Raw genomic sequence first — 98,322 nt, 5'->3', positions numbered from 1 at the left:
TTGCTGGAGCCGCTCGATCCGCGCAGGGAAATCCCTACATTTATCTTCGACGCAACCGAGGGCCGATCGGTTCCCACAATTATCCTTGGATCCATGGAAACTCACGTGGTCGAACATCCACTGGCCGCAGCACTGCTCACGAGGATGCGCGACGAGCGCAGCGACAACGCAACCTTCCGCTCCGCCCTTCGCCAACTCACCCACATGTTGGTCTACGAAGCCACCCGCGACGCGGCGATCGAGACGTTCGACGTCAAGACTCCGGTCGCCGTCACCAGTGGCACGCGGCTGAGCAAGCCGCCACTGCTGGTTCCCGTCCTCCGCGCAGGACTGGGGATGGTCGAGAAAGCGAGCGGTCTCATCCCGCAGTCGCGTGTCGGCTTCGTCGGGATGGCGCGTGACGAGCAGACGCACCAGCCGGTGCCGTACATGGAATCGCTGCCCGACGACCTGTCGACGACGCCCGTGTACGTGCTCGATCCCATGCTGGCGACCGGCGGGTCCATGGTTCACACGATCGAATTGCTCGTCGAGCGGGGTGCAGCGGATGTGACGTGCATCTGCGTCGTTGCCGCACCGGAGGGCGTGGCGGCGTTGGAGGCGTCGGGACTGCCGGTGCGACTGGTCGCCGCGAGCATCGACGACGGTCTGAACGAGGATGCCTTCATCGTTCCCGGGCTCGGCGACGCCGGTGACCGTCAGTTCGGTCCACGCTGAGCGTCTCGCTGGTCCTCGGGGTCACCTGGCCCGCGCAGGAGGGTGACCCTCGGTTGCGTGTGCTGGACGTCGAGTCGCGTGAGGTGAGAACGGTCGATCTGCGCGGCGGGCATCTCGGGTTCCACGCGCTCGGTGCCCAGCGCTGGTGCACCGGGCGTGTGGCGTTCGGGGCGGCGCCCGGATATGTACCGTGCCCCGATCAGCGTCCCGTGGACAGCGGTAGTCAGTGCGAGGAGTGCGAGTCGAAGGATCCGTTCCGGTTCGTGCACACCGTCCACCGCGGAGGATTCGTGTCGAAGGATCTCGAACCTCATGTGATGCAACCGCATTGGTTGTACATCGCGACGTTCGCGGGCGGAGTGCACAAGGTCGGTACCGCAGCGGATACCAGGAAATGGGGCAGGCTCGCCGAGCAGGGAGCGGTCTGCGCCGAGTACGTGGCGCGGGCCGACGACGGCAAGATCGTACGGGTGCTCGAAGATCGCGTCACCGAGCGACTCCAGGTACGCCAAGCCGTCCGGTCGTCGGCGAAGGCCGCGGCCCTGGCCCTCCCCGTCGACACTGCACGGTTGGGTGCTGCGACGGCGTCACTGGCGACGACGGTGCGCGAGGACCTCGCTCCGGTGTCCGACGACCCCGGGTATCGCGTCGTCACCGAATCCTGGGAGGTGGCAGGGTTCCGCGACCTTGCCTCCGGCAACCGGCTCGCCTACCCCGGCGACCTCACGAGCGGCCCGCACGGATTCACCGTGAATGCCTGCATCGGTCAAACGGCCATCGTGGACATCACCACGTCGACCACGGGACGAGACGCTGCCGACGAGACGTCGTACGTGGTGGATCTGCACGCGCTGAAAGGGCGCCGAATCAGGTTCGGGGACTACACGTCCGACCTTCCCGCCGTCCAGACCGCACTGTTCTAGGTCACAGGTCCTGCGCGAAGGCCCTCAGTTCGTCGAGCGCCGCCTGCGCCCGGACTCGTGCGTCCGCCAGTCCCTCGCGGGAGTCCACGGGTTCGACGACCTCGAGGTACGCCTTCACTTTGGGCTCCGTCCCGGACGGCCTGACGATGATGCGTACGCCTTGTCCGGCGAGCTCCACCGCGTCGGTGCGCAGCGCGCCTGCATTCTGCAGATAATCCGTGACGGTGAGTGGGCGAGGGCCCAAGTCGGTCGGTGGAGCGTGCCTCAGATCCGCCATCATCCGGGTGATCCGATCGGTGTCCTCGACTCGCTTGGACACCTGTGCGCCCGCGTGCACTCCGAACTCGACGGCGAGATCGTCGAGAGCGTCCAGGAGCGTGCGTCCGTTCTGCTTCAGCGTCGCAACGAGATCTGCCAGCATCACGGCAGCGGAGATTCCGTCCTTGTCATTGACCGACTGTGGGTCGACGCAGTGCCCGATCGCTTCCTCGTAGGCGTACACCAGGCCGTCACCCGCACGGACGAGCCACTTGAATCCGGTGAGGGTTCGTGCGTAGCGCGCACCCCGGGCCGGTGCAAGTTTCGACAGCAACTGCGAGGAGACGATGGTGTTGGCCACCAACGAGTTCGGAGGTGCGTTGCTCAGGATGTGCTCCGCGAGCAGTGCACCGGTCTCGTCACCGCTGAGCATGCGCCACCCGTCGAGGCCCGGGACACCGATCGCGCAGCGATCCGCGTCCGGATCCAACGCGATCGCCAGATCTGCCTCGATCTCGTGGGCCAGCGCGAGCACGGCGTCGGCGGCGCCAGGCTCCTCCGGGTTGGGGAAGTCCACCGTCGGAAACTCGGGGTCTGGGTCGAATTGGCTTGTCACGAATGAGATGTCGCGGAATCCGGCGCTGCGTAACGCTGCGACCGCGACCTCGCCGCCGACGCCGTGCATCGGCGTCAGTGCGATGCGGATGCCGCGTTCGGTCGAACGTGCCAGGGGCGCAATCGTGTCGAGGTAGCGTGCGGTGACGTCGGAGCCACCGGAGAAGACGATGGTTCGTGGGACGTCGGCGGCGGGACCGACTGCGGCGATCTCCGCCTCGATCTCTTTGTCTGCGGGCGGAACCAACTGCGCGCCTCCACCGAGGTACACCTTGTATCCGTTGTCCGCGGCGGGATTGTGCGACGCCGTGATCTGGACGCCCAACTCGGCGTTCAGGGCTCGCACGGCGAACGCGAGGACGGGTGTCGGCAGTGGTCGGGGGAGCAGGACGACGTCGAAGCCCTGTGCTGCGAAAACCTCGGCGGCTGCCGTTGCGAAGGCATCGGAACCGTGTCGCGCATCGCGGCCGACGACGACCGTGCTTCCGTCGAGCTTCTGCTTGTGCAGCCACGCTGCGATTCCGGCGGACGTGCGGGTGACGACCGCGACGTTCATGCCGTTGGGGCCTGCACGCACTGCGCCTCGCAGTCCTGCAGTGCCGAAACTCAGTGGTGCCGAGAATCGTTCCGCGAGTTCGCTTTCCGGGAGCTCGGCCAGCTCTTCTCGGGTGGCAGGGTCGGGATCGGCGGCGATCCACGCCGCGACCTGCGCCTGAAGGTCGGAGGTCACAGTGCGCCGACCAGGCGGTGCAGCAGCTCGCCCATCCGCTCCGCCGACGCCTTCCCGGCTTCCAGTACTTCCTTGTGATCGAGGTGCTCGCCGGTCATTCCGGCTGCAAGGTTGGTCACGAGGGACACGCCGAGGACACGGGCGCCCAGCGCACGTGCGGCGATGGTCTCGTGCACCGTCGACATACCGACCAGGTCCGCACCGAGCGCTCGCAGCATCCTGATCTCGGCAGGAGTCTCGTAGTGCGGCCCTGGCAGGCCCGCGTAGACACCCTCCTCCAAGGTCGGATCGATGTCCTGGGCCAGGGCACGCAGCTCGGGCGAGTAGGCATCGACGAGGTCGACGAACTCTGCCCCGATCAGTGGGGATCGCGCCGTCAGATTCAGGTGATCGGAGATCAGCACGGGCTGTCCGACGCTCATGCCCTCGCGGATTCCGCCCGCGGCGTTGGTGAGAACCACCGTGCCGACACCCGTCGCGATGGCCGTGCGAATCGGGTGGACTACACGGCGGAGCTCGTGGCCCTCGTACGCATGGGTGCGTCCCTGCAGCAGCAGGGTGTCGGTGTCTCCGACCTTCACGGATGTGATGGTGCCCGAGTGCCCGGACGCCGACGGCGGGGCGAACCCGGGGAGGTCGCTCATCGACACCGTGGCGGTCGGTGCGCCGAATCGGTCGGCTGCGGCCTGCCACCCGGAGCCGAGCACGATCGCGACCGAGTGCGAGGCGACACCGGTCGCGTCGGCGATGGCCTGCGCAGCGCCGGCGGCGGCACCGGCCGGGTCGACCGTCGGGTCTGCAGTGCTGGAGTTCGAGTCAGAAGTTCCCACGGTTGACCACCCTAGGAGATGGGTGTCCCGTGGTTCTTGGACCATCGCATGTTACCGATGGGTAGGATTGCCGCATGCCATATCTCGAGCGCAACGGTGACGTCCACATTCTCTTCCTCGGCGACCAGGACGGTCCCGAGAACAACGAGAACCGCTTCCATCCCGACTGGATCGACCGTGTGCACGCACTGCTCGACGAGGTGGAGGCCGTGGAAGGCCCGGCGGCGCTGGTGACGACGGCGACCGGCAAGTTCTTCACCAACGGACTCGACACCGACTGGCTGTTCGCCAACCTCGACAAGATCACGTCCTACCTCGACCGCGTCCACACGCTCTACACACGGCTGTTGACCTTTCCGATGACGACGATCGCCGCGGTGCAGGGCCATGCGTTCGGCGCAGGTGCCATGTTGGCCACCGCGCATGATTTTCGGATCGTGCGGGCCGACCGAGGGTTCTACTGCCTTCCGGAGGTGAACCTGAACATGCCGTTCACGGTGGGCATGTCCGCCCTCGTCAACGGCCGGTTGCCGAAGCAGACCGCGGTCGAGGCCATGACGACAGGACGCCGCTACGGAGGTGCGGACGCGGTCGCGGCGGGGATCGCCGACGCCGCCGTCGACGAGGATCAGGTGCTGGTCGCTGCTGTCGAGCGGGCCGCCGCGTCGACGAGCACGCGGGGGAAGAACCTGGCGGGGATCAAGGCAGGGATCCACGCCGACGTCCTCGCAGCGTTGAACATTCCGACCGGTGAGAGCAACTTCAGCTTCGGAAACCAGTAGTGACAGACTGGTGCGGTGATCGATGAGACCGACAGCGGTGTCCACCGCGCCGCACCAGAGCTGCTCGCGCTGTCGCACTCGATTCATTCCGAGCCCGAGCTCGCGTTCGAGGAGCATCGAAGTGTCGCCAAACTGACCGATCTACTCGCCGCCCACGATTTCGAGATCGAACGCGGTGTGGCCGATCTTCCCACCGCATTCACGGCGACGTTCGGTAGCGGAGATTTGGTCATCGGCATCTGCGCGGAGTACGACGCACTACCGGAGATCGGCCATGCGTGCGGACACAACATCATCGCCGCAGCCGCTGCGGGTGCAGCGGTGGCTCTTGCCCCGCTCGCCGACAGCCTCGGCATCACCGTGCGTCTTCTCGGCACTCCCGCCGAGGAGAGCGGCGGCGGCAAGGTGCTGATGCTCGAACGCGGGGTCTTCGACGGTGTCGGTGCGGCGCTGATGGTGCATCCCGGCCCGTTCGACATCGTCGGGGCGACATCGTTGGCGTTGTCGGACGTCGCGGTGACGTACACCGGGCGCGCGGCACACGCGTCGGCTGCCCCGGAGTGGGGAATCAACGCCGGTGACGCCGTCACCGTCGCGCAGGTCGCCGTCGGCCTTCTGCGCCAACACCTGTCGCCGGGACAGCAACTGCACGGGATCGTCGGCGACGGTGGGCTGGCGCCCAACATCGTTCCCGGCCATGCCGAGCTTCTGTACTACCTGCGGGCGACGTCGTCGGAATCGCTTGCGGCTCTGACGCGCAAAGCGTTCGGCTGCTTCGAAGCGGGGGCTGTCGCCACAGGCTGTACTCACGAGATCCGCACCGTGTCACCGACGTACGAGGAACTGACCCCCGACCCGTGGCTGGTCGCGCAGTTCCGGCGCGAGGCCGAAGCGATCGGTCGTTCACCATTGGCACCCGAACTGGAAGGATTCCGCCCACTGGGCAGCACCGACATGGGAAATGTGACGAACGTTCTGCCGGGGATCCACCCGGTCATAGGCTTGGATTCGGCAGGTGCGGTGACGCATCAACCGGAGTTCGCGGCAGCCTGCATCACCAAGTCGGCGGATACCGCGGTGCTCGACGGAGCGCGGTTGCTCGCGCGAACAGCAGTGCGCGCGGCACAGGACCCGGCTGTGCGCGATCGCCTGCTCGACGGCGCGGAAGCGCGGGCGAGCAGATGACGATCGCGTCGACCGACGATCGGTTCGCCCTCGTCGACAAATGGATCCTCGACCACACCGACGAGCTGTCGGAGTGGCGTCGTCACATTCACGCCAACCCCGAGCTCGCTCGCCAGGAGTTCGCCACCACTGCGTTCGTCGTCCAGAAACTCGAAGCCGCCGGCCTGAGCCCGAAATTGTTGCCGGGCGGAACGGGACTGACGTGCGACATCGGACCCAACGGCCCTCGCGTCGCGCTGCGCGCGGACATGGATGCGTTGCCGCTGCAGGAATTCACGGGCGCGTCGTACAGCTCGACGGTCCCCGGTGTGTCCCACGCCTGCGGACACGACGCCCACACGACGGTACTTCTCGGCACGGCGCTGGCGTTGGCGTCGCTGCCGGACCTGCCGTTCGGGATCAGGCTCATTTTCCAGCCCGCCGAGGAAGTCATGCCCGGTGGTGCCCTCGACGTGGTCGCCGCCGGCGGTCTCGACGGTGTGTCCAAGATCTTCGCACTGCACTGCGACCCGAGGCTCGAGGTCGGCAAGGTGGGAGTGCGCGTCGGCGCCATCACGTCCGCGGCCGACACCGTCGAACTACGCCTGGACTCCCCGGGCGGTCATACGTCCCGCCCGCATCTGACGGCGGATCTGGTGCACGCACTCGGAACCGTGATCACCGGCTTGCCCGGCATGCTCAGCAGGCGGATCGACCCGCGGACCAGCACGGTGATGGTGTGGGGCGCAGTTGTCGCGGGTCAGGCACCGAACGCGATCCCGCAGACAGGCATGCTCACCGGAACCGTCCGTACCGGCGATCACGAGACCTGGGCACTTCTCGAGCCACTGGTGACGGAAATCGTCGCGGGCTTGCTCGCCCCGACGGGCGTCCGATTCGAACTGAACTACCGGCGCGGGGTTCCGCCCGTGGTCAACGGACCCGAGGTGACGCGAACGTTCGAGAACGCCATCCGCAGGCTCGGGCCGACGGCGCTCGCGGACACGCCTCAATCCGGCGGAGGCGAGGATTTCTCCTGGTATCTGGAAGATATTCCGGGTGCCATGGCCAGGCTGGGAGTGTGGTCCGGCTCCGGACCCCAGCTCGACATTCACCAACCGACGTTCGACCTGGACGAGCGCGCTCTCGGGGTGGGCGTCAAGGTACTGACCGGTATCGCCCTCGACCCCCACTGACGTGAGCTAGGGGGTGCCGGGTCCGACGTTCCTGCTGTTGCGCGTGCGGAGGTCTCGGACGTACTCGGCGGGCGCCCCGGCGATCTCCGCTGCCTCGGCCATGACCCCGAGGTAGCGCGCGGACGGCAGACCTCCCTCGTAGGCGTCCAGCACATAGAGCCACGCGAGCACCGGCCCGTCCGCGGTGTCGACACGCAAGCGAACCTTGCGGTGGATGCCGAGCTCCGAGCCTTCCCACCGGTCCAGGCTCTGCTCGTCCTCGTCCGACACGTCGTAGAGCACGACGAAGACCTTCTCGTCTGCATCGGGTGCAACGGTGGCCAGCGCACCTTCCCAGCCGATATCGCCGCCACCGAACGTCAGGCGCCACCCGTGCAACCATCCTGTTCCGGACAGCGGGGAGTGAGGGCAACGCTGCAACATCTGCTCCGGATGCATGTTCGATCCGTAGGCGGCATAGATTGGCACGTCGGCCAGCCTAAACCGTCGGCGTGCGGTCGGTCGCGGGCCGACCCCGGATCGTGGCATTCGTGCTGGTCGAGGCGAAGTGAAGTAATCCTTACCACTGCATGACGCGCGTCACTGGAATAGCCTCGATGTCAGCAACGAGGCTCCCCCAATCTTCAGAAAGAGGATCAATGACGACGCGGATCGTGATCATCGGTGGCGGACCCGCTGGGTACGAGGCAGCACTGGTGGCGGCGCAGCACGGGGGAACGGTGACGCTCGTCGACGCCGACGGGATCGGTGGTGCGTGTGTTCTGTGGGACTGTGTGCCGTCGAAGACCTTCATAGCGTCGACCGGCATCAGAACGGAGATGCGGCGCGCGAGCGATCTCGGCATCGCCCTCGACCCGTCGCAGGCGGCGATCGCTCTGCCGCAGATCCACGAGCGTGTGAAGTCGCTCGCGCAGGCGCAGTCCGCGGACATCGCCGCCCGTGTGCGATCGGTGGGCGTCGAGCTCATCTCGGGTCGAGGTGAGCTGATCGACTCGAAGGTGGGAATGGCCGCGCATCAGATTCGCGCGACGCTCGCCGACGGGTCCGAGCGGATCCTCGACGCCGACGTCGTACTCATCTCGACGGGGGCGAGCCCGCGCATCCTGAAGGGCGCCGAGCCCGACGGTGAGCGCATTCTCAATTGGCGTCAGCTCTACGATCTCGATGCACTTCCCGAGCACCTCATCGTCGTCGGCTCCGGTGTGACCGGTGCCGAGTTCGTCTCGGCGTACACGGAGATGGGCGTGAAGGTCACCGCCGTGTCCAGCCGTGATCGTGTGTTGCCGCACGAGGACGAGGATGCAGCGCTGGTGCTCGAGGACGCGTTCAACGAGAGGGGCGTCACCCTCGTCAAGCATGCCCGCGCGGATTCGGTGGAGCGCACCGACAACGGTGTCATCGTGAAACTGGCCGACGGACGCACGGTCGAGGGATCCCACGCTCTGATGACGGTCGGTTCGGTTCCCAACACCTCCGGGCTGGGGCTGGAGAACGTGGGGATCGAGCTCGACAAGGGTGGTTACCTGCGCGTCGACCGCGTCTCTCGTACGTCCGTGGCCGGTATCTACGCCGCAGGCGACTGCACCGGATTGCTGCCTCTGGCCTCGGTCGCGGCGATGCAGGGCCGCATCGCGATGTACCACGCTCTCGGTGAGGGCGTCACGCCGATCAAGCTGAAAACCGTTGCCTCGGCGGTGTTCACGCGTCCCGAGATCGCGTCGGTGGGCGTCAGTCAGTCCTCGATCGACAAGGGTGAGGTGCCGGCCCGGACCGTCATGCTTCCCCTGGCAACCAATCCGCGGGCCAAGATGTCCGGCCTCAAGCGTGGTTTCGTCAAGATCTTCTGCCGCCCCGCGACGGGTGTGGTCATCGGCGGCGTCGTCGTCGCCCCGACGGCATCGGAACTGATCCTGCCGATCGCGATGGCCGTGCAGAACAACCTGTCCGTGGGCGATCTCGCTGCGACGTTCTCGGTGTACCCGTCGCTGACCGGATCGATCACCGAAGCTGCTCGTCAGCTCATGCGGCACGACGACCTGGACTAGCTGCTGTCTCGAAATGTGAGATCCGCATTTCATATTTTGATTTGTCATGACATAGTGGAGGAGCCGACCACCATCCGGCTCCTCCACACCCCAGTCGATCCTCGGGTTCTTTCAGACGCATCCGACACGGGGAGATCTCATGACTTCTACCTTTCCGACCCTGGCACGCCGACTCGACACCGTGCACAGTTCCGCCATTCGTGATCTTCTCGCGCTCACCGCGCGAGGTGACGTGATCAGCATGGCGGGCGGGCTACCGGCCACGGAATTGATTCCGCTGCAACGGATTCGCGACGCCGCGCACGACGTTCTGGCCGAGACTGCGTCGGTCCAGTACGGCGAGACCTCCGGCGTTCGCGGGCTCCGAGACATCGTTGCCGCCCGCGAATCGGCCGCGATCGGACGCAGAATCGACGCGTCCGAGGTCGTCGTCACGCACGGTTCGCAGCAGGCCTTGACGCTGGTCGCGCAAGCAGTGGTCGACCCGGGGGCAGTCGTCGTCGTGGACGAACCCGCCTACACCGGTGCCCTGCAGGTCTTCTCGATTGCCGGCGCCGACGTCCGTGCGGTTCCGATCGACAACGAGGGCATGGACGTCACAGCGTTGGAACGGCTGCTGGCAGAAGGGCTTCGGCCGGCCCTCGTCCATACCGTCAGCAACTTCCACAACCCGCGGGGAGTGACGATGTCGGCCGATCGCCGACGCGCACTCGCCGAACTGGCCGAACGGTACGGCTTCTGGATTCTCGAGGACGACCCGTACGGGGAGATCTGGTTCGACGCACAGCCTCCGGCACCGATCGCGTCGCACTCGGACCGCGTCATCAGACTGTCGAGCGCGTCGAAAATTCTGGCGCCCGCGCTGCGGGTGGGGTGGTTGGTCGCGCCGAAACCCGTGTGCGACGCCGTCGAGCTGCTCAAGCAGGGCGCGGACCTGTGCGGATCGTCGATGACGCAGCAGATTGCGGCACGGCTCCTCAGCGACTCACCGTGGTTGACCGCGCACCTGGACACGTTGAGGGCCGAGTACGGCAGCCGCGCAGCCGCGTTGCATCGTGCTCTCACCACCACGTTCGGTGACGCCATGTCGGTGCCGCCTGCGGACGGCGGCATGTTCGTGTGGGCGACGCTGAACGACGGTACCGACGCGACGGCTCTGCTTCCGCGAGCGCTCGATCACGGCGTCGCGTTCGTCCCGGGTAGAGCCTTCGCGGACGACAGGGTGTACGAAGGCGCCATGCGGTTGTGCTTCGCCAGCGCCGAACCCGACGTTCTACACGAGGCCGTGCGCAGGTTGGCGTCGGCTCACGCGCTGTCGTAGGTGCGCTCGACCGCTCGATTCCACCGGGCGTACATCTCGTCACGAACGGTGGGGTCGAGGTCGGGCTCCCACGTCTTGTCGTCCGACCAGTTGGCGCGGATGTCGTCCTCGCCACTCCAGTAGTCGACGGCGAGCCCGGCAGCGTATGCCGCACCCAGTGCGGTGGTTTCGTTGACGACGGGGCGCACGACGGGAACGCCGAGTATGTCCGACTGGAACTGCATCAGCAGTTCGTTGACGACCATCCCGCCGTCGACCTTGAGCGTGGTCAGTTCGACGTCGGAATCGGCGCGCATCGCGTCGATCACTTCCCTGGTCTGAAACGCCGTGGCTTCCAATGCTGCTCGTGCGATGTGGCCCTTGTTGGCGAATCTGGTCAGTCCCGAGATCACGCCGCGGGCGTCGGGGCGCCAGCGCGGCGCGAACAGCCCGGAGAACGCGGGCACGAAGTAGACGCCGCCGTTGTCGTCGACGGTGCCCGCCAGGTCTTCGATGTCCTTCGCGTTCTTGATGATTCCGAGGTTGTCACGTAGCCACTGGACGAGCGAGCCGGTGACGGCCACGGAACCCTCCAAGGCGTAGACGGTGTCCTTGTCTCCCAGCTTGTAACAGACGGTGGTGAGAAGTCCGTGCTCGCTGCGGACGGGCGTGGTTCCGGTGTTGAGCAGTAGGAAGTTTCCGGTTCCGTAGGTGTTCTTCGCTTCACCGGGCTCGAGGCACGCCTGGCCGAACGTGGCGGCTTGCTGGTCGCCGAGGATGCCGGCGATCGGTACTCCGGCAAGCACTCCTTTCGGGCGTACCTCGCCGTAGATCTCCGAGGAGGTGCGGATCTCCGGCAGCATCGAGACGGGAATGTCGAAGTCTGCGCAGATGTCCTCGCGCCACTGCAACGTCTCGAGATCCATCAGCAATGTGCGTGAGGCGTTGGTGACGTCGGTGACGTGGATTCCGCCGTCGGTGCCTCCGGTCAGGTTCCACAGGACCCAGGAATCCATCGTGCCGAAGCACAACTCACCGGCCTCGGCGCGCTCACGTACGCCGTCGACGTTGTCCAGGATCCACCGAACCTTCGGCCCGGCGAAGTACGTGGAGAGGGGGAGTCCGGTGATGTGTTGATATCGGTCCGTTCCCTCGTCACCGGCCAACCGGGTGCACAGCTCGTCGGTTCGAGTGTCCTGCCACACGATCGCGTTGTACACCGGCTTTCCCGTCGCGCGGTCCCACACCAGAGTCGTCTCACGCTGATTGGTGATGCCGACCGCGGCGATGTTCTCTGCTTTGACGTCGGCGTTGCCGAGCGCTGCGCCGACCACCTCGCGTACGTTGACCCAGATCTCCTCGGCGTCGTGTTCGACCCAGCCCGCCCGGGGGAAGATCTGCTCGTGCTCCTTCTGTGCCGACCCCACGGGCTTCCCGTCGTGGCCGAAGATGATGCACCGGCTCGAGGTCGTTCCTTGGTCGATCGAAGCGATGAAGGTGTCGGAGGTCACGTCTCTCCTTACGTAGGTGCGATGCACAGGGCGGGTACTCGCCTCGAACGGTAGCCTTGATTCGGCGCCGACAGACGGACAAACGAACCATCCACGTGGGGAGCGAGCTCTTGAGCAACCGATCGAACACCACCTTCCTTGGTCCGCAGGCACGTGAAGACGCGTGGCAGGCTCTCGGTTCGGAACAGTTCGACGTGGTCGTGGTCGGCGGTGGAGTCGTCGGCGCGGGCGCTGCACTCGACGCCGCGACGCGCGGCCTGAAGGTAGCGCTCGTCGAGGCACGCGACTTCGCGTCGGGCACGTCGAGTCGATCGTCGAAGATGTTCCACGGTGGCCTTCGCTACCTCGAGCAGCTCGAGTTCGGCCTGGTGCGCGAGGCGCTGCACGAGCGTGAGCTGTCGCTGTCGACGCTCGCGCCGCATTTGGTGAAGCCGCTGAAATTTCTCTTTCCGTTGACACATCGCGTGTGGGAACGCCCGTACATCGCGGCCGGAATCTTCCTCTACGACACCATGGGCGGCGCCAAATCCGTTCCGGCGCAGAAGCATCTGACTCGTTCCGGTGCGTTGCGGATGGCTCCCGGCATGAAGCGCAAGTCCTTGATCGGTGGGATTCGCTACTACGACACCGTCGTCGACGACGCACGCCACACCATGAGCGTCGCGCGCACCGCAGCTCACTACGGCGCCGTCGTGCGTACGTCCACCCAGGTCGTCGGCTTCCTGCGTGAAGCCGACCGAGTGTCCGGTGTGCGCGTGCGCGATTCGGAGAACGGTGCGACGACGGAGGTGCGTGGCCACGTCGTCATCAACGCCACCGGTGTGTGGACCGACGAGATCCAGGCGTTGTCCTCGCAGCGAGGACGCTTCCGCGTGCGCGCGTCGAAAGGCGTGCACATCGTGGTTCCGCGCGACCGCATCGTCAGCGAGGCCGCGATCATTCTGCGCACGGAGAAGTCCGTGCTGTTCATCATTCCGTGGGGTGCACACTGGATCATCGGGACGACGGACACGGACTGGAAGCTGGATCTGGCGCACCCGGCAGCAACCAAAGCGGACATCGACTACATCCTCGGTGAAGTCAACTCGGTGTTGGTCACTCCGTTGACGCACGAGGACATCGACGGTGTCTACGCCGGACTTCGTCCGCTGCTGGCAGGGGAGAGCGACGAGACCTCGAAACTGTCCCGTGAGCATGCGGTCGCGCGCGTCGCGCCCGGACTCGTCGCGATCGCGGGCGGAAAGTACACGACGTATCGCGTCATGGCGGAGGATGCCGTCGACCTCGCCGCCGACGACATCCCGGCGCGGGTCGCGTCGTCGATCACCGAGAAGGTGCCGCTGGTCGGCGCCGACGGATACTTCGCGCTCGTCAACCAGACCCATCACCTCGCGGAGATGTACGGACTCCACCCGTACCGGGTGACGCATCTGCTGGACCGCTACGGCTCTTTGATCGACGAGGTGCTCGAACTGGCCAAGGACAAGCCGGAACTGCTGCAGCCGATCACCGACGCGCCCAGTTACCTCCAGGTCGAGGCCGTGTACGCTGCGGCAGCCGAGGGGGCACTTCACCTCGAGGACATCCTGTCTCGGCGAACGCGCATCTCCATCGAGTACTCGCACCGCGGCGTCAACTGCGCCGGTCAGGTCGCGGCACTCGTCGCACCCATCCTCGGTTGGGACGACGCAACCGTGGACCGTGAGGTGGAGACCTACACCGCTCGCGTCGAAGCCGAGGTCAAGTCTCAGATGCAGCCCGACGACGAATCGGCCGACGCCCTGCGCGTCGTAGCTCCCGAGGCGCGCCAGGAAATCCTGGAGCCGGTACAGCCACTGACGAAGTGACGCTCACCGTCGCTCCGGGGTCCGAACGAGGCTCCGGGGCGCACGGGATGCCACGGCACCGGACACCGCCATCACGGTCAGGGTGAGAATTGCCAGGAAGATCATGACTCGATGGTGAGAGTCGAACCTGTGGATCAGCTGGGACGAGGCTGGCAATACGGGCACGAATAGATCTGGCGTTCCTCGAGCGGATTGTCTCCCAACAACCCGAATTCGACGGAGGTGCTGCATCGTCTGCAGGGCTTGTTCTCTCGTCCGTACACCCAGAAGTGGCGCCCCGCTCGGCGGTCACCGGTGGTGACTCGCTGGTTGCGGTCCTTGTTCGCCATGATGGTGCGGAAGGAGAGGTCGACGAATTTGGCGATGCTCCCTGCGTCCTTCACCGGTGTGCGCGGATCGACGCCGCGAAGAAAACAGATCTCGTTGCGGTAGACGTTGCCGAGCCCGGCAAGGTTGCGTTGATCGAGGAGAGCGAGACCGATGGGGCGTTCGGGATCCGATTCCAGATTTCGTACGGCCAGTGCCGCGTCCCAGTCCGGCCCCAGGAGATCCGGGCCGAGGTACCCGACGGCGTCGTTCGCGTCCTCGACGATGTCGAGCACACCCAGCTCGAAGCCGACGGCCTGCGACGTGTCCGTGGTCAGGATGATCCGAGCTTGAAACGCCGGACGACGCCACCGCTGGCCCGATTCGTAGACCTGCCAGGTTCCTTCCATCTTGAGGTGACTGTGGATCCAATGATCGTCTACCCCGATCAGCAGGTGCTTACCTCGCGACTGCACCGAGTGCACGGTCTGGCCGGTGAAATCGACTGTGGCGTAACGCGGAACACGGATGTCGCAGCCGGTGAGTTCCTTGCCTTCCAGTGCGGTGCGCAGTCTGTTGGCCGAGCGGTACACGGTGTCGCCTTCGGGCACGTCAGTTCCTCAACCGTAGGCCGCGAGGGGTGGCGGAGAATCCTGCGTCCGTCAGCATTCGGGAGAAGCCGGTGCCGTGAATTTCTTGCCCGTCGACGCGTTCGACGAGCAATTTGTCGACCCCGCCGCGCTTGACGACCTGGGCGAGCGCACCGGCGGCAGCAGCCGTCACCGCATCGTCGTCGGAGAAGGTGAGAACGGTTTTGCCGCCGCGCTCCACGTACAACGCGAGCTCGCCCTCGTGCAGAACGACCAGCGCGCCTGCCTTGCGACCCGGTCGATGTCCCGGTCCATCTTCGCCCGTGTCGCGTTTGGGCCACGTCAGCGCCGCGCCGTACGGGTTGGCAGGATCGCAGGCGGCGAGCACCAGCGCGCCTGTCTTCTCTCGCTCCTCGTAACTGCGCAGTCGGTCCACCACCTCGGATGTGGAGAACTGAGCACCACCGAGGGTGTCCACGAAGTAACCGCGCCTGCTACGTCCGGAGTCCTCGAAGGTGGTCAGCACCTTGTACATCGTCGCGAATCCCCCGGGCACACCTTCGTTCATGACCGCACCTCGCGTGACAACGCCGTATCGCTCGAGCAGTACGTCCGCGGTGGCGTGCGCGCGAATGGTCGCATCGGGTTCGATCTCGGGGACGCGTGACCACCTGCCGCCCGCAGTGGGCGGACCGGTGCGGGTCGGTAACGACGGCCGCTCGAACCGTCGGTACGACCGCAGCCGTGGGGTCCTCCGCGGGGAGCGATGGCTGGGGGCTGCTCGCGTCGTCGAGTTCAGCAGTGCCCGCAGCGGCGCGAACGTGTCGTTGCCGATTCGGCCCGCCCACACCAACTCCCACAGCGCCGCATGCAGACTGTCGTCGTCCGTGCTTCCGACGGTGTCGGAGAGTTGCCGGAAGAAGTAAGCGCCACCGGCAGCGACGGCGTCGAGTATCGAGATCTGTAGTTCGGAGAGATCCGATTCCGCAGGAGGAGCCAAGGTCAGGGGAGCGGTGTCCGCCATGTGCAGGCATACCCATCCGTCCTTGGACGTGATGGACCCGTGGCCGGACCACAGAACCTCACCGGTCGAGGTCAACTCGTCGAGCATTGCGGGCGAGTAGTCCCGTACACGGGAGGACAGCACCAGCGACTCCCACGCGGAGGCTGGAATGGGCACTCCGGCAAGCTGCTCGACGACCGCCGCGACTCCGTCGATTCCGGAGAGCTGCCTGCTCTGCACGTGCTGCCACGCAGGGAGGAAACGGCCGAGAGTGGCGGTGGCGACGGGCTCCACTTCCTGGCGCGCCGCGGCGAGGGACCGCCGCCGCAGGCGGCGCAGGACTTCGGCGTCGCACCACTCCGATCCTGCTCGGTCCGGACGGAATTCACCTTCGATGATCCGTTTGTCGGCGGCGAGCCCCGCCAGAGATGCTCGCGCGACAGCGATTCCGAGGCCGAACCTCTCGGCGAGGTCGTCCACCGAGAACGGTCCGTGGGTGCGCGCGTACCGGCTGACCAGGTCGGTCAGGGGGTCGTCGACCGGTTCGATGAACGCGGCGGGCGTCCCGATGGGAAGGGGCACACCGAGTGCGTCGCGCAGCCTGCTGGCGTCCTCGATGGCCACCCACCAGGACGTGCCGGCGAACGTGACCTCCATGGCGCGCTTCGCGGAGACCAACTCTGCCAACCACATCGGCGATTCCTCGCCGTTCGTTCGGGCAGCCACCTCGTCGGTGGTCAGCGGCCCGAGCATCCTGAGGAGGTCTGCGACACCCTCGATGTCCTTGGCACGACGGTCCTCGGCGAGGCGTTGCAGCTCCAGTTCCGTCGTCTCGATGACGGCCTGATCGAGGAGCTCGCGCAGCTCCACACGTCCGAGCAGTTCCGCGAGCAGCGTCGAGTCGAGGGACAGGGCTTGGGCACGGCGTTCCGCGAGGGGGCTGTCGCCCTCGTACATGAACGCCCCGACATAGTTGAACAGCAACGAATTCGCGAACGGAGACGGGGTCGGGGTCTCGATCTCGACGATGCGAATCTGACGCCGTCCGATCTGCGCGAGAATGTCCTCGAGCGCGGGCAGATCGTAGACATCTTGCAGGCACTCACGGACCGTCTCGAGCAGAATGGGGAACGTCGGGTACTTCCGCGCCACATCGAGCAGTTGCGCCGAACGTTGCCGTTGCTGCCACAGCGGTGCGCGCTTGCCGGGATTGCGACGCGGCAGCAACAGTGCACGAGCGGCGCATTCGCGAAAGCGTGATGCGAAGAGCGCCGATCCACCGACCTGTTCGGTGACGACGTCGGCGATCTCGTCTTTCTCGAACACGAACAGATCCGCGCCGGGCGGCGTGTCCTCGGTGTCGGGGAGCCGGACGATGATGCCGTCGTCGGACGCAGTGGGTGCCGCGTCGATTCCGTATCTCTCGATCAGCCGTGCTCCGATCGCCAGTGCCCACGGTGCGTGCACTTGCTGCCCGTAGGTCGAGTGCAGCACCAGACGCCAGTCTCCGAGCTCGTCCCGGAACCGCTCCACGATCATTGTTCGGTCGGTGGGCAACTGCCCGGTCGCTTCCTTCTGATCGTCCAGCAATGCAACGAGATTGGTCACGGCGTTGGGGTCGAGGCCGTCACCGGCGAGACGCTGTTCGAGATTTTCTCGCTCGGACGTACTACGCAGGAACTCGCCCAGGGCGCGGCCCAGCTCGGCGGGACGCCCGAGTCCGTCGCCGTGCCAGAACGGCAGTCGTCCGGGTTGACCGTATGCAGGGCTGACGAGGACCCGGTCGTGAGTGATCTCTTCTATCCGCCAACTGGTCGCACCGAGCGCGAAGACGTCCCCGACACGGGATTCGTACACCATCTCCTCGTCGAGTTCGCCGACACGCGACGCCTTCTCGCCCACCATGTACACCGTGAACAAGCCGCGGTCCGGGATGGAGCCACCGGAGGTGACGGCGAGGCGTTGCGCGCCGGGCCTGCCCGTCAGCGTGTTCGCGTCACGGTCCCACACGAGGCGAGGGCGAAGCTCGGCGAACTCGTCCGACGGGTACCGACCGGACAACAGGTCGAGGGTCGACTCGTACGCAGACCGGGGCAGAGTGGCGAAGCTCCCGGTCCGACGCACCGCGTCGTACCAGTCGTGTGCATCGATGGGCTCGAGCGCGCACGCCGCCACCGTCTGCTGCGCCAGAATGTCCAGCGGATTCGCGGGAACGAACAGTGCCTCGATCTTGCCCGTCGTCATCCGCTCGACCGTCACCGCACAATGAATCAAGTCGGTTCGGTGCTTGGGGAACAGCACTCCCTTGGAGATTTCACCCACCTGGTGACCCGCACGCCCCACGCGCTGCAGACCGCTCGCGACCGAGGGCGGTGCTTCGACCTGGATGACCAGATCCACCGCGCCCATGTCGATTCCGAGCTCGAGGCTGCTGGTCGCCACGACGCACCGCAGGCGTCCGGTCTTCAGATCGTCCTCGATGAGGGCGCGCTGATCCTTGCTCACGCTGCCGTGATGCGCACGTGCCAGCAGCGGTTCGGCACCGTGGCCCACGTCGCTGGAGCTACCGATGAGAGGCGCGGGGCCGTGGGCGCTGTCGACCCCGTCGCCGAGACGGTCGGCATAGATCTCGTTGAGGCGAGCGGTGAGACGCTCGGCCAGGCGTCGGGAATTGGCGAACACGATGCACGACTTGTGGTCGAGAACCAAGTCCACGACCTTCTCCTCGACGTGCGGCCAGATCGATCCGTGCTGCGGCGCAGCCGAGGCATCACCTTCCGCTGTCTCCACGACACCTAGTTCCGTCATGTCCTCGACCGGGACCTGAACCGTGAGATCGAACGTCTTCGGTGACGGGGGAGCAACGATCTCGATGGGGGCGGCGCCGGTGAGGAACCGTCCGACCTCCTCGTGGGGCCGCACCGTCGCCGACAGCCCGATCCGCTGCGCGGGTGTGCCGAGCAGCAGATCCAGACGCTCCAGGGACAACGCGAGGTGCGAGCCACGCTTGCTGCCGGCGACTGCATGGACCTCGTCGACGATGACCGTCTCGACCGAGTCGAGAGATTCTCTGGCCGCGGAGGTGAGCATCAGGAACAGAGACTCGGGGGTCGTGATCAATATGTCCGGCGGAGTCTTCAGCATGGCCCGACGATCTGCCTGACTGGTGTCACCGGAGCGGACTCCGACCGAGATGTCCGGTGGCTCGAGGCCCAGCCGTTTGGCCGTCTGTGTCACCCCGACGAGCGGCGCGCGGAGGTTTCTCTCCACGTCGACGGCCAATGCCTTGAGCGGCGAGATGTACAGAACCGTCGTCTTGCGCTCCGCAGGCACGTCACGGACCGTGAGCTGATCGATGGACCACAGGAACGCGGACAGGGTCTTACCCGAGCCGGTCGGAGCGACGACAAGAGTGTGCCGACCACTGGAAATAGCCTCCCAGGCACCCGCCTGCGCGGCCGTGGGGGCGTCGAACGCGCCGGTGAACCACTCCTGTGTGGCGGGAGAGAACTTGGCCAGCGCCGGGTCGACCTGGTGCGCGTTGGTTCTCTTGCCGGCCATCCCACCATGATGCCCCGTGGTACCGACAAACAATCACAGGTGTAGGGCCGTCCTCTCATGGGTACGGGGTACCGATGACCGACGACCAAGAGATCATGCAGAAGATTTCCGCAAAGCTCGACGCTCGTCTCGGTGAGAAGACGAACGGCTTGCAGAACGAAGTACCGCCGGGTTCCAGCATTCAGCGCGACGACGAGGACGGTGAGCGGGGCCCACTCGGCCGGGATTACCACTTGGCCAGCAAGTACGCGCAGGCCTTCGCCATCGGTGAGCCCCAGCTGGTGGACCGCGACGAGTTCGATCGTCTCGTCGCCGAGTACGGCTGACCACTCACCGAGGCCACGTCGGCCGCTGCCCGTTCTTCTCACAACACCGCCGTGTGTTCGCAACCGTCATGACGATTGTGAACACACGGCGGTGTTGTATCCATGTGGGGCCACCCGCCGCCGTCAGATCACGATACGAGACCGATTCCCCCGTTACGGCCGGATTCCCTTTACTATTCGTTGGACCGACTCGGGGAGTGGAGTTCTTCAATTGTTGACCGTGTTCATCGTGTGTTTCGTCGTGGGCGTCGTCGGGCTGGCGGGAACGTTCACCGTCGGCGAGGTCTCGGATCTCGGTGACAGTCACGGCGACGGTGTGCCGTTCCTGTCGCTGACGACGATCGCGACGGCGCTGTTCGGTTTCGGCGCGGCCGGATGGATCTCGGCGCTCACCGAACTGCCCGACCCGATTGCAGTGCTCGTCGGCATCGCGGTGGCGGCGGGTCTCGTGATCGTGACGCGAGGGCTATTGATTCCGTACATGCTTCGGCAGCAGGACAATTCGCACATCGGGCGAGCATCGTACATCGGGCTGCTCGGCACCGTCACGCTGGACGTCACGGCGGACGGATGGGGCGAGGTGTCGTTCGCGGACGGTGAAGGCAATCGCGTCGGCGCACGGGCTGTCAGTTCGGGCAAGGTCGCACTCCCGCGAGGCGTCACCGTCTACATCGCCGATGTGGACGACACCTACCTCCACGTCGTTGCCGTCGACGACGTCGTGGGCGGTCGATGATCGGAAAGACCTGCACGGTGGGGGCTTTCGACTACAAGCAGAGTTCGTGAGGGGTACTGATACATGCTGACAACAATCGTGATCGCGGCGATCGTCGCGCTGATCGTCTTCGTCGTGCTGCCGACGGTGTACGTCAAGAACTACATCAAGGTTCCGCCCAACGAGGTCGCGGTGTTCACCGGTCGAGGCAAGCCCAAGGTGGTGCGCGGTGGTGCCCGATTCAAGGTGCCGGGCATCGAACGAGTGGACATCATGTCCCTCGAACCGTTCAACATCAGCATCAACCTGCAGAACGCACTGTCCAACGACGGTGTCCCGGTCAACGTCGAAGCAGTGGGCCTGGTGCGTATCGGCTCGGCCGACGAAGCGGTTCAGACTGCGGTGCAACGCTTCCTGACGTCCGACCTGACGGAACTGCAGCGTCAGATCAACGACATCCTCGCCGGTAGCCTACGAGGGATCACCGCGACGATGACCGTCGAGGACCTGAACTCCAACCGCGACACGTTGGCGCGCAGCGTCATCGACGAGGCAGGGAACGACCTCGCGCGCATCGGCATGGAAGTCGACGTCATCAAGATCGCCGGGATCTCCGACAAGAACGGCTATCTCGAATCTCTCGGACAACGTCGAATCGCCGAGGTCAAGCGTGACGCAGCGGTCGGAACCGCGGATGCCGAGCGCGACGCTCAGATTCGTTCGGCCAAGGCACGCCAGGAAGGTTCGGTGGCGCAGGCCGAGGCGGACACGGCCATCGCGACCGCGAATCAGCGTCGTGACGTCGAGTTGGCACGCCTCCGTGCGCAGACCGAAGCGGAGAACGCCGAGGCGGACCAGGCGGGACCACTTGCCCAGGCCACCGCGGCGAAAGCCGTCGGCATTGCGCGGGAGCAAGCCGAAGCCGCCCGGGTCGAGGCGCGCACCGAAGTGGAACGTCGTCGCTCGCAGCAATCGGAAGCAGCACTGCAGGCGGACGTCATCGCCCCCGCCGAAGCCGAACGCCAGGCCGCGATCGCGCGGGCCGAAGGTGAGCGGCGAGCCGCAATTCTCCGCGCGGAAGCGCAGGCCGAATCGGCGCGTCAGTCAGGAGCGGCACAAGCGGACTCGCGCAAACTCGTCGCAGATGCCGTGCGTTCGGAGCAGCAAGCCGACGCCGACGGTCTGCGGGCGAAACTGGAAGCAGAGGCGGAAGGTCGCAAGGTCGCAGCGGATGCGCTGCGCGCCGAGCAGCAAGCAGAGGCCGACGGTCTGCGGGCCAAGCTGGAAGCGGAAGCGGCTGGCAAGCGTCAGATCGCCGAGGCGCTCAATTCCTACACGCCGCAGGCTGCTCGGTTGCTCACGCTCCCCGACGTGCTGGCTGCTCTCGTCGAGGCGACGGCGGCAGCGGCGAAGCCGGTGGGCGACATCGACCGCATCTCGATCATCGGCGGCGCCGACGGCGCGAAGGGATCCATCGGTTCACTGCTCGGCATCAGCCCGCAGGTCATCGCGGGCGTCATCGAGACGTTGGAAAGCTCGGGCGTCAACGTCACCGGTCTGCTCAACAACCTCGACGGCAAGAACAAACTGGCAGGTAGCGACAACCTGGCAAGCAGTGACAACCAGGACGAGGACGCGGCCACCTCGAACGGAGTGGCGCACCCCGAGTCGATCAGCTGACACACGACGAAGGGCCCCACGGACTTCAAGTCCTGTGGGGCCCTTCGGTTGTCGAATCGGTGTATCGGTCGCGGCTCAGGGCCTGCCGGTGAAGTAGTCGAACGCGGCCGACTGCAGAGGGTAACCTCCGGTGTTGATCAGGCCGATCACTCCACCTGCGGCGGCACCGATGAGGACACCGGGGATGCACCCGACGAACACCCCGACGACGCAACCGATGACCAGACCGATTCCGGCACCGATGGCGGCACTGACTCCGGCGCCGAACGATGCCTTGTTCAGCTCGTCGAGGAAGCGCCCCTGCGAGTTCACGTCGGTGACAGGCAGGACCGAGCGCGCCACCGGGGTGGCGAACGCCGGATCGGTCTCGGGCGTGAGGGTCAGTTCACGGTCGTCGACGCCGATGAGAGGCGCGATGGAGAACTCCTGGTCGCCGACGCGGTAGGCGAGGGGGATCGTCGCGACGGACGTGCCGGCGGCGTCGAGGACCTCGACGGTCTCCGAGGTCGCGTCGAGTCGGAAGGATCCGGTGTCGAGGATCGTCGTCACGGCTTTGCCGTCCTCGGTGGTGGTGGTGCTGTAGGCGATGCCCTGGTCGGTGCCCGTCACCAGTGGTGCAGGCTCTGCGTGGGCAGTGCCCGTGGCGACAGCCAGCGCCGAGACGGCGATGACAGCTGTCACCGTTGTTCGTGCAAGTCGAGCGAACTTCATGAGACTCCCCGTGGTCCGAAGTGAACGATCCCCCTGAGGTCGACGACGGCGCCGGCCTGGATCGACGTGAGTACCCTAGCGGAATACGGGCGTTTCCGGCAGTGAGGATGTCCAGCGGTGGAACGGCGGTGCAGCAGTGGTGGAACGGAAGAAGCCAGGGGTGACGTTCGAGTCCTTCGTGGACCGGCAGATTCGCGAGGCGCAGGAGCGGGGCGAGTTCGAGAATCTCGAGGGGGCGGGTAAGCCGTTGCCCAGTTCGGCTCACGACGATCTGTGGTGGGTGAAAGGGTTCTTGAAGCGGGAGAACCTGTCGACGGACGCGTTGCTGCCCGAGTCTCTGCAGTTACGCAAGGAGATCGAGAAACTTCCGGTCACGTTGATCGAGCTGCGTCAGGAGTCGTCGGTTCGAGAAGCGTTGCAGGACCTCAATGCGCGTGTCGTGGCGTGGATCCGGATGCCGTCGCCGCCTCTGGTGCCGATCGGCCCGGTCGACGTCGAGGACTGGGTGGCGCAGTGGAAGCAGAACCGCGCAGCCGCGGACGCCGATGCACGCGAGGCACTGTCGTCGCGGAAGGCGAGCGGAGCCGCCGGATCTACCGCGCCGACGAGTGGGCGCGTGAGCTGGTGGGTTCGGCTGCTCCACCGACGAGATCGATGACCTCGGCGACGGATGTCGCGGTGGTCGTCCTGGTCTTGGTACGCCCCCGGAGTGTGTGCGCGCGGACACGACGGGGAAGTAGTCCATCGGCCGGATTGACGGGGTGGTGCCGCCGGAGTCCGCGCAACGTCTGCTTCGGCGGGGGCGCGTGATCGCCGATGTCGACGACGGTGACGGCCGATCCGAAGGTCAGTCGCGCGTAGTCGGCTGCATCGGCGACGGCGTCGTCGAATTCCGCAGCAGTGACGCGTCCTCGCGGCCCCGTGCTGAGCCCGTGACCCGGTAGGTCGAGCAGGATGGTCGTGACGCCGGCGTGCGCCAGTTCCTGGCCTACGGGTGTGAGGTAGCGGGCATGCAGTCCAGGGCGCACGGGCACGACAACCGTCGGACCCTGGGCCGAGCTTCGGTGCAGTTCGACGTGAAGCCGACCCGATGGTGTCGTGATCGACACGTGCTCACCGCCCACGGTTCCGACGAACCTCGACGCCGGTTCCAGTGCGGCCTCGCAGGCGTCGTGGCTTGTCAGCGCATGCTCGGCGCCGAGAATCGGCTTGCCCTGCAGCAGAACCATGACGGCGGCGCACTCGTGCGAGGTGAGAGTGGGTGTCCAGCCGGTCTTCTCGCTCAACGCAGTGGAGTCGACGACGGGCTCGCCCGCAGTGACCCACTGGCCGGAGAACGGGGTGAGTCCGAGTCGGAACGCAAGATTCGCGGCCGCCACGGCGGGTTTCTCGGGTACGTCGAACAGGATCTGGCCCTGCATACGTGCGAGTTCGCGGACCGGCGTCCAGTCGCGGGGACCGACGTTGTAGGGGCCGATCAGGTCCTGCTTGGCGGCGCGGTGGAAGGCGTCGGCGAGGTCGTTCTGGTGCAGGAACTGGTAGCTGGCCCGGTCCGCCTGTGGGAACGCACCGACCCGGCCGGTGAATTGATCGATGCCGTCGTTGGCGAAGTCCGGACCGATGATGTACGTCGGTCGCAACATGGATACCGCCATCTCGCCGGGGTGGCGGCGGAGCCACCACTCCGCGTAGTGCTCCACCTCCGCCTTGTCGTGAAAGTAGTACCTGTCGGGATCGCCGGCGGGGTAGTGACTTTCGTCGAGGGGCTCGTCGTGAATGTCCGCACCGTACGCATTGATACTCGAGGCGATCACGAGCCTGCCCACCCCTGCGGCGTACGCGGAATCGAGAACGTTCCGTGAGCCGCGTTGGTTGATGTCGTGTGTCTCGGTCTTGTCGCGTAATTCTTCGACGACGAAGGCCAGATGGATGACGACGTCGCTGCCTCGAAGAATCTCTTCGAGTCGGGGTGACCTTATGTCGGCACGTACCGATTCGAGTTTGGGATGCTGCATGCGGAGCGGACGCCGAGCGATCCCGACGACGGAGTCGACGTCGTCGTCGGCGAGCAGGGCAGGCAGGATTGCCGCGGCGAAATCGCTCGTTGCGCCCGTGACGGCAATGCGAAGGGTCACGAGGGCAACTCCGCGACCGTCTCCGCGATGGTGGCGATGGCGGTTCGGATCTGTTCGTCGGTGTGGGAGGCCATCACGCAGAGTCGGAGCAGCGCACCGTTGCGGGGAACGGCAGGATGCAGGGCCGCCGAGGTGAATACTCCCTTGTCGAACAGTTGGCGCCAGAGATTCATGGCGGACAGGTCGTCCCCGATGTGCAGCGAGACGATCGGTGACGCGGTGTCTCCTCCCGGTATCGGGGACCTGGCGCCGACGTCGAGTCCTTCGGCAGCGAGTCCACTGCGCAAGGCTTCGGCGTGTTCCAACACTCGACGCGCTCGCTGACGTCCTTCCTCGCTCCTGATCAGCTTGATCGACGCGAGGGACGCGCCGACTGCGGCGGGCACACCCGATGTCGTGAACAGGAATGCTCTCGCGTGTATACGAAGACTGTCGAGGAGATCGTGGGATCCTGCGATGAAGCCCCCGGTGGAGCTGGGGCTCTTGGACAGAGATGCCATTCTGATATCGGTGTCGCCTGCGGTGCCGAACAATTCCGCAGCGCCGGTGAGACTTTCGCCGTAGATACCGAGGCTGTGGGCCTCGTCGACCATCAACGCGGCACCGTACTTCGTGCACAGAGCGGTCACCTGGTCCAGAGGCGCCAGGTCACCTTCCATCGAGTACAGGCCGTCGACGATGACCAGGACGGCGCCGTCGCCGACGACGGGTCCCTGCAGTTGGAGTTCGAGGTCGGCCATGTCGTTGTGAGCGAACTTGCGGATGGTTGCTCCGGACAATTGGCTTCCATCGCGGATGGACGCATGTGCGGCGGAGTCGACCACGATCACGTCGCCCTTGCCCACGACGGCGGCGATGGTCCCGAGGTTCGTCTGGTAACCGGTGGTGAACACCATTGCGTCCTCGGTGCCGTGCCATTCCTTGATCTCGTTCTCGAGCTCGAGGTGTATGTCCATGGTGCCGTTGAGCAGTCGGCTGCCGGTGATGGCCGAGCCGAAGGTGTCGAGTGCGTCCTGCGCGCCCTGCGTGATGTCCGGATGGTCGGCGAGCCCCAGGTAGTTGTTGGAGCCCAGCATGATCTTGTCCTTGCCTTCCACCTGGACGATGGGCGCGGTGGCGGACTCCATGACGCGGAAGTACGGGCTCACGTCGGATTCGCGCACGGCGCGGAGGAGGTCGACTCGGTCGTCGCCGTCGAGTCGTTTGATCAATCGGTTGACGGTCATCGCTGCAGGTTCTCCTGACACAGGGTGGGTTTGGAGTCGGTCGTCGAACGATGGTCGCGAATTCGAGAAGTGATTCGGCTCCATGGGATGGGCAGGATTGGTTCGAATCAAACAAATTTTTATTACTCCAGGTGGGAGGCCATAACAAACTCATCGCCCAGTTTCGAAAAGGGGGGAAGTTTACCTACTCTTGGATGTTTTGCCTGGTAGAACGGTGGGTAGTGAGCACGAGGTTGCGAATTCGATTCCCTTTGTCTGCCATGCGAATTTCAAATTGTTAGGGAGAGTCATGACTGCATTGATGGTTCGAGAACGCGAAATTCTGGAACAATACATTCCGGGTTTACTGGATTATCTGGACCGCACGCCACTGAAAGACCTCGAAAGCAGGGACGGCGAAGCAATCGCCAAATTCAAGGAGTTCGGCGGCACCTCGCTCATCGTTCCCACGGAGCTGGGCGGCAGCGGCGCCTCCGCGCTCGACGCCGTGCGCGCACAGCGGGCGATCGGATCGAGATCTCCGTCGCTCGGAGCGGCGACGACCATGCACCATCTGTCGATCGCGTCGCTCAACGAGTTCGCCAAGGGAGCCAGCGAAGAAGATCGTGCGCTGATGAAATCGCTCATCGAGCAGAAGGCCGTGATCGCGTCGGGGTTCTCGGAAGGCACCCCGGGGGGCAGCGTCTTCATTCCCACGATGAAGGCGAAGCGGGTGGGCGACGTGTACGTGATCAACGGAAGCAAGAAGCCCTGCAGCCTGTCCGGTTCGATGGATCTGTTGACGGCCAGCGTCGAGGTCGAAGGTGTCGGCGCGAAGGACGGCGAACGCGCAGTTGCCTTGATCCCCGCGTCGCTCGACGGAGTGTCCGTCACGAAGTTCTGGGAGACACCGTTCCTCGAAGGCTCGCAGAGCGACGAGGTCGTTCTCCGCGATGTCGAGGTACCGGCGGATCTGGTGCTGCTCAACAGCGACGACGACCCGGACGGTGTCCACGAGATGACCGGGTACCTGTGGTTCGGGATGTTGATCAGCGCCAACTACCTCGGGGCGGCGACGATGCTGTTGGAGAAGATGCTTGCGCAGGACAAGGGTGACTACGAGGGTTACACCCGAGCCGCGGCGGAGATCGAGAACAGCATCGCGGCGATCGAGAGCGTGGCACGTGCCGTCGACGACGGTGAGCGAGGCCAGGACATCTCCGCGCGACTGCTGTTCTGCCGCATAGCTATTCGGGATGCGCTGGTTCGGGCGAGTTCGACGGCGATGGAGTCCCTCGGCGGAATCGGATTCATCACCTCGCCCGACATCGGGTACCTCGCAGCTGCGTTGCAGGCCTACGCGTTTCACCCGCCGTCCAGGCGCTCCATCTCCGAGACCCTCGCGAAGTACCACGGTGGTGACGAGTTCGCGTTCGTCAAGTAGTCCCGGAGTGATCGAGTCGAGGAGGGCCGCGGACGATCAGTCGCGGCCTTCCTCTTCGTCGAGTCGATCCTGGCCTCGGTTGCGGAAGAACTTGAACCCGGGTATCCCGATCACTGCGCGACGGACATCCTTTGTCACGCCGAGCAATTCGTGGATCTCCGGTGCGACGGAATCGAGGGTTGCCAGGATGGGTATGACGGCTTCCATGTGCTCGACGAGCCCGGGGAGTTGGTCGACCATGGCGATGGCCGCATCGACTTCGTTCTCGTCGAGGTGGTCGACGAACTTCTTCGCGAACGGCGCGGAGCGCTGCGCTATCGGGTCGAACAGTTCGACCAGCTGCAGTGCCGTCACCGACGCCTTGGACGCAGAGTCGACCACACCTTCCGCCGAACGGGTGGTCGTCGCGGCCTCGGCGACGACAAGCTCGGCAGCGTCGACGACGGCGTCGATTCGGGCCATCAGTGCCGTCACCTCGTCGAGAAGCGCCTCGATCCGGCCGGGAAGCCCCAGTGCGAAGACGGCAGTGTCCCGGGTCCACCGCACCCCGTACCGCACCACGTCGAGTCCGATCCTCGCAGCGACGAGGCCGCCGGCAGGATCGGGAAGCCGCACGCCTGCGAGCACCAACGCCATGTGTCAAACAATGCCACACCACCTCTGTCCACCAACGCACACCGCGCCCGGCAGTGCGGCGCCGAGCACACCTTCGGCACAACTCTCGCGAGCCGGTTAGCCTTGGCGAGCATGAGAGTTCTCGTGACGGGGGCAAGTGGTTACATCGGTTCGCGTCTGGTCGCCGCGTTGCTCGACGACGGCGACACCGTCGTGGCCGCGTCACGTCGGCCGGACAGCCTCGATCGCTTCGACTGGCGACACGAGGTGGAGACGGTGGCGCTCGATGCAGGCGACACGAGCTCGCTGGCCGACGCGTTCGAGGCTGCCGGAGACATCGATACCGCGTACTACCTGGTGCACGCGATCGGCCAGGAGGACTACCGAGCCCAGGACCTGCGCTCGGCGGGGCAGTTCGCCGAAGCGGCGGCAGCGGCCGGTGTCAGGAGAATCGTCTATCTCGGTGGTTTCGCTCCGGAAGGTGAAGCGCTGTCCGAGCATCTCGGCAGCCGCGCCGACGTCGGCGAAGCACTCGACGTCGACGGCGTGGAGGTGGTGTGGCTCAAGGCCGCCATCGTCCTCGGCGCAGGCTCGACGTCCTACGAAATGCTCCGCTATCTCGCCGACCGACTGCTGGTGCTGCCGCTACCGAGCTGGCTGAACCGGCCCGTGCAGCCCATCGCCGTCGACGACGTTCTGTTCTACCTGCTGGCCTCCAGGCAGGAGGTGCCCGCGGGTGCGTACGACATCGGGGGGCCCGACGTCGTGCCCTACCGAGACTTACTGTTCGCGTACGTCGACGCCGCCGGCCTGACGCGGATCGGGGTGTCCGCTCCCGGCGTCCCCACCGGCCTCGCAGGTCGCGTGATCGGCAAGATCATCCCCGTCCCCGACGCTCTGGCCGAGGACCTCGTTCATTCCCTTCACAACACGATGACGGCGACCGAAAGTCGAATCGTCGATCTCGTCGGAGAGAAGGAGGGCGGGCGGACCACGATCGACGAAGCGATGCGCCGCAGCGTTCTCGGCACCGTCGGTGAGCCGCCGGGAGTTCGTGCATCCAAGGATCCGCTCCGGCTCGCGCACACCGACGCGGTCTGGAGTGGCGGCGACGCAATCGGCATCCGCCGCTACGGCGTCGCAGCATCCTCCGACGAGACGTGGAGCTTGCTCGAAGCCCTCGGTGCACGCAAGATGCTCTACTCGTGGCCGGTGGCAGCGGTGGTGCGCACCAACCTCGACGTGGTCGGTGGTGTTTCGGAACGCGCGAGATCGGTGATACGACGCGTGCGCGGGGGATCGAACGACGAACACGGCGGGGACGAGGAGGCTTGATGGCGACGTGGCAGACCACGGTGGTCGACGTGATGAAGTCCGCGCTCGTGGACAAGGTCGACCGTGATCACCGGCAGTCCGATCGCGCTTTCCTTCGCCGACGCATCGTCGTCGGCATCACACTCGTCGTCGGAGCAGTTCTTCTCGGTGTGTCGCTGTCGGTGAGCCCGGGGGACAACGCCTTCTACCCGCTGACGATCGCGCTGGCGGCTACGTGGATCATCGGCGGATTCGTCTCCGGCCCGTTGCACCTCGGGCGAATCACGTTCAACGGCTCGATGCGTCGGCCGATCATCACACCGATTCTCATCGGTCTCGCTGCCGGCGGTGTGTTCGTCGTCGGCGGTCTCGTCGTTCGCCAGATTCCGCCCCTCGCGGACTTCGTCGCCAACGTGTTGGCGCACGCCACGATGGGGTCGATGGGCCTGATCGTGTTCATCACGCTCCTGAACGGTGTGGCCGAGGAGATCTTCTTTCGTGGCGCACTCTTCGCCGCCATCGGACGCCGCAAGCCGGTTCTGATCTCGACGCTCGTCTACACGGTCGTCACCCTCGCCAGCGGCAACCCGATGCTCGCGTTCGCCGCCATCACCCTGGGGTTCGTCCTGGCGCTCCAGCGCCGCTCCTCCGGCGGCATCCTGGCGCCGATGCTGACTCACGTCGCCTGGTCGACAGTGATGGTGTTCGCTCTACCGCCACTCTTCGTCTGACGGCCACCGTCCGCTCCTGCCTGCGGGGTCGCCTTGCAAGGTCCGGAGTAGTTCGGCTTTGATCTGGGGCCGTCCCGCGCCGACGAGGGTGAACGTAGCCTCCCGCACCAGCCGCTCCGGCGTGCCGTGCCCGACGATTGCTCCCGAACCGGTGGCGGTCACCAGCGCAGCCGCCGCCCGCATCGCCAGTTCCGACGCTTCCGCCCGCGCCGCGAACATGTCGTACGTGCCGGCGAGGGCGTCGTCGAATGCAGCGCGACGCTGGGAATGAGAGCGGCGAAACGATGAGGTATCGGTTCCGATGTCGTCCATCTGAGTGATGGCGCGACGTGCGACACCCATCGCCATGCACCCGTTCAGATACGACCCGTAGATCTGTCCGGACTGGAACTCCTCGTCCGTCACGACGGACACGACCTGAGAATCGTCCACCTCGACGCCGTCGAACAGCAGCCGGACCGTGTTGCTCGCGTCGACGGCGATCAGCGTCAGGCGTTCGACCTCGATACCGGCCGCATTCGTGGCCGGGATGACGAGGTGCACGATGGAATCGTCGAACTCGTCGCGCGCGGATACCTGAAGGATGTCGACTATGCCCCATCCCGTGACGAACGGCGCGTGCCCGTCCAACACGTAGCCGGTGTCGGTTCGGCGCGCATACAGCTTGGGCGGCCGCGGTATCGCGCCTGCGAAGGCAACACCCGCCTTGACGGATCCATCGATCACGCCGTCGAGATACCGTGTGCGCAACGACGTGTTGCTCGAGTGGGAGAGCGACATGACGACGCCGTTGTGCTGCATCCAGGTGAAGGTGGTTGCCAGGCAACCGGCGCAGAGGGTTTCGACGACGAGCGGCAACTCGTCCGGCCCCAGCGGTTCACCGCGGTCGGATGCGAGCCCGTAGAAGCCCTCCGCCGCCAAGATTTCGAAATGGCTGGAGGGGATCTCACCGTCGGCGTCGACGGAGTCGGCGGCAGGGAACAGTACCGAATCGGCAAGTTCACGAGCACGCTCCGGCCAGGACGACACGGACACATCCTAGCCCGCTCCCGGTGCGGATTTCCGGTAGTCCAGTCCGCCGAAACCGGGCGTTCTGGGCTACATTGCGCAGGTGAGCGAAAATCTCGACCGGATCGACCGGTTGATCATCGACGAACTCGTCGCAGACGGCCGCGCGACCCTCGCGACTCTGGCCGACAAGGCAAGCCTGTCGGTGTCGGCGGTGCAATCGCGTGTACGCCGTCTGGAATCGAGACGAGTCATTCGCGGCTACACCGCACAGGTCGACTCGGAAGCGTTGGGCCGGCCGCTGTCTGCGTTCGTTGCGATCACCCCGATCGATCCGGCGCAGCCCGACGATGCGCCTGCCCGCCTCCGGCACATCACCGCGATCGAGTCGTGTCACTCGGTCGCCGGTGAGGAAAGCTACGTCCTGTTGGTGCGAACCTCGTCGCCGCGTGCACTCGAACAACTGCTCCAAGACATTCGAGCTACCGCGAACGTTCGTACCCGCAGCACCATCATTCTGCAGACGTTCTACGACCGATGACGCGTTCTGGAGTGCGCAAGGTTGTCTCCGCCGTCCTGTCGTACGGGGTGGTCGGACTGGTGATGTGGCTCCTCTACCGGACCGTCGGTAACTCCGGTTCAGTGTCCGACGCCATCGGGTCCATCTCCCTCACCCACGTTCTCGTCGTCTCCGGTCTCGGCCTCGTCTACCTCGCATCGATGTTCAAGCCCATGACCTACACTCTCCCGGGGCTCGACCTGCCGCGTGCCGGGGTAGCACGAACCGCGTCGTCGGCGCTCGCCAACACTGTGCCCGAAGGCGGCACCGTCGCAACCGGATTGACGTTCGCGATGTATCGATCGTGGGGGTTCACGCTCGCCGCGAGCACGACCTCCATTCTCGCCGTGGGGTTGTGGACCAATCTTTCGCGCTACGGAGTCATGGCGATCGCGCTCGTCGTACTCGTCGTGTTCGGCTCGGTGTCCGGGTCGGTGGTGTGGATTGCCGTCGGCGCGTGCGTGGTCGTGACGGCCATCTGCGCATCGATCGGATGCATCCTGAGCAGCGATCGGTTCGCTCGCGCCCTCGGTCGGCTGCTCACACGGATGCGCGGTGCCGTGGCCGAGCGCATCACCAGAATCCAACCTCGGGACATGGAAGAGCAGATCGCCATCTTCCGTGCCGATCTGCTCGCCGAAGTCCGGACGTCCTGGAGGTCACTGACCGCCACGATGGTGTTGACGCAGGTACTCGGCGCGACAGTGCTCGGTGTGTCGGTTCGGATGGCCGGTCTGGGTCACGACGACATCGGGTGGGACAGAATCTTCGTGGCGTTCGGAGCGATGTCGCTCGCAGCGTTCGTTGCCCCGACGCCGGGTGGCCTCGGGGTCGCCGAGGCCGCGTTGATCGCCGTGCTCGGGGTCGGGTTGTCCACCGGTCAGCAGGCGGAACTCGTTGCGGCTGTTCTGGTGTTCCGATTCGCGACGTGGTTCCTGCCCATTCCCATCGGCCTCGTGTCCTACCTCTACTGGCGTCTGACGAAGAACTGGAAGGTCTTCCAGTCGCCCCGTTCTCAGCCGTCGAGTGAGCGCCACACCCGATCCGAGGAGAGCGGAAGGGCATGAAGCCGTGATCCGATGGCGTCCTTGATCGCATTCGCCAGCGCCGGGGCGACCGGGTTGTACGGTGATTCGCTCATCGACTTGGCGCCGAACGGGCCGAGCTGGTCGTAGGTGTCGGCGAAGTACACCTCGGTCGGAGGTATGTCGGCGAACTGCGGGACGTGGTAGCTGCGAATGGAATCGGTGACGACCGTCCCCGCGCCGTCGGTCTGGATCTCCTCGTACAACGCCGAACCGATGCCCTGAGCCACGCCGCCTTCGACCTGGCCACGGCACTGTTGAGGATTCATGACGGTGCCTGCGTCGGCGCTCTGGATCGACTGCAGGATTCGGACGGTGCCGGTGCTCTCCTCGACTGCGACGCGGAAGGCGTGAACGTTGAACGCCAACGATCGGGGGACCCCGCCACTGTCACCCGACGCGGTCAGTGTTCCGCCCGCGTCGGCGAGGACGTCGGGCAGGGACATGAAGCGATCCTCGCAGTGCACACCCTCCGGCCCGAGGATGCATGCCTCCGGCGCGACGCCGAACGCCGACGCGGCAACACCGCGAATGCGCTCGGAGAGGAGCAGGACCGCTGCTAGGAGCGCTTTGCCCGCCACGACGGTCCCGGCCGAACCGAAGGCACCCGTGTCGTATGTCGCGGAATCGGTGTCGGACTGCCGGACAACGATCCGGTCGGGGGACGTGGCGAGTTCCGTCGCGGCGATCTGCGTGTGCACCGTCGTCGTCCCGTTGCCGAACTCTGCTGTGCCGATGCCGATCTCGTAGGTTCCGTCGCGGCCGAGCGATACGGTGACCTCCGCGAAGTGCCCACGCGGCGGGATGGTTGCGATCATCGCGATCGCCATTCCCTCGCCGACCTTCCATCCCGGTGGAGCACCGACACCGTTGCCCTCCCTCAACGCGCGCTCTGCCAGGTCGAGACACTGGTCGAGGCCGTAGCTGCCGAACATCAGATCGTCTCCCTCGACGTGCGCGGCCACGAGGGGATCACCCGGCACCACGACATTGCGGCGTCGGAACTCGAAGGGATCGATGTCCAGGTCGCGTGCCAGATCGTCGATCGCGGACTCGACCGCGAAGATCACCTGTCCCAGCCCGTACCCGCGGAACGCGCCGGACGGAATGTTGTTGGTGTAGACGGACTTCGCGTCGACCCGCTTGTTGGCGCATCGGTAGACGGCGACCGATTCTCCGCACCCGTGGAACATGACGCCGGGGGAGTGGTTTCCGTACGCCCCTGCGTCGGTCACCACATCCACCGCCAGCGCGGTCAGGACGCCGTCGGCGGTGCCCGCCACCGTGACGTCGACCTGGAACGGGTGACGGCACGGTGAGACGGTGAACTCGTCGCCACGGGTGAACTCGAACTGGACGGGCGAGCCCGTTCTCAACACTGCGAGCGCAACGATGTCCTCGGTCAGCAACTCCTGCTTCCCTCCGAACCCACCGCCGACGCGGGCGGTGAACACCCGGACGCGGTCGGGGCGAAGACCGAAGATCTCGCAGATCTCGTTGCGCACCAGAAACGGAACCTGAGTGCTCGTCCGTAGCGTCAGGCGTCCGGAGTCGTCCATCCATCCGATCGTGCCGTGCGTCTCGAGATGCACGTGCTGGATTCGCTGTGTGGTGAATCGGCCGGTGACGACGGCATCGGCATCGGCGACGGCCGCGTCCACATCGCCGGTGCCACCGTGCAATTCGGCAACGAGATTGCGCGACGGGTCCGCGATCCGCGACTCCTGGCCCTTGTCCGCATGTACGAGCGGCGCCCCGGGAAGCGACGCCGCTGCGGGATCGAACACCGCAGGCAGTACCTCGTACTCCACCACGAGCGCTCGGCATCCCGCTTCGGCATCGGCCAGGGTCTCTCCGACGACCACCGCGACGCGTTGCCCCTTGAAGCGCATCACCGTGTCGATCACGCGAGTGTCGTCCGGGTCGTCCGTCCGTTGTTCGTGGCGGGCGGTGGAGAACAGCCGGTCCGGGCTGTCCGCGGAGGTGAGGACCAGTCTGACTCCGGGTAGTGCCTCGGCGACCGACGTGTCGATCGACACCACTCTCGCGTGTGGATGCGGACTGCCCAGAACACTGGCGTGCAGGAGCCCGGCCGGCTTGATGTCCAGTGTGTAGTCCTCGGTTCCCGTGACGATTCGCGTTGCCGCAGGAGCAGACAGCGACCGACCCGACGACGGACCGTCGGTGACCTTCTCGGTGTTCACCACGCCGCGCACCGCGTCGGCGATACTGCGATACCCGGTGCAGCGGCACAGGTTGCCCTTCAGCTTCTGCGCAAGATCGTCGCGGGGCAGATCCGTTTCATCGTCGAGCGTCGACGCAGTGACCACCATCCCCGCAGTGCAGAAACCGCACTGGAAGCCTCCCGCCTCGACGAATCGTCGCTGGACAGGATGCAGGTCCTCGGGCGTGCCCAGCCCCGCGACCGTGGTCACTTGCCGATCGACGGCACGAAACGCCGGAAAGATGCAGGAATGTACCGGCTCTCCGTCGACGAGAACCGAACAGGCGCCGCAGTCTCCGGCGTCGCACCCCTTCTTGACCTCGAAATGCGCGTGATCACGCAGCAGAGTGCGCAGGCATTGCCCTGGGCGAGGGGAACATTCGGTGGGTGTGCCGTTGATGCCGACTAGCACGTCAGTTCCTCCAGAATCTCCGCAGCCGAGCCGATGGTGATGTGTCGGCGCCAATCCGGCGCTCCGTGGGGGTCGCCGTACCAGGCAGTGTCGGGAATACTCCCGGCGAGCGCTCCTCTCAGCTCGTCCTGGCTCGGCAGCCCAGGAAAGCGGAGTACGTACGGGCGCCTCGTCGCGGCCGTCACGCTGACGACGAACTGTTCGTTGGTATCGCGACGCCCGACGACCACCGCCGCGGAACGTCCGAGCGGAGAGAGAGCAATCTTCCGGAACGCGGTTGTCGCGGAGAGTGCCTCGGAGGTGAAGCGAACGCTGCGCAGCACGTCGCCCACCCGCAGGGCGTTCTCGTGCGGCCCGGTCACCAAGTCGACCACCGGGACGGTGTACTCGGAACCGTCGTCGGCCCAGACCGTCGCGACGCCGTCCAGAGCCGTCGCGAGTGAGATCATCGCACCCGCGGGTAGAGAGAGACAGATGTTGCCGCCGACGGTGGCGACCTTCCAGATCTTGAACGACGCGAGCAATGCTGTCGCACACTGCTCGAACAACACCGTCGCCGGCCAGTCCCGTTCGAAGGTCGCCGTCGCCAGTGTCTCGATCGTGCAGGTCGCCGCGACGGTCAATCCGGCGTCGTCCACCACGAGCGGCGGCCAACCCAGACCGGTGATGTCGACCAGACGCGTCAGATGGTCCTGTTTCTCCGACATCAACCAGGTTCCACCGGCGATGACCGCACTGTCGTCGCGGCCGGGAGGAACATCGGACCGCATGCGCGGAATCACCACGTCGGCAATCGTTCCCAGGTCCATCCGTCACCGCCTTCGTGTGCCGCAGGAGCGGAGCCTGCGGAGTGACCATCGTGTGCCGCAGGAGCGGAGCCTGCGGAGTGACCATTGTGCTCCGCAGGAGCGGAGCCTGCGGAGTGACAATGTGCGAACTCTAGTGAACATCTGTTACGGCGGCGGCGTACTGATGCGATACGACCGAAACGCGACCGAAACACTCCGCGGTTATTGTCCGTTCCTACAAAGCCGGGGAACATCGGAGGTGAACATGCAGGTCAAAGACCTGCTCGCGGTTCCGGAATTTGGCATCCGCATGCTGACCACGGACACGGAGGCGTACGAGCGAACCGTCAAGTGGACGTTCACGACCGATCTACCGGATCCGTCTCGCTACATCGCGGGCGGCGAGTTGGTCATCACCGGACTCGTGTGGCGCCGAGCGCCCGAGGATTCGGACGCGTTCGTTCGGGCAGTGTTCGGCTCGGGCGCTGTGGCATTGGCAGCCGGTGAGGGGTTGCTCGGTCACGTTCCGGTCGATCTCGTCGACGCGTGCGAGCGGCACGGACTGCCCCTGCTCGCCGTACCGGCGTCGGTGTCGTTCGGCGATCTGACGGAGTTTCTCGTCGACCGGGTGTCGGGCGACAGGATCGCCGCGTTGAACACCTCGCTCATGCGACAACGACAGCTCCTGACGGCTGTCGCCGACGGCCGTGCCCTCGACGAGCTGGCCGTCCACACCACACGCGAGACCGGGATGCAGTGCTCGATCTTCACCGCGACCGGGCGTCGACTCGTCGTCGAAGCGACCCCCTTCTCCGACGAGGACGTCGATGCGCTGACCCGCTGCGCCCTGTCCGCCGACAGCCTGCCCGCGACGGTCACCCTCGCAGGAGGCCGCGTCCACAGCATCTTCGGTGTCGGTGCGGCGCTGTCCACCAGAGCGATGCGCTGGTTCCTTGCCGTCTCCGGTGACTACCGGACCTTCGGTCCGGCGATCTCCGACGCCCTCGGTCAGCTCGCGTCGATCGCTGCTCTCGACCGCGCTCGCAGGGAGGAAGGCCGCCTCGTGCGACGCGAAATCGCCGACCAGGCCGTGCGATTGCTGGAAGAGGACTGGTCGACATCGGAGACGCTCGTACGGCTTCGCCAAGCCGGCGTCGATCCCGAACAACCACTCGTCGTGATCAGTGCGGTCTTCGTCGGTCGAGGTGACATGCACGAACTGCTCAGGACCGTTCTGTCGGACACTCTGACGTCCTTCGGCGGTGGATGCGTCGGTGGCGGAAGCCGCGGCGACATAGTGGGGATCGTGACAACCAAAGCCGTCGACATCGTGCCCGTTCTCCGGACGAGATTGCGCAGGCTGGCCGCCGGGATCGGGAGGAGCAGGCTCGTCGTCGGCGTCAGCTCCGAGGTGACGGGCTCGGCACTGGAAGGTGCGGTTCAATCCGCTCGTCACGCGTCCGACGTGGCGAGGGCGAGCGAGAAACAGGTCGCTGTCGTCGCCGCGGGCGATCTGGACTCGGCGGTCTCGCTGGTGTCGATTCTTCCCGACCGTGTCCGACGCGACTATGCCGAGCGTGTCCTCGGTCCGGTGCTTCGGTACGACGGCGACTCCGGACTACTCGACACCCTGCGTGAGTTCCTGGCCCAGGGCGGTTCGTGGAACAGGACAGCCGACGTGCTTCACGTCCATCTCAACACGGTCCGCTACCGGATCAAACGCGTCGAAGAACTGCTCGGCCGCGATATGGCGTCCACTGCGGACCGCGTCGACGTCTACCTGGCTCTGCAATCGGTGGCGCAACCGCACACCTAGAATCGGGCTCATGGCTTTCACGGGGATCCCTTTCGCCGCTCTCGACTTCTACGAGGACCTGGAAGCGGACAACAGCAAAGTGTGGTGGAACGCCCACAAGGACGTCTACCAACACTCGGTGAAGGAACCGATGACGGCGCTTCTCGCCGAACTCGAGTCCGAGTTCGGTCCCGCGAAGATGTTCCGGCCGTACCGCGACGTCCGATTCTCGAAGGACAAGACCCCCTACAAAGCGCACCAGGGTGCGTTCGTCGCGCGGGGCTCGGCCCTGGGGTACTACGTTCAGATCGACCCGGCCGGACTTTTCGTCGCGGGCGGCTTTTATCACGCGGACGCCGACGGAATCGCCCGGTTCCGGGACGCCGTCGACACCGAGGTGCGCGGGACCGAGCTCGAGAACATCGTTGCGGCGATGCAGAAAGCAGGCTTCGAGATCGGCGGCGACCAGCTCAAGACCAAACCGCGAGGTTACGACGCCGACCACCCGCGGATCGAACTGCTCCGCCACAAGACCCTGACCGTCAGCAGGCATTTCGGTTCGCCTGCCTGGCTCGAAACACCGAAAGCCGCTGCACGGGTCCGTGAATCGTGGCGGAAGATGGCCCCTCTCGTCGAGTGGGCCGAGCAGGTTCTGCAGTAGGTACCGGTGCTCAGCCGACCACCGAGTAGGTGCGCCATGCACTGCCGGCGTCCGGGGCATCCTCGCGCTCGACCGTCGCCTGGATCAAACCATAGGGTCGATCGTCGGCGTTGAATACCTCGTTGTCGTTGGGGACACCGAAACGTGCTGTGTCGTAGAGGAAATGATGCTTGTTGGGTGCCGACATCCGAATCTCTGCGATGAACGGATACTTCTGCAGTACCGCCTCACCCATCGCGTACAACGTCTGCTGCAGTGCAAGTGACTGCAGATTGGCGAACCGCTCGATCATCGCGGCCTTCACGCCTGCGTGGACTCCGTCCCAGTCCACGTCGGTGCGAGTGTAGCGCCACTGCGCAGTGAGAGACGTCGCCATCACCCGGTCATGGGTCGGTTCGAGCACGGTCAGCTCGTCCTCGAGGAAGCCCGCGAACTCCGACCCGGTGGACTTGAGGATGATCAGTTCCTTGAAACCGCTGACGACCCACGTCTTCTGGTACTCGCCCTTGCCTTCGACGGTCACCGCGGACGTGCGGATCTCCTCGCCCTTGCGCGTCCACGTGTGGTCGTGCTCGGCTCCGTCGACGACAACACGCTGCCAGGCGTACTCCTCGAGCTCGATGCGGGCGCCCTCGACGGGCTCGACATCGTCGACGTAATGCCGGGCAAGGTCTAGCCCGTAGCTCTCGATGTGCAACAGGCCCTTGGACTTGGCGTACGTGTATGCCGTCTGCTTCTGCGTATCCGTCGGTAGAACATTCGATTGATCGCCGACGAGGTGGGCGGGTGAGAAGTCGCCGCGCAGCGCGCTCGAGACGTTGATGTCGTGGATCTCGTGTCGCGGAGAATCACGGTAGATCCGTACGACTCGGTTCTCGGCTTTGCCGTACTGGTTTGCCCCGAGGACGATCTTGCCGTTCAGGTCGGTCATCTCAGCTCCCGCGATAGGTGGAATAGGCGAACGGGGACAACAACAATGGAACGTGGTAGTGCGCATCCGGGTCGGTCACAGCGAACGAGATGGACACTTCCGGATAGAACGTCGCCGTGCCGTGGACGTCGAAGTAGCTGCCGGTGTCGAAGGACAGGCGGTACGTACCGGTAGCGACCGGACCGGGTACCAGTTCCGGCACCCGTCCGTCGGCGTCGGTGGCCGCCGTCGCGATCTGTCCGTCCACCGGATGGAACAGCGCGACCCGTATCCCCACCGCGGGAGCCCCGGCGACCGCGTCGAGAACGTGCGTGCTGATCCCGCTCACTGCTGCGGCCCCAACACCCGGTTCAGTCGAATTCTGTTGATCTTGGCCAGTTCCACGCGCAGCACCCGTCGCTCGGTCTCGGGGTCGTTCCCCAATCTCTCTTCGAGGATAGCGAGCAACTCCGTCGCCGACCGTCCGGTGGCGCACACCAGGTATACGTGCCCGAACTGTGCTTCGTACTTGCGATTGGCCTCGGCGAGCTCGGCCAGCACATCCGATCCTGCACTCTGGACAGCCGCCTGCTCGCGCTGGGAGGAGCTGTTGTCCGCCCGCCCGCCGATCCGGGGGTGGCCGTCGAGCGCCTGGTCGATCTCCGCTTCCGGGAGTTCGGCGAGCACTCGATCTGCCCGGTCCAGCAGTTGATCTCGGGACGAGAACGGCCGAGACCCGGCGACCCGTCGAGCCCAGATCGACGACGAGCAACACTCGAACAGAGCATGCATCGCCTGCCGGTCCGACAGTTCGTTGAACCCGTCCAGGCCTATCCATTCGTGTAACAACGCATCTCGCTATCTGTGCTCGGTCAGCCGACCGAAGCGGGCGGCGGCGATGGGGTTGGCGTCGGCGACGAGGTCGTCGAAGCGATAGTTCGCGATCTTGGCGATCTCGATCATCGCAAACGATCGCTCGGCCGCGGCTGCATTCTCCATGCGCGACCACCCATTGGCGAGAACTCTGTCGTAGCGTTCGGTCTCCCTGGCACAGATCACGAGCGGAAATCCGAAGTGCTGCCGGTACTCCGCCGCGAGTTGGACGATGCTGTCGTGCTCGTCTTCCTCCAGATTGGACAGGCCGACGTGATCTGCAGCGTGCAGTGTTCCCGTCGCATCCTCACTGCCGAGGTCGGGGTAACTGTTGATCAGCTCCACCTGCTCCTCCGTCGTCCCGGCCAGCAGAGATTCCTGGAACGCCTCCCGCAGGCTGTGCGCGTCGGCGAACGGTGCCTGCTGGTACGCACGCTCGACCACCCATGGTGTGCCCTGAACCAGACCGCCGAACGTCGAGGCGAATTCGTCGGGAATCATTGCGTTGACCTTGTCCAGGGTGATTCCCTTACCCGGTCCACCTGCCACGGCCTGGCCGCGACCACCGAGATGGAAGAACAACACGTTCAACACGATCGCCGTGACGGCTCCGAGGACGATACCGCTGCCGAAGAGCATCTCGAGCCATGCAGGCACGCCCTGGGACACCGTCGGTTGGATCGTCACCAGCATCGCGAGGCCCAGGCTGGTTGCCACGATGATCAAATTGCGGTGGTCGGTGAAATCGACCTTGGACAGCGTCTGGATTCCCACCACGGCAACCGTCGCGAACAGAGCCAGCGCCGCACCGCCGAGCACGGGCGGCGGAATCGACGCAACGACCGCGGCGGTTTTCGGCAGTAGCCCCAGCAGGATCATGATTGCGCCCGCCGCTGCCACGACCCACCGGCTCCGAACTCCGGTGAGACGCACCAGCCCGACGTTCTCCGAGAATGCGGTGTAGGGGAACGAGTTGAACGTCCCGCCGATCACCGTCGCCACGCCGTCCGCGCGCAGGGTTGCCGCTATGTCGTCCTTCTTGATCCGCTTCCCGACTATTTCGCCGGTGGCATAGACACTTCCGGTGGTTTCGACGGCAATGATCAGCATGACGACGATCATCGAGATGATCGCGATGAAGCTGAACTTCGGCGCGCCGAACAGGAACGGCTGCGTGAAGCCCACCCACGATGCTTCACCGGTGCCGTCGAAGCTCATGTCTCCCAGAACGAATGCGACGGCGCTCCCGATCACCAAACCGAGCAACACCGCGATGGTCGCCATGAATCCTTTGAAGAAGCGCTGAATCAGCACGATGATCAGCAGGGTGCCGATGGCGTACGCCATCCACCGTCCGTTCGTCGGATCCTGCTCGTGCGTAGCGGGATTGGTCACCGCATCGTTGACGGCGACGGGGAGCAGTGCGACGCCGATGATCGTGATCACCGTCCCGGTCACGACGGGCGGAAAGAACCTCAGAAGCTTGCTGAAATACGGTGCCATGAAGAACGTGACGAGGCCCGCGACGATGACGGCTCCGTAGACGTACAGCAACCCCTCGGTGCCGCCGCCGTTCGCCATCGCGATCGCGATCACCGGTGACACTCCGGCAAACGTCACGCCCTGCAGAAGCGGGAGGCGAACGCCGATCTTCCAGAACCCCACGGACTGAATGATCGACGCGATCCCGCACGTGAACAGGTCGGCATTGATCAGGTGGATCAACTGTTCGTTGGTCAGTCCGATCGCGCTGCCGATGATGATCGGCACCAGTACGGCGCCCGCGTAGAACGCGACGACATGTTGAAAGCCGTACGCAGCGAGTTTGGGGACGGGCAACACTTCGTCGACAGGATGAACACGGCGACGCTTGATCGGGAGAACGGACATGTGGACACCTCGCGGTAGCGAACAGGAATCGAAGTCCTGCCACGCTGCAGGAGAAGTGGTAACAGAATCCGCCATCGCGGGAGATGTCGCGAGTCGAGCGGGCACAATAATGATCGGCTGTCCGGCCGTAGTCGTTGTGCGAATGTCCAAACGGAGGGTGCGCAGTGGTTCCAGATGCAGTGGTTCCAGATGCAGTGGGAGTGCTGCTGGCCGCAGGTGCCGGACGCCGATACGGCTCACCCAAGGTCCTCGCCCACGACGGTGACTGGCTGGCAGCGGCCGTCCAGGCATTGGTGGACGGAGGCTGCGCCGAGGTCGTGGTCGTCCTCGGTGCCGCCGACACCGACGTTCCCGCCCCCGCTCGCGCCGTGTATGCAGCCGACTGGCAGGAAGGGATGAGCGCATCGCTGAAGGCCGGGCTCGCCGCGGCAGGTGACGCAGCCTTCGCCGTCGTCCACGTGGTGGACACTCCCGACGTCGGCGAGGAGGTGGTGCGCGCAGTCCTGGCAGCGGCAGACGCCACCGGGCTCGCACGAGCAGTGTTCGACGGTTCCCCCGGTCACCCGGTGGTGTTCGGACGCGAGCACTGGGCCGCAGTCGCCGCCGGCGCAACGGGAGACAAGGGCGCCCGAGAATTTCTCCGCAACCGCGACGACGTCATCGCCGTCGAATGTTCGCGCTGGGCAACCGGTGTGGATCACGATCATCGATGAAGCCGTACCCGGGTTGGTACCGTGATTGCCGTGATTCTCGGCCCCGACGACCCGATTCCATACCAGCCTGAACGAATTCTGGTCGCCGGGACGGCCGGTGCGGGTAAGACCACGCTCGCCGGGCTCATCGGAGAGTGCCTCGGCATCGAACACATCGAGATCGACGCGTTGTATCACGGACCCGGTTGGATCCCGCGTGAGTCGTTCGAAGCCGACGTCGACGCGTTCTCCGCTCGCCCGAGATGGGTCACCGAATGGCAGTACTCCCTTGTCCGCGACCGTCTTGCCGACCGTGCGGATCTCGTCGTCTGGCTCGACCTGCCGCGGCGCGTTGTCATGAAGCAGGTCGTCGTCAGGACCGTTCGGCGGCGGTTGCGGCGAGAGATCCTGTGGAACGGCAACATCGAGCCGCCGCTGCACCGGATCTTCGTCGAACGCGACCACATAGTTCGCTGGGCATGGACCACTTACCACCGCAATCGTTCGAAGGTTCGGTCGATGGCTGTTCGTCGCCCCGACATGCCTGTGGTGCGTCTGCGAAGCCGTGCCGACGTCGACACCTGGGTCGCGGGGGCCTGTGCGGGCACGTCGCGCCGCTAGCCCGATGCTGCGGTTCGGGTGTCGGATGCTTCGCGTTCCTGGATTGCAGAAACCTCGGAGCTCAACCTCGGCTCCGATAGTTTCGACTTCGGACGAGCAACCACACCGAGCCGAGGACGGCTGCGACGAGGGATCCGGTGAGCACACCGACCTTTGCGTGTTCGCCTTCCAGAGTGCCTGTTCCGAAACCGAGATCGGCGATCAGCAGTGAAACCGTGAAACCGATGCCCGCGAGCAGTGCGACACCCACGAGATCGGGCCAGCGGAGGTCGTCGTCGAGCCTGAAACCCGGAAGGCGGGACATCAGCCAGGTGGTGGCCAGGATCCCGACGGGCTTGCCGATAACCAACGCCACGATGATGCCCAGGGCGACCGGGTCACCGTACGCAGAGGCGAGGCCGCTCGCACCGCCGACGTGGACACCGGCTGCGAAGAACGCGAACAGCGGAACTGCGAAGCAGGACGACCACGGTGTCAGGGTGTGTGCGAGTCGTTCGCTGGTGCCACCGCGCACAGGAACGCAGAATCCGAGCAGCACACCGGCGATGGTCGCGTGCACTCCCGACGCGTGCATCAGACCCCACGTCGCCAGGGCCAGGGGGACCAGGATCCACCCTGTAGCGAAGCCGCGTCGGTACGCGAACGCGAACAGCGCTGCCGCGATCAGTGCACCCACGAGAGTGAGTACCGAAATGGACTGGGTGTATCCCAGCGCGATGATGGCGACGGCGATCAGATCGTCGACGACAGCCAGCGTCAGCAGAAACAGTCGGACCGGCGGCGGGAGTTTGGATCCGACAAGAGCGAGGACGGCGACCGCGAACGCGATGTCCGTGGCTGCGGGCACCGCCCACCCTGTCGAGACGCCCTCGGCAGCAGGGATGTTGATGGCAAGGTAAAGACAGGCGGGAACGAGAACGCCGCCCACCGCCGCCGCGATCGGGACGGCCGCGGTTCGCGGATTGCGGAGGTCGCCGGCGACGAATTCACGGGCGAGTTCCAACCCGACGACGAAGAAGAACAGGGCAAGTACCCCATCGGCCGCCCACTGAGTGATCGACAGATGGAGGTGCAGTGTCGACGGGCCGATACTGAAATCGCCCAGAATGGAGTAGCTTTCGGACCAGGCGCTGTTCGCCCAGGTCAGCGCGGCGACCGTCGCGAGTAGAAGGAGCGCGCCACCGGTGGTGTCGCGGCGAAGAATGTGCATGAGTCACCGAAATCCGTGAGTGAAGAGAACGAGGCGTCGGACATCGGTGACTGCGGGGGAGGGCAGCCGGCGAGCAACTGCCCCCACGTGGAGATGTACCCGTTGGTGCCGAGGTGTGTGTGCGCGTCGATCATGTCAGGAATCTCGGCGTCCGAGCACGTCGGCGAGTTCGGTGATCGAGTCGAGGCTGTAGGTCCAGTCCGACTCGGCGATGAGGTCGGTGGTCTGGGACGGACCATGCTCGGTGGGGCGGGCGATGAAGGCGGTCTGGAATCCGCATGCACGCGCCGCGTCGAGGTCACTGTTGTGCGCGGCAACCATCATGCAGTGCTCCGGTGGGACACCGAGGATGTCGGCGGTGCGTAGGTATGCCTCGGGGCTCGGCTTGTAGGCGCGCACCGGCTCGGCGCCGAGTATCGCGTCCCACGGCAATCCTGCGTTCTTCGCCATGTCCAACAGCAGCGAGATGTTGCCGTTGGACAGGGGAGCGATCACGAACTGCGATTTCAACCGCGAGAGCCCGGAGACCGAGTCCGGCCACGGCGTCAGTCGATGCCAGACAGTGTTCAACCTAGCGACGGCCTCGGCGGGCAAGTGCACACCGAACTCGTCGAGTACGGTCCGCAGGCTTTCGAGGTGAAGCACGTCGAGACGGACGAACTCCCGCGCGCCGGATCGGACGTCCTCCATCGATGGTTGATAGAGACTGCGCCAACGGTCGGCGAACGCGTACGAATCGACGTCGCCAGGCAGTGCGTCGGCGCAGTGCGCGGCAACGCTGGTTCTCCAATCGACGACCGTGCCGAAGACGTCGAAGAGAAGTATCTTCGCCGTCACCGATCGCGCCGCCTGGAGCGATCGCCACCGAACAGCAGGGCACCGGTCAGAGGAATGAGAAGGAAGAACAACCAGCTGTTGGACACCGGTACGACGAAGAACAGGATCAGCGCAACGATCGGTGCCGCCGCCATGGTGGCTTTTCGCCAATCCCAGCCGTCCACCACGGCCGGGGCTGCCGGCTCGATCGCAGGCTCTGCGGACTTGGAGATGTCGAGCGGCCGGGACGCCGTAGGAGCCAACGAGGGCGTGGGAAGGTCGGTGAAGACCGAATCCAGCTCGCCGCGGGTTGTCGCTGCAGTCACCACCGCGCTGCGCTCGTCGAATTCCGGAAGCGTCAGGCGTCCGTCGCTCAGGTGCTGACTCAGGTTGGAGAGCGCCTGCTCGCGTTCGGCGGTACCAATGCGAACGTCCGGGTTGTCGGCCATGACAGACAGACTAACCCGGACGTCGCTTTCTTTCGTACTACTTCAGTTCTGCGAGGACGGTGCCCTGGGTGATGGCGGATCCTGGTTGGACGGCGAGGCCGGTCACTGTGCCTGCTTTGTGGGCGTTGACGGGGTTTTCCATTTTCATGGCTTCGAGCACGGCGATGAGGTCGCCTTCGGCGACTTCTTGTCCTTCTTCGACGGCGACCTTGACGACGGTGCCTTGCATGGGTGCGGTGACAGCGTCACCGGAGGCAGCTCCGGCGCCTGCGCCGCCGCGTGTGCGGGGCTTGGGCTTGCGGCGAATTGCACCGTCGGTCGCACCTGCGCCGCCGCCGAGGGAGAACTGGCCGGGCAGGGACACCTCGACGCGTCGGCCTCCGACCTCGACGACGACGGCCTGGCGCGGCAGCGCCTCGTCCTCGTCCAACGCTTCGCCTGCGGTGAACGGGGGTACCTGGTTGTCCCATTCGGTTTCGATCCAGCGGGTGTGGACGTCGAAGGATTCTCCGTCACCGATGAATGCGGGATCGGAGACGACGGCCGCGTGGAACGGGATGACCGTGGCGAGGCCTTCGACCTTGAATTCGGCCAACGCGCGACGCGAACGCGCGAGGGCTTCCTCGCGGGTGGCGCCGGTGACGATCAGCTTGGCGAGCATGGAGTCGAACTGGCCACCGATGACCGAGCCGGATTCGACACCGGAGTCCACGCGCACACCGGGACCGGACGGCGCGACGAACGTGGTGACCGGGCCGGGAGCGGGCAGGAAGCCGCGGCCTGCGTCCTCACCGTTGATGCGGAACTCGAACGAGTGTCCACGCGGGGCGGGATCTTCGGTAATGGAGAGCTCTTCGCCGTTGGCGATGCGGAACTGCTGCAGCACCAGGTCGATGCCGGAGGTCTCTTCGGTGACGGGGTGCTCGACCTGAAGTCGGGTGTTGACCTCGAGGAAGGAGACCAGGCCGTCCTGGCCGACGAGGTATTCCACGGTCCCGGCGCCGTAGTAACCGGCCTCTTTGCAGATGGCCTTGGCGGAGGAATGGATCTCGGCGCGCTGGGCGTCGGTGAGGAACGGTGCCGGTGCTTCCTCGACGAGCTTCTGGAAGCGGCGCTGCAGGGAGCAGTCGCGGGTGCCTGCGACGACGACGTTGCCGTGCTGGTCGGCGATGACCTGTGCTTCGACGTGGCGGGGCTTGTCGAGGTAGCGCTCGACGAAGCATTCACCGCGACCGAACGCTGCGACGGCTTCGCGGGTGGCGGAGTCGAACAGCTCGGGGATCTCTTCGCGGGTGCGGGCGACCTTCATACCGCGGCCGCCGCCGCCGAAGGCGGCTTTGATGGCGATGGGGAGGCCGTGTTCGTCGGCGAAGGCAAGGATTTCCTCGGCGTCCTTCACCGGTTCTGCGGTGCCGGGAACGGAGGGTGCTTTGGCGCGGGCGGCGATGTGGCGGGCGGTGACTTTGTCGCCGAGGTCGCGGATGGATTGGGGGGAGGGTCCGATCCAGATCAGGCCTGCGTCGATGACGGCCTGGGCGAAGTCGGCGTTTTCGGAGAGGAAGCCATAGCCGGGGTGGATGGCGTCGGCACCGGACTTGGCTGCGGCGCCCAAGAGTTTGTCGATGACCAAATACGATTCCGCCGAGGTCTGGCCGCCGAGGGCGAAGGCTTCGTCGGCGAGGCGGACGTGGGGGGCGTCGGCGTCGGGTTCTGCGTAGACCGCGACACTTCTCAGGCCTGCATCTGCTGCTGCTCTGATCACCCGAACTGCAATCTCGCCGCGATTAGCGACGAGGACCTTGGTGATATGCGCACTGGCATGGCTGGGCACTGAGCCTCCTGTGGTGTCGAGTGTTCCGTGCTGGCCGTTTCGTGCCGCACTGGTACGAGCGTCTCTTCGGAGTTTAAGCACAGCCCCGAAGACAACCGAAACTGGATGGTGATTATGGGGAACCTCCCCAAAAATCGAGTCACTACCTACTGATTGGTAGCAATCGGGCCGGTACTGGACGCGTCGAGGTTGCGCTCACGCCCTGCTCGACCGGAGAGGGCGTAACTGCCGGTATCGACCACCTCGTCGACGATCCGGCGAAGTGCGCCGACGTACTGGTGCACGTTCGACGTCGCTTCCTCGGTGTTGGGGTAGCGCGCGGAGATGTTGATCCCGCGAGGCGTCCGGTTGATCCAGATGTAGACGTCGTGGTCGTACTGCCTGCTGCGCAACGCGCGAGCATTCCAGTCGTGCCAGTTCTCGGCCATGGGGGCGAAGCGCACGTCCATGAAGGAGACGACGAAACGCGGTTTCGCCGACGCGTCGAGCGCCCGGAAGACGCGATCCAGAGGTACCCGGGCTACAGGCTTCGTCGCCGTGACCTGCTCGGTCGCCTGAGCCACGATGGAGCCGAACGATTCCGCGTCGGCGATGTCGAACGACAGCGGGCACAGCCCGACGAACCAGCCGAGCGAGGACACCCAGTGTGGCTGGTCTCGGGTGTGGACCGGTGTGATGGTGCGAAACCGAGTGTCGCCGGAAAGTTCCGCGCCCGCGACAGCCAACGCCGCGAGCAGGCCGGAGAACAGCCTGTTGCCTGTCTTCCGGCACGCCACCGAGAAAGCGTCGGCTCGCTCCGCATCGAGAATCCACGCCGACAGGCCGCTCTGCGGTGCGTGCACGCCGCCCGGACGACCGATGTCCAGCGGGAATGCCGGCAACTCACCGTTGCCCTCGTCCAAGAAATGCTTCCACGCCAGGACGGCGTCGTGCGTGTTCTCCAGTTCCTCGTGCACCCGCCGCTCGGACACGCCGAAGTCGAGGTAGGAACCTGCCTCGAACAACCCCGCGGGCACCTGATCCTTGGCCTCCGCATACAGGGCGGAGATCTCGTGCGCGACGAGAACGGTGGACAGTCCGTCGATGATCGAGTGGTCCGCGGCGAAGAAGACAGTGACGCGATTCGAGGCTTCCTCGGCCAGCGGCTCGAGCGTCACGAAAGCGTAGGCGGGCCACGCCAGCGGTGACGTGAATTCGTCGAACAGGTACTGAAGGTGCTCGTAGACCTCACTGGACTGAACGCAGCGTTCCTGCTCCACCTGCCAGACGTCGATGGCGCCCTCGGCTGCGGTCACACGAGACAGTGCACCGGAATCCTCGTCGATCGACGCGTGCGAGCGCATCGATTCGTGACGGTCGATCCACGCGAGGACGGCGCGCCGGAACGCGGGCTTGTCCAGCGGGCCGTCGATCTCGAATGCTGCGCCCAGCCAGCTCTCCCGCCCCCGCCTGGGGCTGGCGAGGCTGGAGCGTAGATGCGCCTCGTGGACGTACGACGTGGGTCGGCTGTCGGGCTGCCACCCGGCCAGAACCGGAGTGGTGGCGTGCGGCCCGACGCTGGGAATCCACTCGGTGATGGTTCCAGCGGGAATGGCGTAGTCAGCCAGCTCGGTGAATTCCATGCGGCACTGACCATCTTTCCCGGTGACTTGAACAGACAACTACTCTGGCCGAGTGTACCGAGCCCGAAGTGTATCGATCAAGACGGCCGGTCACCTCAGATGTCGTTTGATGCGAGCCAACATCGCGGACATCCCGCGCAGCCGGAGCGGGCTCACCGCGTCACCCAACCCGAGCGCCAGATAGAAGTCGTCCGGCACGTCCAGAATGTCCTGCGCACTGTGACCGTCGAGGCCCTGATGAAGGATCGACGCGAAGCCGCGCGTCGTCGGTGCCTCCGGCGGCGCGCTGAAGTGCAGCTGCACATGGTCTCGGTCGTCGGCGTCCACGGAGAGAAACAGTGGGGACTGGCACTCCGGAACGGGCTCCATCGCTGCCTGCTCGAGGTGAGCAGGCAGCTCGGGAAGCTCACGGCTGAACTCGAGCAGCAACTGAAGCTTGTCCTGGCCCCCGACCGCCGCGAAATCCTCGACGATCTCGGCCAGGGTGTCAGGCATGCCCTGAGAATCGGCCACGGCGCTACTTCTTCGTCGGTGCGTCGCCGGGCTCCTCGCCACGGGCGATCGGAACACGAACCGCGTTGCCCCACTCGGTCCACGAGCCGTCGTAGTTGCGGACCGATTCGTGCCCGAGCAGATGCGTCAGAACGAACCAGGTGTGGCTCGACCGCTCACCGATACGGCAGTACGCGATGACCTCGTCGTTCGCGACGACATCTCCGTAGATCTCGTCCAGTTCCGCGCGTGAGCGGAAACGGCCGTCCGCTGCCGCCGCCTTGGCCCACGGAATGCTCGTGGCGGTCGGGATGTGCCCGCCGCGCAATGCGCCCTCCTCCGGGTAGTCCGGCATGTGAGTGCGTTCGCCGGTGTACTCGGCAGGTGAACGAACGTCCACCAGCGGAACGGAACCGAGGGCCGACAGAACATCCGACGCATACGCCCGGATGGGGGCGTCGTTGCGTTCGACGACCGGGTAATCCGTGGCCGGGTACTCGGGAACGTCGAGCGTCGTCTCACGGATCTCCGCCAGCCACGCGTCGCGTCCACCGTCGAGCAGACGCACATCTTCGTGTCCGAAGAGCGTGAACACCCAGAGCGCGTACGCAGCCCACCAGTTGCTCTTGTCTCCGTAGATCACGATGGTGTCGTCGCGGGAGATGCCCTTCCGGCGCATCAACGCCGCGAACTGCTCGCCGTCGATGTAGTCGCGCGTCACGGGATCGTTCAGGTCCAGGTGCCAGTCGATCTTGACGGCGCCGGGAATGTGCCCCACGTCGTACAGCAACACATCCTCGTCGGACTCGACGACCTTGAGGCCGGGAGTTCCGAGATGTGCGGACAGCCATTGCGTGGACACCAGGCGATCCGGGTGCGCATAGTCGGCGAAGGCGGGGGTGGGATCTGCTGCTATGGGCACTTCTTCTTCGCTCCTACTGAGAATTCGAGAGGGAGATGAGCAGTTCGCCGGGTGACGAGCTGACTGCATCGATCCTATGCGCTCGGGCCGAGAAGCAAGAGGTCACTGGTGTCCACCGGGTCCGATGCCGCGGCACGGACGACCGACTGCAGTGCTCGGACGAAACGCTCGATCACGATGTGCGCCTGCGTCGTGTCCGGAAAACGTGAACGCAGCGCAAGCCCGTCCTGGGTCCGCGACACCCAGAACTGAGCGTCGTCGGCAGTGGTGACGTTGCTGATGTGGTGCGCGTTGCGGCCGGTGGCGTCGGCTCCGGGCAGGCGCCGGTAGTCGACGTAGGAGATCATGAAGACGTCGCCGCGCCCGCGCGTGAGGGTGTCGCCCACGGCTTCGAGGACGCGGGGTATCGGCACGGTCCCGAGCGCGAGTGCATCCCGAAAGGACGACTGTGCCGAGGCGAGTGTGCCCGCGAACGTCTCGAACACCTCGACGTTCATCGGAGCGTTGGTGGTGAACCATCCGATCGCCTGCTCGTACCGGGCTTCGCGACGGGTGTGCAGTGGAAAGAGCAGCGGGAGAGTGCTCGGGCCACCGATGTCCGCCGACGCCTGCGCCATCGCTGCGGCGACTGCGGCGAAACTACCGCCGCCCAGATCTCGACAGGCCTGTTCGAACGCGGCGGCCTCGGCGGCGTCGGCAAGGCGGTGCACGGTCGTGGCCTGAGGTGCGCGAGTACCGGACGGCACGCCGAGGTCGAAAGGAAATTCGGGTGTCCGGTTCCCGCAGCTCGCGAAGAAATTCGCCCACGCCTGCAGGCGAGGGTCCGTGAGATCGACCACGGGAGCGGCGATCTCGGTAGCGCAGAAGTCGACGAAACTCCCGACCTCGGGAAGGGCCGCCGCGTCCTGCACGCGGTGTGCCGCGTAGAGATGCGAGATCTCCTCGGCCGCGACCGTCATCGAGACCGCATCGACGTGAGCATGATCGAAACCGCACACCACAGTCGAACGGCTCGTACGGCTCACCGCCGCGAGCGAATACGACGGAATGCGGGCGGGGTGGCAGAGGACGTCGAACCGCGCGCGAATGTGCGCGGTGAGCGCTGCGGATCCGTCGACGATCACCGACGTCGGTGTCATGACGTCGACCTCGTCCGGCTCGTACACGCGCCGAGCGACGACGCCGTCTCGCGCGGCGAACGAGGTCCGCAGAGCCGGGTGGCGGCGCACGAACGTACCGAAAGCAGAAGTGAGAGCATCGATGTCGATCGGTCCGTCGACGTCGAAGGCGACCGCGATCCATACCGATGCCGTGTCAGTGCCACTGCCGACCGCAGGCTCGAGTGCGGACGACAGATGGAAGCTCTGATTGAACGACGGCGGAACGGACGACGCAGTACCTGCGCGCATCACGACCGGCCACTCCAGGTACTGCCCCGGTGCGGTGTGGAAGTCGGCTATCGAGGTCACTCGCACCGGTCAACCACCGACGACTTCGGCCACCCGTATCGCGTAGTCGCCGTCACGGGCAACCGATTCCAGGATGCTCTGCAGGTGCGAGTGATAGCGCTCGACCGACTCGGCGGCAACCGGATTGTCGGGTACCTGCGCGCACAAGTAGAGGTGGTCTGCGTCGCGGTTGATCCACATCGACGCGTTGGACGTCCTGCCTTCGCCGGTGAAATGCTCACCCCGAGTATCGGCAGGACGGCCGACACCGGGGAACCATCGAAAATCGATGTAGGACAGCATGTTCGGACTCACGGCCAATTCGCTGCCCAATGTTCCGTCGGCAGCAAGCGCGCCGAGGACGGCATGAACGGGTACCGCTGCGATCTTCTTCGAAGCCTCGAATCCGGCGTGAGCCCTGACGGCGACCTCGGAGAAGGCGTCGGCGTCCCCGACGGCGAACGCGACCGGCGCGAAGTTCACGAACCAGCCCTGTGATTGCGCGTAGTCACCGACGTGTCGGGTGCTGAGCACCGTGATACCGAAGTAGTCGGTGCGGCCGGCCAGTTCGAAATCGGCAATGCCGACGGCTGCGAACACGCCGCTGCTGATGCGGGCACCCGCAGCCTTGCACGCCCGGTCGAGCGCAGCGGTGGCGTCGGCGTCGAGCAGATGGCGTTCGACGATCCGCACCGGTCCGCGTTCGCCTTCCTCGAGGCCGAGGGTAAGAGGGAACCGCGGCATCTTCCCGTCGTTGTTTCGAAAGATGCTTCTCCACGCCGCGATCTCGGGGGCGTCGGGGCCGTACGTCGCCGCGAGCGCACGCTCTGCAGTCGCGTACTCGAGGTGGCTGCCCGCTGCCGCAGGTACGGGAGCGTCCTCGCCGATCTCCAGGGCGTACAGGTCGGCGAGTTCGCTGATGACGAGCGCCTGTGAACCACCGTCGGTGAACGCGTGATCCGCACCGTAGTAGAGCGTGAAACCGTCGGAGCGATCGACGGCACCGACGACGAATCCCGGCCAGTCGAACGCCGTGGCTTCGGCGGAGAAACGGGCACGGACGTAACTCTGGAACTGCTCGTCGGTGTCGAAGCTGCCTGCATCGCTCGGTTCGAACTCGGCGACCCCGTTCGAGGCGAGGTGTCGCACGACGTGCGTACCGTTCACCTCGAACCAGCACCGCAATCCCTCGTGCCGGAGCACGTACGCAGCGATCGCCCGGGAGAGGGCATCCCGATCGAGTGCCCCGTCGATCTCGGTCGCGACACCGGTGTAGGCGTGGTGAACGTCACCGCGAGCGGACGCTGCTGCAGCCGCGACCAGATGGTCTTCCTGCAGAAAAGACGGCGGGGCCGAGTGCACCGGGGCTGCCAGCGCAGCGTCCGACGCCGCCCGACTGGGGTGCCACTCCACGAGCGTGCCCGGTCGAGGTGTCCAGTTGCTCAGCGCGGTGATGATCATCGATGCTCCTCCCGGATCTATTCTCGCCCTGCTCCGACGGCGGCGACTGCAGAATCGAGGGTTTCCGTCGGTTCCTCGATCACAGCGGTCACCACGGAGACGAACTCGGTGATGAACCTGTGCACGTTGGTCGTCGACACGTCCGAGCTGGGGAATCGAGCGGAGATGTTCAGGCCTTGCAGGGTGCGGTTGATCCAGAAGTAGACCTCGTCCTCCGCGTGGCACTCGCTGCGCAGTGCGCGGCCCTTCCGTTCCTGCCATTCCTCGCCGTCCGGAAGGAACCTCAGGTCGATGTACGAGACGACGAAGCGAGGAATCTCGGTGGAGGACATCAGGGATGCGATCTTCGAGTACGGCATTGCGGCGAGCCCCTTGTACTCGGTTGCCCCGATGTTGGCCCGATCGATTGCCTCGGCGAAGGTCGTTGCATCGTCCAGCCGGATTTCCATCGGCAGAATCCCGACGTACCAGCCGACGCTCGCAGCCCACTTCTCCGCGTAGCGAGTGTGCATGGGCATGATCGTCCGAAACGTGCCGTTGCCCGTCAATCGCGAGTTGACGAGAGCGAGTGCCGCCAGGATTCCCGCCTGCATGTTCTGGCCGGCGGCTCGGCACTTGGCGTTGAACGCCTCGACCTGCTCGGTGGTCAACAACCAGGAGGACACGCTGCTCTGACGAGTGGCGAGATCGGTCGGCGCCGACGAGTTCTCCGCGCGCAACGGGAGCGGAAACGCCGGGAACCGGCCGTCCTCGGCAGCCAGGAAGCGGTCCCAGGCCAGTACCGCGTCGTGGTCGGCGGTCAGCGATTCACCCAACGCACGTTCGGCTGCGGAGAAGTCCACGTAACTGCCCACCTCGGGGAGTCCGTGCTCGGCACCGTCCAGAACATGTGCGTACAGGCGGTCGAACTCGTTGATCGCGTAGATCTGGCTGTACGCGTCCATCACCGAGTGGTCGGCAGCGAACGCGACGAGGAACTTGTCCTGCTGCGGGACGGATGCGGCCACGTGCGGCTCGGGGACGACGGTCGCCAGAACGAAGTGCGGCCACGTCGTCGGTGAGACGACGTCGGCGAACCAGGATTCGAGATGTTCGAAGACCTGCGACTCGCTCCACGACGACGACTCGGCCCGGTCGTCGACCGTGACGGCGTCGGCGTCGACCGTGTAGCGCCTCCAGGCACCGGTTCGGTCGTCGCGCTCGACGCGTGTGCGGAACGCCTCGTGCCGTGCGATGTAGGCACCGATGGTCCGGCGCATGACCTCGACGTCGTAACGACGATGGATCTCGAAGACGGTACCGATCCACGAACCGTCGTTGCCTCGGCTGCAGTGGTCCTCGTGAGTGAAGGAGATCCCCCGCGGATCCTCGCGCCACGCCTCGGAGGCGACGGCGGGGACCCACTCGGTCAGCTTGCCTGCGGGCAGCGGGTAGTCCGCCAATTCGGTGTATTCCATCGAAAGCATCCAATTCCGAGCTCGGCCAGCAGCTACTGGCAACATGGGTGACGATTCGTGAAGCCGGACTCGACAGTCACAGCGCACGCGCATGACGTGACACCGTGCTTGCCGTTTGTAACGCGCATTCCGTGGTTCTCGCGGATTGTGCATTCGGTATTGGTTTCGCTGACGACACTAAGGCGAATCGTCCGGTAATTCGCTACGCAAAAAAGTGTTGTTCATCACCTGGTCTCGAGTTGACGACGGTGTCGGTTTCTGTGGTCCGAGAGCGTCTCGCCCGGGTGCATTCTGATGGTCGTTCGTAACCCGTTGTTCGGCAATGCAGTTCGACCGACCGCGTCGGCGTGGGCGTCGACTGCCGTCGCGTGATGCGGAGACGTCGGCCTCGCGATTTCAAGACTTTCTGGTCGGTATTGTTATGGCCTGCACCACATATTCGAAACGAACCAATCCGTACGAAGTTCTGTTTCGAATTCGTGAATTCCAATTCTCGACGCTGTTTTCGGTGCTATTCGATCGTCGTCGAACCTGCTCGGCCAATGGCTTTGTAGTAGATTTTCGCAGATGACCCGAATTGGATTTGCGGATCACCTATTCCTCCGAATGCACCATGGAATCGGTAATCCTGTGTTCAATCAGTTCGTGTGGCGGTTCGACGGCCCCGTAGCAGTCGCCGAGCTCGCAAAACTGCACGCGAACCTGTCCGCGGGGCTGCTCTCACGGAGGGTACTACCGCCGATCGTTCCGACGGCCAGGCACCGATGGGTCACCTCGAACGCGTCGCTACCGCTGGACTACTCCACCAACTCGGTCCCGACGGATGCGGTTCGCTGCTGGGCTGAACAGCGAATCTCCGCCGACATCGACCCGGAAGCGGGAACCGGATGGCTGCTGTCCGCAGCTCCGGTCGCAGACGGCGGCACGGTCGTGTCACTGGTCTGCTCGCACATGGTTGCCGACGGCGCGGCGATGGTCGCCGCCGTCGAGCGCGCATCCACCGGTGTGTCGGTGGGAGACTCCGCTCGTCTGGGCGAGAAGCCGTCGCTGGTCGATTCGGTCGCGTCCGACATCGCGGACACCGTGGGCCAGCTCCGGCCGATCGCGACGTGGCTCGCGGGGAAATCCGCGCAGGCTGTCACCTCCGTCGTCCGACCGGCGGCAGACGTGGCACCGTCATCGTCGGAAGCCTCGATCGCGCCCGACGGACCGAGTCGAACCGACGTTCCCGAGACGTCGGAGCCGTGGAGTCCGCCCTATGTCGTGGTCAGCTGCTCGGCATCCGAGTGGGCGTCGGCGGCCGCAGAGTGGGGTGGTACGTCCAACACTCTGTTCATCGCCGTCATGACGTCGGTGTCCGCTGCGCTGGGCCGCGCACGCCCGGGAGAAGAACTGCGGTGGTCGCTTCCCTACAACGATCGGGGCTCGACGGACATCGAGTCGAACTCCACGAAGATCATCGCTGTGCGAGTGCCCGTACCGGATCCTGCCGACCGTGATCTCACTCGTATACGAAAAGCGAGCAAAACCGCATTCCAGGAATTCTCGGCGCGACAGGCTTCGGGCGCGTCCACCCAGGCGGTCCCGTTGAACCTCGTCCAGATGTTGCCCGATGCGGTGGCGAGACGGCTGCCCGTCCCCGCGGACGGCGCCGAGGGGCTGTGTTCCAACCTCGGTCGGCTATCCGAGGACTTCGTCTCCATCGGCGGAGTTCGCGCCACGAGAGTGGCTGCCAGAGCCACGTTCTCGGGAGCGGACGCGGATTTCGCGCGACAGCTCGGCGGTGGCTCCACGGCATGGGCGACCGAGACCGACGCTGCGGTCACGATCAGTATGCACGGGATGGATCCGGACCGGATGGCAAGCGACGAGGACGTTCGGGCAGTGGTGTCGGAGGTTCTCGACCGGTGGGGGATCGGTCACGAATTCTGGTGAACCGCGCCTTCGATCAAGCGCACGGCGGCGCGACGGGTGTCGGCCGGAGATGTCATGGCAGCAGCCAACTGTCGTGCACGTGACGCGGTGTCGGGGCGCATCAACGTCTCGACGCCTGCGGCGAGAATGCCCCGGTCGAGTTCGACGAACTTCGCCGAGCATCCAGCGCCGGTTCTCTCGAGAGCGGCACCCCAGAACGGTTGATCCGCGCTGAACCAGCACACCATGGTGGGTAATCCCGCCCGGACGCTTGCCGCAGTCGTGCCCGCGCCGCCGTGGTGAACTGCCGCGCGACACAACGGGAACAAGGCGCCGTGGTCGACGGAGCCGACGACGGCAACGCTGCTGTCGGCATCGATACGTTCGTCGAGTGTGCTCCAACCCGAGCTCACGACCGCGCGATATCCGCCGCGCGCGCAGACGTCCTCGATCATGCTCACCAACCCCGTCGGATCCTTGACCGGCATGCTGCCGAATCCGAAGTACACCGGCGCAGTCCCGGATTCGATCCAGGATCGGAGCGGTGACCCCAGGATCGAACCGGAACCGAGAACTCCGGTGCTGCCCGAGGATTCGCCTCCGTCCGGCTCGAGGAACCCGACGAACGGTCTCCTGTCCGCCCATTCCTGCCGAAGACCGGGGAAGAACGCGGAGTCGTAGGCCTGGATCTCGATCCCGCCGTACGACGCGATACGTTCAGGGAGGGGGCGCGACGCGTTCTCCAGTCCGAGGGCGCGGCGCTGAGCATTCTCCCGCTTCTTCATCGAGCTCCACCGCATGGACTCGAGGATCCGCCACGTCGCCCGGTTGACGACACCCGGCATCGTACGCGACGGCACGACCGACATCGACCGATTCGAGCGGATGGGGCAGTAATGCAAGGCTGCGAACGGAATCGATTGTGATTCAGCGTAATTGAAGACCAGCTCCTGGCCGAGGGTGCCGGCGATCGCCATGTCCGCGTGCGCACCCATCGACAGCACGCTCTCGGCCATGTCGTCCCAGCCGAAGTTGGCCAGTTCCGCCAACGCGGCCCACCGCGTTCGAAGATTCTTCGACTTGATTCGGGTACGCACCAGATCCGATTCCAGAAGCGCTCGGGTATCCGGACCGAACGGCACCACGGACACGGACGTACGGCCTGCCGTTGCTGCCTCGGCGAACGCGACGAGGTTGGGAGGTGCGCCGAACGTGACTTCGTGCCCACGAGCGGACAACTCGGACGCCAGGACCAGGCCCGGTTGGACATCCCCACGGCTGCCTGTGAACGGCATCACGAACTTCATTTCCGCCCTCCTCGGCCGCGTCGTCGCACGCAGAACTGAAACCTACCGCACGGGTGGGGAACGTCGCGTAACACGCACGGGCGCAATGGTGTTTCGAACCACGCGGGTGTTTCGAACCACGCGTTCTCCGATACCCTTTCCCGGTGACCAGATTGACGTACGACGACGACCTGTTCCTCCGGATGGAGTGCGTCCTCGACGTTCCTGTCGTCAATCAGATCGTCTGGCGCTTCACGGGTCCGATCGACTCCGAGGTGCTGGACTCGACGTGGCGGAACCTCGCAGGCGGGCCGATCGATCGAGCCGTGCACCGAGTGTCGGTTCCGGGTGCACGGGACCGATGGGTGCGAGCCGCGTCGACCCTGCCCCTACTCCGTGGTGCGCGAGCCATTGCCGTGCACGCGCTGGCCGAGTGGATGGAAGAGCGCGCGGCGGTCCCTCTCGACCCCACGAACGGACCGGTGTGGCAACTCGCGTACACGGACCTCGAGACCGGAGGGTCCGCGCTGTCTCTCGTCGCCTCCCATGTAGTCGGTGACGGTGGAGCGCTGACGTCTGCAGCCATAGCAGCGCTGCGAGGACCCTCGGATCCCGACGACTTCGCCTCGGCATTCGACACCGCACCCACCTCCGACCTTCGCGATGCTGCCGGGCAACTCCGCGCCGCGGCGTCCGGTACCGCCAGAGCGCTCGGCCGAACGGTGCGCGGCGTGCTTCCGGGTGCAGGCACCCCGTCCGCTTCTAAGGCGGTCACGCACGCTGCGGCGCACAAGTCACCCGTGGCGGCACAGACAGCGGGGGAGTTCTCGCCCAGCACTGTCGTCGTGGATTGCCCGACGGACGAATGGGTGGCCGCAGCGTCGAGGGCCGGAGGTAGTGCCAACAGCCTCTTGGTGGCCGTCGCGCTGGGCATTCTGACGGCCGGTGGCCGCGTGGACGAGTCGGATGCAGTCAAGGTGTCCCTTCCGGTGAGCACGCGCATTCCGGGCGACACCCGTGCCAACGCGACGTCGGGTGTATCGATCGTCGTGGACGGAGGCAGGGGCTACCTCGACGATCTCCGGCCCATTCGTCAGGACAGCAAGGCGGCGTTCCGAGCGCTCGCCGACACCACCCGGTCCACCACGTTCGAGCTGACGAAACCGCTGATGCAGATGTTGCCCGACGCCGTCGTCGCGCGCGCCGCCAAGTCGGCAACCGCACCGCTGTGCCTCTGCTCCAACCTGGGTGCACGCGGAAGCGCTCTGCGTTCGGTGGGTGGATCTGTGGCCGAGTCGGTCGCGATGCGCTCGATCACGCAGAACACCACGGCGGAGTTGCTGCGGCGTACCAAGGGCGGCGTGAGTGTCTGGTGGAACACGTGTGGCGAGACGGCGACTCTCTGTGTGACCGGCCTGGACCCGGACCTCTACCCCAGCCGGGAACATCTGAAAAACTTGATCGCCGACGAGTACACCAGGTGGCAGCTGACGCCCACTTTCTGGTGAGGCTATGCTTATCCACCGATTCCGCACCTTTTCGGTGCAGCGCTACGGACGAAGGGGAAGTGAACATGGCAGTAGTCGTGTTGTTCGGTTCGGAGACCGGTACCGCCGAGGAAGTGGCAGACAAGATTGCCGACATCCTGGTGGACCACGACGCCGAGGTACGCGACATGCTCGAGTACGAGGTCTCGGAGATCGACACCGATGCCTTCCACGTCATCATCTGCTCCACCTACGGTGACGGAGAGCTGCCCACGGGAGCCGAGCCCTTCTACGACGCACTCGTCGAGGACGCACCGGATCTGTCCGGGCTCAAGTTCGCGCTGTTCGGCCTCGGCGACCGCATCTACGAGGACACGTTCAACCGTGGCGGCGAGATCATCGCGGAGAAGCTCGTCGAACTCGGTGCTGTGCAGGTCCACGAGCATGCTCGCCACGACAGCTCGTCCAACATCAAGCCGAAAGCTCTGGCCGAGGAGTGGGCTCGCGAGCTCACCGGACTACTGCCGGGCTGACCACACATCGGACATCGTCACGCCGACCTCGTTCAGCAACCGCCGAACGAGGGGCAAGCCGATGCCGATGACGCTGGACGGGTCACCCTCGATGCGGTCGACGAACCACCCACCGAGACCGTCCAGCGTGAAGGATCCCGCGACCTCCAGCGGTTCCCCGGACGCGAGATACGCCTCCAGGTCGGCCTCCGAGGGCGTCGCGAAGTGAACAGTCGTCGAATGGCACGCACCGACCACTGCCGTCGCCTTACCGTGATGGACGCGAACGACCGAGTGGCCGGTGAGGAGCTCACCCGACGTCCCGGCCATGGCCTGCCACCGTCGACGTGCGATGTCCACGGTGTGGGGTTTGCCCTGCAGCTCCCCGCCGATCGACAGCATCGAATCGCAGCCGACAACGACAGCGTCGATCGAGGGGGCATCGGTTCCCTCACCGCTCAGGCTGTTCACGACTGCCTCGGCCTTGGCTCGTGCCAGCGCCACGACGACATCCTCGGGCGACGCCGATTCACCGAGTGATGCCGTCAACGCATCCTCGTCGACGCCGGACACCCGAACGATGGGGTCGACGCCCGCCGCGCGGAGAACCCCCAGCCGAGCTGGGGACGCCGAAGCGAGAACGAAGGTCGTCATGGTGTGCCCACGTCCCGAGGTACGCGACTCAGTAGCGGCGCGACGCAGCGAACGAGTACGGCGAGAACGGCGCGTGCGTGCGGTGCATGGTGACGGGAGATCCCCACAACTCTGCAGGACGCGTGTCCGCGGGTGCCGACCCCGAGCTCTGCGCGGCTGTCAGAACCGCAACCAGTGCGGCGATCTCCTCGTCGGAGGGATCACCCTTGACGATACGGATCGCCGACGCCGATGCGGCGGTGTCGGCGCCCAGTTCGGCGGACTCGATCAGCTCGTCGGCGACGGTCAGATCTGTTTCACGTGCGGGTGCACTCATCTGTGCAAGCTCACTTCCGGTGGTCTTCGTAAGACGTGTCAGAGCGGGATGTTGCCGTGCTTCTTGGGAGGCAGGGTGACTTGTTTGCGTTCGAGCAGGCGCAGGGCGGAGACGATCTGTCCGCGGGTGTGGCTCGGGGGGATGACGGCGTCGAGGTAACCACGCTCGGCGGCGACGTACGGGTTGACGAGGGTGTCTTCGTATTCTTGCTGCAGCTTCAAGCGCAATGCGTCGACGTCTTCACCGTTCTTGGCGGCTTCGAGAAGTTGTTTACGGTAGACGAATCCGACGGCGCCGGAGGCGCCCATGACGGCGATCTGCGCGGTCGGCCACGCGAGGTTGACGTCGGCGCCCATGTGCTTGGAGCCCATGACGTCGTACGCGCCGCCGTAGGCCTTGCGGGTGATGACGGTGATCTTGCCTACCGTCGCTTCCCCGTAGGCGTAGAGCAGTTTCGCGCCGCGGCGGATGATGCCGTTGAACTCCTGGCCGGTGCCGGGCAGGAAGCCGGGGACGTCGACGAGGGTGATGATGGGGACGTTGAACGCATCGCAGGTGCGGACGAATCGTGCGGCTTTCTCGGAGGCGTCGATGTCGAGGGTGCCGGCGAATTGGGTGGGTTGGTTGGCGACGATACCCACCGAGCGGCCGTCGACACGTCCATAGCCGACGATGATGTTGCGGGCGCGGCCTTCCTGGACTTCGAGGAATTCGTCGTCGTCGAGGATGCGGCGGATCACCTCGTGCATGTCGTACGGGGTGTTCGGTGAATCCGGGATCAACGTGTCGAGTTCGAGGTCCTCGTCGGTGAGGTTGTCCTCGATGGCGCCGTCGATCGGATCGCTGGGGATCGCGCGTGGTGCTTCGGCGCGGTTGTTGGACGGCAGGTAGCCGAGGAGGTCGCGGACGTAGTCGAGGGCGTCCTGCTCTCCGGAGGCGACGTAGTGGGCGACGCCGGATTTCTCCATGTGGGTGTGGGCGCCGCCGAGTTCCTCCATGGTGACGTTTTCGCCGGTGACGGTTTTGATGACGTCGGGTCCGGTGACGAACATCTGGGAGGTGCCGTCGACCATGACGACGAAGTCGGTCAGGGCGGGGGAGTAGACGTGTCCGCCTGCGGCGGGTCCCATGATCAGGGAGATCTGGGGGATGACGCCGGAGGCTTGGACGTTGCGGTGGAAGATTTCGCCGTAGAGGCCGAGGGAGACGACGCCTTCTTGGATGCGGGCGCCTGCGCCTTCGTTGATGCCGATGAGGGGGCGTCCGGTTTTGAGGGCGAGGTCCATGACTTTGACGATTTTCTCGCCGTAGATTTCACCGAGGGAGCCGCCGAAGACGGTGGCGTCCTGGGAGAAGATGCAGACTTCGCGTCCGTCGATGGTGCCGTAGCCGGTGACGACGCCGTCGCCGTAGGGGCGGTTGTCGGCGAGGCCGAAGTTCTGGGAGCGGTGGCGCGCGAGGGCGTCCATCTCCACGAAGGAGCCCTCGTCGAGCAGTGCGGTGATGCGTTCGCGGGCGGTGAGCTTGCCTTTGGCGTGCACCTTCTCGATTGCGGCGGCGCCTGACGGTGCCATCGCTGCCTCACGGCGGCTACGGAGGTCGGCGAGCTTGCCTGCCGTTGTATGAATATCGGGCTTGGCGTCCGTACCCTGCGCAGTCGAATCCTGAACACTGGTCATGAGGAAACACTTTAACCACGGGTGTGACCGGAGCCCTACCGAGGGCCACGTACCGGTTGGTAGCCCGAGCCGACGTCACCGGCCGTCGGACCGACGAGCCCATATGCTCGTGAGTCATGTGGACCAACCTCGATCGCCCCCCGCTCGACACCGCCGCTCTCCGACGGGCACTCGTCGACGGGCCACAAGCCTCCTGGTCCAGGCTCGATGTGGTCGAGCAGACCGGTTCGACCAACGCCGACCTCATTGCCAATGTGCACGGCCTCGCCGACCGGACTGCCCTCGTCGCCGAACAACAGGACAGCGGACGCGGACGACACTCGCGGCCGTTCGTGGGTCCACCGAGATCACAACTTCTGTTCTCGGTTCTCGTCAAGTTTCCAGGCATCGATCCGGCAGTTCTCGGATGGCTTCCGCTGCTCGCCGGTGTGGCCGTGGTCGATTCGCTCCGCACGGTCGCGGCCGTGGACGCGGCACTGAAGTGGCCGAACGACGTACTCATCGAGGGCCGCAAGGTCGCGGGCATCCTCGCCGAGGTGGCCGAGCACGGCCCCAACCCCTCCGTCGTCGTCGGAATCGGCCTCAATGTCACCATGACGGAAAGCGAACTGCCGGTCCCGACGGCAACGTCGCTTGCGCTCGAGAACGCCGCCGTCGTCGACCGCAGCACACTGCTGCGGTCGATACTCCGAGCGATAGGCGCGGAGATCGACTCCTGGCGTAACTCCAACTGGAACACCGAACACCTGGCCCACCGCTACCGCGAGCGGTGCGACACCATCGGCCGCCGGGTGCGCGTCGAGCTGCCGGGAGACCGCACGATGATCGGCGAGGCGACCGACGTCGACGATCAGGGCCGGATCGTCGTCCGCACCGACGACGCCGACACCGGAACCGTCGCGGTCGCTGCCGGCGACGTCACCCACCTACGAGCTGTCGACACCGACTGACCTCTCGAACGGCTTCCGATCGGCCACCGTTCGGCAGCGCGGTCGTGGCAGGATCACGGCGGAACCGGAGAAGGAGAGCGATCCGCATGGGCTATCCGCAGGATGCGTTGGCAGACGAAGAAGAGCTGCTACTGCATCACCACCCTCACTGGAAGATGCTCGTCCTTCCGGCGGCGACTTTCATCGTCGTCACCGCCCTGGCCGGATTCGGGATCGGAGTCGCCTCCGCTCGATTGGACGGCACTGCGTCGACGACCGCGGTCATCGTCGTCGCCGTGGTGTGGGCAGCCCTGGTCGCGTGGCGCTGCATCGCACCGTTGATCAGCTGGAAATGCACGCACTTCATCGTCACCGACCGCCGCGTGCTCATCCGACAGGGTGTCATCACGCACTCGGGGATCGACATCCCGATGAGCCGCATCAGCAACGTCCAGTTCCGGCACGGACTGGTCGACCGGATGCTCGGCACGGGCACGCTCATCATCGCGTCGGCGTCCGACGATCCGCTCGAGTTCGACGACATTCCACGGGTGCAGCGGGTGCACTCGCTGCTCTACCAACAGGTGTTCGACTCCCTGGAATTTCGGCGGTCCGGGGAATTTCGGCGGTCCGGGGAGTATCGGCCGGGGGAATACCGCAGTTCCGGCGACATCGACGGAGACGAGCTCGGCCACGAGGTGGACGGGCCGTCACCGGACGGTGCCAGGCCTGGTTGGCGGGCCGGTCGGCGTCGATGACGGTGCCCGCGCGACGGTAGCGGTTCCGTGGAGCGCGGGTGTGCTCGGGTAAATACATCATTCTCACAGTTTCCGGCCGTACGCTCACCGAGTGACCGATGTGCTCCTTGCCGAAGACGACGAAGCTATTGCCGCGCCACTGTCCCGCGCCCTCGGCCGCGAGGGGTACACGGTGACGGTCGAACAGACAGGCCCCGCTGCACTGCAGCGTGCTCTCGACGGCAACTACGACCTCCTGATTCTGGACCTCGGCCTTCCCGGGATGGACGGTCTCGAGGTCTGCCGGCAGGTACGGGCCAACAGCTCGGATCTGGCGGTGCTGATGCTCACCGCACGCACCGACGAGGTGGATTTCGTCGTCGGGCTCGACGCGGGCGCCGACGACTACGTCGGCAAGCCGTTCCGGTTGGCGGAGCTCATGGCGCGGGTACGTGCGCTGCTGCGCCGACGAGGAACCGGCGAGGACGGACCGATCGAGGTAGGCGACATCAGGCTCGAGCCTGCTGCTCGGCGCGTGCTCGTCGGTGGCAACGAGATCTCGCTCGCCAACAAGGAATACGAGCTGCTGAAGGTGCTCCTCGAGCATGCAGGCCAGGTCGTTCCCCGCGAAACCATTCTGCGCGAGGTGTGGGGTGACGCCGAACTGCGCGGTTCGAAGACACTCGACATGCACATGTCGTGGCTGCGCCGCAAGATCGGTGACGAGGGTTCGGTCGCCGAGCGTCGCATCGCGACGGTGCGCGGAGTCGGGTTCCGGATCAACAGCGACTAGTCGTAACGAAGCCGAGCAGCCGACACCATGCGTCGTCGCATACTCCAATCCATTCTGGCCGTGGTCATTCTCACGGCGCTCCTGCTCGGCCTTCCGCTGATGTACACCGCGTGGCTGTGGGTCGAGGACTTCACGCGCGACGACCTTCAGCGTCGACTCGATCGAATGGCGTCGGAGATCCTCTCCCAGGAGGGTGAAGCGGGAATGGTGATCGGCGACCTCGACATCGGGTCGCTGCGGCTGGCCATTCCGCAGTCCGGGCGCCTCGTCGTGGTGTTCCCGACCCCGCAGGATGCCGCGTCGCGGGTCGACATCGGCGAACCCTTCGTCTCACGTCCGCTGGTCGAGTCCTTGTCGATGGGGACGTCGGGCTCACTACGGCTCGAGGTGCCGTCCGACGACATGCGAACACTGCAGCGGCAGGCGGTAGGAGCCGTCGGGCTGGTGGTGCTGGCCTCGATCCTCGCGGGCACGGCCATCGCGGTCCTCACCGCGAAACGGCTCGCCGACCCACTGCAGGACGTGGCGCGGCGAGCCGCGCGACTCGCGGAGGGCGATTTCAGACCGGATCCCACCCGTCACGGAATCGCCGAACTCGACCGGGTGTCCGAGGTGCTCGACTCCGCGACGGTGGAGATCTCCGGACGCCTGCAGCGTGAACACTCCCTCGTGGCCGACGTGTCGCATCAGCTGCGAAGCAGGCTCACCGCCGTCCGCCTGCGCCTCGACGAATTGTCGGTCCACCCGGACCCGGACGTCGTGCAAGAGGCGGACGAGGCGATGGCTCAGGTGGACCGACTGACACTGGCGATCGACGAATTGGTCCGGTCGTCGCGTAGTGACGGTTCGGCCGGAGCCGAAGAAGTTCCCGTGATCGCCGAGCTGACGGGTCTCGTCGCCGAATGGCAGCGCAATTTCGACGACGCCGGACGCGAGCTGGTTCTGCGAGGCGACGCGGGGGTGACGGCGTCGGTGACCGGATCGCGGCTGCGAGAAGCGGTGTCCGTGCTGGTCGACAACGCCCTGTCGCACGGCGGCGGTACGTGCACGGTGGCTGTTCGCCTCGTGCCCGCGGTGGACACCGCCGAGCGGCGACGGGAAGCTCTCGCCTGTGTGGAGGTGTCCGACGAGGGGGACGGCGTCAGCAACGACATGGCGCCGCACATCTTCGACCGAGGATTCTCCGGTGCGGGATCCACCGGCGTCGGGCTCGCGCTCGCTCGGGCTTTGGTGGAGGCCGACGGTGGTCGACTGGAACTGCAGCGTCGACGCCCCGCGATGTTCTCGGTGTTCCTGCCGGCCTCGCGGGATCAAAGCATGGGAGCGCCCCGCACTCGAGAGCCCCGGTAGCCGGCGGGACGTCAGCTGTGGCCGAGTTGTTCCTCGGCGGCTTCTTCCTCGGTGGGGTCGTAATCGGTGGATCCAGCGGCTGCTCCGCGCGCGTTCTCTTCCGGGAAGGCGAACTTGCGCAGCGCCCAGAATCGGAACGCCATCTGCATCAGGTTGCCGATGATGTAGTTCAGCACGAAGTCGACGATCACCAGCATGGTGAGGCTCGTGTGGCCTTCACGGATGTCGAACAGGTTGTTCGCGATGAACAGAGGCGCCGCGGCAAGAATCACGCCGATGCCACTGATCGTGAAGAACAGGAGCGCCTCATGGTGCCGTTCGCGCCCGCCTCGGTTCTTGAACGCCCACTCACGGTTGAGGATGTAGCTCAAGATCGTCGCCATCACACCGGAGATGACCTTGGCGACCACCGGCTTGGGTTCGAGCACCGTGAGGCTGAGCGAGTAGAAGATGGCGAGGTCGAACACCATCGTCGTGCCGCCGACGATTGCAAATTTGATCAGTTCGCTGTGACGAATCGCCAGCTCCCGAATTGGACCGGGGAGGCGGTGAATCACACTGTCGATCGAGGGCACAACGGAGAAGTCTACGAAACGACACCTCGATTTCACGAACCGGCGCGCAGATCATCAGACTTCTCTCAGGCCAACGACGGTCGAATCCTCCTCACATGACACGATAGGAAGCCGTGACCGGTCCACATTTCCCCTCCGACGCGGCGAACCCGCGTCCCAGTACTCCGCGTCCGTCCACCAACGGAATGCCTGTCGTGGCGATGATCGGTGGCGGCCAGCTCGCGAGGATGACCCACCAGGCAGCCGTTGCGCTCGGACAGACGCTTCGAGTGCTGTCCGCCGGTGCCGACGAGCCCGCTGCACAGGTCAGTGCGGACGTGGTGCTCGGACACCACGACGACCTCGACGCGCTGAGGGCCGCTGCAACGGGTTCGAACGCGGTGACGTTCGATCACGAGCACGTGCCCACCGAGCACTTGGAGACTCTCGTCGCCGAGGGGGTGAACGTGCAGCCACCGCCGTCGGCGTTGATCTACGCGCAGGACAAGCTGAAGATGCGCCGTAAGCTCGCTGATCTCGGTATCCCGAGCCCCGAGTTCGCGGAAGTGACCTGGGCCGGCGACGTCATCGAGTTCGGCGAAGAACACGGCTGGCCGGTCGTGGTCAAGGCAATTCGGGGTGGATACGACGGTCGAGGCGTGTGGATGCCCGCCGACGCCGAGGAAGCCGAGGAGATCGTCGGTCGACAGCTCGATCTCGGTGTGCCCCTGATGGTCGAGACCAAGGTCGATCTGCGCCGCGAGCTGTCCGCGATGGTCGGGCGCTCGCCGTTCGGCCAGGGTGCGTCGTGGCCCGTCGTCGAGACGGTTCAGCGACACGGACAGTGCGCCGTGGTGATCGCGCCCGCGCCAGGCCTCGACGAGGACACGGCCATCGACGCCGAGCGCATGGCTCTCGGCCTGGCCGCAGAGTTGGGCGTCGTCGGATCCATGGCGGTGGAACTTTTCGAGACGACGGACGGACGGATCCTCGTCAACGAGCTCGCGATGCGTCCGCACAACTCCGGGCACTGGACCATGGACGGCTGCCGGACCTCGCAGTTCGAGCAGCATCTGCGAGCCGTTCTCGACTATCCGCTCGGCGACACGTCCCCCGTGGCGCCGGTGACGGTGATGGCGAACATCCTCGGCGCACCCGAGGCGCCCACGATGAGCATGGACGAGCGGCTGCACCACCTCTTCGCTCGGATGCCCGACGCCAAGGTGCACCTGTACGGCAAAGGCGAACGCAAGGATCGCAAGATCGGCCACGTCAACGTGCTCGGCGCGGCGGGCGGACGCGCCGACGACGCAGCCTACGTGGCCGCGATCAGAGAAAAAGCAGAGCGTGCCGCACATTGGATGTCGCACGCGGAATGGACCGACGGATGGGATCCGCACGCATGAGCGACAACTCGACGGGCCCTCAGGTCGGCCTGATCATGGGAAGCGACTCGGACTGGCCGACGATGGAAGCCGCGGCGGAAGCCCTCGCAGAATTCGGTGTCCGCTTCGAGGTCGGCGTCATCTCCGCGCATCGCACTCCGCAACGCATGATCGACTACGCGAACACTGCCGCCGAACGCGGACTGAAGGTCATCATCGCGGGAGCCGGGGGAGCTGCTCACCTTCCCGGCATGGTGGCGTCGGCGACGCCGTTGCCGGTCGTGGGCGTTCCGGTGCCGCTGAAGTATCTCGACGGAATGGACTCGTTGCTGTCCATCGTGCAGATGCCTGCAGGTGTTCCGGTGGCGACGGTGTCCATCGGCGGCGCGCGTAACGCAGGCCTGCTCGCCGTACGCATCCTCGGCGCATCCGACGCTGCTCTCCGTGAGCGGATGGCCTCGTTCCAGGCCGGGCTCGAGCGGATGGTCGAGGACAAGGACGCCGCACTGCGCGCCAAGCTGCTGGGATAGTGCGGCTCTCGCTCCGGGCGCGCGTACGCCGAGCCTCACGCGGTCGGCGCCAGGTCGTCGTCGTGACCTGGCTGGCGCTTGCGTACGCGGGCCTGTGGCGAGCGAGAGTCGAGTTCGACGAACCGAGTGCACTGTTCGTCGCGTCCGGGATGCGGTACGGCTTCGGGCGCGGCGGGACGACGATCGGCGGTGTCTACCTGACGAACTCCAACGTGTCTCGTCGGGTATTGCGTCACGAGGCCGTCCACGCCGATCAGTGGGCGCGATACGGCATCGCCTTCGCGGCGCGTTATCTCGTCGAAGAGATCCGTCGACCGGGCGCGAAGAACAGATACGAGATCGAGGCAGGCCTGGCCGACGGCGGCTATCGCACCTGACGACCGGAGTCAAAAGGAAAGCCAGCTAGAGGGTCTTGGTGACCTTCTCCGTCGCGACGCGGCGTTCGGTCTTCGAGTCGTCGGGCGAGCTCACCTGAACCAGGGATGCGCCGGCGGCGAGCACCGAGAGCAGCCCGTCGATCAATTCGTCGGCCGTGGTCCACGGCAACGAGGACAGCACGCGGTCTCCCACCGCGATCGAATGCGCCTCGGCGCGGGCACGTGCGGCGCCGAGCACCTCGTCGACCGAACGACCGTCCAGAGCGCCCGATTGTCCCGACGGCCGAAACTGATCCCCGTGCACACGGACCGACGTCGCGTAATCGGTCACACCCACCGGTAGATCCGGGACCGGTCTACCGAAGGCGTCGAGCGACAGTGCCACGACCTCGGGCACGTCGCCTGCATCGTCGATGCGTCCGCCGTGTACCAGTGCGACCTCCACGTCGGGGTCCGCGCTCAGGGTGACGTCCGCGCCTGCCCACCACGCCCCGAGGAGCACTGCCGCCGTCTGCCAATGAGCGGGAAGCAGTACCGACACTCGTGTCCCCGGTTCCACACCCAGCTCGTCGCGGAGAAAGTTCGCAGTCTTCGCAGCCCAGTTGGCCAGCGTCACACCGGAGACCTCGACCCGCTCGCCGGTGGCGTCGTCGTAATACGTCACGCGCGGGCCGGCTGGGTCGGTTGTCAGGATGGGGTCCAGAAGTTCCTGCGTCAGAGTCGAAGCCACGCAGGGAACACTACCGCCTCAGTTGACGCACGCGGGGCCGGTGGAACCGGCGTCGATGGGGGGAGCGGGCGACTCGCCTGCCGAGCTGCCCGCAGTTTCGGAGGCAGCGGATGCGCTCGTCGCGGCAGGGGCGCCTGCCGTACCCGGTCCGGAGTAGTCGGACGCGAGGACCACGCGCACGGTGCCACTCGCCAACGAATCGTCGCCTGCCACGCTGACACCGCCGAGCGCGGCAGCGACGGCTCTCGCTTCGTCGCTCTCGGGATCGGCGGCCTGAACCGTGGTGGTGGACACCGTCGTTCCCTCGTAGTTGCCGACGGTGCCGCCGACGTACCCGAGCTCGCTCAACGTGGAGGCAACCCCGCCGGCCAGTCCGTCGATGCCGCTGTCGTTCGCGACATCGACCGTCACCGAGGACGGATCGACCTGCGGCGCATCGGTTGTCGGGGCATCGCTCTCGTCCTCCGACGAGCCGTCCAGAAGGCCCTCGACGTACCTCTTCACTGCGGCGGGATCCACCTCGACGATGGACTCGCCGTAATCGGTCACCCCGTTGATGTCGACCGCGGGAATCGTCTCGAACTTCACCTGGCCGCCTGCGAGATCCTGCAGGCGAGTGGCGAATTGCAGTATGTCCCAATCGGAGTCGAGCACCACCGACCGTTGTACCGCCGCGCTCAACTGGTTCAGTTTGCCGGGATTACTCAGTGTCTGTGCACTCAGCACACTGCGCACGAGCGACGCCATGAACACTTGCTGCCGCACGATGCGATCCAGATCACCGCGCGGCAGATCGTGGCGCTGCCGCACGAAGCTGAGTGCGTCGGCACCGGACAAGGTCTGCTCGCCGGCAGGGAAATTCGCACCGGACAGGGGCTCGTCGACCGGAGCGTTGAGGCACACACCGACCCCGCCGACCGCGTCGGTGAGGAGAACGAAACCGAGCAGACCGACCTCGGCGTAGTGGTCGACGGTGATGCCTGTCAGATCGGCCACCGACGTGATGAGCGCCTCGCGGCCCGCCTCGGTGGACTGGGACTCGGCGTCGGCGTCGGACACGCCGCTCTCGACGAGTTCGAGGCGCTTGTTCTCCTTGGTGGCGCCGTACGCGGCGTTGATCTTCGACATCCCGATGCCGGGCACCTGAACATAGGAGTCGCGGGGAATCGAGATCGCCGTCGCCGACGACCCGTCGTTGGGAACGCGGATCAGCACGATGGTGTCGGTGTTCGACGCCACCTCCTCGCCCGCGCGCAGTGAATCGAGTTCCGCCTGCGACAGTGCGTTTCCGTGCGCATCGGTGCGACTGTCGGTGCCCACCATCAGGATGTCCACGGCGCCGTCGGCTCCGCCGCCGAGGCCGAGCGCGCCTGCCGTCGCGATGTTGGAACGAAGGCCGTCGATGCTTCGCCACGCGAAACCGGTGACCACCAACACCATCACGGCCAGTGCCGCGACGAAGATCTGTGGTGCTCGCATCGTCTTCGCGGATCGCGCGGCAGGGGTCGACGGGTCCCGATGTGCCGGGCCGGGTCGACGGCGGTCCGTACGCTCCGTCGCGGGCCGGCCGGTCCGGCGCGGTTCGTCCTCACGGCGACGACGAGGAATCTCGCTCCTGCTACGGTCGGCTCGTGACCTGCGGGACCCGGCCCGAGAATCACTCCGGGGCTCCCGGCGGGCACGGGACTCGTCGGAGCGACGGCGATACTCGTCGCGGCCGGGGCGTGGGAAGTCCCCTGGCTCGTCCGACTGACCTGGCACCTGAGCGGTTCCTTCCGTTGTACGAGCTTGTTCGACGATCCTGGTTCGGATCCAGGCTACTTGTGAAATCTCACTGCCTCGCTCAAGCACGGACGGCGTGCCACACTTTCCGACTGTGACGAACATTCTTGTGACCGGCGCCGGGGGGCAACTCGGACGACAGATTCTGAAACGAGCCGAGCGGGCAGGCGTACAGGTGACGGGCGTCACCAGCGAAGAACTGGACATCACCGACAGGGACGCGGTCGGGGCTGCCGTGACCGCGGTGTCGATCGTGATCAATTGCGCCGCGTACACCGCCGTCGACGCAGCCGAGACGGACGAGGACCGCGCACTCTCGGTCAACGCCGTCGGACCTGCCAACCTGGCGCAGGCATGTGCCGAGGCCGGGGCGCGGCTGGTGCACGTGTCGACCGACTACGTCTTCGACGGCACCTCCGACGTCCCGTACCGGCCTGGTGACCCCACTGCACCGCGCAGTGCGTACGGGCGCACGAAACTCGCGGGCGAGCACGCCGTTCTCGACGCGCTTCCGACGGCGACCGTCGTCAGGACCGCGTGGGTGTACACGGGCGTCGGTTCGGACTTCGTGTCCACGATGCGCAGGCTCGAACGCGAACGAGACACCGTGCGTGTCGTCGACGACCAGGTGGGGTCGCCCACCTACTCGTGGGATCTGGCGGGTGGACTGCTGGAACTCGCCGCCGCGGACTCGCCGATGCCCCCGATCCTCAACCTGACGAACGCAGGCACCGCCAGCTGGTTCGAGCTCGCCCGCGCGGTGTTCGCCGGAGTCGGAGCCGATCCGGAGCGGGTGGAGCCGTGCTCGAGTGTGGAGTTCGTCCGGCCCGCACCTCGGCCCTCGTACTCGGTCCTCTCACCCGATGCGTGGAGCGAGTCCGGTCTGACGCCGCTGCGGGACTGGCGTGACGCACTCGCCGATGCCTTGGACGTCGCGGTGCACGTGGACCGATAGGGTTGCCCGCGTGAGTTCCAAGCTGGCCGTCGTGACGGTGACCTATTCGCCCGGTGAACACCTTGACCAGTTCCTGACGTCCTTGGCGACGGCGACGTCCGAGGACCCGCAGGTCATCATGGCGGACAACGGCTCGACCGACGGTGCGCCGGAGGCCGCCGAGGCGAAGTACCCGAACGTGCGACTGTTCCGGACCGGCGCCAACCTCGGCTACGGAGGCGCGGTCAACCGAGCCGTCGCCGAGATCGACGACGGCGTCGAGTTCGTCGTCGTGGTCAACCCAGACGTCCGGTGGCATCCGGGATCGCTCGACGGACTTCTGGGCGCAGCCGAGCGATGGCCGCGCGCAGGCGCGCTCGGACCTCTGATTCGTGAGCCGGACGGTAGCCGCTATCCCTCGGCGCGGTCGGTTCCGGATCTCACGTCCGGCGCGGGTCACGCGCTTCTCGGGAAGGTGTGGCCGAACAACCCGTGGACTCTGCGATACCGGCAGGACAACGAAGCAGCCACCGAGCGGGCCGTCGGGTGGCTGTCGGGGTCGTGCCTGTTGCTGCGCCGTGCCGCTTTCGACTCCGTGAACGGGTTCGACTCGCGATACTTCATGTACATGGAGGACGTGGATCTGGGAGACCGGCTCGGAACCGGCGGATGGCTCAATGTGTACGTGCCGAGTGTGGAAGTGACCCATTCCAAAGGGCATGCGGCAGGTAGGCATCCGGAACTGATGCTTCCGGCCCACCACGCGAGCGCGTATCGCTTTCAAGCGGATCGCCACCCTCATCTGTGGCAAGCTCCCATACGATGGGCGTTACGCGCAGGTTTGGCGGCGCGCTCGAAGGTTGTTGTGGCTTCGGCACTTCGATCGCGACAGACAGACGACACTCGACCGGACCACGACAGAGAGGCCGACAATGCCAGCTGACACGGGCAAGACCACCGATGCCGTAATCCTGGTGGGAGGCAAAGGGACTCGGCTCAGGCCGCTGACGCTGTCGGCCCCGAAACCGATGCTCCCGACCGCGGGATTGCCGTTCCTCCATCACTTGCTCGCACGCATCAAGGCCGCCGGGATCACCCATGTGGTGCTCGGCACGTCGTTCAAAGCCGAAGTCTTCGAAGAGCATTTCGGCGACGGCTCCGAGCTGGGCATCGAACTCGAGTACGTCACCGAGACCGAGCCGCTGGGCACCGGTGGCGGAATCCGCAACGTACTGCCGAAACTGCGTGCCGACAACGTGGTGGTGTTCAACGGCGACGTGCTCGGTGGAACCGACCTGACCGCGGTGCTGGACACTCACGCCCGTACCGAGGCGGATGTGACGCTGCACCTGGTTCGCGTCGGTGATCCCCGTGCGTTCGGTTGCGTTCCCACCGACGAGGACGGACGGGTCACGGCATTCCTCGAGAAGGCTCAGGATCCACCGACCGACCAGATCAACGCCGGCTGCTACGTCTTCAAACGCGACATCATCGAAACCATCCCCGCCGACAGGCCCGTGTCCGTCGAGCGCGAGGTGTTCCCCGCACTGCTCGCCGAGAACAAGCGCGTCTACGGCCACGTCGACAGCGCGTACTGGCGAGACATGGGAACACCGGAGGATTTCGTGAAGGGCTCGTCGGACCTGGTGCGCGGTATCGCCCCGTCACCTGCCCTGAGCGGCCCCCGCGGTGAGTTCCTCGTGCACCCGAGTGCCGGTGTGGCTCCGGGGGCGCTGCTGATCGGTGGCACGGTCGTCGGCCGCGGCGCCGAGGTGGGTGCAGGTGCCCGTCTCGACGGAGCGGTCGTGTTCGACGGAGCCGTCATCGAAGCAGGCGCGGTGGTGGAGCGGTCGATCATCGGCTTCGGCGCTCGCATCGGACCTCGCGCGTTGGTCCGCGACGGCGTGATCGGAGACGGGGCGGACATCGGCGCACGGTGCGAACTTCTGCGAGGCGCTCGCGTGTGGCCGGGCGTCAAACTCCCCGACGGCGGAGTGCGTTTCTCCACCGACGTCTGACCGGGTACGTCTGACCGGGGACGTCCCCGGTCAGCGCGCAGCCGCGAGGTCGACGAGGTGGGTGATGGTGTCCACCTCGGCGGACTCCGGCAACTCGTCGATCGGCCACCACCTCAGGTCCGTCGACTCCTCGCTGCGCACTGCTGTTGCACCCGCGGGAGCGCGCACGAGGAATCTGAGGTCCAGATGGCGCGTCGGCTTGCCGAGTGAACAGGTGATCGGGTGCGTGTCCGCGGACAGCAGCACAGGATCGATCGTCAGATCGTCGATGCCGGACTCCTCGCGCGCTTCCCGGACCGCGGCATCGACGACGGTGCTGTCGGACGGTTCGCAGTGACCACCGAGCTGGATCCATCGTCCGACGCGTGGATGAAGCGTCAGCAGTACCTGCTGTCCCGAGGAATCGAGTACCAGCGACGACGCCGTGATGTGGCCGGCTTCGTTGGAGCGAAGGCAGCCGTCGGGGCACGCCGCGAGAAACGCGAGCATGGTGTGCCGCAGCGCATCGTCGCGGGTGTCGCCGACAGGCCAGTCCTCCAGCACACGTCGAGCGGAGTCGTGCAGTGAGCGAGCGCTCACCTCACATCTCCAGCAGCTCGGAGCCCGGTGCAGTGCGCACGCGAGGTTCCGACGGTTCGGCCGGGTGCCCGATTGCGATGGCGCCCATGGCTTTCCAATCGGCGCGCAAGCCCAGTTCGGTCCGGACGAGGTCGGAGACGAAGATGGTCGACCCTACCCAGCAGCTGCCGAGACCCCGCGCTGCCAACGAGACCAGCAGGCCTTGCACGGCGGCGCCGACCGCGACGGTGAACATCGTCTCCTCGGCTGCGGTCCGGCGGGCGTCGGCATAGGTGTGCGCCCCGTCGGGAACGCAGAACGGAATCACTATCTCCGGTGCGTCGACCAGGATGTTGCCGCGAGCGACTCGTGCATCGATCGCACTCGGGGTGAGGCCGTCCGACTCGAGATCCGTCCGCCATGCCTTCTGCATTTCGCTCAGCAGTCGGGTGCGCAACGCAGGAGTTCTGACCCACACGAATCTGACGGGGTGGGTGTGGTGCGGTGCCGGTGCGGTCAGAGCGTCGGCCACGGCTTCGCGAACCATGTCCGGGTCCACCGAGTCCGGAGCGAACGATCGAACCGAACGACGCGACGGGACGGCCTCGCGCCTGCCGCGTGCGATCGACTCCTCCGTCCCGAGCCAGAACAGATCGTCCTCGCCCGGGCGCACGAGATCGCGTGCACGCGAACCGTTGTCGACCGGAGTCAGTCCGCGGACGACCGCCACCGGAACCGAACCGAGCTTGCCCTTGACGAGATCGCCGGCCGCAGCGATTTCGTCCGCGACGGCGACCTCGGTGACCACGAGTTCGTTTCCCTGACTGTCCTCGGCACCGGCGTACGCGTGTACCACGGCGAGGCCTGCACTTCCGATGGCCGCGTCCGTCTGCCCGACCCGCCACGCACGCCCCATCGTGTCGGTCACCACGACACCGACCGTGACACCGAGAGACTCCGCCAGGGCAGCCCGAAGACCGGCCGCGCTCGCGTCGGGATCCTCGGGGAGAAGCGCGAGTTCCGTCCGGTCCACGTTGGACCCGTCGATCCCCGACGCGGCCTGGACGATGCCGAGACGGTTCTCGGTGATGAGTGTGCGGCCCTTGCGCGCGACGACCCGAACAGCTTCCTGATCGACGAGCACACGCCGCGCGGCATCGCGTTCCTCCGGATCCAGCGGAGCGGCGACCAGTCGACCCTCCACCTTCGAGAACGCCTTGCTCGTCACCACGAGAACGTCGTCGTCGCGGATCCACGGCGCGGCCGTCGCGATGGCCGCAGCCAGGTCGTCGCCGGGGCGGAACTCGGGAAGTCCGGTGACCGGCAGGATCTCGATGCCGCCGCCCGGAGCGTGATCGCCGGGCACACGGGAGGCCGCCTGTTCGGTCACAGCGTCAGCCCTGCCGAACGTAGAGCAACGGCAGCCATCTCGGCCGTGGTGGCCGGATCGGTCATCAGCAGAGGCACGCTGAGAACGTCGACGCCGGGAATCACTGCCGTGTCGGTGGAATGGATCATCCACGAATCGAGGATGCCCGTGTCGGTACGAGCGCCGTAGTACTTGCCGACCGCCTCGGCAGTGGTCTCGACGCCGATGACCGACAGGCACTCGTCGGCCATCCCGCGCAGGGGCCTGCCGTCGACGACAGGGGACAGGCCGACGACCTTGGCCTTCGTGGTGCGCAAGGCGCTGCGGATCCCGGGAACGGCAAGGATCGCCCCGACGCTCACGACCGGATTCGACGGAGCCAGGATGACGGCGTCGGCGTCGGCAATGGCGTCGAGCACGCCGGGGGCAGGACTGGCCTGCTCCGCACCGATGTGGGCGAAACTGTGCGTCGGGATCCGAGCCCGGTAGCGAACCCACCACTCCTGGAAGTGAATTGCGCGCTGACTCTCACCCGACTCGTCGTCGGGGTCGGTGACGACGACGTGCGTCTCGCTCCGGTCGTCGGAGACGGGAAGGAGCCGCACTCCGGGTTGCCACCGGTTGCACAGCGCTTCGGTGACGGCGGAGAGCGGGTACCCGGTCCTCAGCATTCGGCTTCGGATCAGGTGTGTGGCGATGTCGCGGTCGCCGAGACCGAACCAGTCCGGGTCCGCTCCGTACGCGGCGAGCTCGTCGCGCGCGTGCCACGTTTCCGCGATCCGGCCCCATCCGCGGTCGGTGTCGATGCCCCCGCCGAGTGTGTACATGCAGGTGTCCAGATCGGGGCAGATCCTGAGCCCGTGCATCCACACGTCGTCTCCGACGTTGACGATCGCGGTGATGTCACCGCCACCGCCGAGCAGTTCTCTGAGGCCCTGGAGAAATCGCGCTCCACCGACCCCACCCACCAAGACAGTCACTTTCACAGATGAGGAGCCTATGCCTTGCCGGACGCCTGCGTGTGGGCGCCTCGTGTGCGGACGTGCTCGAGGCATGGTTAGCTGCCTGTTCACGGGGACGACACGCGCGAAACGGCCGTGTATTCGGGGTGTCGGCCGATTTCGGGTCGTAGATGGTATTGGAAATGTGCCCATCAGCTTGACCGCACCACTGTGCGGCGTGTCTAATCACATGTATGTCATTCCAGGGTTGCCGAGCGAGTTTGCTTGGTGCCGACCTTGATTCGAACACGCGTTCCCATGTGGCGCCATTTCGTGGATACGTGTAGTAAAGGTCGAGAGTTCAGAGTGATTACGAATACCGGCGTGGGGCAAGGTGTTCGGACCGACCGGATGTATCTGCGCTAGAAGAAATGGTGAGGAGGCGGAAGCGATGTATGACCAGCACGTGACACGTGAACAACAGGGCGAGGCTCTTGCTCACCTCAGCGCAGTCGACGGCGCGCCGCAGACCGATTCCCAAGCGGGCGCAGCACGAAGCGACTGCGACAACACAATTCAGAACAGTGCTCGAGGAGTCGAGGTCGTTCCGGTGGACGCGGGTGCCGCGTACGTCGATGCGACGCCGACCGACGACACCGCGTTCGTCGACGCCGATTCCAGCGAGACCGATTCCGACGAGACCGATTCCGATCTCGATGTCGTTCGGGAGCCGGTGAAGCCTGTACTCAGCTTGATCGCGGGCTTCGACCAGATGTTCGAGGAAATCGAGGATCAGTGGCAGGAGCGCGCACTGTGCGCTCAGACCGATCCCGAGGCTTTCTTCCCGGAGAAGGGCGGCTCCACGCGTGAGGCGAAGCGTATCTGCCTCGGCTGCGAGGTGAAGGACGAGTGCCTCGAGTACGCGCTCGCCAACGACGAGCGTTTCGGAATCTGGGGCGGACTGTCCGAGCGTGAGCGCCGACGCCTCAAGCGCGGCATCGTCTGACCCTGCCGCGATCCACAGCGGCTGTCTGCACCGACGTCCGGGTCGCTCCGGGTCTGTGCCGGTGATCCGTCAGTCCTCGTCGGGCAGCGGGTCCACCACATCCGGGTCGACGCCCAGGTAGGTGGCGACCTGCTCCACCAGAATGTCGAACAGCAGATCTTCCAGGTCCTCGGGATGTTTCGCACGTCTCTCCAGCGGACGGCGGAACAGCACTATCCGAGCGCGTGTGGTTTCTCCGCGCTTGTCGATTCCCGCCGGTACCAGCCGAGAGAGCGGCACCGGCCCTTCTGCTACCACCTCGGGTGGCCAGTTCACCGATTCCGGGTCCTTCGCGCGAATCTTCGGGACCTCGTCCACTGCTATGTCGAGACGTTCGAGCTTGTCGTGCCACCGGTGGTCGATGCGCGCGAATGCTTCGAGGACTGCGCGGTCGAACTTGTCGGCTCGTGATCGATGACCGGGAAGCGACGCGGGGAGAATCGGACCGCGAATACCGCGGCCTCGTCGTGATGCGGATCGGGAGGTCGTTCTGCGTCCGGAGCCGGTTCGAGCCATGCCGAGAGGCTATCGGTGCCGTTGCGCGGTGTGTCGAGCGGCTCGGGGTCGGAGTGGGGGACTACTCTCTTGCGTGTGAGATCTATGCGTGGATGCTGCCGCCCTGGGTGCAACCGATCGGCCGTTGCGACGCTCACGTATGTCTACTCCGATTCCACCGCCGTCGTCGGGCCACTGGCCACCGTCGACGAGCCTCATTCCTGGGATCTGTGCGAGGTGCATGCCTCGACGACCACGGCACCCAAGGGATGGGAGATGGTTCGGTACGAAGGCGGGTTCACCACGTCGACTCCCGACGAGGACGATCTGACGGCGCTGGCGGAGGCCGTCCGCGAAGCAGGCCGCGGAGATCGCGTCCGCGACGACGTCCCCGGACCCCGTTCCGGTGTCCGGTCCGCTACGGAGTCCACGCAGGACCGCCGCGCGGCCTCGCCCGTCAGAACCGGGCGGCGCGGCCATTTGAGGGTGCTTCCCGATCCGACGGCTTGATCGGTAGCCCGAAACTGCAATTGCGGTCCGCTGCTTTGTCGTTCGGATGATCGACCCAGGCATCATTTCTGTCACATCTGGTGTGAGTCATCGCGACGTCCACCTCCATCTGTGACACATTCGTAGGTGAGTGCGCCCTCGATTCGCGCTCGCAGTTGAACCATTCGAAACCCCGAGGAGTCGTTCGTGGCACGCACTGCCGAAGCCGTCAATGCAGTCATCAAGGCCTACGACGTGCGGGGGGTGGTCGGCGAGCAGATCGATGCCGAGTTCGTGCGCGACGTCGGTGCTTCCTTCGCTCGTCTGGTGCGCGAACCCGGCGTCACGCGCATCGTCATCGGCCACGACATGCGGGCATCGTCACCGGAATTGTCGCGTGCGTTCGCCGACGGCGTCACCTCGCAGGGCCTCGACGTGGTGTTGATCGGTCTCGCGTCGACGGATCAGCTGTACTTCGCTTCGGGATCGTTCGACTGCCCGGGCGCGATGTTCACGGCGAGTCACAATCCGGCGAAGTACAACGGCATCAAACTCTGCCGTGCCGGTGCCAAGCCGGTCGGTCAGGACACGGGTCTCGCGACCATCAAGTCCGAGCTCGTCAAGGGTGTCCCGGCCTACGACGGGACGCCGGGCTCGGTCACCGAACAAGATGTTCTCGTCGACTACGCGAACTTCGTCCGGGGCCTTGTCGACCTCTCTCAGGTGTCCGGAGTCAAGATCGCTGTCGACGCCGGCAACGGAATGGGCGGCCACACGGTTCCAGCCGTGTTCGACGGATTGCCCGTCACCGTCGAACCTCTGTACTTCGAGCTGGACGGCACGTTCCCCAACCACGAGGCCAACCCTCTCGATCCGGCGAACCTGGTGGATCTGCAGAAGTTCGTGCGGGAGACCGGCGCGGACATCGGGCTCGCGTTCGACGGAGACGCCGACCGATGCTTCGTCGTCGACGAGAACGGCGACCCGGTGTCGCCGTCCGCCGTCACCGGCCTCGTCGCCGAGCGTGAACTGCGCGGCGAACCCGGAGCGACGATCATCCACAACCTGATCACGTCGAGAGCGGTGCCGGAGCTGGTGACCGCGCTCGGTGGTACCCCTGTGCGTACTCGCGTCGGTCACTCGTTCATCAAGCAGCAGATGGCCGAGACCGGAGCGATCTTCGGCGGAGAACATTCCGCGCACTACTACTTCAAGAACTTCTGGGGCGCCGACTCCGGCATGTTGGCTGCGTTGCACGTCCTCGCGGCACTCGGTTCACAGGACCGTCCGCTCAGCGAGCTCATGCGCGGGTACGAGACGTACTCGGCGTCCGGGGAGATCAACTCCACCGTCGACGACGCCGCAGCACGGACGTCGGCCGTGCTCGACGCGTTCGCCGAGCGCACCGCGGGCGTCGATCGGCTCGACGGAGTGACGGTGGATCTGAACGGAGGTGCCTGGTTCAACCTGCGTGCGTCCAACACCGAGCCGCTTCTCCGGCTCAACGTCGAGGCTCGTACCTCCGACGAAGTGGATGCCTTGACGACCGAGATCCTCGGCATCGTCCGAGGCTGATCGGCGGAGTATCACCTCGAGCCCGAACTGTATTAATGGACGCGGCGGTGGGTATGCGGGCACCATCGGTGGGAGAAACGGCGAGTCGGATCAGGAAGGACGGTGGCACGCGATGACCACTCTTACGCCTGCACTGGATCTGGACGACTCGGACGCCCTCGCCAAGGCCGACGTCGAAGGCTGGTTGCGCAGCGCGGCGCTGGCCGGCGCACAGACCCGCGCGACGATGTCCTCCTACGAGGACGTCGTCGGTGACCGATTGTCGGATCTCCGTCCCCGCAGTGTGGTGTTCGTGGCCGGCGGCGGCCGAGCCCGCCGAGCCACCGCGATGGTCGTCGCTGCCGTGGGCGCCCGTATCGGCGTCCCGTTGGTCGTGTCGGACGGCACACCGCCGTGGGTCGGACCCCTCGACGTCGTGGTGATCTGTGGAGACGACGCTGGAGATCCCCGGTTGTCCGAGGCCACGTCTGCCGCCGTGCGCCGCGGCGCGGAAACCGTACTCGTCACTCCCGACGAGGGGCCGCTCCGTTCGGCGGCGGCCGGACGTGGGCTGTTCCTGGCGCCGCGCGTGTCGGTGCGTGAACCCAACGCACTGATGCGCTACGTCGCTGCTGCGGTGTGCGTTCTGGGCGCGTTGTCGTCCGGCGCCTACCGAGCGTTGCTTCCCGATCTCGCTCGCCTCGCCGATGCGTTGGACGAGGAAGCGTCGCGAAATCACCCTCGGCACGAGGTCTTTCACAATCCCGCCAAGTCCATCGCGTCGCGCATCTCAGGGCGCCGAGCGGTGTTCACCGGAACGAGCGCACTTGCGGTGGAGACGGCACGGCACGGCAGCGAAGTGCTGTTCCGCGTCGCGGGGGTGGCGGCGGCCTCCGGCGATCTACCGGACGTGGTGGCAGCCGGCGTACAGGCCACCGGTGCCTCGTCCGAGATGCCGGCCGATTACGACCCGTTCTTCCACGACGACCAACTCGACGGTCCGAAGCCGCAACCCGGCGTCCGGGTGTTCGCGGTGGCCGCGCCGACGGGTGCCCTGGACACGGACCGTCGCACCGCGGCGCTGGACGACGTGGACATTCTCGTCGCGGGGGGCGACGACGCCGTCACGGCGTCCGTTCCTGCAGCGGGCCCCGTCTCCGATCGGGTCGGTCCGCAGACTCCACTGCCGTCCGGGACGGTCGGGGAACTCGAATCGATGACATTGTTGGCCACGCGGCTGGAGATGGCTGCCGCGTATCTACATCTGATGGGCGGTAACTAGTGCAACCACTGCACGGTGCAGTTCGGTCGTACGCGTGGGGATCGAGAACCTCGCTTGCGCAGTTGCAGGGACGGCGAGTGCCGTCCGAGCATCCCGAGGCGGAGATCTGGCTGGGTGCACACCCCGCCGACCCTGCTCGAATCGGGCCGGGTGATTCCGCTCGGTCGCTGCTGGCCGTCATCGACGACGATCCGGACCGTGAGCTCGGAGCTGCCACCTCGCAGGAGTACGGAGGCCGGTTGCCGTTCCTGCTGAAGTTGCTCGCCGCCGACGAACCCCTGTCCCTGCAGGCGCACCCGAGTTCCGTTCAGGCGAAAGAAGGTTTCGCGCGCGAGGAGGCACGTCGAGTACCGATCGATTCTCCCGTCCGTAACTACCGAGACGCGTCGCACAAGCCGGAACTGATCGTCGCACTCACCGAATTCCATGCGCTGGCAGGCTTTCGGTGCCCCAGGCATACCGTCGAATTCATCGACGCGCTCGGCGTCGACGCTCTCTCCGGCTACCGGTCTCTACTCGCCGACCAGCCGGATCAAGCGGGTCTGCGCACCGTGTTCACGTCGTGGATCACGTTGCCGGGTCCTGCCCTCGACGCGCTCCTCCCTCTCGTGGCCGAGGGATGCATCCGGTACCTGTCGACCTCCGCGCACGACGACGACGGCAAATTCGTCGACGAAGCACGAACCTTGTTGGAACTGGGGGAGTCCTACCCCGGCGATGCAGGCGTTCTCGCCGCGCTTCTGCTGAACCGTGTGACGCTGTCACCCGGGCAAGGTCTCTACCTGGATGCCGGCAATCTGCACGCGTACCTGTCCGGCACCGGCGTGGAGATCATGGCCAACTCCGACAACGTTCTCCGTGGCGGACTGACGCCGAAGCACGTCGACGTCCCGGAGCTGCTGAGAGTCCTCGATTTCGAACCCGCCGAGGTGAACATTCTCGATCCCGAGGTGTCCGGTGAGTCGTCGACGATCGTCTACGACACGCCTGCACCGGAGTTCGCGTTGTCCCGCACGGCGTTGGCCGACGGAGCGTCCGAGATCCTCGACAGCGTGGGCCCGCAGATCGTGTTGTGCACGGAGGGTCGGGTGGCCGTGCAGGACGGTGAGGTCGAGCAGATCGTCGAACGCGGGTCGGCAGTGTGGGTCTCGGCAGGCGAAGCCGCCCCGACCGTGACCGCTCGGTGGGGTGACGCCGAGGTGTTCCGCGCGACGGTGGGCAACTTCCGCGTCTGAGGCACGCGTTCGCTCGAGTTGCATCGGGCCGACGTGTCTACGCCTTAGGGTGTTACCGAAGGTGTTCGAGTGACACACACCCGACGGTATCGACAGGTGGAAGCAGAGAAGATGGAACAAGAGCGTTCGACCGGACCCGCTCGCAGAACTGGAATCTTCCGAACGAAATCGGTCGAGGATTCCATCCGCGACACGGACGAACCGGACACCAAGCTGCGCAAGGATCTGAACTCGTGGGACCTGACCGTCTTCGGCGTCGCCGTCGTCATCGGTGCCGGAATCTTCACGTTGACTGCGCGTACCGCGGGCAATGTCGCGGGCCCGTCCGTGTCGCTGGCCTTCGTGCTCGCTGCGGTCGCCTGTGGTCTCGCGGCGCTGTGCTACGCCGAGTTCGCCTCGACCGTTCCGGTGGCAGGTAGCGCATACACGTTCTCCTACGCCACGTTCGGTGAGTTCATCGCCTGGATCATCGGCTGGGACCTGATTCTGGAGTTCGCGCTCGCCTCGTCCGTCGTCGCCAAAGGCTGGTCGTTGTATCTGGGGGAGGTGCTCGGATCCTCGTCGCCGATTGTGACCATCGGCTCGTTGGACGTGGACTGGGGCGCGTTCCTGATCGTCGTCGTCATCACCGTCCTGCTGGCGAGCGGTACCAAACTCTCCTCCCGGGTGTCGTTGGTGATCACCGCGATCAAGGTCGCTGTGGTGTTGCTCGTCGTGGTCGTCGGAGCCTTCTACATCAAGGCCGAGAACTACTCGCCCTACATCCCACCCGCCGAGGAAGGATCGACCGGCGAGGGAATCCATCAGTCCCTGTTCTCCTTCGTCACCGGAGCAGGTGGCAGCACCTTCGGCTGGTACGGACTTCTGGCCGCCGCAAGTCTCGTGTTCTTCGCGTTCATCGGATTCGACGTCGTCGCGACGACCGCCGAGGAAACCAAGGAACCGCAGAAGGCGTTGCCGCGCGGCATCCTCGGATCACTGGCCATCGTGACCGTCCTGTACGTCGCCGTGACACTCGTTCTGACCGGAATGGTCAAGTACACCGAGTTGGCAGGCGACAGTTCCACATTGGCGACGGCCTTCGATCTGAACGGTCTGACATGGGCCAAGAACATCATCTCGTTCGGTGCTCTCGCCGGTCTGACAACCGTCGTGATGGTGCTGATGCTCGGTCAGACCCGCGTACTGTTCGCGATGTCGCGCGACGGGTTGGTGCCGACCTCGCTGGCGCACACCGGCAAGCGCGGCACTCCGGTTCGCATCACGATCCTCGTCGGTGTGGTGGTCGCGGTACTCGCCGCGTTCTTCCCGATCGGCGTACTCGAAGAGATGGTCAACATCGGCACCCTCTTCGCGTTCGTGCTGGTGTCCATCGGCGTCGTGGTGTTGCGGCGCACCAGACCGGATCTGCCGCGTGGGTTCAAGGTCCCGCTCATGCCGGTCGTTCCCATCCTCGCGGTGGTGGCCTGCCTGTGGTTGATGGTCAACCTGTCGGTCGAGACCTGGCTCCGATTCATCGGCTGGATGGTCATCGGTGTGGTGATCTACTTCGTCTACAGCAAGCGCAACGTGGAGAAGACTCTGCGCGCCCGTGAACTGGCTCGTTCGTCCAAGTAAGAATTCGATCGACGAACCCCTGTTTCGGAACTTCCGCCTGCTATAGGCTTGCCGAACAAACCCGAGGTTTTCTTTTCAGGGGGGATCGAATGAAACGCGCCGGTCACTCGTCCACGGCCGTGGACGAGTCAGCCGGGGGTGGCGTGTCGGGGGACGCGACCGTCGAGCCAGCACGAAGCACCAATGTCGTTCACAAGCGGCGGGCCGGGAAGCGAGCGTTGTGGCTTCTCGGCCTGCTGGCACCCGCGTCGGCCCTACTGCCGTCGCAACTGGTTCTCTGGACCGGAATGCCCATCTTCTGGTGGAGCGGTGTGATGGTGTTCTTCGTCGTGATCCCCGTCATCGACATGCTGGCGGGCGAGGACGGAGACAACCCGTCCGACAGCGACGCCGAGCACATGCAGGAGGACCGGTTCTACCGGTGGTGCACCTATCTCTTCCTCCCCGTCCAATTCGTGACGTTGCTGGTCGCGTGCTGGATGTGGGCGTTCGGTTCACTCGCCGTCATCGACAAGATCGGGCTCGCTGTGACGGTCGGGCTGGTTGCGGGCACGGGAATCAACGCGGCTCACGAGCTCGGTCACCGGATCGAGGAGCACGAGCGGTGGCTTGCGAAGGTCGCGCTGATGCAGACCCTCTACGGTCACTTCTTCGTCGAGCACAACCGCGGTCACCACGTCCGCGTCGCCACCCCCGAGGACCCGGCAAGTGCTCGGTTCGGCGAGAACCTGTACACGTTCCTGCCTCGAAGCGTCGTCGGGGGACTCCGATCCGCGTGGCGGCTCGAGAATCAGCGCCTGCATCGGCGCGGGATCCACCGATGGAGCCCGCAGAACGCCCTGCTGCACACGTGGGCGATGAGCGTCGCACTGTTCGGCACGCTGGTGCTCGTGTTCGGGCTGTCGATCCTGCCGTACCTTCTGCTCCAGGCCGTCGTCGGTGTCCTGCTGCTCGAGACGGTGAACTACGTGGAGCACTACGGTCTGCTTCGAGAGAAGAACGAGCGGGGGCGCTACGAGCGGTGCTCGCCGCGGCACAGCTGGAACAGCGACCGCCTGTGCACCAACATCTTTCTGTACCACCTCCAGCGGCACAGCGACCACCACGCCAATCCGGGCAAGCGCTACCAGACCTTGCGCAGCTGCGACGAGGCCCCGCAGCTACCGGCCGGCTACGCGTCCATGGTGCTCGTCGCCGCCGTCCCTCCGCTGTGGCGTCGAGTGATGGATCGCCGGGTGCTCGCTCACTACGACGGTGACATCACCCGCGCCAACATCCTGCCCCGACGTCGAGACAAGGTTCTCCACCGACACGGGCTACTCGCGGCGCCCGAGTCGCAGAACCGGACAACTCGTACGGCCGCCTGATTCCGAACCAGGGCGGCGCCACCTGGCCCGAACCCACCGCGAGTCGACCCGATAGCCTGGTGCGGAAACGCAACGCACAACAGGAGAGGCAAGATGACGACCTCAGCACATGCCGGCGGCAGTTCGGCCGCCGGATCGGCACTCACCGCGGACCACCGGGGTGGAATCGACTTCAAGGTCGCAGATCTTTCGCTCGCAGAGTTCGGCCGCAAGGAAATCCGGCTCGCCGAGCACGAGATGCCGGGTCTGATCGCACTCCGACGTGAATACGCGGAGGTGCTCCCGCTCAAGGGCGCCCGCGTCTCCGGGTCACTGCACATGACCGTACAGACGGCCGTTCTCATCGAGACGCTCGTTGCGCTCGGCGCCGAGGTGCGGTGGGCGTCGTGCAACATCTTCTCCACCCAGGACCACGCAGCAGCAGCTGTCGTCGTCGGCCCCCACGGAACCGAGGAGGAGCCCAAGGGCGTCCCGGTGTTCGCGTGGAAGGGCGAGACCCTCGAAGAGTACTGGTGGGCTGCCGAGCAGATGCTCACGTGGCCGGGCGAACCCGCGAACATGATTCTCGACGACGGTGGCGACGCGACGATGCTCGTGCTGCGTGGCGCCCAGTTCGAGAAGGCAGGCGTCGTACCGCCGACCGACGACGATCACGACTCCGACGAGTACAAGGTGTTCCTCGGATTGCTGCGTCGCTCGCTCGAAGAGTCGAAGACCAAGTGGACGGCCATCGCGGAGTCGGTCAAGGGTGTCACCGAGGAGACCACCACCGGCGTCCTGCGTCTCTACCAGTTCGCAGCGGCAGGCGAGCTCACGTTCCCGGCGATCAACGTCAACGACTCGGTCACCAAGAGCAAGTTCGACAACAAGTACGGCACCCGCCACTCGTTGATCGACGGCATCAATCGCGGCACCGACGTTCTCATCGGCGGCAAGGCCGTCCTCGTCTGCGGTTACGGCGACGTCGGCAAGGGCTGCGCCGAGGCACTCAAGGGTCAGGGCGCACGCGTCACGGTCACCGAGGCCGACCCGATCAACGCGCTCCAGGCCCTGATGGACGGATTCGACGTCCGTACCGTCGAGGAGTACATCGACAAGGCCGACATCGTCATCACCTCCACCGGCAACCTCGGCATCATCACCTTCGAGCACATGAAGCGGATGAAGCACCAGGCGATCCTCGGCAACATCGGCCACTTCGACAACGAGATCGACATGGCCGGGCTCGAGAAGGCCGCGGACGTGACGCGTATCAACATCAAGCCGCAGGTCGACGAGTTCCAGTTCAAGGACGGCCACTCGATCATCGTGCTGTCCGAGGGCCGGTTGCTCAACCTCGGCAACGCAACGGGTCACCCGTCGTTCGTGATGAGCAACAGCTTCTCCAACCAGGTCATCGCCCAGATCGAACTGTGGACGAAGCCGAGCGAATACGACAACGAGGTGTACCGCCTGCCGAAGCACCTCGACGAGAAGGTCGCTCGCATTCACGTCGAGGCACTCGGTGGCACCATCACCAAACTGACCAAGGAGCAGGCCGAGTACATCGGCGTCGACGTCGAGGGCCCGTACAAGCCCGAGCACTACCGCTACTAGGTCCCGTCGTGGGCCGTTTGATCGTCATCGAGGGAGTCGACGGCGCGGGCAAGAACACGCTCGCCCGTCGGCTCGTCTCGGCGTGGGAACGCGAACATCTCGAGGTGGTTCGCATCGGCTTTCCGAGGTACGACGCCTCGGTGCACGCCGATCTCGCCGCGGAAGCGTTACGAGGTGAACACGGCGACACCGCGCAGAGCGTCCACGCAATGGCGTTGCTGTTCGCGCTCGACCGCAGGTCGGCCGCGGAGGAGCTACGAAACGCGCTCTCTCACAACGACATAGTGCTGTTGGATCGTTATGTCGCGTCCAACGCGGCGTACACCGCCGCGAGGCTCGACCAGTCCGCGGACGGCGAGGCGGTCGAATGGATCCGCGCCCTCGAATTCGATCGATTCCAGGTACCGATCCCGGACACTCAGATATTCCTCGACGTGTCGGTGGAACTCGCCGCCTCGCGCGCGGAGTCACGCGAGACCGCGGACGCCTCGCGTACGCGGGATGCCTACGAGCGCGACGGATCGCTGCAATCGCGAACCGCTGCGGTGTACGGCGAACTGGCGGCGTCGAACTGGATGTCGCCGTGGCAGGTCGTCGGCGCCGACGTCGACCCCGATCGACTCGCCGCCGACGTGTTCAATCAGCCAACTGACGCCGGGAAAGTGACAACATAGGTCCATGAAGCCTCGGATTCTTGTAGTCGACGACGATTCGGCACTCGCCGAAATGCTGACCATCGTCCTTCGCGGCGAGGGTTTCGAACCGTTCGTGGTCGGCGACGGCACACAGGCGTTGTCCGCGGTACGGGAGAATCGTCCGGATCTCGTGCTGCTCGACCTGATGCTGCCCGGGATGAACGGCATCGACGTGTGCCGTGTTCTACGGGCCGATTCCGGGGTTCCCATCGTGATGCTCACCGCGAAGACGGACACCGTCGACGTCGTGCTGGGTCTCGAGTCCGGCGCCGACGACTACATCATGAAGCCGTTCAAGCCCAAGGAACTGGTCGCTCGTGTGCGAGCACGTCTGCGGCGCACCGAGGACGAGCCGGCGGAGTTGCTCTCCATCGCGGACATCGTCATCGACGTTCCCGCGCACAAGGTCAGCCGAGGGGACGAACTGGTGTCGTTGACGCCGCTCGAATTCGACCTGCTGGTGGCCCTCGCGCGCAAACCGCGTCAGGTGTTCACCCGAGAGGTGCTGCTCGAGCAGGTGTGGGGTTACCGCCACGCCGCGGACACCCGCCTCGTGAACGTCCACGTGCAGCGGTTGCGCGCCAAGGTCGAGAAGGATCCGGAGAATCCTGAGGTGGTGTTGACGGTGAGGGGAGTCGGCTACAAAGCCGGACCGCCGTGATCTGGTCCAACCGTTCGCGGCGTCGAATCAACGGAACGTTCACGCCGCTTCTGCGCTGGTTCAGAGCGCTCACCACATCGATCGGCCATGCGTGGCGCCGGTCGCTGCAACTGCGTGTGGTCGTCTCCACACTCACGTTGTCTCTCGTCGTCATCACCATTCTCGGCGCGGTGCTGACGAGCCAGATCACCGATCGACTCCTCGAAGCGAAGATCACCGCTGCCACGGAGGAACTCGAACGTTCCCGGATGACCGTGGAGGGCGCGCTGGCGGGCGCCGAGGAAACGACGGGGCTCTCCTCGCGTCTGGAACGCGCTCGTGCGCAGCTGACGAGCGGCGGAGTCGACTCCGGGCAGAGCACCGGATCCGCCGGTACCTTCGATCCCGTGCTCATCGTCGATGGAGACGGCATCAGGACGGACTCGTCCATCGGCCCGTCGTCTCAGATCCCGGAGAGCCTTCGGAATTTCGTCCAGGAAGGCCTGATCAGTTGGCAGTACGCCACGGTCAGCGACGCCGAGCAGGGTGACTACACCGGTCCGGCCATCATCTTCGGTACGCCGACCGCGTCGGACATCGCCGACCTGGAGCTGTACCTCGTGTTCCCGCTCGGGAGCGAGGAGCGCACCCTCTCGCTCGTGCGGGGGACGCTGCTGATCGGCGCCGTGGTCCTGCTGGTGTTGCTCGCTGCCATCTCCATGCTGGTGGCCAGGCAGGTCGTGCTGCCGATTCGCTCGGCATCGCGTATTGCCGTTCGATTCGCCGACGGCAGGCTCAAGGAACGGATGCCGGTACGCGGAGAGGACGACATGGCGAGGTTGGCCATGTCGTTCAACGAGATGGCGGAGAGTCTGTCCAAACAGATCACCCAGCTGGAGGAGTTCGGAAGCCTGCAACGAAGGTTCACCTCCGACGTCAGCCACGAGCTACGAACCCCGCTGACGACCGTCCGTATGGCCGCCGATCTGATCCACGACGGCTCGGCCGACCTGGATCCAGCGCTGAAACGATCGTCGGAACTACTGGTCAACGAGCTCGATCGGTTCGAGACCCTCCTCGGCGACCTCCTCGAGATCAGTCGCCACGACGCAGGCGTCGCCGAGCTGGCGTCCGAACAACTCGACCTCCGCATGTGCGCACGGGCCGCGGTGTCCACCGTTCGGCATCTCGCGCGGGAGAGCGCGACCGAAGTGATCGTCGACATGCCCGATCACGCGGTCGTCGCCGAGGTCGATCCCCGTCGCGTCGAGCGCATCCTTCGCAACCTGCTGGCCAACGCTCTCGATCACGGCGAAGGCCGCCCGGTTCTGATCCGGCTCAGGGCCAACACCGACGCCGCGGCGTTCGTCGTCAGGGACCAAGGCATCGGCCTGCGTCCGGGGGAAGAGAAGCTGGTGTTCAACCGCTTCTGGCGCTCGGATCCGTCGAGAGTCCGCAGATCCGGTGGCACCGGCCTCGGCCTGGCGATCAGTGTCGAGGACGCCCGGCTGCACGACGGCAAACTGGAAGCCTGGGGAGCCGTCGGCGAGGGGGCATGCTTCCGCCTGACTCTGCCGCTGGTGCGAGGACACAAGGTGATCGGCAGTCCACTTCCGCTCAAGCCGAGCACGCGCAGATACACCCAGGGGCAACCGCTTCCGTCCGCGACGGATCGCGCGGACGAACCGAGAGGACCCGGTGCGTCGATCGATTCCGCCGGTTCGATCGGCGCGGACACGGGCGGAGGTCGGTCCACATGACGACGCAGCGCCGACGCACTCGGTTCTCACGCGTCAGCCTCGTGGTCGCTGCGCTGACGAGTCTCGTTCTGATACTGGGCGGATGCGCGAGCCTCCCTGAATCCTCCAGTCCACAGGCAATCGGGTCGCTCACCGCAGGTGCGGCGTCGACAACTCCGCCCCCGCCTGCTTCGGGCCGCGAGCCGGACCTGCTGCTGCGAGATTTCGTGACCGCAAGTGCGGCATCGGCGAACCGACATCAGGCCGCTCGGCAGTTCCTGACCGCCTCGGCGTCGAGTAGCTGGGACGACAGCGCGAAGACCGTCGTCGCCGACAAGATCGATCTCCTCACCGGCATGCGCACCGACACCGAGGCGCAGTTCACGCTCCGATCCAACACCGTCGGTCTCGTGGCACCCGGCGGTGACTACCAAGCAGGAGCAGGCACGGTCGACTCGAACATCAGGATGATCAAGGTCGACGGGGAGTGGCGCATCGACGAACTACCCCCCGGCGTCGTCATCGATCGTTCGCAATTCTTCGGCGCATATCAGCGCAAGTCGCTGTTCTTCGTCGACCCGCTCGGCGCGGCCCTCGTACCCGACGTCCGGTGGGTGAGCGGCGCAGCCGATCAGATGGCCGATCAACTGGTCCAGTTGCTGATCGACGGACCGAAGCCGAGCCTGGCTCCCGCCGTGTCCAACGAACTGGGCAACGGCGTCGGAATTCGCGGGCCCATCACCAAGGCCGACGGGCGAACCTCGCAGGAGGCCATCGGGTCCGGCGGCGGCGTACGGATCGACTTCGGGGGCCTGCAGGCCGTCGACGCCAAGAACCGCGAACTGCTCGCGGCCCAGGTGGTGTGGACGTTGGCGTCGGCAGACATCGCGGGACCGTACGTGCTTCTCGCGGACGGTCAACCCCTCGACAACTCCAAACCCGACGGATGGACGACGGCGGACGTCGGCACCCTCGACCCACTGGCCTCGCCGGAGAACGACGTCGGGTTGCACGCGCTGGTGTCCGGCCGCTTGGTGTCCGTCGACGACAGCGGCACGACGCCGGTGCCGGGCTACTTCGGCACCGTGGAGAATCTGCGGAGCGCAGCGCTGTCGACGGACGGAACTCTCGTCGCAGGTGTCGCCGACACCGGCCGTCCCGCACCCGAACCGTCGTCGGCGTTGATGATCGGCGGCTACGACAGCGGAGCGTTCCCGGTGGCCGAGGGACAGTCGATCACCCGGCCCACGTGGGGAGTGGACAACAACGCGGCGTGGGCGGTCATCGACGGCACCAATGTCATTCGCGCAGCGCGAGATCCGGCCAACGGTCAGGTGTCGGTGCTTCCGGTCGACGCGGGTGCCGTGACGGCTCTCGGATCGCGAATCACCGATCTTCGTCTCTCCCGAGACGGCGTCCGGGCGGCCATGATCGTCGACGGGTTGGTGTACGTCGCGACAGTCGTGCGCCAACCCAACGGAACGTACTCGCTCGTGTCGCCGAAAGCGGTTGCCAACGGACTCGGTAGCGATGCGCTCGCGTTGGATTGGAGTACCGGCGACGCGGTGGTCGTCGTGCGTATCGCGACGGACGTTCCGGTGGTTCAGGTGACCACGGACGGCTCGCGGCTCGATGCGCTGCCGAGTCGAAACCTGACCGCACCTGTGTTGTCGGTCGATGCGTCGACGACGGCCGAGTACGTCGCGGATTCGCGCGCGGTGTTCCAGCTGAACAACAACGATCCGGCGGGGGATCGGTACTGGCGTGAAGTCGCCGGCCTGGCCGGGGTGAAGGCGACTCCGGTACTGCCCGGCTGAGCGCATCGTGTCTGTCGGACCGATCGGTCATACTCCCACGCATGAGCGGTGTGTTGGCGGCGATGTTGGACCTGGCCCTTCCACGTGAATGCGGTGGCTGCGGCCGACCTGGCGCCCAATGGTGCGCGCGGTGCGAGGACGAGTTGGTGAGCCCGCCGATCGCGCTGACTCCACGCGTGGACCCGTTCGTGCCGTGCTGGGCGCTCGGCACGTACGTCGGCGCCCGCCGGGCGGCGGTGCTCGCCCTCAAGGAGCGCAATCGACACGACCTGGCGGCGCCGATAGGCCGGGCCGTCGCGGCAGCGCTACACCACCTGAGGGTGTACGGGCATCTGGATCCACCGGAACTGGCTCGCCTCGTGCTGATACCCGCCCCGACGCGGGCGCGTGCCGCGCGCAGTCGTGGCGGTGATCCGGTGCGCCGGTTCGCCGCCGATGCCGCAGCTGCGCTGTGGCCGGAACCGGTGTCGATGGTGCCTGCACTCGCGATGGCGCACGGCGTACGGGATTCCGTCGGTCTCGGTGCCGCACAGCGCGCGGCCAACATCTCCGGCAGGATTCGAGTGCGTCGCGGTGCGCCTGCTCTCGAACTCGGCTGCGGCGCAGGCTCGGCCACCTCGGTGCTGCTGATCGACGACGTGATGACCACGGGTGCAACCGCCGCCGAATCGGTAAGAGTGCTAAAGGAATTCGGAGTCCCGGTCGACGGAGTCCTGGTGGTGACGGCAGTCTGAGACTCCCATGGACTGCTCCATCCGTGATGGGACCGCGACGTGACTGAACAAGTTCTGAGAATGTCGGCGAATTCCGCGTGAACGGTGGCACACCGGCGGATGACCGACTAACGTCGCAGTCACGTACTTGCAGAGCAAGAACCGGTGGTTCCGCTGTGTGAGGCGATGCGACTTCTCGTTACGTGGAGGTGATGCGGCTGAATCTGATGCCGGTTGGTTCCCCACTCGGCATGAGCACTTGCCGCGTCGCACCGGCGGCGTGGCCGATATCGGGAGGTACGCGTGACGACCCCTTCACAAGCTTCGGTTTTCTTCGACGAGAAGCCTTCGGACGAGTCCACCAAGACCCATGCCGACGTTGTGGTCAAAGGCCGCAACGTCGAGATCCCAGACCATTTCCGGATCTACGTATCCGAAAAACTCGCCAGGCTCGAACGTTTCGACCCCTCCATCTACCTGTTCGACGTCGAACTCCAACACGAGCGAAATCGCCGACAGGCCAAGGCATGTCAGCGCGTGGAAATCACCGCGAAGGGCAAGGGCCCCGTGGTTCGTGCCGAGGCATGTGCCGACAGTTTCTATGCAGCCCTGGAATCGGTGACCTCGAAACTGGAAAGCAGGCTGCGTCGCACGAAGGACCGTCGCAAGGTCCACTACGGAGAGAAGCGTCCCGTCTCGGTGGCCGAGGCCACCGCCGAACTCGCCGAGGACGACGATCTGGCGATCGACCCGGACATCAAACTCGACACGTTCGAGGACGAGCCGTCGGGCCCCGGTCAGATCGTGCGCACCAAGGTTCACTCCGCAGCCCCGATGAGTGTGGACGACGCACTCTACGAAATGGAACTCGTCGGCCACGACTTCTTCCTGTTCCACGATTCCGCGACCGACAGACCGTCGGTGGTGTATCGCCGTCACGCGTTCGACTACGGGTTGATCAGGCTCACGTGAGCTGAGAATTACGTAGGAACACCCTGAGACGAAGCAGGCCTCACCCGGAAAACACCAGGTGGGGCCTGCTTTGGTACGTGGGTCTGTGGGCCCTGACGGTCCAGCGCCTACCATGGTTGCGTCAGGTCGCATCGGCAGGTCGCATCACCAGAGCTCGTCGCGACGTCGGAGGGGCCTGCACCGCCAACCTGTCGACCGAATACAAGTAACCGAGGATCGAGGACGAGAAAGCCCGTGCCTTCGCTGTCGTTTTCCAAGCTGCTCCGTGTCGGTGAGGGTCGCATGGTCAAGCGACTCAAGAACATCGCCGACCACGTGTCCACCCTGTCACCGGACGTCGAGGGCTTGTCCGACGACGAGCTCAGGGCCAAGACCGTCGAATTCAAGGAGCGCTACGCCAAGGGCGAAACGCTCGACGAACTCCTGCCCGAGGCCTTCGCCGTTGCGCGCGAAGCATCGTGGCGCGTCTTGAGCCAGCGGCACTTCGACGTCCAGGTGATGGGCGGAGCGGCCCTGCACTTCGGCAACGTCGCGGAGATGAAGACCGGTGAAGGCAAGACCCTGACCTGCGTCCTCCCGGCATACCTCAACGCGCTGTCCGGTGACGGAGTGCACGTCGTCACCGTCAACGACTACCTCGCCAAGCGCGACTCGGAGTGGATGGGACGAGTTCACCGTTTCCTCGGCCTCGAGACCGACGTGATCCTGTCCGGCATGACCCCGGCCGAGCGTCGTACCGCGTATGCCGCCGACATCACGTACGGAACCAACAACGAGTTCGGCTTCGACTACCTGCGCGACAACATGACGCACTCGCTCGACGATCTGGTCCAGCGGGGGCACAACTTCGCCGTGGTCGACGAGGTCGACTCGATCCTGATCGACGAGGCCCGCACGCCACTGATCATCTCGGGCCCGGCCGACGCGTCGTCCAAGTGGTACGGCGAGTTCGCCCGCATCGCACCGTTGCTGAAGAACGACGTCCACTACGAGGTGGACATCAAGAAGCGCACGGTCGGTGTGCACGAGGCAGGCGTGGAGCTGGTCGAGGATCAGCTCGGCATCGACAACCTGTACGAGGCCGCCAACTCGCCGTTGGTGAACTACCTCAACAACTCGATCAAGGCCAAGGAGCTCTACACCAAGGACAAGGACTACATCGTCCGCGACGGTGAGGTCATCATCGTCGACGAGTTCACCGGTCGTATCCTCGTCGGCCGCCGGTACAACGAGGGCATGCACCAGGCCATCGAGGCCAAGGAGAAGGTGGAGATCAAGGCCGAGAACCAGACTCTCGCCACGATCACGCTGCAGAACTACTTCCGGCTCTACGACAAGTTGTCCGGCATGACCGGTACCGCGCAGACCGAGGCCGCGGAGCTGCACCAGACCTACGGCCTCGGTGTGATCCCGATCCCGACCAACCGCCCCATGGTGCGGGTGGACAACGGCGACCTCATCTACAAGACAGAGGAAGCCAAGTTCGACGCCGTCGTCGACGACGTCGTCGAGCGACACGGCAAAGGTCAGCCCGTGCTGATCGGTACGACGAGCGTCGAGCGTTCGGAGTACCTGTCCAAGCAGTTCACCAAGCGCGGCGTCGTCCACAGCGTGCTGAACGCCAAGTTCCACGAGCAGGAAGCGACGATCGTCGCCGAGGCCGGTCGCCACGGCGCCGTCACGGTCGCCACCAACATGGCAGGGCGTGGTACCGACGTCGTGCTCGGCGGTAACCCGGACATCATCACCGACGTGCAGCTCCGCAAGCAGGGCCTCGATCCCGTCGAGACGCCCGATGAGTACCAGGCAGCGTGGGACTCCGCTCTCGAAACGGTGAAGGCTCAGGTCAAGGCCGACGCCGAGACCGTGCGCGCCGCCGGCGGCCTGTACGTCCTCGGCACCGAGCGTCACGACTCACGCCGGATCGACAACCAGCTCCGTGGTCGATCCGGTCGTCAGGGTGACCCGGGCGAATCGCGCTTCTACCTGTCGCTCGGTGACGAATTGATGCGCCGGTTCAACGGTGGTGCGCTCGAGTCGATCATGACCCGGCTCAACCTCCCGGACGACGTTCCCATCGAAGCCAAGATGGTGTCGAAGGCGATCAAGAGTGCGCAGACCCAGGTCGAGCAGCAGAACTTCGAGATCCGCAAGAACGTCTTGAAGTACGACGAGGTGATGAACCAGCAGCGCACCGTCATCTACGAGGAGCGGCGTCGCATCCTCGAGGGCGCTGACATGGAGGGCCAGGTCGAAAGCATGATCACCGACGTGATCACTGCCTACGTCAACGGCGCGACCGCCGAGGGCTACGTCGAGGACTGGGATCTCGAGCAGCTGTGGACAGCGCTGAAGACGCTCTATCCGGTGGGTCTCGACCACAAGGAGCTCTCGCACGAGAACGAATTCGGTGAGAAGAGCGACCTGACCCGCGAAGAACTCCTCGAAGCACTGCTGGCCGACGCGCGCGCCGCGTACGCCACCAGAGAGAAGAGCATCGAAGAGGTGGCGGGCGATAATGGTATGCGTGAGCTCGAACGCCGTGTGCTGCTGTCCGTCCTCGACCGCAAGTGGCGTGAACACCTTTACGAGATGGACTATCTGAAGGAAGGCATCGGCCTGCGAGCGATGGCACAGCGTGACCCGCTGGTCGAGTACCAGCGCGAAGGCTATGACATGTTCCGAGGCATGCTCGAAGGACTCAAGGAGGAGTCCGTCGGATTCCTGTTCAACCTTCAGGTCGAGGCCACA

The 98,322-nt window shown here is 65.6% G+C and carries 87 protein-coding genes; 49 read left to right on the top strand and 38 right to left on the bottom strand.

Annotated elements, in window-relative coordinates; genetic code table 11:
• The first annotated feature begins 93 nt into the window (after nt 1–93).
• Together upp and BH95_RS08460 are read left to right on the top strand one after the other, a co-directional pair.
• Nucleotides 94–717, top strand: coding sequence for a uracil phosphoribosyltransferase (gene upp / locus BH95_RS08470; RefSeq protein ID WP_026347964.1), 624 nt, complete (start codon nt 94–96; stop codon nt 715–717).
• A 59-nt stretch (nt 718–776) separates the two neighbouring features.
• The gene (locus BH95_RS08460) at nt 777–1,640 is read left to right on the top strand and encodes a DUF2797 domain-containing protein (RefSeq protein WP_244164900.1); all 864 of its coding nucleotides are present in this window, start codon (nt 777–779) and stop codon (nt 1,638–1,640) included.
• A gap of 1 nt (nt 1,641) precedes the next feature.
• Here the strand turns inward: BH95_RS08460 and BH95_RS08455 are convergent, their stop codons facing one another.
• Together BH95_RS08455 and BH95_RS08450 are read right to left on the bottom strand one after the other, a co-directional pair.
• Nucleotides 1,642–3,243 carry a phospho-sugar mutase gene (locus tag BH95_RS08455; protein WP_037160817.1) on the bottom strand — a complete coding sequence of 534 codons (1,602 nt, stop codon included), beginning with the start codon at nt 3,241–3,243 and terminating at the stop codon, nt 1,642–1,644.
• Entirely contained in the window at nt 3,240–4,073 is an 834-nt protein-coding gene (locus BH95_RS08450) for a purine-nucleoside phosphorylase (protein WP_033190495.1), read from the bottom strand. Before BH95_RS08450 ends, BH95_RS08455 begins: the two co-directional genes overlap by 4 nt.
• 74 nt (nt 4,074–4,147) lie before the next feature.
• Here BH95_RS08450 and BH95_RS08445 point away from each other — a divergent pair, with 74 nt between their 5' ends.
• The 3 genes from BH95_RS08445 to BH95_RS08435 are packed head-to-tail and all read left to right on the top strand — an operon-like array spanning nt 4,148 to nt 7,215.
• Nucleotides 4,148–4,855, top strand: coding sequence for an enoyl-CoA hydratase/isomerase family protein (locus tag BH95_RS08445; RefSeq protein ID WP_020112172.1), 708 nt, complete (start codon nt 4,148–4,150; stop codon nt 4,853–4,855).
• Between the two features lie 15 nt (nt 4,856–4,870).
• Nucleotides 4,871–6,040 carry a M20 family metallopeptidase gene (locus tag BH95_RS08440; protein WP_037181562.1) on the top strand — a complete coding sequence of 390 codons (1,170 nt, stop codon included), beginning with the start codon at nt 4,871–4,873 and terminating at the stop codon, nt 6,038–6,040.
• Nucleotides 6,037–7,215, top strand: a complete 1,179-nt coding sequence (locus tag BH95_RS08435) for a M20 family metallopeptidase (RefSeq protein ID WP_037181560.1) — start codon at nt 6,037–6,039, stop codon at nt 7,213–7,215. Before BH95_RS08440 ends, BH95_RS08435 begins: the two co-directional genes overlap by 4 nt.
• 6 nt (nt 7,216–7,221) lie before the next feature.
• Here the strand turns inward: BH95_RS08435 and BH95_RS08430 are convergent, their stop codons facing one another.
• Nucleotides 7,222–7,683: a gamma-glutamylcyclotransferase gene (locus BH95_RS08430; protein ID WP_026347963.1), complete on the bottom strand. Its 462-nt coding sequence runs from the start codon at nt 7,681–7,683 to the stop codon at nt 7,222–7,224.
• A 170-nt stretch (nt 7,684–7,853) separates the two neighbouring features.
• Here BH95_RS08430 and BH95_RS08425 point away from each other — a divergent pair, with 170 nt between their 5' ends.
• Both BH95_RS08425 and BH95_RS08420 read left to right on the top strand, forming a co-directional pair.
• On the top strand, nt 7,854–9,260 hold the full coding sequence (locus BH95_RS08425; RefSeq protein ID WP_020112169.1) for an NAD(P)H-quinone dehydrogenase: 1,407 nt from the start codon (nt 7,854–7,856) through the stop codon (nt 9,258–9,260).
• 139 nt (nt 9,261–9,399) lie between these two features.
• Nucleotides 9,400–10,581 carry an aminotransferase-like domain-containing protein gene (locus BH95_RS08420; RefSeq protein WP_037142801.1) on the top strand — a complete coding sequence of 394 codons (1,182 nt, stop codon included), beginning with the start codon at nt 9,400–9,402 and terminating at the stop codon, nt 10,579–10,581.
• On the opposite strand, the gene glpK is transcribed toward BH95_RS08420, so the two are convergent.
• Nucleotides 10,566–12,071, bottom strand: coding sequence for a glycerol kinase GlpK (glpK, locus tag BH95_RS08415; RefSeq protein WP_020112167.1), 1,506 nt, complete (start codon nt 12,069–12,071; stop codon nt 10,566–10,568). The genes BH95_RS08420 and glpK overlap by 16 nt on opposite strands.
• A 110-nt stretch (nt 12,072–12,181) precedes the next feature.
• On the opposite strand from glpK, the gene glpD reads away from it, so the two are divergent.
• Entirely contained in the window at nt 12,182–13,918 is a 1,737-nt protein-coding gene (gene glpD / locus BH95_RS08410) for a glycerol-3-phosphate dehydrogenase (protein ID WP_027498881.1), read from the top strand.
• A 134-nt stretch (nt 13,919–14,052) separates the two neighbouring features.
• Here the strand turns inward: glpD and BH95_RS08405 are convergent, their stop codons facing one another.
• Together BH95_RS08405 and BH95_RS08400 are read right to left on the bottom strand one after the other, a co-directional pair.
• A complete protein-coding gene (locus BH95_RS08405; RefSeq protein WP_037181558.1) occupies nt 14,053–14,835 on the bottom strand; it encodes a DNA-formamidopyrimidine glycosylase family protein in 783 nt (260 codons plus the stop codon).
• Nucleotide 14,836: 1 nt separating this feature from the next.
• Nucleotides 14,837–19,378: an ATP-dependent helicase gene (locus tag BH95_RS08400; RefSeq protein ID WP_037181556.1), complete on the bottom strand. Its 4,542-nt coding sequence runs from the start codon at nt 19,376–19,378 to the stop codon at nt 14,837–14,839.
• A 74-nt stretch (nt 19,379–19,452) separates the two neighbouring features.
• Between BH95_RS08400 and BH95_RS08395 the strand changes: the two genes are divergently transcribed.
• From BH95_RS08395 to BH95_RS08385, 3 genes are all read left to right on the top strand, one after another.
• Nucleotides 19,453–19,704 (top strand): hypothetical protein, encoded by a 252-nt coding sequence (locus BH95_RS08395; RefSeq protein ID WP_019666186.1) that lies wholly within the window; start codon nt 19,453–19,455, stop codon nt 19,702–19,704.
• 229 nt (nt 19,705–19,933) lie between these two features.
• Entirely contained in the window at nt 19,934–20,440 is a 507-nt protein-coding gene (locus tag BH95_RS08390; RefSeq protein WP_371828308.1) for an NfeD family protein, read from the top strand.
• A gap of 63 nt (nt 20,441–20,503) precedes the next feature.
• Nucleotides 20,504–22,099 carry a flotillin family protein gene (locus BH95_RS08385; RefSeq protein WP_037181553.1) on the top strand — a complete coding sequence of 532 codons (1,596 nt, stop codon included), beginning with the start codon at nt 20,504–20,506 and terminating at the stop codon, nt 22,097–22,099.
• A gap of 75 nt (nt 22,100–22,174) precedes the next feature.
• On the opposite strand, the gene BH95_RS08380 is transcribed toward BH95_RS08385, so the two are convergent.
• Nucleotides 22,175–22,810, bottom strand: a complete 636-nt coding sequence (locus tag BH95_RS08380; protein ID WP_033190504.1) for a hypothetical protein — start codon at nt 22,808–22,810, stop codon at nt 22,175–22,177.
• 160 nt (nt 22,811–22,970) lie between these two features.
• Between BH95_RS08380 and BH95_RS08375 the strand changes: the two genes are divergently transcribed.
• The gene (locus BH95_RS08375) at nt 22,971–23,468 is read left to right on the top strand and encodes a J-domain-containing protein (protein ID WP_020112159.1); all 498 of its coding nucleotides are present in this window, start codon (nt 22,971–22,973) and stop codon (nt 23,466–23,468) included.
• Here BH95_RS08375 and BH95_RS08370 read toward each other — a convergent pair.
• Together BH95_RS08370 and BH95_RS08365 are read right to left on the bottom strand one after the other, a co-directional pair.
• Nucleotides 23,404–24,945, bottom strand: a complete 1,542-nt coding sequence (locus BH95_RS08370) for an NAD-dependent epimerase/dehydratase family protein (RefSeq protein ID WP_037181551.1) — start codon at nt 24,943–24,945, stop codon at nt 23,404–23,406. The genes BH95_RS08375 and BH95_RS08370 overlap by 65 nt on opposite strands.
• The gene (locus tag BH95_RS08365) at nt 24,942–26,171 is read right to left on the bottom strand and encodes an aminotransferase class I/II-fold pyridoxal phosphate-dependent enzyme (RefSeq protein WP_170947476.1); all 1,230 of its coding nucleotides are present in this window, start codon (nt 26,169–26,171) and stop codon (nt 24,942–24,944) included. The genes BH95_RS08370 and BH95_RS08365 overlap by 4 nt, the downstream gene beginning before the upstream one ends.
• Nucleotides 26,172–26,460: 289 nt before the next feature.
• Between BH95_RS08365 and BH95_RS08360 the strand changes: the two genes are divergently transcribed.
• A complete protein-coding gene (locus BH95_RS08360; RefSeq protein WP_020112157.1) occupies nt 26,461–27,594 on the top strand; it encodes an acyl-CoA dehydrogenase family protein in 1,134 nt (377 codons plus the stop codon).
• Nucleotides 27,595–27,630: 36 nt separating this feature from the next.
• Here BH95_RS08360 and BH95_RS08355 read toward each other — a convergent pair whose 3' ends face one another.
• Entirely contained in the window at nt 27,631–28,230 is a 600-nt protein-coding gene (locus tag BH95_RS08355; protein ID WP_019666178.1) for a hypothetical protein, read from the bottom strand.
• 111 nt (nt 28,231–28,341) lie between these two features.
• On the opposite strand from BH95_RS08355, the gene BH95_RS08350 reads away from it, so the two are divergent.
• Both BH95_RS08350 and BH95_RS08345 read left to right on the top strand, forming a co-directional pair.
• Nucleotides 28,342–29,544 carry an NAD(P)H-binding protein gene (locus BH95_RS08350; RefSeq protein ID WP_019666177.1) on the top strand — a complete coding sequence of 401 codons (1,203 nt, stop codon included), beginning with the start codon at nt 28,342–28,344 and terminating at the stop codon, nt 29,542–29,544.
• Entirely contained in the window at nt 29,544–30,254 is a 711-nt protein-coding gene (locus BH95_RS08345) for a CPBP family intramembrane glutamic endopeptidase (RefSeq protein ID WP_019666176.1), read from the top strand. The genes BH95_RS08350 and BH95_RS08345 overlap by 1 nt, the downstream gene beginning before the upstream one ends.
• On the opposite strand, the gene BH95_RS08340 is transcribed toward BH95_RS08345, so the two are convergent.
• Nucleotides 30,234–31,289: an acyl-CoA dehydrogenase family protein gene (locus BH95_RS08340; RefSeq protein ID WP_033190507.1), complete on the bottom strand. Its 1,056-nt coding sequence runs from the start codon at nt 31,287–31,289 to the stop codon at nt 30,234–30,236. The two genes, BH95_RS08345 and BH95_RS08340, sit on opposite strands and share 21 nt — an antisense overlap.
• A gap of 76 nt (nt 31,290–31,365) precedes the next feature.
• Between BH95_RS08340 and BH95_RS08335 the strand changes: the two genes are divergently transcribed.
• Together BH95_RS08335 and BH95_RS08330 are read left to right on the top strand one after the other, a co-directional pair.
• Complete coding sequence (locus BH95_RS08335; RefSeq protein WP_019666174.1) at nt 31,366–31,803, top strand: Lrp/AsnC family transcriptional regulator; 438 nt, start codon at nt 31,366–31,368, stop codon at nt 31,801–31,803.
• Nucleotides 31,800–32,888, top strand: coding sequence for a lysylphosphatidylglycerol synthase transmembrane domain-containing protein (locus BH95_RS08330; RefSeq protein WP_019666173.1), 1,089 nt, complete (start codon nt 31,800–31,802; stop codon nt 32,886–32,888). The genes BH95_RS08335 and BH95_RS08330 overlap by 4 nt, the downstream gene beginning before the upstream one ends.
• Here BH95_RS08330 and BH95_RS08325 read toward each other — a convergent pair.
• Both BH95_RS08325 and BH95_RS08320 read right to left on the bottom strand, forming a co-directional pair.
• Nucleotides 32,837–35,542 (bottom strand): molybdopterin-dependent oxidoreductase, encoded by a 2,706-nt coding sequence (locus BH95_RS08325; RefSeq protein WP_027498878.1) that lies wholly within the window; start codon nt 35,540–35,542, stop codon nt 32,837–32,839. The genes BH95_RS08330 and BH95_RS08325 overlap by 52 nt on opposite strands.
• Complete coding sequence (locus tag BH95_RS08320; protein ID WP_020112152.1) at nt 35,536–36,351, bottom strand: FAD binding domain-containing protein; 816 nt, start codon at nt 36,349–36,351, stop codon at nt 35,536–35,538. Before BH95_RS08320 ends, BH95_RS08325 begins: the two co-directional genes overlap by 7 nt.
• A 244-nt stretch (nt 36,352–36,595) precedes the next feature.
• On the opposite strand from BH95_RS08320, the gene BH95_RS08315 reads away from it, so the two are divergent.
• Entirely contained in the window at nt 36,596–38,146 is a 1,551-nt protein-coding gene (locus tag BH95_RS08315) for a PucR family transcriptional regulator (protein ID WP_231383864.1), read from the top strand.
• 10 nt (nt 38,147–38,156) lie between these two features.
• On the top strand, nt 38,157–38,786 hold the full coding sequence (locus BH95_RS08310; RefSeq protein ID WP_019666168.1) for a DUF2461 domain-containing protein: 630 nt from the start codon (nt 38,157–38,159) through the stop codon (nt 38,784–38,786).
• A 10-nt stretch (nt 38,787–38,796) separates the two neighbouring features.
• Here the strand turns inward: BH95_RS08310 and pucL are convergent, their stop codons facing one another.
• Genes pucL through BH95_RS08290 form a run of 4 tightly spaced genes read right to left on the bottom strand, consistent with a single transcriptional unit; the run spans nt 38,797 to nt 42,459 of the window.
• Entirely contained in the window at nt 38,797–39,717 is a 921-nt protein-coding gene (gene pucL, locus BH95_RS08305; RefSeq protein WP_020112150.1) for a factor-independent urate hydroxylase, read from the bottom strand.
• A gap of 1 nt (nt 39,718) precedes the next feature.
• Nucleotides 39,719–40,045: a hydroxyisourate hydrolase gene (uraH, locus tag BH95_RS08300; RefSeq protein WP_019666166.1), complete on the bottom strand. Its 327-nt coding sequence runs from the start codon at nt 40,043–40,045 to the stop codon at nt 39,719–39,721.
• Entirely contained in the window at nt 40,042–40,545 is a 504-nt protein-coding gene (uraD, locus tag BH95_RS08295) for a 2-oxo-4-hydroxy-4-carboxy-5-ureidoimidazoline decarboxylase (RefSeq protein WP_019666165.1), read from the bottom strand. The genes uraH and uraD overlap by 4 nt, the downstream gene beginning before the upstream one ends.
• 9 nt (nt 40,546–40,554) lie before the next feature.
• Nucleotides 40,555–42,459, bottom strand: a complete 1,905-nt coding sequence (locus BH95_RS08290; RefSeq protein ID WP_020112149.1) for a solute carrier family 23 protein — start codon at nt 42,457–42,459, stop codon at nt 40,555–40,557.
• A gap of 179 nt (nt 42,460–42,638) precedes the next feature.
• On the opposite strand from BH95_RS08290, the gene BH95_RS08285 reads away from it, so the two are divergent.
• Nucleotides 42,639–43,172: a nucleotidyltransferase family protein gene (locus BH95_RS08285; protein ID WP_020112148.1), complete on the top strand. Its 534-nt coding sequence runs from the start codon at nt 42,639–42,641 to the stop codon at nt 43,170–43,172.
• A 30-nt stretch (nt 43,173–43,202) separates the two neighbouring features.
• On the top strand, nt 43,203–43,772 hold the full coding sequence (locus BH95_RS08280) for an ATPase AAA (RefSeq protein WP_037181927.1): 570 nt from the start codon (nt 43,203–43,205) through the stop codon (nt 43,770–43,772).
• A 61-nt stretch (nt 43,773–43,833) separates the two neighbouring features.
• Here the strand turns inward: BH95_RS08280 and nhaA are convergent, their stop codons facing one another.
• The 10 genes from nhaA to BH95_RS08230 all read right to left on the bottom strand — a co-directional run bounded on the left by nhaA (nt 43,834) and on the right by BH95_RS08230 (nt 55,480).
• A complete protein-coding gene (nhaA, locus tag BH95_RS08275) occupies nt 43,834–44,982 on the bottom strand; it encodes a Na+/H+ antiporter NhaA (protein ID WP_020112146.1) in 1,149 nt (382 codons plus the stop codon).
• Between the two features lie 135 nt (nt 44,983–45,117).
• Complete coding sequence (locus tag BH95_RS08270) at nt 45,118–45,819, bottom strand: haloacid dehalogenase type II (RefSeq protein ID WP_020112145.1); 702 nt, start codon at nt 45,817–45,819, stop codon at nt 45,118–45,120.
• The gene (locus BH95_RS08265) at nt 45,816–46,247 is read right to left on the bottom strand and encodes a DUF1707 SHOCT-like domain-containing protein (protein ID WP_020112144.1); all 432 of its coding nucleotides are present in this window, start codon (nt 46,245–46,247) and stop codon (nt 45,816–45,818) included. Before BH95_RS08265 ends, BH95_RS08270 begins: the two co-directional genes overlap by 4 nt.
• A gap of 37 nt (nt 46,248–46,284) precedes the next feature.
• Nucleotides 46,285–48,078: an acetyl/propionyl/methylcrotonyl-CoA carboxylase subunit alpha gene (locus tag BH95_RS08260; protein WP_019666159.1), complete on the bottom strand. Its 1,794-nt coding sequence runs from the start codon at nt 48,076–48,078 to the stop codon at nt 46,285–46,287.
• Between the two features lie 146 nt (nt 48,079–48,224).
• A complete protein-coding gene (locus BH95_RS08255) occupies nt 48,225–49,700 on the bottom strand; it encodes a condensation domain-containing protein (protein ID WP_037142752.1) in 1,476 nt (491 codons plus the stop codon).
• Nucleotides 49,701–49,790: 90 nt separating this feature from the next.
• Nucleotides 49,791–50,195 (bottom strand): SufE family protein, encoded by a 405-nt coding sequence (locus BH95_RS08250; RefSeq protein WP_020112141.1) that lies wholly within the window; start codon nt 50,193–50,195, stop codon nt 49,791–49,793.
• 22 nt (nt 50,196–50,217) lie between these two features.
• Nucleotides 50,218–51,114, bottom strand: coding sequence for a sulfurtransferase (locus BH95_RS08245; protein WP_037160850.1), 897 nt, complete (start codon nt 51,112–51,114; stop codon nt 50,218–50,220).
• Nucleotides 51,115–51,188: 74 nt separating this feature from the next.
• Nucleotides 51,189–52,583, bottom strand: coding sequence for a condensation domain-containing protein (locus BH95_RS08240; protein ID WP_052059977.1), 1,395 nt, complete (start codon nt 52,581–52,583; stop codon nt 51,189–51,191).
• A gap of 9 nt (nt 52,584–52,592) precedes the next feature.
• Nucleotides 52,593–54,023: a condensation domain-containing protein gene (locus tag BH95_RS08235; protein ID WP_037181545.1), complete on the bottom strand. Its 1,431-nt coding sequence runs from the start codon at nt 54,021–54,023 to the stop codon at nt 52,593–52,595.
• A gap of 17 nt (nt 54,024–54,040) precedes the next feature.
• Complete coding sequence (locus BH95_RS08230; RefSeq protein WP_020665459.1) at nt 54,041–55,480, bottom strand: condensation domain-containing protein; 1,440 nt, start codon at nt 55,478–55,480, stop codon at nt 54,041–54,043.
• A gap of 645 nt (nt 55,481–56,125) precedes the next feature.
• Here BH95_RS08230 and BH95_RS08225 point away from each other — a divergent pair.
• Nucleotides 56,126–57,415: a hypothetical protein gene (locus BH95_RS08225; protein WP_244164852.1), complete on the top strand. Its 1,290-nt coding sequence runs from the start codon at nt 56,126–56,128 to the stop codon at nt 57,413–57,415.
• On the opposite strand, the gene BH95_RS08220 is transcribed toward BH95_RS08225, so the two are convergent.
• Entirely contained in the window at nt 57,400–58,701 is a 1,302-nt protein-coding gene (locus tag BH95_RS08220) for a glycosyltransferase (protein ID WP_037181544.1), read from the bottom strand. The two genes, BH95_RS08225 and BH95_RS08220, sit on opposite strands and share 16 nt — an antisense overlap.
• 143 nt (nt 58,702–58,844) lie before the next feature.
• On the opposite strand from BH95_RS08220, the gene BH95_RS08215 reads away from it, so the two are divergent.
• Both BH95_RS08215 and BH95_RS08210 read left to right on the top strand, forming a co-directional pair.
• Nucleotides 58,845–60,188 (top strand): hypothetical protein, encoded by a 1,344-nt coding sequence (locus BH95_RS08215; protein WP_033190523.1) that lies wholly within the window; start codon nt 58,845–58,847, stop codon nt 60,186–60,188.
• 65 nt (nt 60,189–60,253) lie between these two features.
• A complete protein-coding gene (locus BH95_RS08210) occupies nt 60,254–60,700 on the top strand; it encodes a flavodoxin domain-containing protein (RefSeq protein WP_020112133.1) in 447 nt (148 codons plus the stop codon).
• On the opposite strand, the gene BH95_RS08205 is transcribed toward BH95_RS08210, so the two are convergent.
• From BH95_RS08205 to BH95_RS08195, 3 genes are read right to left on the bottom strand one after another with little or no spacing between them, the layout of a single operon-like run.
• Nucleotides 60,686–61,333, bottom strand: coding sequence for a Maf family protein (locus tag BH95_RS08205; protein WP_037181543.1), 648 nt, complete (start codon nt 61,331–61,333; stop codon nt 60,686–60,688). The genes BH95_RS08210 and BH95_RS08205 overlap by 15 nt on opposite strands.
• A gap of 28 nt (nt 61,334–61,361) precedes the next feature.
• Entirely contained in the window at nt 61,362–61,649 is a 288-nt protein-coding gene (locus BH95_RS08200) for an acyl-CoA carboxylase subunit epsilon (protein WP_019666146.1), read from the bottom strand.
• 38 nt (nt 61,650–61,687) lie between these two features.
• Nucleotides 61,688–63,328 (bottom strand): acyl-CoA carboxylase subunit beta, encoded by a 1,641-nt coding sequence (locus BH95_RS08195; protein ID WP_037181541.1) that lies wholly within the window; start codon nt 63,326–63,328, stop codon nt 61,688–61,690.
• Nucleotides 63,329–63,444: 116 nt separating this feature from the next.
• On the opposite strand from BH95_RS08195, the gene BH95_RS08190 reads away from it, so the two are divergent.
• From BH95_RS08190 to BH95_RS08175, 4 genes are all read left to right on the top strand, one after another.
• The gene (locus BH95_RS08190; protein WP_019666144.1) at nt 63,445–64,278 is read left to right on the top strand and encodes a biotin--[acetyl-CoA-carboxylase] ligase; all 834 of its coding nucleotides are present in this window, start codon (nt 63,445–63,447) and stop codon (nt 64,276–64,278) included.
• Nucleotides 64,279–64,364: 86 nt separating this feature from the next.
• Nucleotides 64,365–65,015 (top strand): PH domain-containing protein, encoded by a 651-nt coding sequence (locus BH95_RS08185; protein ID WP_020112130.1) that lies wholly within the window; start codon nt 64,365–64,367, stop codon nt 65,013–65,015.
• 91 nt (nt 65,016–65,106) lie between these two features.
• Entirely contained in the window at nt 65,107–65,787 is a 681-nt protein-coding gene (locus tag BH95_RS08180; RefSeq protein ID WP_019666142.1) for a response regulator transcription factor, read from the top strand.
• 27 nt (nt 65,788–65,814) lie between these two features.
• Nucleotides 65,815–67,137: a sensor histidine kinase gene (locus tag BH95_RS08175; RefSeq protein ID WP_020112129.1), complete on the top strand. Its 1,323-nt coding sequence runs from the start codon at nt 65,815–65,817 to the stop codon at nt 67,135–67,137.
• An 11-nt stretch (nt 67,138–67,148) separates the two neighbouring features.
• Here BH95_RS08175 and BH95_RS08170 read toward each other — a convergent pair whose 3' ends face one another.
• The gene (locus BH95_RS08170; RefSeq protein ID WP_019666140.1) at nt 67,149–67,712 is read right to left on the bottom strand and encodes a GtrA family protein; all 564 of its coding nucleotides are present in this window, start codon (nt 67,710–67,712) and stop codon (nt 67,149–67,151) included.
• 185 nt (nt 67,713–67,897) lie between these two features.
• Here BH95_RS08170 and BH95_RS08165 point away from each other — a divergent pair, with 185 nt between their 5' ends.
• The 3 genes from BH95_RS08165 (at nt 67,898) to BH95_RS08155 (ending at nt 69,983) form a co-directional block, all read left to right on the top strand.
• Nucleotides 67,898–69,097 (top strand): 5-(carboxyamino)imidazole ribonucleotide synthase, encoded by a 1,200-nt coding sequence (locus BH95_RS08165; RefSeq protein WP_230621124.1) that lies wholly within the window; start codon nt 67,898–67,900, stop codon nt 69,095–69,097.
• The gene (gene purE, locus BH95_RS08160) at nt 69,079–69,606 is read left to right on the top strand and encodes a 5-(carboxyamino)imidazole ribonucleotide mutase (RefSeq protein ID WP_019666138.1); all 528 of its coding nucleotides are present in this window, start codon (nt 69,079–69,081) and stop codon (nt 69,604–69,606) included. The genes BH95_RS08165 and purE overlap by 19 nt, the downstream gene beginning before the upstream one ends.
• A 62-nt stretch (nt 69,607–69,668) precedes the next feature.
• Complete coding sequence (locus tag BH95_RS08155) at nt 69,669–69,983, top strand: hypothetical protein (RefSeq protein ID WP_019666137.1); 315 nt, start codon at nt 69,669–69,671, stop codon at nt 69,981–69,983.
• A 25-nt stretch (nt 69,984–70,008) separates the two neighbouring features.
• Here BH95_RS08155 and BH95_RS08150 read toward each other — a convergent pair whose 3' ends face one another.
• Both BH95_RS08150 and BH95_RS08145 read right to left on the bottom strand, forming a co-directional pair.
• Entirely contained in the window at nt 70,009–70,713 is a 705-nt protein-coding gene (locus BH95_RS08150; RefSeq protein ID WP_019666136.1) for a TIGR03089 family protein, read from the bottom strand.
• 18 nt (nt 70,714–70,731) lie between these two features.
• Complete coding sequence (locus BH95_RS08145) at nt 70,732–72,192, bottom strand: LCP family protein (RefSeq protein WP_019666135.1); 1,461 nt, start codon at nt 72,190–72,192, stop codon at nt 70,732–70,734.
• A gap of 397 nt (nt 72,193–72,589) precedes the next feature.
• On the opposite strand from BH95_RS08145, the gene rfbD reads away from it, so the two are divergent.
• From rfbD to BH95_RS08130, 3 genes are read left to right on the top strand one after another with little or no spacing between them, the layout of a single operon-like run.
• Complete coding sequence (gene rfbD / locus BH95_RS08140) at nt 72,590–73,450, top strand: dTDP-4-dehydrorhamnose reductase (RefSeq protein WP_037181540.1); 861 nt, start codon at nt 72,590–72,592, stop codon at nt 73,448–73,450.
• Nucleotides 73,451–73,460: 10 nt separating this feature from the next.
• Nucleotides 73,461–74,372, top strand: a complete 912-nt coding sequence (locus BH95_RS08135; protein WP_020112127.1) for a glycosyltransferase family 2 protein — start codon at nt 73,461–73,463, stop codon at nt 74,370–74,372.
• Nucleotides 74,362–75,447 (top strand): sugar phosphate nucleotidyltransferase, encoded by a 1,086-nt coding sequence (locus tag BH95_RS08130; RefSeq protein ID WP_019666132.1) that lies wholly within the window; start codon nt 74,362–74,364, stop codon nt 75,445–75,447. The genes BH95_RS08135 and BH95_RS08130 overlap by 11 nt, the downstream gene beginning before the upstream one ends.
• A gap of 30 nt (nt 75,448–75,477) precedes the next feature.
• Here BH95_RS08130 and BH95_RS08125 read toward each other — a convergent pair whose 3' ends face one another.
• The 3 genes from BH95_RS08125 to cofD are packed head-to-tail and all read right to left on the bottom strand — an operon-like array spanning nt 75,478 to nt 78,360.
• Nucleotides 75,478–76,026 (bottom strand): NUDIX hydrolase, encoded by a 549-nt coding sequence (locus tag BH95_RS08125; protein ID WP_037181539.1) that lies wholly within the window; start codon nt 76,024–76,026, stop codon nt 75,478–75,480.
• Nucleotide 76,027: 1 nt separating this feature from the next.
• Entirely contained in the window at nt 76,028–77,395 is a 1,368-nt protein-coding gene (locus BH95_RS08120) for a coenzyme F420-0:L-glutamate ligase (RefSeq protein WP_020112125.1), read from the bottom strand.
• Nucleotides 77,392–78,360 (bottom strand): 2-phospho-L-lactate transferase, encoded by a 969-nt coding sequence (gene cofD / locus BH95_RS08115; protein ID WP_037160878.1) that lies wholly within the window; start codon nt 78,358–78,360, stop codon nt 77,392–77,394. The genes BH95_RS08120 and cofD overlap by 4 nt, the downstream gene beginning before the upstream one ends.
• A 727-nt stretch (nt 78,361–79,087) precedes the next feature.
• Between cofD and BH95_RS08110 the strand changes: the two genes are divergently transcribed.
• Nucleotides 79,088–79,321 (top strand): WhiB family transcriptional regulator, encoded by a 234-nt coding sequence (locus BH95_RS08110; protein ID WP_027498876.1) that lies wholly within the window; start codon nt 79,088–79,090, stop codon nt 79,319–79,321.
• A gap of 69 nt (nt 79,322–79,390) precedes the next feature.
• On the opposite strand, the gene BH95_RS08105 is transcribed toward BH95_RS08110, so the two are convergent.
• Nucleotides 79,391–79,876 (bottom strand): metallopeptidase family protein, encoded by a 486-nt coding sequence (locus BH95_RS08105; protein ID WP_019666127.1) that lies wholly within the window; start codon nt 79,874–79,876, stop codon nt 79,391–79,393.
• A gap of 84 nt (nt 79,877–79,960) precedes the next feature.
• On the opposite strand from BH95_RS08105, the gene BH95_RS08100 reads away from it, so the two are divergent.
• From BH95_RS08100 to secA, 14 genes are all read left to right on the top strand, one after another.
• Nucleotides 79,961–80,365 (top strand): DUF3499 domain-containing protein, encoded by a 405-nt coding sequence (locus BH95_RS08100; protein WP_020112123.1) that lies wholly within the window; start codon nt 79,961–79,963, stop codon nt 80,363–80,365.
• 186 nt (nt 80,366–80,551) lie between these two features.
• Nucleotides 80,552–81,919 carry a phosphomannomutase/phosphoglucomutase gene (locus BH95_RS08095; RefSeq protein ID WP_037181538.1) on the top strand — a complete coding sequence of 456 codons (1,368 nt, stop codon included), beginning with the start codon at nt 80,552–80,554 and terminating at the stop codon, nt 81,917–81,919.
• Between the two features lie 112 nt (nt 81,920–82,031).
• Entirely contained in the window at nt 82,032–83,180 is a 1,149-nt protein-coding gene (locus tag BH95_RS08090; protein WP_037142702.1) for a hypothetical protein, read from the top strand.
• A complete protein-coding gene (gene manA, locus BH95_RS08085; RefSeq protein ID WP_094627270.1) occupies nt 83,180–84,415 on the top strand; it encodes a mannose-6-phosphate isomerase, class I in 1,236 nt (411 codons plus the stop codon). The genes BH95_RS08090 and manA overlap by 1 nt, the downstream gene beginning before the upstream one ends.
• A gap of 111 nt (nt 84,416–84,526) precedes the next feature.
• The gene (locus BH95_RS08080) at nt 84,527–86,032 is read left to right on the top strand and encodes an amino acid permease (protein WP_208601163.1); all 1,506 of its coding nucleotides are present in this window, start codon (nt 84,527–84,529) and stop codon (nt 86,030–86,032) included.
• A gap of 89 nt (nt 86,033–86,121) precedes the next feature.
• Nucleotides 86,122–87,399, top strand: a complete 1,278-nt coding sequence (locus BH95_RS08075; RefSeq protein ID WP_037181536.1) for an alkane 1-monooxygenase — start codon at nt 86,122–86,124, stop codon at nt 87,397–87,399.
• 93 nt (nt 87,400–87,492) lie between these two features.
• Nucleotides 87,493–88,995: an adenosylhomocysteinase gene (gene ahcY, locus BH95_RS08070; protein WP_019666120.1), complete on the top strand. Its 1,503-nt coding sequence runs from the start codon at nt 87,493–87,495 to the stop codon at nt 88,993–88,995.
• An 8-nt stretch (nt 88,996–89,003) separates the two neighbouring features.
• Nucleotides 89,004–89,669, top strand: a complete 666-nt coding sequence (locus BH95_RS08065) for a dTMP kinase (protein ID WP_037181534.1) — start codon at nt 89,004–89,006, stop codon at nt 89,667–89,669.
• A 4-nt stretch (nt 89,670–89,673) separates the two neighbouring features.
• Nucleotides 89,674–90,351, top strand: coding sequence for an MtrAB system response regulator MtrA (gene mtrA, locus BH95_RS08060; RefSeq protein WP_008717777.1), 678 nt, complete (start codon nt 89,674–89,676; stop codon nt 90,349–90,351).
• Entirely contained in the window at nt 90,348–92,090 is a 1,743-nt protein-coding gene (gene mtrB, locus BH95_RS08055; protein ID WP_019666118.1) for an MtrAB system histidine kinase MtrB, read from the top strand. Before mtrA ends, mtrB begins: the two co-directional genes overlap by 4 nt.
• Entirely contained in the window at nt 92,087–93,886 is a 1,800-nt protein-coding gene (gene lpqB, locus BH95_RS08050; RefSeq protein WP_020112117.1) for an MtrAB system accessory lipoprotein LpqB, read from the top strand. The genes mtrB and lpqB overlap by 4 nt, the downstream gene beginning before the upstream one ends.
• Before the next feature lie 41 nt (nt 93,887–93,927).
• The gene (locus BH95_RS08045) at nt 93,928–94,620 is read left to right on the top strand and encodes a ComF family protein (protein WP_037181533.1); all 693 of its coding nucleotides are present in this window, start codon (nt 93,928–93,930) and stop codon (nt 94,618–94,620) included.
• Nucleotides 94,621–94,902: 282 nt separating this feature from the next.
• Nucleotides 94,903–95,571, top strand: coding sequence for a ribosome hibernation-promoting factor, HPF/YfiA family (gene hpf, locus BH95_RS08040; RefSeq protein WP_019666115.1), 669 nt, complete (start codon nt 94,903–94,905; stop codon nt 95,569–95,571).
• A 234-nt stretch (nt 95,572–95,805) separates the two neighbouring features.
• A partial coding sequence (gene secA / locus BH95_RS08035; protein WP_244164850.1) for a preprotein translocase subunit SecA occupies nt 95,806–98,322 on the top strand: 2,517 nt, incomplete at its 3' end.

This window comes from Rhodococcoides fascians A44A (assembly GCF_000760735.1).
Lineage (GTDB): Bacteria > Actinomycetota > Actinomycetes > Mycobacteriales > Mycobacteriaceae > Rhodococcoides > Rhodococcoides fascians_E.
This window is presented reverse-complemented; position numbering and strand designations above follow the sequence as displayed.

Coding starts and splice junctions, on each gene's coding strand:
- upp (WP_026347964.1), top strand. CDS start 94: ATGGAAACTCACGTGGTCGAACATCCACTGGCCGCAGCACTGCTCACG.
- BH95_RS08445 (WP_020112172.1), top strand. CDS start 4,148: ATGCCATATCTCGAGCGCAACGGTGACGTCCACATTCTCTTCCTCGGC.
- BH95_RS08435 (WP_037181560.1), top strand. CDS start 6,037: ATGACGATCGCGTCGACCGACGATCGGTTCGCCCTCGTCGACAAATGG.
- BH95_RS08425 (WP_020112169.1), top strand. CDS start 7,854: ATGACGACGCGGATCGTGATCATCGGTGGCGGACCCGCTGGGTACGAG.
- BH95_RS08420 (WP_037142801.1), top strand. CDS start 9,400: ATGACTTCTACCTTTCCGACCCTGGCACGCCGACTCGACACCGTGCAC.
- BH95_RS08400 (WP_037181556.1), bottom strand. CDS start 19,378: ATGGCCGGCAAGAGAACCAACGCGCACCAGGTCGACCCGGCGCTGGCC.
- BH95_RS08395 (WP_019666186.1), top strand. CDS start 19,453: ATGACCGACGACCAAGAGATCATGCAGAAGATTTCCGCAAAGCTCGAC.
- BH95_RS08385 (WP_037181553.1), top strand. CDS start 20,504: ATGCTGACAACAATCGTGATCGCGGCGATCGTCGCGCTGATCGTCTTC.
- BH95_RS08380 (WP_033190504.1), bottom strand. CDS start 22,810: ATGAAGTTCGCTCGACTTGCACGAACAACGGTGACAGCTGTCATCGCC.
- BH95_RS08365 (WP_170947476.1), bottom strand. CDS start 26,171: ATGACCGTCAACCGATTGATCAAACGACTCGACGGCGACGACCGAGTC.
- BH95_RS08360 (WP_020112157.1), top strand. CDS start 26,461: ATGACTGCATTGATGGTTCGAGAACGCGAAATTCTGGAACAATACATT.
- BH95_RS08355 (WP_019666178.1), bottom strand. CDS start 28,230: ATGGCGTTGGTGCTCGCAGGCGTGCGGCTTCCCGATCCTGCCGGCGGC.
- BH95_RS08350 (WP_019666177.1), top strand. CDS start 28,342: ATGAGAGTTCTCGTGACGGGGGCAAGTGGTTACATCGGTTCGCGTCTG.
- BH95_RS08345 (WP_019666176.1), top strand. CDS start 29,544: ATGGCGACGTGGCAGACCACGGTGGTCGACGTGATGAAGTCCGCGCTC.
- BH95_RS08330 (WP_019666173.1), top strand. CDS start 31,800: ATGACGCGTTCTGGAGTGCGCAAGGTTGTCTCCGCCGTCCTGTCGTAC.
- BH95_RS08320 (WP_020112152.1), bottom strand. CDS start 36,351: ATGGACCTGGGAACGATTGCCGACGTGGTGATTCCGCGCATGCGGTCC.
- BH95_RS08315 (WP_231383864.1), top strand. CDS start 36,596: ATGCAGGTCAAAGACCTGCTCGCGGTTCCGGAATTTGGCATCCGCATG.
- BH95_RS08310 (WP_019666168.1), top strand. CDS start 38,157: ATGGCTTTCACGGGGATCCCTTTCGCCGCTCTCGACTTCTACGAGGAC.
- pucL (WP_020112150.1), bottom strand. CDS start 39,717: ATGACCGACCTGAACGGCAAGATCGTCCTCGGGGCAAACCAGTACGGC.
- BH95_RS08290 (WP_020112149.1), bottom strand. CDS start 42,459: ATGTCCGTTCTCCCGATCAAGCGTCGCCGTGTTCATCCTGTCGACGAA.
- nhaA (WP_020112146.1), bottom strand. CDS start 44,982: ATGCACATTCTTCGCCGCGACACCACCGGTGGCGCGCTCCTTCTACTC.
- BH95_RS08265 (WP_020112144.1), bottom strand. CDS start 46,247: ATGGCCGACAACCCGGACGTTCGCATTGGTACCGCCGAACGCGAGCAG.
- BH95_RS08255 (WP_037142752.1), bottom strand. CDS start 49,700: ATGGAATTCACCGAGCTGGCTGACTACGCCATTCCCGCTGGAACCATC.
- BH95_RS08250 (WP_020112141.1), bottom strand. CDS start 50,195: ATGCCTGACACCCTGGCCGAGATCGTCGAGGATTTCGCGGCGGTCGGG.
- BH95_RS08235 (WP_037181545.1), bottom strand. CDS start 54,023: ATGATCATCACCGCGCTGAGCAACTGGACACCTCGACCGGGCACGCTC.
- BH95_RS08230 (WP_020665459.1), bottom strand. CDS start 55,480: ATGGAATACACCGAATTGGCGGACTACCCGCTGCCCGCAGGCAAGCTG.
- BH95_RS08220 (WP_037181544.1), bottom strand. CDS start 58,701: ATGAAGTTCGTGATGCCGTTCACAGGCAGCCGTGGGGATGTCCAACCG.
- BH95_RS08210 (WP_020112133.1), top strand. CDS start 60,254: ATGGCAGTAGTCGTGTTGTTCGGTTCGGAGACCGGTACCGCCGAGGAA.
- BH95_RS08205 (WP_037181543.1), bottom strand. CDS start 61,333: ATGACGACCTTCGTTCTCGCTTCGGCGTCCCCAGCTCGGCTGGGGGTT.
- BH95_RS08200 (WP_019666146.1), bottom strand. CDS start 61,649: ATGAGTGCACCCGCACGTGAAACAGATCTGACCGTCGCCGACGAGCTG.
- BH95_RS08195 (WP_037181541.1), bottom strand. CDS start 63,328: ATGACCAGTGTTCAGGATTCGACTGCGCAGGGTACGGACGCCAAGCCC.
- BH95_RS08190 (WP_019666144.1), top strand. CDS start 63,445: ATGTGGACCAACCTCGATCGCCCCCCGCTCGACACCGCCGCTCTCCGA.
- BH95_RS08185 (WP_020112130.1), top strand. CDS start 64,365: ATGGGCTATCCGCAGGATGCGTTGGCAGACGAAGAAGAGCTGCTACTG.
- BH95_RS08175 (WP_020112129.1), top strand. CDS start 65,815: ATGCGTCGTCGCATACTCCAATCCATTCTGGCCGTGGTCATTCTCACG.
- BH95_RS08165 (WP_230621124.1), top strand. CDS start 67,898: ATGCCTGTCGTGGCGATGATCGGTGGCGGCCAGCTCGCGAGGATGACC.
- purE (WP_019666138.1), top strand. CDS start 69,079: ATGGGATCCGCACGCATGAGCGACAACTCGACGGGCCCTCAGGTCGGC.
- BH95_RS08145 (WP_019666135.1), bottom strand. CDS start 72,192: ATGCGAGCACCACAGATCTTCGTCGCGGCACTGGCCGTGATGGTGTTG.
- BH95_RS08130 (WP_019666132.1), top strand. CDS start 74,362: ATGCCAGCTGACACGGGCAAGACCACCGATGCCGTAATCCTGGTGGGA.
- BH95_RS08110 (WP_027498876.1), top strand. CDS start 79,088: ATGTTCGAGGAAATCGAGGATCAGTGGCAGGAGCGCGCACTGTGCGCT.
- BH95_RS08105 (WP_019666127.1), bottom strand. CDS start 79,876: ATGGCTCGAACCGGCTCCGGACGCAGAACGACCTCCCGATCCGCATCA.
- BH95_RS08100 (WP_020112123.1), top strand. CDS start 79,961: ATGCGTGGATGCTGCCGCCCTGGGTGCAACCGATCGGCCGTTGCGACG.
- BH95_RS08090 (WP_037142702.1), top strand. CDS start 82,032: ATGACCACTCTTACGCCTGCACTGGATCTGGACGACTCGGACGCCCTC.
- BH95_RS08080 (WP_208601163.1), top strand. CDS start 84,527: ATGGAACAAGAGCGTTCGACCGGACCCGCTCGCAGAACTGGAATCTTC.
- BH95_RS08075 (WP_037181536.1), top strand. CDS start 86,122: ATGAAACGCGCCGGTCACTCGTCCACGGCCGTGGACGAGTCAGCCGGG.
- ahcY (WP_019666120.1), top strand. CDS start 87,493: ATGACGACCTCAGCACATGCCGGCGGCAGTTCGGCCGCCGGATCGGCA.
- mtrA (WP_008717777.1), top strand. CDS start 89,674: ATGAAGCCTCGGATTCTTGTAGTCGACGACGATTCGGCACTCGCCGAA.
- lpqB (WP_020112117.1), top strand. CDS start 92,087: ATGACGACGCAGCGCCGACGCACTCGGTTCTCACGCGTCAGCCTCGTG.
- BH95_RS08045 (WP_037181533.1), top strand. CDS start 93,928: ATGAGCGGTGTGTTGGCGGCGATGTTGGACCTGGCCCTTCCACGTGAA.